Raw genomic sequence first — 115,343 nt, 5'->3', positions numbered from 1 at the left:
CCCGATCTCCAGCAAGAACAGCTGATGCTGCTCGAGCGCGTGGTGGGGCTGATGGCCGGAGCCAGCTCCGCGGCACGACAGTGGGTACCCGCACGCGGCTCGCTGCAAGAGCAGCCCGCCGAGCCGGGTGGCTGACACGAGCGAGGCGACGATTACTGGTCGAGCTGACCCACCGCCGGAGGGGCGGCCTCGAGCGAGCCCACGCAGAACGTGCCGTGGTGCCCGTACTCGTCGGGCTCGGCCCGGAGCTCGATGCGTCGCCCTGCGCCCTCGGGGTGACCGGACACCTGCGCGATCCCACACCCCTCTTGCTGACAGATCCATGCGGTGCCGCCTGTGTAGCGCACGTCGAGGCTGAGCCCGTCGGGCCGCGCCCGCTGTACGTGCACGCCCATGGGGATCGCGTTGGGATCCCACGGTAGACCGACGACGGTGCGATTGTGCAGGTTGCCCGAGAGCGTGAGCACCATGGCCTCGGGCTCGGCAGCAGCGCGCGCCAGGATTCGCTCGGCCATCGCCGAGTCGCGCTCGTTCCAGTCGGACCAAGCATTGGCGTCGAAGGCGAACAGGTCCACGTCGAGCCCGGTCCGGCGCAGCGCTCGTACGCGCTCGACGAGCGCCAGCGTGGCCTCGCTGCTGCGACCGTCCTGATCGGAACGCTGCCAGTGCTCGGCATCGAGCAATGCCTCGCGATCGGACGCCGCCCCGGCTCCATCCAAGAAGGCGGCGAGCGCCTCGTCCTCGCTCCGGGGAATCTCCATGCCCACGCGCACGGACAAGCCCCGGCTCGCCCCCGCGCAGGCGAGATCGGCCACGAACGCCGGGATCTCGCGAGCGCCGTGGAGTTCGCCGAGCATCACCAAGCCACCCGCGCGTAGCACGGTGTCGGCGCCTTCGATCGGCGCGCCGCATTCCACCGTGGGTGGGCTCGGCCCGTCGCTCGCGGTGACGACGGCCAGCGGGGGCACATCACGGGGCTGCTCGGCAGTGGTCGACGCTGGCCGACATGCGGTCGCGAACGAGACGACGAGCAATGGGATCGGCAGCAGTGGAGCGCGTGGCATGCTCACATTCCTTCGGGAGCCACCGTGGGCTCGGTCGAGGATGCGACGATGGCGTGGTGATCGTCGGCAACCGGCCCGGCCTTCGGCCTCGAGGCCGCGGAGCGCAGCGACACGTGGCACGCCTGGCCGGCCTTGAGCGTACGTGCGTCGTGCAGCTCGGCCTCGACCAGCATCCGCTGCGACGCCAGATCGAGCTCGGGGGCCACGTGGCGGATGGTGGCCCGCAGCCGCCGGCCTTCCGGTACGGGGAGCACATCCACGGCTCCGCCCGGTCGCACGAGGTGGAGGTCATCCACCGGAACGGCAAAGCGCACCCACAGTCGATCCACCACCACCAAGCGTACCAGGCGATCACCAGGGCTCACCACGGCGCCTTCCGGCTGGTACCATGTGGACACCGTACCCGAGAACGGCGCCGTGATGCGACCCGTATCGCGTTGTACGTGCAAGCGACGAAGCTCGGCCCGGCGTTGTGCGTGTTGCGCGGTCAACCGCTGCTCCACCGCTCGGGCCCGGTCGAGCTCGAGCTGCGCCCGGGCCCGCTCCTGGGCCGTGCCGATGCCCGCGCTCGCCAGCTGCTGCTCCTGCGCGAGCTCTCGTTCCGCGGCGCCGATCAGCAGCTTCTGCTCGACCCGCGCGGCCTCGACCTGATTCAGCGCAGCGTCGGCGGCTTCGATCTCCGCAGAAAGCGTGGGCGTCTGCACCCGGACCAGCAGTGCGCCCTCGACCACCGGCTGCCCCAGCGCGGCTCCCAGCTCGACCACCGTGCCTGGCACCTCGGTCGACAGATCGACCGACCGCGGGGAGATCACCACTCCCACGTATGCCGAAGGCTCGTCGACCACCGGCTCGGACGAGCCTTCGGCCCGCTCGTTCGGCGCCGCGCTCGGGCGTTCCCTGGGTTGCGGCTGATCGGCCACGGGCTCGTGGCATGCCGGCACCAGCGCCAGCACGAGCCGACCCACCCAGACCCTCCAGCCTCGTCGCCTACCACTCATGATCGTGCTGCACCAGCTCGCAATAGCGACCACCGCGAGCCATGAGGGTCTGGTGGTCGCCTCGCTCGACGATCCGGCCGCGATCGAGCACGACAATGGTGTCGGCCGAGGCCACCGTGCTCATGCGGTGCGCAATGATGATCCGTGTGCACCGCAGCTGCGAGAGATTGTCCATGATGTGACGCTCGACCTCGGTGTCGAGCGCGCTGGTGGCCTCGTCGAGCAGCAGGATGACCGGCTTGCCCACCAGCGCGCGCGCCAGCGCCACCCGCTGGCGCTCCCCTCCCGAGAGCGCCGCCCCGTCCTCGCCCACCAGGGTCTCGTAGCCCATGGGCATGGCCTCGATCGTCGCGTGAATGCAGGCCTGCCGGGCCGCCGCGATCACTTCGGGCATCCCCGCGCGTGGCGATCCGAGCGCGATGTTGCTGCGCACGGAGCCACCGAACAGGTGGGGGGTTTGCATCACGATGCCGAGCTGTCGGCGCACGCTGCCGAGGTCGAGCTCGGCGAGATCGTGGCCATCGAACGTGATGCGCCCCCGACTGGGCTCGTGCAGGCCGAGCATCAGCTTGGCCAGGGTGGACTTGCCCGAGCCCGAGCAGCCCACGATGGCCACACACGAGCCCGCCTCGATCTCGAGGTCGATGTCATCGAGCACCACGGCGCCATCGCGTCCGTAGCCAAAGCCCACTCCCTCGAGCCGGATCGACCCGCGCAGTCGTGGGGCCGCACGACCGCTGCGGGCACCCCGCTCGGGCTCCGTCCGCAACACGTCGTCGATGCGGTCGACGTAGCCGCCCAAGAGCTGCAGCTGCAGCGCACTGTCGAGCAGCGCGCGAAGCGGCCCCAAGAAGCTGGCTGCCAGCGCGCTCAGGGCCAGCATCGTGCCCAGGCTCAGCACGCCGTCCATCACCTGCACCGCACCCAGCGCCAAGACCGACAGCGGCGCCAGGGTCTGGAATGCGGTCGTCCCGGCCTCGATGAGCACCGAGAGCCGTCCGCGGCTCAGTGACACGTTGATCTCGTCCACGAACGAGTTGGACCAGCGCTGTACCGCCCAGCGCTCCGACCCCTGCGCCTTGAGGGTCTCGATGCCGCCGATCAATTGGACCAGGTGACTCTGGGCGATCGCCCGCGTCTCGAGCTCCTGCGCGGCCAGCTCGCGATAGCGACCTCGGCCAGCCACGAACGCCAGCCCCTGCGCGATGCCCAGGCCCGCGACCAAGGCGGCCATGCTCGGGCTGAGCACCAGGATGATCGCCAGATAGGCCGCCACGAACGACCCATCGAGCAACGCCGACAGCGTGCTCGTCGTGAGCAGCTCGCGGATGGTCGCGTGGCTGTTGACCCTCATCATCAAGTCGCCCGAAGACCGCCGCTGGAAGAACGCGAAGGGCAGCGACGTGAGGTGCTCGAGGAAGCCCAGGCTCAGCTCCAGGTCGAGCCGGCTGCGCAGCATCAGCAGCAGGTGCCCGCGCAGGAGCGCCGAGACGGCCTGAAAGCCCACCATCAGCAGCAAGCCACCGCCCACCGCGAGCAACATGTCGCGGTCGCTGCGGGGCACCACGCGGTCCACCACGAACCCGGTGAGCACGGGCAGCGACAATGCGAACAGGCGAAGCCCCAGCGAGGTGACCGCGATCCGCGAGAGCAGCCCGGGATCGGCGACCAAGCGGCGCAACAGCGGCCAGAAGCGGCTGGCCGGGCGCGGTGGCGGGGCCACCTCGATCTCGGGCCGAAAGCTCAGCGCCACCCCGGTGAACGAGCAGCGCACCCGGGACCACGGAGCAACGCGACGCCCGACTGCCGGGTCCACGAGATGAACCCCGCGACGCGTCGCCCGTTCGAATACCACGAAATGGTTGAAGCCCCAGTGAAGGACGGTGGCTGGGGGCAAGTGCTCGAAGTCCTCGATCTCGATCGACAGGCCGCGACCCCGCAGGCCAAAGGTGCTGGCCGCGGACACGATGGCCCCGCCGTCCGAGCCGTTGCGGTCGATGCCGATCGCCTCCTGGATCGAGCCGAGATCCACCCGACGGCCGTGGTAGGCCAGCACCATCGCCAAGCAGGCGGCCCCGCAATCGCCGTCCTGGAGCTGAGGTACGTAGGGCACCCGGCGACCGCGAAGGCGCCAGCGAGGTGCCGTGCCGAGGTCGGTGGTGCTCATCGTCGCTCCAGCGCGGGCACCAATGCCTCGAGGATCGTGGTCGAGCGTACGCGCACCTCGGCACGACCGCGCATGCCATCGTGGTAGCCGTAGTGTTGCCCCCTGGACTCGAACCCCGCGGAGGGAAGGCGGGCTCGGATCAGCACCACGGGTCCGTCGAGCACCAAGCCCTCGCTCACGGCGGGCCCCAGCAGGCGAAGGGCCTCGGCCGGGCTCACCACGTCGGCATGCACCTGATCGACCCACAGCGCCTGGGGGGCGTCGGCATATCCGTCGAGCTCGAGCCGCAGCGGCGCACGCTCGTACAGCCGCGGGCGCTCGTCACCCGGTAGCAGCGCCACCACCTGCGGCTCGAGTTGCTCGCCCACCACCGACAACAGCACGTCTCCGGCGTGCACGGCCTGGCCCACCCGCGCACGGACGTCCTGCACCACCCCCTCCACGGGCGAGCGCAGCACGTGCTCCTGGCCCTGCCGTGCCGCGCGCTCCTGCTCGCCCCGCAGGCTCGTCACCGCGCGGCGGGCCGCCTCGTCGGTCGGGTCGCGCAGCAGGTTCCGCAGCTCCACCTCCAGCTCGAGCTCCAAGCGCCGCAGCTCCGCGGCGTTCTCGGCGTCGTGCAGGCGCACGAGCGCCTGGCCGGGCTCGACCTCGTCGCCCGAGCGCGCCATGATCTCGACCACGCTGCCGCCCTCTACCGCAGTGACCTCGACGCGCCCGCCCAGGCGCACCACCGCCGGACCCGCCGCGTAGTCGCCCACGCGAACCAAGGCCACGTAGGCAAGGCTCGCAGCCATCAGCAGGACCAGCAGGCGATACGACCAGCCAATCCACGGCGACTCGAGGCGAACGACCTCTCCACGGTCGCGGCGCCGAGCGTACGCTGCCATCGCCTCGGGGCGATACGGCCCCGTGTCCAGCCCTGGCTCCGGCTCCGCTGCGAGCTCGTTGGCCTCGAGCTCTACCTCCAGGGCGATCCGGTCGAGCAACGGCGCCGCCCGTCGGGCGAGCTCGGCCATCCGGCGGCGCGCCGTCGCGTCGAAGGCGGGAGCCCGCGGCGGGCGAGCGACCACCAGCACCGCGTGCACCGGGCCGCCCGGCTCGGACACCGGCTGCAACAGCAGTCGGCAGTGGACATCGCCTTCGGGATCGTCGAGCACCGGACGGTAGCGAGGATCGTCGCCCGCTCGCTCGAGGCAACGAGCCAACCCCGTGCTGGCAACGGTTCCCACCAGGCCCTCGCCGGGCGGCACGTCGACGGCATCGCCCTCCGTCGACCACGTCGTGCCCGAGTCCGAGTCGTGAAAGAGGCAACGCGCCCGCTCTCCCATGTGGTCGAACAGCAGCTCCCGGAGGATCGTCGCCGCCGCTGCCGGGTCGCGCTGAGTCGCCAGCGCTCGCAGCGTCGCCAGCATGGCGCGGAGCCACGCTGCCTCGTTGGCGTCGTCGCATCGAGATGGTGAGTTCATCGCATCGAGGGGGTCGGACGGAACACGAAGAGACGGGAAGGCAGCAGAACACCGGAGAAGGCACCCGTCCTACCCGGGATCGTGGACGGGTGCCCTCACTGCGGATGGGCGCTACACCTGCTGCTGATCGCAGTCGTCCGGACCGCCACAGCTACAGCTGGTGGTTCCGCCCGTCACGGCGTGGAGCTCATCCTTGGACATCTCTCGCGCCACGCGGCGGCCGAGGATGCGCTTGTCGTTCTCGAGCTTCTCGTTCTTCTTCATGGTTCGTTTCCTTCACGTACATCACCGAGGGAAATCCTCGGCGAACTCTGCCGGAGCGGCATCAAGCCGCCCCGCGGGCCTCGGCGCCGTCGTCGAGCAGGTGCGACACGGGGTGGGCAACGTGCACCGCATCGAGGGCCGCCTCGCGCCGTGGATCATGGAGGTCGCCGAAGCGCAACGTGGCTCGTTCCGGGCTCCACTCGAAATCGCGACGGCCCTGGGACAGCATGGCGCAGAACGCATCGAGCAGGCGCAGTTCGGGCATCAGCTCCTCGAGCCACAAGAACTGGCCCATTTGGTTGATTTCCAGGAACACGGGCTCGCCTTCGGGAGTGACGATGAAATCGAGGCAACCAAACACGAGGCCAAGGCGCTCCATGAGCCGGCGGCAGCGGGCCTCCAGCGCAGGGTCCAGCGTGGTGGGGCGGATCTCGATGGCCCGCGTTCCCACCCGCCAGTCGACCTGTGCCACCTCGAGCGCCTGTGAGGCCAATTCGGCCCCAAACACTCGATCTCCGATGATCGTCACCCGAAGCTCGTGCGACTTGGGCACTCGTGGCTGGAAGATGCCCGGGCACAGTCGCAACACTTCGTCTTCGGGAAGGTCGTCCTCGCCCACCACCGCGGTGAACAGATACGCCGCGCCCTCCTCCAACTTCCACTGAGATGTGCAGAACGGCTTGTAGATGGTCTCACCGGGGTTGCCTCGTATGAACGAGCGAATGCGGTCCGGATCGTTGCTGCACAGCGTCCGTGGTACGGACATGCCCACGTGCGATGCCTCGAGCAACTGCCGGGGCTTGGACGACGCTTGCACCGCGTTCGCCCACGGGTTGACCCATAGTGCCTCGCGACCCACCGTGTGCCAGATGCCCCGCAGCACGCGACTCCACTCGCGCTCGGCGAAGACGCGATCGCCGGGGTGCATGTCGGTGGGAAGCACCGCATCGACCGGACGTCGCAGCCATACCACGTCGAAGGCGCCTCGGGAGGCGAGAGCGGGGCCATCGAGGCTGAGCCGGGCCTCGCCCTCGTCGAGCTCGAGCGACAGGGTCTGCCGTGAGGGCAGATCACTGCCATACCACAGTACCGGATCGTGTCCCTGGCTCGAGAGAGCCCGCGCAACCACCTTTGCATGAATGTCGTGAAGTTGAGTGGGGATCAAGATCTTCATGAGGAAACCTCGATGATGGACCTGCGAGCGTGAGATCCACGGGTCATGGCTCCACGGATCATGGCTCCACGGATCATGGCTCGCATCGATCTCGTGCCAATGGGCTCGTTCGGCCAGATGCGAAATCACGAATCATCGAACAATGATGAGTCCGATGGCACGACGGCCGAGATCGCACGGCCTTCAGCGTCTCGACATGACAGGAATTCAAGGATTAGCAGATCGAAATGGCAAGTCCAGTAGTTTCATCCCTCGGATTCCTCGTTCTTGATCGTTTGCGCGCACCACTGCGTGCCGTGGGTGGCAAGCGCTCGGAAGCGTCTCCACGCATGATGGGAACACCGACGAGAGAGGGCCTCGCGGATCCCGTTGTCGACTGAAGCGCGCGTGAAGGGACGCGAGGGATTGCGGTGACCCGGGAACGACAGTGGTCCCTACAACACACCAAACTCGCCTGGCACCTGCCGGGTTGGCTCGACTACTGCCGACGTGCTCTCGACTTCGCTCACTCGCGCGTCATTGCGCATGGCCAACCTCGCGCGGGTCGCCGGGCAGACCGTCGACCACCCAATGGATCTGCACCGACCCACGCCCGATGATGCGGCAGGCGTGGGGCCACGAGCCCGTCGGCCGAGGAGATCACCCCCCCTCGCGCCGATCTGCACAACGGCACCGTGCTACCCGAGCAGCAGTTCATGGTGGCCTGCGTCGCCGTGCTCACCACGCTCGAATTCGTGTCCCATCTGAAGCCGCGCAAGGCCGCGCACGAGGGCCGCGGCGGGCGGATACGTCGTCTAGGGCATGGCGACAGACAGCAGTCTCGAGCGCACCTTCTGCCTTGACAAGCAGACCGACCGGTCGTATAGAACTCTGCCGACCAGCAGCAGTTGATGCGTCCACGATGGGGTAACTAAGAAGCAGAAGAAGAGGAGCTTGATATGAATATCGCTCGTGAGACCATCATGCAACAACCAGCCTTGCCTCGTAGGCTCCTCGAGTTCGGCACGAGCGAGCTGGACGTCAGCGACACGCGCAACGACGCGGAACCCTACACGGACGAGTATCACGAGCTCTGTCGCAACTTCGTGCGAGAGACCGTCGAGGTCTGCGGGTTCTATCGGGAGCGCGTACGACGGGCTGGCATCTCGCTCGAGGATCTCGAGAGTGCGGCGGGCTTCGAGGCAATTCCGCCGCTTTCGAGCGGTGAGGTGAGCGCGCTCGACGACAGCGTGCTGCTACCGGATGAGACACGCCAACACCTCAAGACTGGCTTCTTCGGCCTGCCGGAGGAGCGCAAGATGTGGCGAAAATTCACCACCAGCGGCTCGAGCGGCCTCAAGCCAAAGGTCTCCTACTACACCAAGGCTGACTGGGAGGTCCTGGTGGCCACGGGCGCGCGCTTCCTCGCCTCCTACGTGGCCCCTGGCACGATGACGCGCGTGTTCAATTGCTTCAGCGGCGGTCACGTTGGCGCCAAGTTCCAGGAGGATGGCATTTCCACCTATGGCTGCTCCGTGGAGGGCGCACACATCTCGCGCACGACACCGGCCGCCGTCCTGGAGCAGCTGATGCGCGGCGGCGCCCTGGAGCTCGGCGGCTTCGACGGCTTGGCAATCCCACCGGGGCTCGCCAAGGGCAGCCCGGGCGCCTCCAAGGGCACCAACCTCGACTCCCTGCTCAACCTCGACGCCGACAACTTCATCGGCAAGAACATTCGCGTCATCATCACGAGCGGCTCCCCGCGTGACGCCGCTGGCCTCAACTTGAAGGAGCGCGTCTGGGAAGCCAACGAATTGGCCGGGGCTCCAAAGACGAAGTTCTTCGAGATGTACGGCTTTTCCGAGAGCCTCCCCAACGCAATCGATTGCGAGCACAACGTAGGTTTGCACCTGGGCGCGGGCCCCACCTACACCGAGGTGCTCGACGAGAAGACCGGCAAGCACGTGAGGAACGGCGAGCGAGGCTTCGTCGTCATCACCGGTATCCGCAGCGGCTCGCGCTTCATTCGCTACGCCGTGGGCGACGAGGCCACCTACGTTACCGAGCCTTGCCCCTGTGGACGCACGTCACCGCGGCTGCAAAACATTCAACGCGTCGTCGAGCTCGAGCGCCTGCAGCAGGGCTGCGGCGGCGGGGTCTGAGGCGTCATGTCACTCATCGAACTCGAAAACATCGTACGTGGCCAACCACGCCGCGCCGAGCAGCGACGGCTGGCCGGGCGATTCAGCTTTCCAGTCACCAGCGAGCAGGACGTCAGTTTCGCGCTCAAGGCGATGAAGGTGCACAAGCCGGCGCCGCTCCGTGAAGTGATTCGCGTGCTGTCCAAGATCGGCGCGGCCGGCACCTGGATCCGCGACGAAGACCTGGTGGCGCAGGCGGAGCTGAGCGGCAGCCCCATCAAGCACATGCGCAAGTCGATTGCGAGTGTGAACGCGTGGCTGGCCAACATCGAAGCCTATGTGGGCTCGCTGGCATCCATCGTCAGTGTGCCGCGCCCGGGCGGAGCAGACGTCGACGTGCTGCTCGATCGCAACGAAGCCGTCTACCGCGGCGGCATCTCCACCGTGTTCGTGCTGGCTGGTGACGAAATCGCCATCGCGCCCTGGAACATCGCCCAGGCCCTCTTGGCCGGGACCAGCGCCATCATCAAACCCAGCAAGATCGAGCCACTCGGCGCCTACCTGTTCAGCCGCGCGCTGATTGCCGAAGGCCTGGTACCGCCCGCACTGCTCTACATCAGCCGTGACAGCGAGGGCGAGCAGGACCTGGTGGCTCGGCTCATCGAGCAGACGCAGCAGTCGGTAATCTTCGGCGAAGACCACACCATCGACGCGATCTGCGGTCCGCTTGGTTACCGTGCGGACCACAAATCGTTGGTGTACTTGACGGGCCGCTCCGGAGCGATCGTGTATCCCGACGCCGACGTGGAGCTCGCCGCGGAGATGATCATCCGCGGCGCGACCGACGATCGTGGGAATCGCTGCAACTCGACGAAGAAGGTATTCGCACCGAAAGCCTCGTCCAAGCAGCTGGAGAGCGCGCTCGTGAGGCACGCCGAGCAGCTGGTGCGCGGCGAGCCCACCAACCCCGTCACCGATCTCGGCAAGAACGACGCCCAGGCACGCGCCGTCGCGTGGGAGTCGGCAGCCGCTGGTAGCGTCTTCTACGAGCGAGACATGTTCCTGCTCGTGGTACCGCCGAGCGCGAACATCTTGAAGCAGGAGCTGCCATATCCCACGGTAGCAGTCTGCTACTACGACGAAGGCACCGACCCCGTGGAGCTCGCCAACGCGAGCGTAGCCGAATCGCCGCTGGGCGCGTCGATCGCCACCGCCGTGTTCACACGCGACAAATCGCGCTTCATCGAGGCGGCAAGTCGCCTGCTGACCTGCAAGGCGCTGTTCAACACCCCTTCCACTGACTTCGACTTTTGGACGACGCATCAAGCCCGCCATCTGTTTCTGGAGCTGATGCGCAAGACCGAGCTCATTCACCAGGAGAACAACGAAACATGACCGCGCTATTGGTGGTGAACCTGAAGGTAAAGGATTCCGAGAAATTGAAGGAGTACGGCGCGCAGACGCCCGCCATCTTCAAGAAGTTCGGCGGCGAGCTCGTCCACAAGGGCAAGCAAGAAATGCTGTTCGGCTCCGGCAACGCGCGCTTCGACACCACTGTCGTCTATCGCTTTGCGAGTCGTGACGCAGTGAAGGCTTGGTACGACTCCGTGGAATACCAGGCGCTGCTGCCACTTCGTGACGAGGCCATGGACAGCGAGTTCGCAATCGTAGGCTAAAGACTCGCAACCTGGCTTTGGGGCAAGCTAGTACCAAGTGCCCCAGCTCGTGCGGATACCGCACGAACTCAGGGTGCTCGGTGCTAGCTTGCCCCAAAGCCAGTACCGAGTGCCCTAAATTTCGTGCGGGATACCGCACGAAGCGATGCTTCGCATCCCGATACTCGGTCCTAGGCTGTCCTCGGGGCTCCGCCCCGCGTTCCTCACTGTGCTCATCGACCCCCAAACTCGCTCCCACGAACTGCCCTAGTAACGCGCCGTTGGCTCGATCTTCTCACGAGTTCAGGCGCGCCGTCTAGCCAGTTCGACGAAGGTACTCATGCGACAGCTACTATTGAAGACGCAGATCGTCGACGTAACACTTCGAGACGGCGGATATCGCAACAATTTCGCGTTTTCGCCCGAATATGCAGTCGAACACGTGCAGCGCTTGTACGAAGCCGGCGTGGACTACGTGGAGGTTGGTTACCGCAACGGCTCGGTCTTGCCGATCGAGAACATTGGCATGACCGGCTTGTGCACGGCGCAGTATCTCGCGCTCCTGCATGAAGCCGCGCCGCACTTGAAACTGGTGGTGATTGCGCACGTCAAGAACATCAAGGCTTCGGACGTGCGCGAGCTGGCGGATTGCGGTGTCAACTTGTTGAGACTGTGCGTCAATTCCAATTTGGATGAGACGCTGAGTATGGCCGAAGTCGCCAAGTCGTGCGGCATGAACGTGAGCCTGAACATCGTGCGCGTGAGCAGCATCGGCACCGAGCAGCTCGAGCAGATGGTGAGCAAGATCGAGGCGCACAAGAAGCTGCTGGACGTCGTGTACCTGGCCGATTCGAACGGCAACCTGAACCCAGCGCACCTCGCTCGCCTGATGGCCACCGTGAGGAATGGCACGACGCTGCGCATCGGCTACCACGCGCACGACAACATCGGCTTGGCCATGGCCAACACCATCACCGCCATTCGGCAAGGCGCCACGTACGTGGACGCCAGCCTCCTCGGCATGGGCAAGGGCATCGGCAATCTCCGGCTGGAGCAATGGATCGCCTACTGCCGCTCGGAGGGCTTCGAGAAGTATTCCCTGGAGTCGGTGCTGCGTGCTATCAAGCGCCTGCGCAGCGACCCGATGTTCGTCCAGGAAGACCACGAGTACGAAGTGGACATGCTGTGCGGCTCGCTGAACTTGCCGTTCACCGAGCGCAAGGGCGTGGTCGAGCGGCTGTCGACACAGTCGGCCAAGCACGTCGAAGAAGCCTCGGCTCCCGCCCTGTCATTTTCTGGATACGGCGCTCCATCCCTGGTCGGACGGCTGGGCTCGTGAGCGAGCCCTGGCTGCTGCTCGGCGACGGGGAGGCGGCGCGAGCCGTCATCCTCGGTCCAGTCTCGCCGAGCTTCGACGACGGCGCCTTCTGCAGCGTGCTTTCCGATGCTCTGGTCGGGAGGGGCTTCGGGGTGCTGATCGTCGACACGCCCGCGATCGTCGAGAGCCTGGCGAGCGCGCGCGGGCTGGCACATGTGGTCGAGGGCCTAGCCGAACGGCTGCGTGGCCCCGCGAGCGGCGCTTCGCTCCTCGCGGGCTACGCACTGGGCGGCACCTTGGCCGTGAAGCTCGCTCGCTACCTGCCCCAGGTGCCGCGGATCCTGAGCATCTCGGGGCCGGGCTTCGTGGACGCAGCGTTGCGCCGCGGCCTCGCCCCGCTCATGAGTGCACTGGAAGCCGGGCAGCTCGGCCATGCGCTACGGCTCCTGGCCGAGTCCGTGGCGCCGCTCGGCCAAGCACCAGGCGCGCAGCACCGCGATGCGTTCGGCTCCGAGTCGGGGCTGGGTGAGCTTGCGGTGCGACGCATGTTGGCCGGTTTTCGCTTGCTGTTCGAGCTCGACGCGCGGGCTGAAGCAGCAAGCTACGAGGGCGAGCTGCTTGGTCTGGTGGGCGAGCTGTCGCAGCTCGCGACGGCCGAAAACCAGGCATTCACGCCCGGGCCGCATCGCCGGCTCGTCAGTGTGCCGGGCGCGGGCATGCGGGTGCTACGCGACGATCCTGAATTCGCGATGCGAGCAATCGAAGCTTGGTTGGAGACATGAACACGAAGAAGGTCCTCGTAGTGCCGGGTGACGGCATCGGCAAGGAAGTCTGTGACGCGGCGCTGCCCGTGCTGACAGCGCTACGCATACCGCTGGAGCTGACTCACGGCGAGATTGGCTGGGAGTGCTGGCGCAAGGGCGGCAACCCGGTGCCAGAGGAGACGTGGCAGCAGATCGAGCGCGCCGACGCCGTATTGCTCGGCGCCATCACCAGCAAGCCGAAGCAGCAGGCCGAGGCCGAGCTACCGCCCGAGCTGCAGGGCCGCGATCACAAGTACGTCTCCCCGGTGATTCAGCTGCGCCAACGACTGGGATTGTTCGCCAACGTGCGGCCGTCGTACTTCGTGAGCGGCGACGGCAAGCCCTACAGCTTGTGTGTGATTCGCGAGAACACCGAAGGCCTGTACGCCGGCTACGACTACCGCAGCATTCCCGCCGAGCTGCGCGGGCTACTCACTCATCCCAACGTGGAGAAGTACGGGCCCGAAGCCGCGTCCGTCACCATTCGGCTGCAAACCAAGCTCGGCCTCGAACGACTGTTCGAGTTTGCCTTTCGCTACGCCGTCGATCACGGCTTCGACTCGGTGACGTTTGCCGACAAGCCGAACGTGATGCGCGAGAGCGGACACTTCGCCGAGGAGATCTTCACCGAAGTTGCGGCACGTTTTGCGGGCGTACGCCCCGACATCCAAAACGTGGATGCCGTCGCGCTCTGGCTCACGACGCGCCCCGAGAAATTCGGCGTCATCGTGGCCGAGAACATGTTCGGCGACATCTTGTCGGACTTGGCAGGCGGCATCATGGGCGGCCTCGGCGTGGCGCCGAGCGGCAACTACGGCCTCAAGCAGCCCTACTTCGAGCCGGTACACGGCAGCGCGCCCGGCATGGCCGGTCAGAACAAGGCCAATCCGAGCGCCATGTTCTTGAGCATCGCGCTGATGCTCGAGCACCTGGGCTTTGCCGCCGAGGCCGAGCGGGTGCGCTCCGCGGTCGTCACCGTCATCCGCAAGGGGCACAACCACACTTACGACCACGGCGGCTCCGCCACGACGGCTGATTTCGCAAAGGACGTGATCGACGCCGTGAACGGCCGGCGCTACCGCAAGAACGCTGCAGTCATCTGCGTGGGTGATGAGCTCCTGCGTGGCGAGTACCCCAACACCAATGCGGGCGAGATCGGTGCCAGCCTGCATGATGCGGGCTACGACGTCACCGGCCACGCGGTATGCGGCGACAAGCGCAGCTCGATCTCACGCGCACTGACCCGCGCGTTGGGCGAGCACGATCTGGTCGTGGTGAGCGGCGGCCTCGGCCCGACGAGCGACGACGTCACGCGCTTCGCCGTAGGAGATGCGCTGGGCGTGCCGCTGGAGTTCGAGCAGCGCGCCTGGGATCACGTGACTGCCCGCTTCGCACGCTTCGGGCTCGAGGTTCGCGAGATCGACAAGCTGCAAGCCCTGATTCCGAGGGGCGCGGCGTTGCTCGAGAACTCCAGCGGCGCAGCGTGTGGCTTCTCGCTCTCGCGAAGCGGCACGCGCTTCGTCGTGCTCCCGGGCCCTCCCGTCGAAATGCGCGCGGTTCTGCGCTTGGCGCTCAGCGCGAACGAAGTCGGCGGCCCGAGCGGCGTCAAGTTCGTCTGGACGTTGCTGGGCCTGACCGAGACCGAAGCCAACGACACCGTGGCTCGCATCTCGAGCAGGCTCGTTCCGCTCATGGGCTACCTGTGGAAGTACCCGTACGTTCACGTCTCACTGCGCGTCGACGAACTCACGGCGGAAGTCGAGGACTTCGCGCGCCAGGTAAGCGCCGCCTTTGGTGCGCACATCGTGAGCACGAGCGGCCAGAGCGCGATCGAGCAATTGGGAGACGAGCCGAGAGTTCGCTGGCGCAGCGACGATGACGAGCTCGAGGCCCTCCTGGCGAAGCTACCCGCTACGCCAGACGGTGCCGTGTTCGTCGTCAACACCACGCCAACCTTCAGCGACATCCTGAGCCAAGGCCGGTACACTGGCAGGCTGAACATCACGTGTCAGTCGCCCGACGGGCAGCGCTACGAAATGTCTGCTCCGCTGCGCGGGCCGGAAGTCGTCGAGTACGTGAAGCACTTTGCGTGTCTTTGCTACACCCGCACCATGCGGCAAGGAGCGGGAGAGTGACATGCTGACTAACGAACAGGCAGAGCTGAAGGCCCGACTGCTGGAGCTCGACACCGCGGCAGTCTCCGACGCCATGGACAGCTTGGGCTGCAATCGAGCCCTCGCCGGGATCGCCCCCCGGGTGGACGGAGTCAAGATGGCCGGCCCCGTGTACACCGTTCAGTACGAGCCGTTCGACTCGCCGCCTACCTCGTTTCAGGGCGCCGGCAACTACATCGACGACGTACCGGCCGGGTACGTGCTCTTGATCAACAACCACGGCAACACCCTGTGCACCAACTGGGGCGACATCCTCACCCGCAAGGCGCTCATGCAGGGCATCGCCGGCACGGTGATCAACGGTTCCGCCCGCGACATCGCGCTGGTGCGCAGCCTCGAGTACCCGCTCTTCACCAAGGGCGTCTACATGGTGTCGGGCAAGAATCGCGTACGTGTCACGGCGGTCGACGTGCCCGTGATCATCGGCGACGTACAGGTGGAGCCCGGCGACTGGTTGTTTGGCGACGACAATGGCGTGCTGGTCTTGCCGGCACACCAGATCGCCGAGATCTTGGCGCGCGCCGAGCAAGTCCTGGCCACCGAAGCCGACATCGTGCGCGCCATCGAAGGCGGTTCGAAACTCGACACCGCGCGCAAGTCGCTTGGCTACGCCACCCCCTGGAACCCGCCGAATGGCCGCTGAACCCAAGCCTGATTGGGCGCTGAAGTTTCTGGATCTTCACTACCATGCCAATCCGGACGCCTATACCCGTCGCCACAGCGTGGTCGAGGCGGGTGAGCGCTACCGCCGACTCGGCGGCGGGGTGGTGGTGAGAAGCCACCTCGGCTGCACTTGCGGGGCGGCCGCGGTAGCCCAGAGCCTCGGCTTGCCGGTGTTCGGTTCGGTGGCGCTCAACGCAATCGCCGGCGGCGTCCAGGCGAGCGTGATCCATCGCAGTCTGTGTCACTACCAGCCGAGCGGCATGCGCCTGCTCGTCGACTTTCCGACGGTCGTTGCGACCGAGCATCGGAGCAAGCTCGCCCGTGGCTGGGCGAACGCGTTCGTGGAACGCTACGCGCGCGGCCCGGCATCGGTCTTGGCGAGCGACGGAGGCCTGCTGCCTGCCCTCGACGAAGTGCTGGAGCTCGCCCAGAGCGAGCCCGTCGTCCTCTCGACCGGACATGCCTCGCGGCGCGAGTTGGAGCTACTGGTCGAAGCGTGCGCCAAGCGCGGGGGCATCAAGTTGCTGCTCAATCAACCGGCCAATCCGATCACGGGCATGACAGCGGCGGCCCTGCAGGCGCTCGGCCGCCATGACTGGCTCTACATCGAACAAACGGCGCTCACAATGGCGCTCGGCTACCAGTCTCGAGAAGACTTCTTCGAAGTACTGAGCAACGTTCACAACGTCGTGTACAGCTCGGATTTTGGTCAGTTGACGCAACCCGACGTGGAAGCCTACTGGGCTCAATCGATGGCCTGGTTCGACTGCGCCAAGCTCAGCCCTGCCCGCATCGCGGATGTCTCCCTGCACGCGCCGCTGCGCTTGCTAGCAGCCTGATGCGCACATTCGCGAGGTACCGGCTCCCTCGAGGGAGCCCCGAGATGCATCTTGATTACTCACTGCCAGGCTGATAGATTGATTTGCTCACTGCACCAGTGCCACTTTCGCCCGTGGAATCCACAGGAAACGTCGCTTCGACAAGGGGAATACAGATGACTGATTCGGATAAAGACTCGACGCTCCAAACCAAGTCGGCCAAGAGCACGGACCGAGTCTATGACTATATCGTGGTTGGTGCTGGTCCGGGTGGGGGGCCATTGGCGGCGAACCTCGCCAAAGCGGGCTTCACGGTCGCGCTCTTGGAGGCGGGTTTGGATCCCATGTCGCCCGAGGCTGCCGCCCAGGATCCGAATGCCAAGGTCGCATATCAGGTCCCGGGGTTCTTTGGTGCGGCTGCGGAAAACCCGCTGCTGAGCTGGGAGATCTATGTCAGTCACTTCGCCAATCTCGAGCAGCAGCGCCAAGACAAGAAGTACGTAGAGGGCAAGGGAGTGCTCTACCCGCGCGGCTCGTGCCTCGGTGGTTCGGTGTCTCACAATGCCCTCATCTGGGTCTATCCGCATGATGGGGACTTCGACGCCATTGCGCGCACTACCGGCGATGCGTCCTGGGCAGCCGAGAAGATGCGTCAATACTACGAGCGCATCGAGAACTGTCAGTATTGCGGCCCCACCCAGCCTGGTCACGGCTTCGCCGGCTACATCCCAACGTCCATGAACGAAGAGGAGGGGTACGCCGCCGCCATTCCTCAACACATCGACATCGCCACCGCAGGCGCCGAAACGCCGCCCGAGGTCTTGAAGAGCAACCCCACGCTAGACGTGAACCACCCGTCCGTCGCCGCGGGCGCGACCGGCTTCTTTCATACGCCGATGAACATCCTCAACAAGAAGCGGGTGGGCATTCGGGAGCGCTTGATCGCAGTCCAAGCTGCGCATCCGGACAAGCTGGAAATCATCACCAACGCGCTCGCGACTCAGGTCGTGTTCGAGACGCAAGGTGGAGCTCAACGTGCAGTCGGCGTAGAGTACATGCACGGCGGCGGTCAGAGCTACAAGGCGCACAAGCTCAGCAAGAATGCGTCGCGTGGCGAGAAGAGGGAGATCTTCGCTCGTCGCGAAGTCATCCTGGCCGGTGGGGCCTTCAATACCCCGCAGCTGCTCAAGCTGTCCGGCATCGGTCCGAAGGAGGAGCTGCGTCAGCTCGGAATCGAAGTGCGGGTGGATCTCCCCGGCGTCGGCGCAAATCTCCAGGACCGCTACGAGGTGCCGGTGGTGGTGAAGCTGAAGGGTGGCGACACCAATCCGCTGTGGGGCCGCTGCACGTTCCAGGACGGCGACCCGGCGATGGAGAGCTACGAGACGGGACGCTGGGTCGATGACCAGGGCGTCGAACATGCCTTTTCTGGTCCATATGCCGGCAACATGCTGATGGGGACGCGCATCGCCAAGTCCAGCGTCGCGAAGGGCGACCCGGACCTGTTCTTCGTTGGTCTGCCTCTCGCCTTCTACGGATACTTCCCGGGCTTCTCCACCCAGCCGGCGACCAATCACTATAGCTGGAACGTGCTGAAGGCTCATACCGAGAATACGGCCGGCACGGTCACTTTGCGCTCCGCGGATCCGACCGACGTGCCGGAGATCGTCTTCAGGTTCTTCGACGAGGGCAACTCCGGGGATTCCGACATGAAGGCAACCATCGAAGGCGTGCGCATGATTCGGCGCGCCATGGCCGAGCCGAAGGCTCAGCAGCACATCGTGGAGGAGACTGCGCCAGGCAGCCATGTCACGAGTCAGGAGGATCTCGAGGCCTTTGCGCGCGCCACCGCCAGGGGACATCACGCGTCGTGTACGGCCAAGATCGGCGCCGACGACGACCGCATGGCCGTGTTGGACAGCAGGTTCCGGGTGCGCGGCGTGAACGGATTGCGTGTCGTTGATGCGTCTGTCTTTCCCAAGACTCCGGGCTTCTTCCCGGCCGCGGCGGTCATCATGATCAGTGAGAAGGCATCCGACGTGGTCATCGAGGATGCGGGATCTCGACCTTGAGACAGCCGATGGTGGAACTCGAGCTCATGCCTCCTTGGTTCGCCGGGGCTTGGGCGTGTCGAGTCGCCCCGCCCCAGCCGCACTCGCCCGCTGGGCGGGGCCCGCTGGGCGGGGCCCGCTGGGCGGGGCCTAGAGAAGCGATCCGCTCGAGGTCGAGGAGACCGCGGGGGGCGGCTGGGCCCGTTGCTCCGAGGGCTCACTCGAGTGGGAGGATGACGCAGCGGGTGGAGGAGACCGCGGGGCGGCTGGGCCCTGTGTGACGCCAGACGCCTGCCCCGGACGGGCTCGTCGGCGAATTGGGGACCCAGCAGACCGCGGGGCTACGCCCCGAGCTTGCCAAGCTGGCGTGGACGCGTACGCTCGCATTCCTGCGCGAGCCGGCCTTGGCCCGCTCGAGAGGAGCGCATGACCGAGCCCGAAGAGCCCCTGAGCCCACCCGAGAACGAGTCCGACACCACGCTCTGCAGCCTGCGCTCGCGCGAGCTGGGCGAGCCGCTCGCGGGCACTGCCGTCGCGCGTACCGCCGTGTGGATCGTGCTCGAGCACCGCGGCCCCTGGGGGGCCAAGGCGGTGCAGGAGTCCGATCTTCCGCTGGCCATCAAGGAGCGGCTGATGGCCTGGGAAGCCGAGCTCCCCGGCGCGCGGGTCCAGCTGGTGCGCCGCAGCCGTCGCATCGATGACTCGCTGCTCTTGTGGGTCGGCGTCAGCGACCTGGGCGCGTCCCGGCTCGTGAGGTGCGTGCTCCGAAGCGCCGACGATCTGCTCTCGCTCCCCATCCCCGCCTGGGTCGAGGCGCTGCGCCGAGGCGAGCCGGTCGAGGGGGTCGAGCCCTGCACCCAGCCGCTGGTGCTCGTGTGCACCAACGGTCGACGCGACGTGTGCTGCTCGAAGCTGGGCGTGCCCCTGGCCCAGGCGCTCGACGAGCAACCCGGCCTCGACGTCTGGCATACGACGCACCTGGGCGGTCATCGCTTTGCGGCCACGCTGCTGCACCTGCCCGAAGGCCTCTGCTACGGACGCGTCGAGCCTTCCGAGGCGCCCGCGCTCGCCCAGGCCCTCCGCGAGGGGCGCCTGCATCGCATCGATCGCCTGCGAGGACGTACCGCGCTCGAAGGCGTGGAGCAGGCAGCCGAGGCCGCGTGGCGCGAGCGCACGGGTCGACTCGAGCTCGACGCGGTGACCGAGCTCCACCACGTCGTCGAAGGCTCACGGGTCCGGGTCTCGCTGCGCGATCGCGAGGGCGTCACCCACGAGCTGTGGCTCGAGGACCGCGAGCTGGGACCGAGCGCACCGCCGTCGTGTGGCAAGCCCCCCGAAGCCGTGCGCGGTTGGTTCTCCGTCCGAGCGAGCGATTGACGACGAGAGGACCTCGAGGCGCCGCGAGCGTGGCCGAGGGTCGCGAGGCTCGCCGTACGTGATCCCCTCATTCGCATCGAGCTCGCATCGGCGGGCTCGAAACCCGCCGACTGCTCGCTAGGCTGGTAAGGGTTTCGATCCCGCCGTGGGGATCGGCCCGACGGTTGTCATGCCCAACATTCGAACGCTCGCGTACGCCTTCGATCGAAGCGAGGGTGATCCGGCGAGGGACTCACCCGTCCCCGTCGACGTGCCGCGACGCAGGAAGACCCTGCTGCGCTTCAGCGGACCCGTGCCCGCGGCCATGCCTCGCTCGCTCGACCCCTCGGCCTCGGCCACCGAACCGCTCCCGCCTCGACGGCCACCGTGCCCATGGGTGCCACTCGCACCGGGACGACTGATTCCCGGCAGTCGCTATCGGGTCGTACGACGGCTGGGCGAAGGCGCCATGGGCGTCGTCTACGAGGCCGAGCACGTCGACATGGAACGCCGAGTGGCGGTGAAGATCCTCCGTGCCGAGGCTGGCCGCGACCCGGCCGTGATCCGTTCCTTTCGCGACGAAGCGCGGGCGGCCAGCCGGATTCAGTCGGACTTCATCGTGCAGCTCTACGACTTCGCCGCGCTCCCCGACGGACGGCTGATGATCGCGATGGAGCTGCTGACGGGTCGCCCGCTCTCCCGTGCGCTCGAGCGACCGCTCGAGCTGTCGCGCGTGTTCGCGATCCTGCGCCAGGTCTGCCAGGGCCTGGCCGCAGCGCATGCGGCCGGCGTCGTGCACCGCGACGTCAAGCCGGACAACATCTTCCTCACCACCCGCGACGGCCGGAGCGACGCCGTCAAGCTGGTGGACTTCGGCGTCGCGGCCATCCACGACGGCACCCAGTCCACCGCCATCGGCGGCGGCACGCCCAACTACCTCGCCCCCGAGGTCTGCATCCACGGCAGCGCGGCTCCCAGCGTCGACATCTACTCGTTCGGCTGCATGGCCCACGAGCTGCTCACGGGCCGTGTCCCATTTCCGATCAGGGGCATCCAGCAGGTGATCGCGGCCCACCGCGATCGACCACCGCCCTTGCCCTCGGCGCTCCGCCCGGAGATCCCCGCGGCCATCGATGCCCTGGTCGTGCGCTGCATGGCCAAGGACCCGGCCGCACGCTTCGCCAGCATGACCGAGGTCGAGGCTGCGCTGTGCGAGGCCCAGCTCGCGTGCAGCCTGCGAACCGCCTGGGACGACCTCCCCGTGCCCACGGTCGAGCCGGAGCGTCGCGATCGATTGCTCGCCCTGCTGCCCGAGGTCACCGCCTCCAGTCGCCCGCGCCCGGGTGCCCTCGTCCTCGTTGGCGGCGCACTGATGGCTCTGCTGGCCGCGACGGTGGCGGTGATCCTGTCCGAGCCCGACGCGACCGACGCCCTCGCCTCGAAGCATCCGGTCTCGCTCACGGCCCAGGCGGTCGAGAGGTCGCTGGTGCACGTGGCGTCACCGGCCACGCTCGATGGCACCTCTGCGCGAGCCGGCCGAGCCGAGCGGGTCGAGGCCGTCGAGCACACCAGCGCCTCGCCTCCTCCCGCCGCGCAGCCCTCCGACCCGACCGCCTCCTCTCGCCGGGCGAACGCGCTGGTGCGAGAGGGGCGGGCCGCACTCGAAGTCGGCCAGCTCGAGCAGGCTCGAGTCCTGCTCGAGCGCGCCATCTCCCTCGATCGCCACCATGTCAACGCCCTGGCCGGGCTACGCGACATCGCATTCGAGCAAGCCGACTACGCGCATGCGGCGGTGCTTGGCGAGCGCGTGATCAAGGAGCGACCGCGCAGCGCTCGGGCCCACCTGCGCCTGGGCGACGCCTACTTCAAGGTCGAACGCTTCGAAGCAGCGCTCGCCCGGTACGAGCGGGCAAGGGCGCTGGGCGAGCCCCGCGCAGGCTCGCGCATCGAGAGGGTCCATCGCAAGCTCACCACCGGCTAGGCGCCTTCCTCCACGAGCCGCGTGCATTCCCAGACCCCCCGGCCTCGTGCTAACGACCCTGCCGGTGGGCACGCGATTCGTCCAGATCCTCCGCGTCGAGGACTTCCGCATCGAGTCCGGCACGGAGGCGCGCCCTGGGGCGCGTGGAGCCGTGGAGATCGCCAGCGTGGTGCGGGTGTGGCTGACGGGCCAGCCGACCACTCCGCACGCCACGGTGACCCATGCCTTCCTCGAGGCCCGCTCCGACTGGCAAGAGCCTGCCCTGCCCCGCTACGACTTCCAGCGCAAGCGAATCGTGATCGCCTACACGATCCCCGCGATCCATGCGGTGGTGAGCATGCTGCTCGATGGCGTGCAGCTCTATTGCCAGTACCGCGAGCTCGAGGGCGGAGCGGTGCACGCCGACGTCCACCTGCCCCGCCGCGCCCCCGGGTCGGCCCACGAGGATCCGCACTGGGTGCCATCGGACTGACGACCAAGGCCCACGACTCACGGCATGCCCACGCCACGCTCCTCCGATGGAACCCACTGGCGCTCGATGGGACCCACGTAGATCGCACGCGGCCGAATCAGGCGATCCTCGCGAGCCTGCTCGAGCACGTGTGCGGTCCAGCCCCCCACGCGAGCCACGGCGAACGTCGGAGTGAACAGCGGCACCGGCAGCTCGAGGCTCTGCAGCAACAGCGCGGTGTAGAGCTCCACGTTGGTCGCCAGCGGGCGATGGGGCTTGAGCTCGCCGAGCACCCGCAGCACCACTCGCTCGACCGTGCGGGCATCGTCGTAGAGCGGGTTGTCGCCTCGGTTGGGGAACAACCGCTCGAGCGCGACTCCCAGCACATCGGCCCGTGGATCGCGAACCCGATACACTCGGTGGCCGAAGCCCATGATGCGACCACCTCCGCCGACCACCCGGCGCACGTGATCCTCGGTCAGCACGGAGAGCGGTTGACCGGTCTGGCGCGCGCGTGCCTGCAGCTCGTACACCATCTCGAGCGCGGGGCCCGGGGCGCCGCCATGGAGCGGTCCCTTGAGCGCACCGAGGGCCCCGAGCACGGCCGACGCCACGTCGGAGCGGGTGCTGGCAATGACGCGCGCGGTGAACGTCGACGCGTTCATCCCGTGGTCGACCGTGGCGTTGAGGTACGTGTCGAGCGCCCGTACCCTCGCCGCAGACGGCTCCTCGCCGAACAACATGGCCAGGTAGTTGGCGGCGTGGCCGAGCGCGGGATCGGGGGGGATCGGCTCGAGGCCGGCTCGCAGACGGTGGTAGGCACCGATGATGGCCGGCACGGCGCCGACCACCGCCAGCGCGCGGCGCTGGTTCTTGCGAGCGTCGGACGCCTGCAGCTCCACCGCGTTCACCTCGTGGTCGTCGAGCCCCAGCGTGGCCAGGCCCATGCGCAGCGCGTCCATCGGCAGCAGCTCGCGACGTGCCGCCGCCCGCAGCACGTCGATCGTCTCGGGTGCCAGGCGACCCGCCTCCACCAGCTGGACCCGTGCCTCCACCAGCTCGGCCCGGGTGGGCAGTCGATCGTTCCACAGCAGCAGCAGCATCTCCTCGAACGTGGCCTGGGGAGCCAGCGTCTCCACGGGGAAGCCCGCGATCACCAGCCTTCCGGCCTGTCCATCGACCATCGAGATCCGTGACTCGGTGAGCACGACTCCCTCGAGCCCTCGTGCGAGCGCGTCCATCGAAACCTCCATCGACGACCCCGGCGCTTCCTCGATGGTCGAGGCGTCACACCTGGTCTTCACGCGGCAGTCTAGAGTCCGAGCGCGACGAGGTCAAAGTCAATTGTGGCGATTTCGGGACTCAAACGTGGCCTACGAGGCTTTACAGGCTTTACGCGATCCCGGCGCGCACGACCTCGGCCTCCGGGGACGACTGCCATCCAAGCGACGTTCGCTGGCAGGGAACGCCCGTGTGAAGGCTCGTCAATCTCCAGGGGCGCCCGCCGATCCAGTCGATCGCGGGTTCCGTCCGGAGCTCGATTCCCGAGGTGACGCTCACCAACGAAGAGGGGCGAAGCCCGAGCTCCGCCCCTCGCCATCCGAGCGTCCGCCGGCCCCGCAGCTCGACCGCGGGATGCCGGCTCGCGGCGTCACTGGATCGGCTTGGTCGCCGCACCGCTGGGCTGGGCTCGCGCGGGGCGACCGGCCCCGGCATCGCCGGCCGGCGCACGCCCGGCGGCCTGCGCCCCGGGCCGTCCCGCCGTGCCCAGGCGCTTGGGGCGACGCACGGGCTCGGGACCTCGCACGCGTACCTTCACGGCGTCGCCATCGCGCTCGATCTCGATCTGCGTGGGCTCGCGTGCGGCCGACAGCCCCAGGATCGCCGCCGGATCGCCTCCTTGCAGCAAGGGCTCGACCGCGGCGGGGTCCACCGCCACCGTGGCGGCGATGAAGTCGTTCTCGCTGTCCTTGGCGGGCGTGGCCGCAGCGACGTCCTCGAGCCACTTCCCGAGCACGTCGTGACACTCGGGACCGATCGCCACCATGCCCGCCCCCGCACGGCTGGGGAACGCGACGGCGATGCGGAGGTCACCGCGGCCATCGACCAGCGACGCCGCCTCGCGTGGCACGTACTTGCGGGCGTCCTCGAGCGCAATCACGGAGATGTTGCTGCCGGCCGCCGCGGTCTTGTTGCGCTGGAAGCGAATCCTGGGCACGGAGATGCCGATCGAGCGCGCCAGGTCGAGGTTGTCGATGAGCCCGGTGATGAGATGGAACAGGGCTCCTCCCATCTTCTTGGTGTCGTCGGTGCCCAGGCCCAGCAACACGTGATCGTCGGCCACGCCCACCATGGTGCGACCGTTCCAGCTGCGCAGCACCGAGCCGAAGCGCCGCAGCAGATCCTCGAGGGTGCCCTTGATCAGGAAGTTCTGGCGGTCGACGTTGCGCTTGGCCTCCGCGAGGATCTGCTTGACGTCGCGATCGTAGTGGGCGTACTTCGAGCTGGCTCCCACGGCGATCCGCGGCGACTCGAGCAATCCGGTGAGCGCCCCCGGCTGCAGCGCCGCGAGCGGCTCGAACGCCTCGTCCGGCACGCCCTTGGCCTCGAGCTCGAAGTCGTGCGGCCCGGCGCCGCGCAGCTCGAGCTGCTCGAGCACGAGCTGCGGAGCGTACTTGCGGGCCTCGGCCCCCTGGAGCTGCACTCGCAGCGGCTGCTTGCCGTAGGCGCGTGCGAGGTGGCGGCCGGTGGCCAAGCCGCGCTCGTCGTCGGCCAGGGTCAAGGTGGAGGTCTCGCGATCGAGCCACGCGAGCTTGGGCCCCGGCCCCGCCGTGCGCTGGAGATCGACGGCCCCGAAGCGACCCACCGCGGGCTTGTCGGCGAGCAGCGCGGCGATCGAGTCGACACGCGCGGGCACGACGGGAACCTGGACGATGAGCTGGCCTTCGACGCTGGCCACGTCGAACGGGCGGTCGAGGTCGATCGCCCCCGCGAGGGTCTGCTCGAGCTCTCCGGCGCCCGGGAGCCGCTGCACCGCCTGCAGCAGCAGGCCCCGGCCATCGGGGAGCTGGGGATCATAGGCGGACAGCCCGGCCAGCGCGTCGCCGGGTGCTTCCACGTGGATCACGATCGGCGCATCGTCGGGCAAGCGCAGCGGCCGAGGAAGGCCAGGCTTGCGGCGGGCCCGCTTGGGCTCCTCGGCGTGATCACCATCCGAAGTGGTGGTCGCGCCCGGCGATGTATCGGAGGAAGTCTGGCTGCGCTTGCACGCCCCGACGGGAGCGAGACCGAGCAGCAGGGCAGACAGGGCGATCGAGCGAGAGGAGCGGTGCATCGCGGCGTCGAGGGAGCACGCTAGCCCAACTCGTCCGGATGGGCCGGGCCAACGTGCTCGGGGCTTCTCATTGGCCCCTTGGTTGGGGACACCCGGGGTGGCGTCGGGCCCTTCGACCCCGCCCCACGGAAACGGATTCACCGGCTCGGGATCGGCGCATGCCCGGAGCCCCTGGCCCGCCACCCCTCGAAATCCTGTGCATCGTGTAGGAGCGACCACGGATGAATCGTCGTCATGACGATTTCTGAAAAAAGTGCTTGAAGCGCAGCGACTGCCACCAATTGCCCTTTGGGTGGATCACGGCGCGAGGATCCCCGCGGTGGTTTCAGGCGGGGGTGAGCTGGTTGCGCAACCGATTCGTGTTCATGTGCAGGCGCTCGAGTGCCCGTCGATCTTCCAACTACCATTCCTAATTCGGGGGAGCTAGCGCCTCGAAAGGAGTCGTCTATTGTCCGAGCCACGAACACCTGAACCCACCCCCGGCATGGGGGGCGGTGACCCCGGCAACGACGACAGGACGACACGACGATGGCGCGCTTCACTCTCCCCTTCACCACTGCTTGGTGCCCCCTGCTGCTGGTCGCTGGCCTCGCGACCGCCTGCGACGGGCTCGAAGACGGCCGCAACGGCGACCAGTGGGCCGGCGCCGAGTCCGCCGAGGATGACGGCGAAGACGCACCCGCCGAGCTCCCCGACGGGATCCCCGGCAACTCGGAGATCTACGGGGGCACGGACGTGGTGGCCTGTGGCTGGCCGACCACGGTCTCGCTGGGCGGCTCTTGCAGCGGCACGCTGGTCCACGAGCGGGTGGTCATCTACGCCGCGCACTGTGGGGCCAACTACAGTTCCGTGCGGCTGGGCGAGTCGATCAACGGCGGGCCGGGTCGCTCGGTGGCCACCGAGCAGTGCAAGATCTACCCGGGCGGCGAGCCCGGCGAGGGCAACGACTTCGCCTACTGCACGCTCAAGGAGCCGGTCAACGACGTCCCGCTGGTCCCCGTGCTGATGGGCTGCGAGGCCGAGGACTACCTCGTCCCCAACCAGCAGGTCACGGTGGTGGGCTTCGGCAACGCCAACACCGGGCCGTACGGGATCAAGCGCCAGGTCACCACCAAGATCAACAGCATCACCGCGAACGACGAGGCCTTCATCGGCGGCGGCGGCAAGGACAGCTGCCAGGGCGACTCGGGGGGCCCGGTGTTCGTGCAGGTCGAGGATGGCTCGTGGCGCGTGTTCGGCATCACCTCGTACGGCGGAGCCTGTGGCACCGGCGGCTACTACTCGATGATGCACCTCGGCATGGCGTGGTTCGAGCAGCAGACCGGCTACGACCTGACCCCGTGCCACGATGCCGACGGTACGTGGAACCCGGGGCCCGATTGCCGCAGCTTCCCGCTGACGCCCGGCACCGGCACCGGCACGTGGGCCAACGGCTGCAGCGGCGGTGCGGCCACCGGCTACAGCGCGGCCTGTGGGGCGCCGTATGCCGACGACGGTGGCGGCGGTGGTGGTGGTGACGGTGGTGCGGGCGGCGACGGTGGTGGCGGCGGTGGTGGTGCAGGCGACGGCGTCTGCCCGACCTGCGATCGCTACACCGGCAGCCTCAGCGGCGCTCAGGACTACGACTACCAGCCCGACGGCAACTACTACTACGCCCGTGCCGGTGAGCACCGAGCGTTCCTGTCGGCGGGCTCGGGCACCGACTTCGATCTGCGCCTGTGGAAGTGGAGCAACGGCGGCTGGCAGACGGTGCAGTCGTCGCTCGGCTACACCTCCGAGGAGCAGATCACGTACAGCGGCGGCGAAGGCTACTACGTGTGGCGCGTGGAGTCGTACAGCGGCTCGGGCAGCTACGAGCTGCTGCTCGACACGCCCGAGGGCTAGCGTTACGACGCTCCCTCGTCGAACCGGCGGCGGCGACTCCTCGAGAGGACGCCGCCGCTCGCGTATGGGAAGCTCCCTGCACTATCATCGGCGTGGCCCTTCGCCGGGACAACGACGATGACGACGCCCTTCGTCTGCGTGCTGCTCGCCTTCCTGCTGATCTACCTCCCCAAGCTGCCGCTGTCGGTGGTGATGGCGCGACAACCGGGGGGCTACGACAACAAGCAACCGCGGCAACAGCAGGCCAAGCTCGAGGGCCTCGGCGCCCGGGCTGCCGCGGCGCACTACAACGGCTTCGAGGCCTTCCCTGCGTTCGCAGCGGCGGTGCTGGTGGCCCACCTCGCGGGGGGCAACGACTACCGGTCCAGTGTGCTGTCGGTGGCCTTCGTGGTGGCGCGCACGCTCTACGTGGCCGCGTACCTCGCGGACCAGGACTACCTGCGCTCGGCGATCTGGGGCATCGGGTTCTTGTGCACGGTGGCGCTGTTCTGCTTGCCGTGGCTGGGTTGAGCGTGCGCAGGCCCCTTGCCGCGCTCGCGACGCCCGGGCATGCTCGACGCACCGGTATGAGCAGCGATCACGGCGTTGGCGAGATCCGAGTGCTGACCGGGGTGAAGTGGATCTTCTTCGCCCTCGGGAGCGTGGCGCTCGTGTTGTTCCTGCTCGATCCCGACATCGGCGCTCATCCGCAACTGGTGCTGCTGGCAGGCACCGGTCTGCTGGGCACGCTCACCCTGCACGGGCTCTCGGGGATCCTGGGGCCCACCTCGCGCGACTGAGGCTCAGCCGACCGAGACTCAGCCGATCGAGGCTCAGCGCGTGCGAGCGAGCGGGCTCTCCTTGGAGAGCGCCCGCCAAAACGCCCATACGCCGCCCACGAGCACCACCACCGAGAACACGCCGCAGGCCAGGCCCCAGCCCCAGTAGGGGCCGCCGAGCGCGTTGGCCATGAGCGACACGTCGGAGGGAGCCGTGCCCGCGCCCGTGTGGGCCTCCTTCATGAACAGGTAGTCACCGCGCGAGAACACCGACAGCGACAGCTGCACCGCCATGAACACGGTGGCGATCTGGGTGGTGGACGAGGATCCACGGAGCCCGAGCCACCCCAGCAGCGTGGCCACGATGCCGACGAAGGCGATCCCGAACGGGTTGCGGACCACGAGCACGAGCAGCGCCAGCGCGACCGCGGACATCAGCACGAGGAAGGCTCGTGACCATCCGGCCCGACGCGCGGCCACGAACGCGAGCCCGGCCACGAGGGCGGGTCCCACCAGGCCACCGGCGGCGACCAGCGCCTGCGGCCAGCCGGGCTGGACCCCGGTGGAGTACGCCATGCCCGAGGCATCGGCGAACATCACGAAGCGCTCGAAATTCCCTCCGACGACGATTGCCGCGAGCCCGTGTCCGGCCTCGTGCACCAGCGTCGACAGCAGGATCAGCGGGTATCCGATGAGCTGACCGAATGGAATCGAGTAGAGCAACGCGGTGAGCACGATGCTCCATACGAGGGCAGCCTTGGTGCGACGCCGGGCGGCTTCGCTCTTCATCCAGTCTTCCAGTCCTCGAGTGCTCATGCGGGGCTCCAGTACCTTCCGCGGCGGTCCCGAACGAAGAGGGTCGCCTTCGGCGTCCCGGGACCGCGAGCGGCCCTGGGAGATTTCGTCGTCCGAGTGCGAACGGCAAGCCCGAGGCTCGGCCATTGCTCACCCAGTGCTCGCCCGGATGGCGGAGTCCCCCGAGGAACGCACGTAGGGCGGCAGTTGTGGCTGGATGCGCCGCCGCGGTATAGGTGGATCCATGGCTGGGATCCCAAGGATTGGAAGCGCGCGCCCCGGTGCGCAGAGGTCGCTGGCGCTGGCGGCGTTGATATCGGCGGGGCTGTCGAGCGGCTGCCAGGACGATGCCAGACCCGAGCAGGACGGCGGCACGACGACCAGCGACGCCGCCACCACGACCACGGGTGCCGACGAGAGCACGGGCCCCGAGATGGTCGACCCCAACGCCCCCACCTGGTACCAGGACATCGCGCCGACCGTCGTCGCCAAGTGTGGGGGCTGCCATCGCGAGGGGGGCATTGCCACGTTCTCGCTCGCCGACTACGAGGCGGCCGCTCCCCTGGCGCCGATCGTGGCCGCATCGGTCGAGGAAGGCCGCATGCCGCCGTTCGCCGCGGACGACACCGACGAGTGCCAGATGAACCACGGCTGGAAGGACGACCTGCGCCTGTCCGACGAGGAGAAGCAGGCGCTGCGTGCCTGGGCCGATGCCGCCGCTCCCGAGGGTGATCCCGCGACCGCGGCCCCGATTCCCGAAGCGCCCCAGGTGCAGCTGACGACCGCCGACCTCCACCTGGAGATGGAGGGGTCGGTCGCCATCGGAGGCATCTTCGACGAGTTCCTGTGCTTCAGCCTCGACCCGCAGCTCACCGAGGACCGCTACCTGAGCGCACTGCAGGTGGTCCCTGGCAACGATCGGATCGTGCACCACGTGCTCGTCTACGTGGACGAGACCGGGGGGAGCGCCGACCTGGCCGGTCCCGACGGCTCGTTCGAGTGCGACGGCGGAGATCTCCAGGGCCAGCTCATCGGGGCCTGGGCGCCGGGGGCCTTGCCCGCGCGGCCCCCCGAGGGCTCGGGCATGCTGGTGCCGGCCGGGGCGCGGCTGGTGATGAACGTGCACTACCACCCCACGGGCGGCGGCGACGAGATCGACGATGCCACCGCGATCGACATCGACTGGCTCGACGAGGTGCCGGCCTGGCGCGCCGAGCTGGCGCTGGTGGGCAACGGCGATGGCTTGGTCGCCGGACCCAATGATCAGGGCGGGATCGAGTTCCGCATCCCCGCCAACGCATCGGGCCACACCGAGACCATGCTCTACACGATCCCCAACGACATCCCCGAGCTGCGGCTTTGGGGCATCGGCGCGCACATGCACTACGTGGGGGTCGACATGTTCATCGGCGTCCAGCGGCAGACCAGCCCCGGTCCCAGCCAGGAGTGCCTGCTGCACACGCCCACCTACAGCTTCGAGTGGCAGCGGCTCTACTCCTACGACGTCTCGCTCGACGATGCACCTCGGCTCCAGGGCGGCGACCAGCTCTACATGCGCTGCATCTACGAAAACACCCTGAACAATCCCGGGGTGGCGGAGGCGCTGGGCCAGCAGGGCCTCGACGAGCCCATCGACGTGTACCTGGGCGAGGAGACCCTCGACGAGATGTGCCTGGGGATCTACGGGATCGCGGTGCCCAGCATCTTCTAGCGGCTGCTGCGCTCAAGCGCGAAGGAGAAACGCCGCGCGTGCGCCCAACTCGTCTCCAATGCCCTTGCACAGTGAGGGATGATCGCGAAGGAACTCGGCGATCTCCGGCCAAGCGGCTCGCGTACGCTCGACCACGTTGCGCACCTCATCCACGAGTGATACATGTGTCAGCCCCAATTTCCGTTGGAGTCGCTCGAACCGCGCGAGTGAAACGGACTCGAAGCGCCGCGACTCCCCAAATTTGAGGCCCAGATCCTCAGTACGGCCAGCTGGCTGATACATCGCAGTCGACACCATGTCATAGGCCGGTGCGAGTCGCGGCAATCGCGGATCTTCGTACAAGAGCGACCAGTTCTTGAGGTGGGCGTCCCCGTTGCGAACGAGAACGACGAACGCAAGGCGCCGCGCGAACTCCAAGATCGACCGCGTGTCGTGTCCGCGGTACACGAGCGCACCGACCGTCTCGAAGCTCCCCGAGTACTTGTCCTCGGGGTAGAATCCGCGCACTTGCGCAAGGTCTTCCATGTGCACGAGCCCCTTGTCCTTCGTCCGATCGAAGCGGCGCACCGCATATGCGAGCACCTCTCCGGTCGGCCAGAAATCCTCGGGAACATCGTCGAGCTCGTCCCGGTGAACCATGCGCGTCTCCGGCACCTCGATTCCCGCCTTCCTCGCAAGCTCCATCGTGGCAAACTCATTCATCGGCACATCAGGGTAGACCGCGTCGGGGAGCTTCACGATCCAGTCGCCGCCTTCGCCGACCGCGGGGGCCGTGAACCGCTCGCCTCGCTGGAGCATCGAGAGCTTCATTGCCACTCCGGCGAGGGAGAATCGCCACACGTTCCGATACTCCTCGACATTGGCCTTGTTCGTGACGACCTCACGGGCGGTCGCGCGGTCCGAAACCAGTGAGTCGGCATCATCCGTCACGCGCACTGCGCCGGGCAGATCGTGACCGACCTCGGAGAGCAACTCGAGCTCGAGGGTCTCGTGCACGCCCCGAGCGTCGGCGATCCACTGCCGCAGCCTTCCTTCGGGTAACAGGTTCGAAAACCACGGCGGCAGCCTGCGGATCGAGCGGTGCCTCGCATACAAGTCCTCCTCGAATCGCAATCCGAGCACCTCACGGCGGGGGTTTGCGACGTAGGCATCGTCGAGCACGAAGCGGATCTGGTCGCCCCGTGCATGGAGCGTTCCCACTCTTTGCTCCCGCAGCCACACCGAGAGGCTGCGCTCAGGAGCCGGCATGAGCCTGTTCCTCCTCGACCTCGACGTCGTCATCATCGTCCAGGTCGAGGTCGTCGAGCGGCGGTGTATCTTCGAATTCGACCTCCGTGACTCTCGCGAGGAAATCCCGAAGCAGGGTGGTCAGCACGACCTCTCTCGCGTTCAAGAACTCGACTCTCTGATTGCAGCTCAGCAAGGACGAGAGCTCGTGCGACATGCGATGAGAGCTGAGGGTGGCGGTCCAAACCTCGGTCGACATGCCCATCGGGGGCGTGGAGAAGCAGGCCCTCGCATCCTCGAGCGTGTCGTCTCCGAGTAGGATGAAGCGATTCGCAGCGCGCGTTTCCATTCCCTCCGGCTCGCGTTTGAAAATCCTCGGGACGATTTCCCTCGCCGTCTTGCTGCCTTGTAGCGCGCTCGTGAGCATGGGTCGATCGTAGGGTTCTCCCGTGACCACCGACCGCGGTCCATTCGCCCACATCGCACATAGCAATGTCCGCGAGTACGCAGCCACGCTCCGGAACTTCTCGACCTTGGGGAATCGAAGCGCGGACACGTCCACGGCCGCGAGAAGCGACTGAACGGATTGCGATTCATCCCCCGGCTGGACCTGCGCCGCACGCGCGCGCATTGCCTCCGTCCAACTGCCGTACTTCTCGGGGCCTTCGAGAGATGCTCGCCAAAACCAGCGCCGAAGCAGCTTCAGATTTCGAGGGCCGGGGTCAGGGTGGTGCGCGAAGAAACGAGCCAACACCACCAAGAGGTAGCGATATGTCAAGAATCCAAAATGGGGCACGAATGCCTCATCCTGGAGAAACGCCACGGCCCGGAGTAGAGCGGCGCCACCGTGGCGATACGCATCCTCGACGCCTTCATCCGGAAACTCACGAGACACCCGCTCACGGCTGAACTCTGCCCGGATCTCTCGCGTGACATCTGATCCGCGACGCGCCAGAACAGCACGAAGAACCGTGTCCTCGTCGATTTCGCCGAATCCCCGCATCACATCGATCTGTTCGACGATGTCGGCGAACGTCGGAGGCGGGCCTTCACGACCCTCGCCCCTATGAAGGGCCGAGAACACCTCGGCCCGCGTCAGCCGACGTCCATGATTGTTCACCCGATCGAAGATGTCGCGAAGCACTGCTTCGTCTTGGTGCTTCACGATGTACGCGGGTATTGCATACTGACGAATTGCCTTGGCGACGCGAGTGGCCTCATCGAAGTACTGCGTCGACTCTGGATGGTCTGCGAACCATCGGAGGAGGCGCTGGAGATCGAAGACGATCGGAAGCGGGACCACGTGGGCCCGAGGTTCAGCGGCCTTCACGAACCTGCTGTTCTCGAGGTCATAGGCTGATGCGAATCGAGGATCCCTGCAACCAGCGTCACTCAGGGCATTGGCCAGGCTAGTGAGCCGCTGTTGCCCATCGACGACCCAAAGGGCATCGTCGAGCTCTGGTGCATTCAACGTGAGCGCGCCGAGCACGAAGTCCGCCGCCTTGGCAGGTCGCGACCAAAGCAAGAGGCTCCCCACGGGATAGCCACGGACGATGCTGTCGAGCAGGCGCCGCACGTCTTCCCACTGCCACTTGAATTTCCTCTGGAAATCCGGGATGCGGACACGTCCGTTGAGCACCTCCCCGAGGATGTCCTCAAGAGGAAACGTCACGGCGTTCGGCTTGGTGATCGGCTGACCCGTCATCGAACGTCTACTTTACCCCAGGGCTTCACCCTCCCCCAGGATGACGTCAAACGCGGTGGCTACGCCGTGGACGTCGATGTTCCCAAGCTTCGGCGACGGGAGGTGCACGCTCAGAGCTTGAGGTGGACCGCATTGATCCCCAGCGAAACCCCGACTTCGGTGTCCAAGGCGATTCATGGCGGCGACGACGCCTTTCGCAGGTAGTTCGGTCCTTGGGGCCCAGGAGATTTCGAAGGACCGACGAGATCGGAGGCAGGCACCGAAAGCGGAAGCCCAGACGCGGCCAGCTACCAAGTAAGGAGGCCGTTCCTCCGGCCTCCCCCGTCCCGGCAAAGCCGTGACGGGGCCCCCTCCTCGCAGGCCCTGCGGGCCTTTCCCCAGCTTGGGTGGGCCGCATCGCGGCCCATGGAGACTCAGTCGTGCATCTTGACGTACTCGAAGTCGGTCGGTCGCCCCTCGATCCCCTTGGTCGGCGGTGCGATCCAGTTCGCGAACTTCCCGGGCTCGTAGCACGGCTTCATGATCGACAGCAGGTAGTCGTTGTCCTCGGGCACGAGCAGCCAGCGATGGACGTTGGCCTCGTACTGCTCGACCGTGATCAGCTTGCCCTGCGGATCGAAGTGGTGCCCGGCGTAGATGCCCTGGTGCCGGTGGAACAGCCGGCTGGGCAGGGTCAGCCGCGTGGGCGAGCCGGACTCCTCGAGGGTCTTGTTCCAGCGACCGATGACCTTCTCGCAGTCGGCCACGTAGGCATCGCGCAGCACCTCGTTCATGGCGGTACGCAGCGGCACGTCCTTCTCGACGACCTTGCCGTTCTCGACCACGGGCAGCCGGTAGTCGCCCGTGAGGGCCTTGTGGTCCTCGTAACGCCTGGTCTCGTGGTAGCGGCCCTTGAGGCCAGAGGCGAAGAACGTGGAGGCGTTGCTCGAGATCTCGCCGCCGAACAGATCGAGGCTGTACGTGTACCAGTAGTTGATCGTGCGCTGGATCAGGTCGAAGTCGATGCCACCCTGGGCCCGCACGTCGCCGTTGGGATCGAGCTGCTGGAGCTCGGCCGAGCGCTTGATGATGCGCTGGAGCCCGGTGTCGCCCACGAACAGGTGGTGGGCCTCCTCGGTGAGCATGAACTGGGTGGAGCGCGCCAGCGGGTCGAAGCCGCTCTCGGCCAGCGCGGCGAGCTGGTACTTGCCGTCGCGGTCGGTGAACATGGTGAAGGCGAAGAACGACAGCCAGTGGTCGCAGGGCTGGTTGAACGCGCCCAGGATCCGCGGCTTGTCCTCGTCTCCGCTGCGCCGCAGCAGCAGCTCCTCGGCCTCGTCGCGGCCGTCACGACCGAAGTACTTCTGCAGCAGGTAGACCATGGCCCACAGGTGGCGGCCCTCCTCCACGTTGACCTGGAACAGGTTGCGCAGGTCGTAGAGGCTGGGCGCGACGTGGCCCAGCATGCGCTGCTGCTCGACGCTGGCCGGCTCGGTGTCGGCCTGGGTGACGATGATGCGGCGCAGCGCATTGCGGTGCTCGCCGGGCACGTCGGACCAGGCGGGAGTCCCGGCGTCGTCGCCACACTTGATGGTGGGCTCGGAGTCGTTGGGGGTGAGGAAGATGCCCCAGCGGTAGTCGGGCATCTTGACGTAGTCGTAGTTGGCCCAGCCGCCGCGATCCACCGAGACGGCGGTGCGCAGGAAGATCGGCATGTGCTCGAAGTCGGTGGGCCCCATGTCGTGCCACCACTCGAGGTACTTGGGCAGCCACTGCTCCAGGGCGCGCTGAAGCTTGGGGTCGTCGGACAGGCCGACGTTGTTGGGGATCTTGGCGTCCAGATCGACGCTGGTCGAAGTCGCGGTCATGGCGGGTCTCGGCCTCGGTGGGCGGTGCGTCCTGGTGGTGCGAAGAACGGGCGAAGCGGTCAGGAGGATGCCTAGACCCGCTGCCAGTCGAAGCTCGGGCGCTCGGGGCGGCCGTAGAGGGTGAGGGCCCCCTCGGGCCCGGTCGCGTTGGGGCGGATGAAGATCCAGTTCTGCCACGCGGACAGGCGCGCGTAGATCTTGCTCTCGGGGGTCTCGGGTCCGGCGAAGCGGAGGTTCTGCTCCATGCCGGTGAGGGCATCGGGCGAGAGGCTCACCCGCTCCTCGATGGCGATGCGAACGTCGTCGTCCCAGTCGATGTCGTCGAGCAGCACCGTGACCAGCCCGGCGTCGTCGGCCGCCGAGGGCTCCAGCAGCGCCCGATTGCCGACGAGGCCATCGAGGGTGTCCTGCTCGCCGTAGAGGCGAGTCTGCAGGCGGGTGAGGCCGTGGGCCATGGGCAGCGCGCCTTCGTTGAGCTCGCCCAGCCCCACGTGCACGGGGGCGCTGGAATCGTCGAGCAGGTAGAAGCGATCGGCGGCCAGCGCCAGCTCGAGCAGGTTGCCAGCGAACGCGGTGCCGCGATCGCCCAGCGCGAAGAACGAGCGGCTGGTGTTGTCCATGCGTCGCAGCACCCGCCCCATGTGCAGCAGCACCTCGCGCACGAACCAGTGGTCGCGGGCGGCCACGAGCGCGGCGTCGTGATCGAGCACGGTCTGGGCGTCGCCCTTGGCTCGCACCAGCACCAGGCCCACGGTGGGGTTGTTGACGCGCAGGTGCAGCAGGGCGTCGTCGAGCTCGCGGTAGGCCCGGAGCGCCCACAGCTCGGCCCCGGCCTGCTGCGCCGCCTCGCCGCCCCGGCGGAGGATCGCCACGTCGTCGGCGGTGGGACCGGTGATGGTGAGCGACGCGGTGCGGGCGGTCTGGTCGACCTCGAGGGCCACGTGGCGATAGCGGCGATCGTTGCCCTCGACCTCCGGCGCGAGCGCGGTGAGCTCGACGCCCTTGCGCTCACCGGCCGGGAGATCCTTGGAGTACCGCTGCACCAGGGCGGTGGCGCGCACGGCGACCTTCTCGTCGAACTTGCTGCGGGGAAACACGTCGTCGACCAGGCGCCACTGCTTGGCCTTCTTGCCGCGAATGCCCTCGGCGGTGGTCGAGAACACGTCGGCACGATCGCGACGGACCTTGCGCTTGTCGACCAGACGGGTGAGCCCACCGGTGCCCGGGAGCACCCCGAGCAGCGGGACCTCGGGCAGGCTCACGGCGGAGTTGCCGTCGTCCTGCAGGTAGATCTCCTCGCAGGCCAGTGCCAGCTCGTAGCCGCCCCCGGCGGTGGTGCCGTTGCACGCGGCCACGTAGGCCTGCTGGCTGGCCCCGGTGGCCTCCTCGAGCTCGCAGCGGGTCTCGTTGGTGAATTTGCAGAAGTTGACCTTCCACGCGTGGGTGGACTGGCCCAGCATGTTGATGTTGGCGCCCGCGCAGAACACCCGATCGATGCCCGAGCGCAGCACCACCACGCGCACCTCGGGGTGCTCGAAGCGCATCCGTCGAACGATGTCGGCGAGCTCGATGTCGACACCGAGATCGTAGGAGTTGAGCTTGAGCTCGTAGCCCTCGCGAAGACCGCCTTCGGGGTCGACCGCCATGGTGACGCGGGCGATCGCTCCGTCGTAGGCGACGGACCAGTGGCGGTAGTGCTCGGGCTCGACCTCGAAGTCCACCGGGGCGGGCGACGAAGCGGCAGGCTGCTGCATCACCGGCAAACGCTAGCAGCTTGAAACGGCCTTCAACCGTGCGCCAACCGGGTCTGGGGGCCAATTTCGTCGTGTGGAGCCACACGGGTCCCGCCCTCGGCATGGGCCACGAGAGGACCGACACGTGAGCCCTCTGGGTGAATGGACTCCATCGTGCGGCGGCGCAGTGAGGCTCGACACGAGGACTGGGAGATGCCATGCGCAGGGCGGGCGAACCACCTCGAGTGGTGGCTCGCGTCCGTGCAAAGTGGTGGCTCGAGCTGGCCGCCTCGCCGGCGTTCCTGGCGGCAGGCGAGAAGGCCCCCGAATGTCCTCGCCGACCTGCTACCCTTGGGGCATGACGCGTGCAGCCAAGGAGCTCGACATCCTCTCGTCCTCCGAGCCTCGAGACCTCGAGCCCCATGAGCAGGATCGGGCCGAGCAGCTCGCGGCGCGCATCGCTGCGGTGCGGGCCGAGGCCCGTCGTGACCCCGAGGGCTACCTCGAGGACACGGTGGTGCCCGAGGGCGGCGAGTAGCGCCCGCCGTGCTCGATCGCCTGCTCGGGTTGGAGACCGAGTACGCCATTGGGGTGTCGCCTCGCGACGCCCCGCTCTCGCCCACCAACGCCGAGGTCTACGACGCCGTGCGCGAGGCCATCGAGGCGCTGGTGGTCACGCAGCCCGGAGAGTCGTCGCTCAAGCAGATCTTCCTGGAGAACGGCGGAAGCGTCTCCTACGAGTCGCTGCCGTGGGCCCGCGACGGGGGTCTGCTCGAAGGTGCGACGGCCGAGAGCCGAAGCCCCGGCACGGCGCTGCTGCATCAGCGCGCCCAGGATGCGCTGCTCGTGCGGGCGCTGCCCGACGCCGAGCTCCGGCTGGCGCGGCAAGGTCGGCCGGTTCGGTTGTCGCTGCGCAAGAACTGTCGCGACGCCGAGGGCAACGTCTACGGAGCCCAGGAGAGCTACGAGTGCGAGCTGGCTCGCGGCCCGCTGCTGTGGGCCTGGCGGGTGGGGTTGCTGCTGCTGCTGCCCCTGGCGCTGCTCAGCACGATCGCCACCTGGGTGGTGGCGATCGTGGCGATCGTGGCGACGGTGGCGTTCCTGCTGCCATTCGGCCTGCTGGGCGTGGTCTCGGCCCGGGTGCGACGCCTGGAGCTGTGGGGCGAGCTGTTCTCGAGCGACGAAGGAGCTCCCCGCGAGGGCCGGGGGCTCGAGCGCCGGCTCGCACGGCCGTTCTCCTCGATCGAGCGTGCGCTGTGGGCCCCCGCCGTCCGTCCGTTCTTCTGGCTGGCGGCCGGGTTGGCGTTTCGCCGGGTGCGACGCGATGCGCTGCCGTTCCTGCTCACCCGACCCGTGCTCACGGGAACGGGCACGCTGATGCCCGACGGCAGCCTGGGACTGTCGGAGAAGGGGCCGTCGATCGTGGGGCTGCATCGCCGCAGCGTGGCCCCCGAGGACCGCTGCGTGTGGGACGGGGGCAACCTCTGCAAGTCGCTGCTCGGCTTGCCCATGCTCCGCGGGTGGAAGGCGCTGTCGCTGATGCACCGGCGGCAGCGCCTGCAGCTGGGGCTCTCGGACTCCAACGTGACGCAGGTGGCCGAGCTGCTCAAGGTGGGAACGACCGCGCTGGTGCTCGACATGGCCGAGGCAGGGCGCCTGGCCGATCTGCCCCGGCTGCGCCGGCCGCTGGACGGGCTGCGACGGGTGATCGGCGATCCCGAGCTGCGCGCTCGGATCCCGTGGGGTGCCGAGGAGCTCACGGCCCTGCAGGTGCAGCGGCGCTACTGGGAGCGCGCGCGTGACTTCGTGCGCGAGAGCGCCGTGCCCTCGATGGAGGCGGCCGAGCTGGTGGAGCTGTGGGGGCGTACCCTCGATGGCCTGGAGCGCGACCCGGCCACGCAGGTGGGCCGGGTGGACTGGGTGACCAAGCGCTTCCTGCTCGAGACGGCCGGTGATGGCGAGCCGTGGGAGGTTCGCAAGGCCATCGACCTCAAGATGCACGAGCTGGGCCCCGAAGGATGGCTGCACGGGCTCGAGGCGGATGGCCTCGCGCCCCGGCTGGTCAGCGAGGAGGAGGTCGAGCGAGCCATGCGGGAGCCTCCCGCGGATTCCCCGGCTCAGCGTCGCAGCCGGCTGATCCGGGAGCTCCGCGAGCAGGACGTCGAGGTGAAGGTCTACTGGGACCGCGTGCGCGTGGGCGGGCGGCTGCGCGGGCGGGTGATCCGGCTGGACCAGTACCGAGATCGCGACCGCGACCGCTCCACGGACGACGACCACACCTGAGACCGTCGGGGTCCGCAAGACCCCTGATCATTCGGAGAGCCCTCGTCGGGTGAAGGGATCATCGATACCGCGAGACGTTCGCGACGCGGTCGCGATACCGTGGTGATGGCATGCTCGACCGCCGAAGAACCACGCGGGCTGCCCGGCGCCATCCCACCGGGAGCTTCGATCCGGTCGCGGTCCCCGAGATCGGAGGCCTGGTGGGGGACAAGTACCGCGTGGTCGAGCTGGTGGGTGAAGGCGCCATGGGCATGGTGCTGCATGGCCGGGACGAGCGGCTCGAGCGTGACGTGGCGATCAAGCTGATCCGACCCGAGCTGGCGGCGAACCCGGGCTTTCAGGAGCACTTCCTGGCCGAAGCCAGGACGATGGCCAAGATCAACCACCCCAACGTCGTCGGGGTGTTCGACTTCGGGTGGGACGGCCGCACGCCATTCTTCGTGATGGAATTCATCGAGGGGTGGAACCTGGAGAGCGAGCTCGAGCGCGCGCGCATGCCCCTCGGCGACGCCATCGACATCCTCGACCAGGTCTGTCGGGGGGTGGAAGCAATCCACGAGGCCGGAGCCGTCCATCGCGACCTCAAGCCGGGCAACGTGATGGTCGACCGTGGGTCGCGCGTGGTCGTGGGTGATTTCGGCCTGGCGTGCTCGGTGACCATGGTCGACTCCGCCGCCAGCCCCGGAGGCACTCCGGGCTTCATCGCCCCGGAGCTCGCCACCTTGAACCTGATGGGAGAGCAGATGGACAGCGGCCCGCTGGTGCAGCGCTCGGACGTCTATGCGCTGGGCTCGCTGGCCTACGAGATGCTCACCGGAGAGCCCGCGTTCGCGGGCACGACGGTCAATGAGATCCTCAGCGCCCAGTTCACGGGAACGGTGACGCGACCGAGCCTGATGTGCCCCACGCTCAGCCCTGCATTCGACGGCCCGATCCTCGCTGCGCTCTGCCATGTGCCCGAGAACCGCACGCCCTCGGCCGCCGAGTTTCGCGCGGCCCTGATGCAGGCCCGCAAAGACGCCGAGGATCCGAGCTTTGGCCGCCGCGTGATCATTGCCGAGCCGGATCCTGCTTGCCGCGAACGCATGGCCGCCGCGCTCCGGGACGCCCTTCCCATGATCTCGTTGGCGCTCGTCGAGAACGGAGCCGGCGTGCTGCGCGAGGTCTCCGCCCAGCCCACGGCCCTGCTGATCCTCGAGCCCGCACTGCCCGACTTGCGAGGGCAGGATCTCGTGGCCCGGCTGCGCAGCGACGACCGGCTCGAGTCCCTGGCGATCGCGATCGTGAGCGACCAGATCGACCCCTCGCAGTGGCACGCGCTGCGTGACGCCGGAGCCGATGGGTTCTTGATCAAGCCCGAGGATCCGGTGATGCTCACCGCGCTCGCCCGCAGCCTGCTCGCAGATCCCCTGCGACGCCGGGTCGGTCGCTGACGGGCGGGACTGGCGGGACATCGAGCGAAGAGTGGGGAGCGCTGCTCGATCAGCGGTGCTCTCGCACGAGCGCGAGGAGCTCCTCGCCGAAGCGCTCGAGCTTCGCGGGGCCGAGGCCCACGATGAGCGCCAGCTCGGCCAGGCTGCTCGGCTTCGATCGGGCCACCGCCATCACGACCTTGCGATGGAAGACCATGTAGGGCTTCCATGACAGTCGCCGCGCGGTGCGGCGACGATAGCTCTCCAGCTGACGGGCGAGCTCGGTGGACGCAGAGTTGCGTGTGGCCTTGCTGCGCCCAGGGCGGTCGCCACGGGCGGGGAGCTCGGCATCGGCGAGCCACACGGTGGGGTACTTCCGTCCGTGCGAGACCAGCACGCGCTCGCGCTCGAGGTCGTCGAATATCGACGTCACGGTCCGCTCGTCGTACTTGGATAGCGCTGCGTACTGAGGCAGCTGGTGGAGCTTGGCCGCGCGCACGGCCTCGGCCCGGCTCCCCCGCAGCCCCCGTACGAGGGTCATCTTGCCCAGCGGCTTGGCAATCGCGCCCATGAGCGCCAGCACCTGGGTGCGAAGCTCCTCGCGCTGCCGTGCATCGAGCTCGACTCGTGGCGTGGGGGCCTGTGCCACCTCCGCCGCGGCGGCTCCCGTACACACGTCGCAACGGCCGCAGGCCCGCGCGGCGCCTTCCGAGTCGGCGAAGTACTCACACAGTGCTTGCTGGCGACATCGGTGCTCGGTCGCGTAGCGCACCAGCGACTGCAGGGCACGCTCGCGGTGCTCATGGTGCTCGAGGGCCTCGGGCGTCGATGGGCGGTCCCCCATCAAGCGCCGCTGGGTCAGCACGTCGGATGCCCCGTGCAGCAACATGCAGCGGGCGGGCAGCCCGTCACGCCCCGCTCGGCCCGCCTCTTGGTAGAACGCCTCGAGGCTCCCCGGCAGCTGGAAGTGCACGAGCAGGCGTACGTCCTCGTAGTCGATGCCCATGCCGAACGCGTTGGTGCCCACCAGGATGCGGCTCTTGCCGGTGTCGAACGAATCCTGGGCTCGCTCGCGCGCGAGCTTCGTTCGACCCGCGTGGTAGTAGACCACCGCCATTCCGCGTGCCCGCAGCGCCTTGGCCACGGTCTGCGTCTTCTTGCGCGTGCTGCAGTAGATGATCGCTCGGCCCGGGCCCTTGCGGGTGTGCAGGCCCGCCTGCTCCAGGGCCGCGATCGTTGCTGCGAGCCGCTGGGCATCGGTGCGCAGCGCATGGCTCGACAACGCGAGGTTGGGCCTCGCGAACGAGGCCACCACCCGCACCGGATCCTCGAGCCCGAGCACGCGCACGATCTCCTGCTGCACGAGGGGCGTGGCGGTTGCCGTGAGCGCGATCATGGGCGCATCGGTGACGCGCCGCAGCTGTCCCAGGCGCAGATACTCCGGCCGAAAGTCATGGCCCCACTGACTGACGCAGTGAGCCTCGTCGATCGCGAGGACCGCGATGGGCAGCCGCCCGAGCCGGGCCTGGAAGCCCCCGAGCGCCACCCGCTCGGGCGAGACGTACAGCAGCTCGATCCTGCCGGCCTGCAGCTCGGTCAGGACCCGGCGGCGCTCGGCGTCGTCCTGATGACTGTTGAGGGCCGCGGCCCGGACCCCCTGGCCCACCAGCGCCTCGACTTGATCCTTCATCAACGCGATGAGCGGCGAGATGACCACGGTCGTGCCCTTGCCTCGCCGAGCCAGCACCACGGCCGGCACCTGGTAGCACAGCGACTTTCCGCCTCCCGTGGGCAACACCACGAGGGCATCACGGCCTCCCAGGAGCGCGTCGATGGGCTCGCGCTGTCCCGCCCGGAAGTCCGAGTGACCAAAGACCTCGGCGAGGCAGAGCTGCGCAGGCGTCCGCTCGTTCGTGGTCTCGTCGGCTGCCGGTTGCGCCTGCGGTGGGGAGCTCGACTGGAGGAGACTCAGCTGCTCGCCACCCTTGGGCACGACACCGACGCTAGCACGGACGCCTACCCATCGACGGGGTACACCGACGCCAACCCCATGAGTTGCTGCCAGGGGTCACCCGACTCGTTGCCAGCCCCATCGGGCGCGACCTCGGCGGCCGCGTTTCTCGTACCATGGGGCGCCCCATGGCGACGAGCGACCCCCCGTTCCCCGACGACGATCACCTGCGCGCAGCGGAGGCGGGAGGCGGCACGACCACGCTCGGCCCTGGCCACGCGCGGGTGGTGCCCTCGGCCGAGGTCACGCTCGCAGGTGTCGACGGCGAGGGCCGGCCCTCGCTCGAGCTGACCATCACCGGCGACGACTCGGCGCTTCACGAGCCCACGCGCCCGCTCGATGCCGGTGCCGCGATCGGTCGCTACGTGGTGCTACAGCGCCTGGGCGCCGGCGGCATGGGGGTGGTGTATGCCGCCTACGATCCCGAGCTCGATCGCAAGATCGCGCTCAAGCTGCTGCTGCCCGGCACGGGCGGCCCCGTCGCTCGCGCGCGGCTGCTGCGTGAGGCGCAGGCGCTCGCCAAGCTCTCGCACCCCAACGTGGTCGCGCTCTACGACGTGGGTACGGTGGGCGAGCAAGTATGGCTCGCGATGGAATTCGTGCAGGGCAAGACGCTCGGCGCCTGGCTCGGTACGCCGCGCCGCTGGACGGAGGTGCTCGCCATGGTGCGTAGCGCCGGTGAGGGTCTGGCCGCCGCTCATGCCGCGGGGCTCATGCACCGCGACTTCAAGCCCGACAACGTGATGGTCGGCGACGACGGTCGCGTGCGCGTGATGGACTTCGGCCTCGCCCGCCTGCATGCCAGCGCGATGTCCTACGATCCCGACGAGGTGCCGACATCGTCGATGCGCGAGACGTCGGCGCTGCTGTCGGTCACTCGCGTGGGCGCCATCGTCGGCACCCCGGGGTACATGGCGCCCGAGCAGCTTGGACGCGGCGAGCTCACGGCGACCGCCGATCAATTCGCGTTCTGCGTGACGCTGTGGGAGGCCCTCTACGGCGAGCGCCCCATCGAAGGCGACACGTGGATGGAGATCTCCGACCACCTCTTGAGCGGCCGCATCCGCACGCCTCCCACGGGGCGCGAGGTGCCGAGGTGGCTGCGTCACGCGTGCGAGCGCGGGCTCGCGGTCGAGCCCGCCCAGCGCTGGCCCTCCATGCGCGCGCTGCTCGATACGCTGGCCACCGGACGCACGCGCGCTCGAACCCGGCAGGGCCTCATCGCGGTAGGAGCGCTCGCGGTCATGGGCATCGGCGCCGAGGCGACACGACGCTACGACCTCGCCGAGCGAGCCGCGGCCTGCGAGGCCGCCGGCTCCGAGATCGAGACGGCCTTCGGGCCCGCCCGCGCACAGGAGCTGCGCGCGGCCCTCGTCGGCACCGGAGTGAGCCACGCCGCGACGACGGCGAGCAAGACGCTCCCGTGGCTCGAGCGACAAGCCACCGCGTGGCGTGAGGCGAGGGTCGAGGCCTGCCTCGACGCCGAGGTGCGCGGTCGCTGGGACGTGGCCACGCTCGACCGCTCGCTGTGGTGCCTCGACGAGCGCCGCATGGAGCTCGAGTCGCTGGTCGACGAGCTCACGCTCGCCGACGCGGACGTGCTGCAGAAGGCGGTGACGGCCGCCGCGGGCCTGGCTGCGATCGCTCCCTGCCGTGACGAGCGAGCGCTCGGCCTGTTGGCACCCCCACCAGACGCGAGCCGGGAGGGCGTCCGGGCCGTGCGCGCCAAGGTGACTCGTGCCTCGAACCTCGAGCGAGCCGGGCGCTACGACAAGGGCCTCGTGCTCGTCCGCGAGGCCCTCTCGGAAGCCGAGGCGCTGCAGTGGCGGCCGCTGGTGGCCACTGCGCAGCAGCGCCTCGGCTCGCTGCTCGAGAAGTCCGGCGCCTTTGCAGAGGCCGAGGCCATGCTGGCCGACGCCTACTTCCAGGCCGCGGAGGTGCAGGCCACCGAGCTCGCATTCGAATCCGCGAGCCTGCTCGTGCTCGTGGTGGGCAATCGCTCGGCACGCCACCCCGAGGGGCGCCACTGGGCACGGCTGGCCGAGCTCGCGCTCACGGGCCTGGGTGAGGACGAGGGCCTGCGCCGTGCGGAGCTCCTGCTGTACCTCGCGCTCATCGACGACGCCACCGGCGCCAGCGCTGCGGCGCGCGAGCGTGGCGAGCGAGCGCTCGCGATCCGGGAGCGCCTGCTCGGCCCCAACCACCCGGCCGTGGCCGCCAGCCTCAAGAACCTCGCCAACGTCCATCTCAACGCCGGCACGTATGGCCAGGCGGAGCAGCTCTCCGCGCGCGCCCTCGCGATCTACGAGCAGGAGCTCGGCCCCGAGCACCCCGCCGTCGCCTTCGCGCTGCTCGAGCTCGCCCGCGTCCACTCGTCCAACGGCGCCTACGCCAAGGCGCTGCCGCTGCTCGAGCGGTCCCTCGCCATCGTCGAGCCGGCGCTGGGACCCGAGCATCCCCACGTGGGCGCCGTGCTCAACAACATCGCACGCACGCACACGGCCCTCGGGCGCTACGACGAAGCCACGCAGCTGCAGCAGCGCGCCCTCGCCATCTTCGAGCGCTCCCAGGGGCCCCAGCATCCCAACGTGGCCTCCAGCCTCACCGATCTCGCCCAGGCCCACATGGCAGTCGGCGCCCACGACCGGGCCGGGCCCCTCCACGAGCGCGCCCTCGCGATCTTCGAGAAGGCCTACGGCCCCGTTCACGCCGACGTCGCACGCAGCCTCGCCTACCTCGCCGCGGTGGAGCTGGCCAGCGGCCGCTACGAGCGAGCCGTGCCGCTCTACGAGCGCTCGATCGACGTCTTCGAGCAATCACTCGGTCCCGACAGCCCCGACCTCGCCACGTGCCTGGGCCACCTCGGCAACGCCCACATGACCGCGGGTGCCCACGACCGTGCTGCACCGCTCTATGAGCGCTCCCTCGCGATCCTCGAGCGGACCCTGGGCCCCGCGCACCCGCTCGTGGCCCACCCGCTCGTGGCCCTGGCGCAGGTGGAGCTCGCGCAAGGCCGCGTCGCCGCAGCGGTACCGCTGCTCGAGCGCGCGGTGGTCCTGGCCGAGCTGGGCGAGCTGGGGCCGCACCTCGCGGGAGCGCAGCTCCTGCTCGCCGGAGCCCTCTGGGACGCGCCCGTCGACCAGGGTCGCGACCGCACGCGCGCGGTGGCCCTGGCCACGCAGGCCCACGCCGGTCTTCGTGTGCTCGGTGAGAGCGCGACCGAGGAGATCACCGCGGTCGAGGCATGGCTGCGCGAGCACGCCGAGGCCCCCTGAGGTCCGCCAGCGCTCCGCGCTCCCGAACGGCTGCCGCCGCCACCCCGCAGCGCCTACACGGCGATCCGCATCAACCGCCCCACCGAGATCACCAAGCATGCCCCTCCGGGGGGCACGCTGGCTGTATCGCCAACCCGAGCCGGCCGCGGGGGCCGAGGCTAGTTCGCCGACGCCCCGTTGCCGTCCTTCTTCTCCGGCTCCTGATACCACGCCAGCGCAGTGAGCATCTCGTCGACCTGGTCGAGCTCGATCTTCACGCCCTTGTCGGAGAACCACAGCTCGTTGCTGGTCAGCGGGCTGCGGCGCTGGGCGATGAAGAGGATGGGCTCGGCCTTGCGGGTGTAGCCGAGCTGCACGATGGCATTCTCGATCCACTTGCCCTTGTCGCCGAAGGTGAACTCGCGGGTGAGGCGGTAGAAGCCCTCGTGCGGCAGCTTGACCAGGCTCTCGCCCCAGTTGAGCGAGGCGGCCGGGATCTTGATGCCCGGCATCTGGAAGCGCCACTGGTTGTTGGTGTTGGCCACGGGCAACAGCACCGACGCAGGAGCGAAGTCGCCGTCGGTGCGGATGAGGATCAGCTGGTCGGGACCGACTTGCGCCTCGTTCCCGGGGAGGTACTTGGTGGTCTTGTAGATGCCGGGCTCGTACGCGAAGGCCATCGGGCGGACCTTACAAAAGGCCCGCGGGAGGGGGAAGCCCCGCCGCCCGAAGGCGCGCCGGCCCGGCCGAGCGGGGCCTCACGGCGCCGCCAAGGCCGTGCCCTCGGTCACGAAGGGGCGGCCAAGAGGGTCACGAAGGGGCGGCCAAGAGGGTCACGGACGGCCGGTGAGCATCCGCCCTGATGCTCACCGACCGTCCGCTCCACACGTCTTGCCTTCACCACCCTGCCACCATTGGCAGGAGCTCTTGCGCCGTGGCCGAGGACCTCGAAGGCCGAGGCGTCGAGCGCCCCGAGCCCCTGGGCTCTCGATGGGCCGCGTGCGACCTCGCGATCGCGCACAGCGTGGACTTGACCGGCGCGGGGATGACGACGGAGTGGCCTGCGTGCATGCGCACGTCTCCCACGCCCGGGCCGTACATCCAAACCTCACCGAGGAGCCGACCCTCCACCAGCTCGACGCCCACCCCCAGGTACTTGCCGCCGACGTAGGCGATCTCGTGCCAGCGAATCCGCACCACGGGGCCCGACGGGCCGTGAGCTTCGCCGATCACGTCCGGCGACAGTCGCAGGTCCCTCATGTTGTGACGGAGCCAGAGGCAGAGATCGCCGATGGTGGGCATTGGGAGCGTCTCCTCGATGCCCTCGTACGAAGCAAGGCCGGGGCCAGCACCCAGGCGACAACGATCTCCATGACTTGCGGAACCGGGGCCGTGCACGACCCCGCCGGGCGCTGGCAACAGCAGACGCGATTGCTGGCCACTGTCGTTGCCCCCGGCCCGACTGGCGCGAGCTGGCCTTCCCGTGCAGGGGGCGGACCGCCGGGCGCCCCGCTCGCACGCCCAAGGTGCGACAATCCCCGCGCCCCGCACGACCCCCCATGACCGAGCAAGACCAGCAAGGCGACCTCGAGGGCAAGATCCTCGTGGTCGACGACGAGCGCAACATCCGTCGCACGCTGCGGATGGTGCTCGAGGGCGAGGGCGCCACCGTCGTCGAGGCCGCCACCGGCGAGGCGGCGCTGGTCGAGCTGGCCGCCGCCCAGTCCCCCATCGAGGTGATCATCACCGACGTGATGATGCCGGGGATCTCGGGCCTCGACCTGCTCGAGCGCCTCCGCGATCCCGAGGGCGGGCCCCCCCCCGTGCCCGTGATCATGATCAGCGGCCACGCCACGGTGGAGGACGCGGTCAAGGCCACGCGCCTGGGCGCGTTCGACTTCTTCGAGAAGCCGCTGGCCCGCGACCGGGTGATCGTCAGCGTGCGCAACGCCCTACGCCAGTACCGCTCCGACCAGAGCCTGCGCGTGCTCCGAAGCCGCATCCGCGGCTCGATCATCGGCGACAGCGAGCCCATGCGCATGCTGCTGGCCCAGGTGGCCAAGGTGGGGCGCAGCAAGGCCCGCGTGCTCATCACCGGCGAGAGCGGCTCGGGCAAGGAGCTGGTGGCCCGCGCCGTGCACGAGGCCAGCGAGCGCCGCACCGCGCCGTTCGTCAAGGTCAACTGTGCGGCCATCCCTCGCGAACTCATCGAGAGCGAGCTGTTCGGCCACGAGCGCGGGGCGTTCACCGGCGCCACGGCCCAAAAGCCCGGCCTGTTCGAGGTGGCCGACGGTGGAACGATCTTCCTCGACGAGATCGGCGACATGGCCCTGGGCGCTCAGGCCAAGGTGCTGCGGGTGCTGCAGAGCGGCGAGATCATGCGCGTGGGCGGCCGCAAGCCCTCGATCGTGGACGTGCGGGTGCTGGCCGCGACCCACAAGAACCTGCCCGAGCTGGTCGGCCGCGGCGAATTCCGCGAAGACCTCTACTTTCGGCTCAACGTGGTCCCGCTCCTGGTGCCGCCGCTGCGCGAGCGGCCCGACGACATCCCCCTGCTCAGCCGCTGCTTCATCGACGAGGCCTGCCAGGACAACGGCATGGGACTCAAGCGCCTGTCCAGCGCGGCCCTCGGCGCGCTGCAGCGCCACTCCTGGCCGGGCAACGTACGCGAGCTTCGCAACGTCATCGAGCGCATGGTGATCCTCTCCGACGGCGACCTCGAGCTGCACGACGTGCCCCCGGAGATCCGCGGCTCCGACGACGAGCTCGACGACGACGGCGGGGGCCTCTCGCTGGTCGAGCTGACCGAGAGCGCGCTCGAGATCCCCGAGGGACTCTCGTTACGAGAATTTCGCGAGGCCGTGGAGCGAGCCTTCATCCTCCGGCGCCTGCAGGACCTGGGCTGGAACGTCTCCCGTACGGCCGAGTCGCTCGGGGTGGAACGGACCCACCTCCACAAGAAGATGCGCCTGCTGGGGATCCAGCGCGGTTCTCCGTAGGAAGCACGGCTTCCGGCGGGTGAGTGAATCACCCTCACTACCCGGTGATGTCCCACCATTGGCCTCACCGCGTCGACGGCCCGATGGTTCGTTCGACCCAAATCGAGCATTCGATTATGCTTCGGCCGTGGTGCTCGTACCCGATGTGGTCCATGACGACGACGAGCTGCGCATCGTGACCTGGTCGGCCGTGGTCGCCTGTCGCTGGAAGGCGGCACCCACCAAGGAGAAGATCGAGCTGGTCGGTCGCCATCAGCGAGCGCTGGCTCAGTCCACCGTGGACAACCGCATCGTGATGCTCACCGTCTTCGCGCCCAACACCGGGGCGCTGGTCAGCGCCACGGCCCGAGAAGCGGCCACCGGCCTGGCCAGGGATGGGCGCGAGATCCTGATGGGCCTGGCCCAGGTGGTCGAGGGGCAGGGCTTTGGAGCCGCGGCCGCGCGCGCGGTGATGTCGGGCATCCAGCTCGCCGTGCGCGCGGGCTACCCCACCAAGGTCTTCGGCTCCACCGACGAGGCGCTCCCCTGGGTGTCCGAGCTGCTGCGCAAGGCCGGCCTCGAGCGCGACGCCGACGACGTGGTGGATGCGCTGCGAGACGTGACCTCGAGCTAGGCAGGCAGAGCCTGCCGACAAGGCCCCGCGGCGCCGCGAGGCGACGCTCCCGAAGGGGCCGCCAAAAACCAGCCAGGCAGAGCCACACCGTTGCAGCGCGAGGGTGAGGCGCCTACCCTCCGCGCTCGATGCGACACCGCCATGGTTCATCGGTCTGGCCTTCGCTGGGTCTGGTCGCGCTGCTCGGGCTCGGCGCATCCGCCTGCGGCGACGACACGGGCAGCACGGGCGGAGACGAGTCGAGCACCACCGACGCCCCCGGCACCACCACGCTGCCGCTGCCCACGGGCTCGACCCAAGCAACGGACACGCTCGACCCGAGCACGGACACCGTCGATCCCGACACCACGGCGGAAGACACGGGCCCGCCCTCCGACCTGCCGCCCCCCGAAGAGGACGATTGCGATCGCCTCGATGCGTTGGTGGCCGCGCTTCCCGATGCCGACCCCGGTGACCGTCCCGTCCTCGTGGACGAGTTCGTGCGAGCGGTGAGCTACGGAGATCACGGCTTTCCCATCCTCTGCGACGATCGGCTCGCCGTGGCCCACCTCGGCGAGCCCGGCGAGTCGCTGTCGCTGGTGGGCGACTTCAACGGCTGGACCCCCGACGAGCACGTCCTCACCGAGCCCGTGGCCGGCCTCGGCTTCTACGTGGGCCTGGTCGAGCCGGCCGGCAGCCCCGAGGGCCTCTACAAGCTCGTGCGCGACGGCGTCGACTACTTCGCCGATCCCCTGGCCCGACGCTTTGGCTGGGATGGGTTCGGTGAGTACTCGCAGATCGATCCCATGCCCGACCGTGGCCACCACGAGCGCTGGCCGGACTTCTCCGAGGGCATCGGCCCGCTCCAGCCCCGCACGGTGACCGTGTACCTGCCGGTCGAGGCACAGACGCAGACCGACCTGCCCGTGCTCTACATGCACGACGGTCAGAACCTGTTCTCGCCCGAGGCGTTCTTCGGCGGCTGGCGGGTCAGCGAGACCCTCGAGGTCGCCATCGGCGACGGCACCCTGCCCCCGCTGGTGGTGGTGGGGATCGACAACACCTCGGCCCGCTTCGAGGAGTACACCCAGGTCACCGACGTGATCGGCGGCATGCGGGTGGGCGGACAGGCCGACGACTACGCCAGCTTCGTGGTCGACGGGGTCAAGCCGTTCGTGGAGCAGCGCCATCCGGTCAGCAGCGATCCCCAGGACGTGGGGGTGATGGGCTCGTCGCTCGGAGGGCTGGTGAGCCTCTACATCGGGCTTCGGTACCCGGAGGTGTTCGGGCAGGTCGCCTCGATGTCGGGAACCATCGACTGGGGCACCATCGGCGCCAGCAACCCCACCATCCTCGATCTCTACGCCGGTAGCCCCCCGCTGGGCCTGCGCATCTATCTCGACAGCGGCGGCAGCGAGGGCCTGGGGTGCCCGGGCGACGGCTCGGACAACTACTGCGGCAACGTGGCGATGGCCGAGCTGCTGCGCGGGTCGGGATGGGCCGACGAGGTGGATCTCTTCTACCGCTGGGATCCGGGCGCGCCGCACAACGAAGCCGCATGGGCCGATCGCTTGCTGCCCGCGCTGGTGGACTGGTTCCCCGCGGGCGGGTGATCCTGAGCGCGGGCGTGGGCCGCGAAACCCACGCTCGACGCTCGCGCACCAACCGAGGAGGAGGCGCCCGTGGATCCCGTGACTCCCAAGCCCCCCGCGGCACCGTCGTGGGGTCCCATCCAGCGCCTGGCGTTTCGCTTTGGCGCGCTCTACTTCGCGCTCTACGCCCTGCCGTTCCCGCTCGACATGGTGCCGGGGGTCGCGATGCTGGCCCAGCTCTACTTCGAGGCCTGGAACGCGATCATCCCGTGGGTGGGCAACCACGTGCTGGGCATCGGCTACGAGATCGCGGTCGGGCCCAACGGCAGCGGCGACACCACGGCCGACTACGTCAAGCTCTTCATGATCCTGGTGCTGGCCGCCGTGGGCAGTGTGGCCTGGGGCATGCTCGACCGCCGCCAGTGCCATCCCAGGCTCGCGGCGTGGCTCACCGTGTGGGCGCGCTACTGGCTGGGCACCATCATGATCGGCTACGGCGTGGTCAAGGTGTTCGCGCTGCAGTTCCCCGAGCCCGACGCCTTTCGCCTGGCCGAGCCCTACGGCGAGTCCTCTCCCATGGGCCTGGTATGGGCGTTCATGGGCTACTCGCACCCCTATCAGGCGTTCACCGGCGGCATGGAGGTGCTGGGCGGGGTGCTGCTGCTGTGGCGACGCACCACCACCCTCGGCGCGCTGGTCTGCGTCGGCGTGATGTCCAACGTGGTGATGCTGAACTTCTGCTACGACATCCCGGTCAAGCTGTTCTCGTCGCACTTGCTCGCGGTGGCGGTGGTGCTCGCGAGCCACGACGCCAGGCGTCTTTGGGGCGTGCTGCTCACGGGCCAGGCCGTCCCCGGCCGGCAGGTGCCGCCCGTGCTCGATGGGCGCCGCGGCCGGCGGATCCGCGTGATCGTCAAGGGTCTCTTGCTGGGGTTGGTGCTGCTCCAGCACGTGGTCGGGACCCTCGTCCAGCTCGCGCAGCATGGAAGCGGGGCCCCCACGCCACCGCTCTACGGGATCTACGACGTCACGGCGCACGAGCTCGACGGGCACCCGCTGCCGGTGCTCGCGGCCGATGCACGAACGTGGCGCCAGGTCACCTTCAGCCGCTGGGGCCGCCTGGCGCTGTGGCCCGTGCACGGGCAGAGCGTGCGCTACACCGTCACCGTGAACGAAGAGGCAGGCACGCTCGAGCTGATCCATCGCGACGACGTCCGCGGCCTTCCCCGTGACGACGAGCCCGAGCCACAGATCCTGCGGTTCCACACCGTCGACGAGACCACGCTGGTGATCGAGGGCTCCCTCGACGGCGTGGAGCACCGTGCCACGCTGCAGCGCATCGACGAGCAACGGACCCGGCTGCTCTCCCGCGGGTTCCACTGGATCAACGAGAAGCCGTACAACCGCTGAGCCGGCCTGACGCCGGCTCAGCGCCTGCCCACGGCCTCGGCCGCACCGGGCTTGCGCGTCGGACCAGCCAGGGTCGATAACGGGGCGTCGTGTCCACGGTCTCCCTCGCTCGGCTCGTCGTCCTCTCCCTGCTGGCTTCGTCCCCGTCGTTCGGCTGTGCCACCCAGCGGGCACCCACGAGCACACCGCCGATCGCGGCTGCGCCCACCACGACTCCCGAGGCTCCCGCCCCGCAGCCCGAGACCACCGAACCCGAGACCACCGAGCCCGAGGCCACCGAGCCCGCGACCCCCGATCCCGAGCCTCCCGCCCCCGAGGGACCGGTCGCGCTCACCGACGAGCAGGTGCAGATCCTGCTGGGCACCCCCGAGGACTCGGCCCCCGAGCACCGCGGAGGGGTGACCAAGGAGCGCGAGGACAAGCACTACCTCGCGGGCAACGAGCGCAGCCTCGAGATCTTCCGCCCCATCATCGAGGGCGTGGGCGGCGGCTACGTGGGCGTGGGCACCGATCAAGCCTACCTGTTCATGAGCTGGGCGCGCCCCGAGATCGCATGGCTCATCGACTACGACCCCGCGGTGGTCGAGGTCCACGAGATCTACCGGCTGTTCTTCCAGGCCGCGGCCACCCCCGAGGAATTCGTGGCGCTGTGGGACAAGCCCGCGCGCGAGCAGGCCCTGGCGCTGTTCACCAACGCCCACGACGAGCGTCGCGCCAAGAGCCTGCGCCGCTGGTACCTGGGCTATCGCGGCTGGATCCACCGCCGCCTGGTCGCGGTGGCGCGCGGCATGGAGAAGGCCGAAGTCCCCACCTACCTCACCCACCAGGAGCACTACGACTTCATCCGCCAGATGCTCGAGCAGCGACGGGTGCGGCCCATGGTGGTCAACCTCCACGACAAGAAGGGCATGCGCGGGGTGGCCCAGGCGGCACAGCAGCTCGGCGTGCCCATTCGCGTGCTGTACCTGAGCAATGCCGAGGAGTACTGGCCGCGCTACCCCAAGCAGTATCGCCAGAACATCGCGGACCTGCCCTTCCACGAGGATGCCGTGGTCCTGCGTACGCTGCTCATCTGGCAGGTCAACACCGACTACCGCTACAACGTGCAGCCGGTCGCCAACTACCTGCAGTGGCTGGCCCAGCCCTACATCGACGATGTCTACGACATCACCCACGGGCGTCCCAAGGCCCAGGCCGAGGGCATCAACTTCTTCGAGACGACGACCGATCCCGAGCAGTCCCCCTCGGCCAAGCGCTGGCACAAGGCGCAGGCCGAGAAGGACGCCGGGGCCGCGGGATAGGGATCGCGGTCCTACCGCGCACGGCCCTTGCCGATCGGCGGCACGCTCGATGCGCGCAACACACGCGCATCTCGAATGCGGTCGCTTTCGCTGCAACATGCTCGAGATCCGGCCGTATATTCAAAAAATTCGACCCGCGACCGTCCGAAATGGGGCCGTCGCATCACTAAAGGAGGGAAGAGCCATGACGCCATCGCCAACCCCCACCTGGGCCGTGACGCCCGGTCCCCGAGGCAGCGCCTCGAGGACCGTGACCGATCATGGAGGCCCGCGGGGTTGGGCGACCGTCACCTGCTCTACGCCGACCTTGTGCGAGTCTGGCGGCTCGACCGGGCCGGGCGCACGGCCCCCCCGCGCCCGGCCCAGTTTGGTGATCGGCAAGCGCTATCGACTGACCTCGCCCCTCGGGGTGGGTGGCGTCGGCGAGGTCTGGGCGGCGGAAGACGTCGACTCCGGCCGTAGCGTCGCGGTCAAGCTCATGCTGCCCACCAACAGCCTGGAGCGGCGCGCGCGATTCATGCGGGAAGGCCGGCTGTCGTTGGCCCTCGAGCATCCGCACATCGTGCAGGCCATCGAGCTCGGTGACGATCATGGGGCGCCGTTCATGGTGATGGAGCTGCTGTCCGGGCCCTCGCTCGAGGATCTGGTGGAGCAGGGCGGCCCCCTGCCCTGGGCGAGGGTCGAGGCCCTGCTGGTGCAGATGTGCGAGGCGCTCGCGCACGCGCACGCGCACGGCGTGGTCCACCACGACATCAAGCCGTCCAACATCGTGCTGGCCAACCACGCGGATCAGCCCGACCACGGCAAGCTGGTGGACTTCGGCATCGCCCGGCGCAACCTCGACGACGAGCCCAACGTGGAGCTGACCTCGCAGGGGCAGCTGCTCGGAAGCCCGGGCTACATGAGCCCCGAGCAGATCCGCGGTCAGCGGAGCAACCCGTGCTCGGATCAGTACGGCTTGGCCTGCACCGCCTTCTACCTGCTCACGGGTCGCGATCCCTTCGAGGCTCACACGGTGCAGGCCCAGGTCTATGCCACGCTCTACGGCAAGCGCCCCCCGCTTACCGACATCGACGCCGACCCCGCCGTGGTGCCCCAGATCCAGGCGATGCTCCACCACGCGATGGCCAAGGATCCGGCCGACCGCTTCGAGTCGATGAGCGTCATGGCCGAGGCGATCGCCACGATCGGCTAGTTTCCTCTCTCCGGCGGTCCGGCCGGCGGTCGGGCTTCGCCCTCCGCCCGCCTTGGGGCTCACGCCCTGACGCCCAGCGAAAGGCGCTACCCTCCGCCCGATGGGCGAGGTCCCCGCGATCCGACTGGACCGGCTCGGCAAGCGCTTCCGGGTGAGCCAGCGCGAGCCCGGGCTGCGGGCGGCCTTGCGTGCCCTGTTCGTGCGCACGCACGTCGAGATCGACGCCGTCTGCGAGCTTTCGTTCGAGGTGCCTCAGGGGCAGCGCGTGGGCCTGCTGGGCCCCAACGGCGCGGGCAAGACGACCACCCTCAAGATGCTCGCGGGCCTGCTGCATCCCACCAGCGGGCGCGCGCAGGTGCTGGGCCACGAGCCGGCGCGGCGCAGCCACGAGCTGCTGCGCAGCATCGCGCTGGTGATGGGCCAAAAGCGGCAGCTGTCGTGGGATCTGCCCGCGCTCGACACCTATGAGCTGAACCGCGTGGTGTTCGACGTGGAGCGCTCGGTACACCAGCTCCGCCTCACCGAGCTGGTCGAGCTGCTCGAGCTCGGCGAGGTGGTGCGCAAGCCCGTCCGCACGCTGTCGCTCGGCGAGCGCATGAAGTGCGAGCTGGTGGCGGCGCTGCTCCACGGGCCGCGGGTGCTGTTCCTCGACGAGCCCACGATCGGCATGGACGTGGCGATGCAGCTGGCGCTGCGCGACTTCGTGCGCGAGCACAACCGCCGCACCGGCGCCACCGTTGTGCTGACCAGCCACTACATGGAGGACGTGGCCGCCCTGTGCGAGCGGATCCTGGTGATCGACGGAGGGCGGCTGCGCTTCGACGGCAGCATCGAGGCGCTGGTCCGGCGCACCCGACCGCTGCGGCGCGTGAGCGTGCGCGCCGACGCGCTGCCCACCGACGACGAGCTGCGCGCGCTGGGGCAGGTGGTCGAGCGAGAGCCCCCGCGCATGGCCCTCGACGTGGCGCCCGAGCGGGTGCCCGAGGCGGTGGCGCGGCTGCTCGCGCTGCCGGGCAGCCACGATCTGGCCGTGGCCGATGCACCGCTCGAGGAGGTGATGCGCGAGCTGTTCGCCATGCGAGCCCCCGAGGACGAGGCAGGAGCCGAGCCGAGCTCGCGGGGCAGCGACGCATGAGCACGCTGCGCCATCACCTGGCCGTCGTGGCCGCGATGGCTCGCCTGGGCATGGCCGAGGCGGTGGCCTATCGCGTCTCGCTGCTCATCTGGATCGTCACCTCGATCTTCCCCCTGATCTCGCTGGTGCTGTGGCGTGCGCTGGCCGAGGACGGGCCGATCGGCGACTACGACCAGGGCGATTTCGACAGCTACTTCGTGGCCGCGTTCCTGGTGCGGCAGCTCGTTGCGTCGTGGGTGGTGTGGGACCTCGACCGCTCGGTCCGCAACGGAGATCTGAGCGTGCTGCTCTTGCGACCGGTGAGCCCGGTGCTGCACCACGTGATCATCAACGTCTCGGTGCTGCCGCTGCGGCTGGCCCTGGCCGCCCCGATCGGCCTGGCGGTGCTGCTCGCCACCGGTGGCATGCAGGTGCTCGACGATCCCACCCTGTGGCTGCTGGTGCCGCCCGTGCTCGCGCTGGCGTGGCTGCTGAACTTCACGGTGCAGCTCTCGGTGGGCTGCCTGGCATTTTGGCTGACCAAGGCCGCGCCGCTGTTCGATCTCTGGCTGGGCGCGTTCCTCGTGCTCTCGGGCTATGCGGTGCCCACCAGCCTGTTCCCCGCGGGCCTCTCCGAGGTCGCGCGCGTGCTCCCGTTCCACGCCGTGCTGGGATTTCCCGTGGAGCTGATGGTCGGCCGGCTGTCGTGGTCCGAGGCGCTCGTGGGGCTGGGGTTGCAGGCGGGGTGGCTGGTGATCATCGGCGCGGTGGCGGCCGTGCTGTGGCGGCGGGGTCTACGAGCCTACGGAGCGTTCGGAGCATGAGCGAGCCCAACGCATCCTCCGAGACGAGAGCTGGCGGCGGCCTGCGGCGCCGCAGGCGACGCCCCCGAAGGGCTGCCGTCACGGGAGACGGCTTCGAGGGACGTGGTGCGCTGCATCGGCACCTGCGGCTGGTGGCGGTGCAGCTGCGCCTGCGGGTGCTCGCGGCGCTCGAGTACCGCACCGGGTTCTGGTCCGGCGGCGTGCTCAGCCTGGTGTGGAGCATCGCCGGCACGGTGCCGTTGGTGGTGGCGCTCGAGCATCGCGCCGACATCGCTGGTTGGACGCCATGGGCGCTGTGCATGCTGGTGGGCTGCCACATGATCATCACGGGGCTGTTCGGTGCACTGGTGCAGCCCTCGCTCTACGCGGCCATGGACGACATCCGCACGGGGGCGCTCGACTACCTGCTCTTGCGTCCGGTGGACGCGCTGGTCTCGTGCCTGGTGGCCGACTTCGAGCCGTGGTGCCTGGTGGAGGCGGTGGCGGGCGTGGGCCTGCTGATCGTGGGCATGGTGGGGAGCGGCGTGCACCCGTCACTGCCGCAGCTGCTGACCATGGCGCTGGTGCTCGGGTGCGGGGTGATGGCCCTCTATGCGCTGGCCGTGCTGGCGCTGAGCCTGGCCTTTGCGGCGCTCGAGCTGCAGAACCTGGCCTACTTGATGGAGGCGATGCTGGACTTCGCGCGCTGGCCGATCTCGGTGTTTCGCGGGCCGCTGCGGGCGTTGTTCACGTTCGTGGTGCCGTTTGCAATCATGACCAGCTACCCGCCGATGGCGCTGCTGGGGCGGCTCGACGCGAGCGCGGCCGTGGGGGCGCTGGTCACCGCGGTGGTGCTGGCGGGACTGGCCCGGGCAACGTGGCAGCGAGCGCTGCGGGGGTACACGTCGGCGTCGAGCTGAGGGCGCATTCAGGCCGCCGCAGAGCGGCGACGTCGTCGCACCGCAACGAGCGCCAGCATCCACAGTGCGGTCCAGCCCGGCGTGGTCGAGCCGCTGGTGCAGCCGCAGCCACCGCCACCACCACCGCCATCGGCACCCGCGCTCCCCGTGCCGCCAGTGCCATCGGCCGTGCCGGCCGTGCCGTCACCCGGTCCGCCCGCGGTGCCATCGAGGCCGCTGCCGCCCGCAGTGCCATCCCCCGATCCACCGGTGCCGCCGTCGGTATCCCCGACCTGGTCCTCCCAGATGCTCGAGCGCACGTGGAACGTGAACACGGCGTCGGCGCTGTAGGGATCGTCGTCGGCTGCCACCACCCGCACGGTGTGGTGCTCCTGGTCGGGCATGTCGAACGAGAGCGACTCGCCCGAGCCGGCCTGCGCCCCGTCGACGAACCAGGTGTACGTGATGGGATCGCCGTCGCCGTCGGTGGCGGTGGCCGACAGCTCCACGGTCTGCCCCACGTCGGCGAACGGCGCGTAGTCCTCGGGCAGCAGCGTGGTGAACTCGGGCGGCACGTTGTCCACCGCGACCTGGATGCTGGCCATGGCGATGTCGCGGCGAGCCCCGTCGGAGACCTCGACCGCCGGGACCACCAGCCCCGGCGCCACCGGGGTGAACATCACGTTGGCCCCCGTGGCGTCGTCGAATTCGCCGTCGCCGTCGAAGTCCCACGCGTACGTGAGCATGGCCTGCGGATCGTAGTGCGAGGCCGAGGCCGACAGCGCCAGCGCGTCGCCGACCGACGCCACCATCGGCGCGCTCAGCTGGGCCAGCGGAGACACCCGCAGCGCATACGGCTCGTTCTCGGCGCGGACCGCCTCGGCCTGCATCGCCAGGTCCTCGAGCGCAGGACGCATCGCCTGGAACTGATTGCGAGCGCTGTCCACGATCGCCTGCCAGCTCAGCGTCTCGGTGATCTCGAGCGTCCCCAGGCGATCGATCGCGGCGTCGATGTCGGCCATGGAGTAACCGAAGCTCTGGATCAGCGCGCGGTCCTCGTCGGTGGCCTCGCCCGCCACGATGGCCTGCACCATCGAGCCCACGTCGACCTCGGTGTCGTAGCTCCCGGTCGCCTCGAGCGTGGCCTGCAGCGTGTCGAGCTCGGCCATCATGGCGTCGCCCGACTCGATCGCCAGGTTGGTGTAGGCCAGCGTCTTCTCGGCCTGGATCAGCATGCCGTAGTGCGAGCCGGCATTCTGGGCGCCCTGCAGCTTCTCGATGGTGGGCAGGAGCGCCTGGTAGGCGGCCGCCTGCGTGGCCAGCAGCTGACCCACCACGATCTGCCCCTGCGGCAGCGGATGACCCGCGCCGGGGGACCACGGCGCTCCCTGGGCCAGCGCATCTTGATAGTGCAGCGGAACCACGTCCTCGAACATGGGATCGGGCGGGTCCGCGATGATGCCGAGGTAGTGCATCTCGAGCGCCTCGCCCATGTGCCCGATGATCTTGTTGCCGATGGTGATGACCGCGCTGTTGTAGGACGTGGGGCAGTCCACCATGGCGGCGGAGCAGACCTCGCTCAGGATGATTGCCGCCAGCGCCCCGGCGGGCCCGAAGGCCAGCCCCCAGTCGGCCGCCGTGCTCAGCGTGTCGATGAGCGTGAGCAGCTCGGTCAGCTGCTGGAGCGCCAGCGCATAGGCCAGCCCGTCGACGGCCGCGAGCTTGATCGCCGCCGGGTTCACCGACCACACGATCGGTGCGTTGGTCACCGAGAACGCGTTGGTCTGGCGGAGATCCTCGGCCCCGAATGCACCGCCGAACGGCCACTGATCGATCACGAGGTCGTACTGCCCGGGAACGAGCGGCGGCAGCCACACATACTCGTCGTAGAACGCACCCGCGCCACCACACCCGATGATGTAGTTGGGTGCGCCCCCGGCCCCGGTGACATCGGCGAACGGATTGGCCGCACCGACGGGCACCACGATGACGTAGGCCTCGGCGCAGATGCCCCCCGGCGGCACCACGTCGAATTCCCCGGTCACGCAGACCGCATCGCCGGGGTTGTAGGAGTCCTGGAAGCCGAAGGCGCAGTCGGAGGCGAAGATCGAGATCGCCTGGGCCTGGATGGGGAGGAGCGCGGTACCGAGGGCACACAGCGAGGCAGCAGCAATCATGGAAATGCGCACGGCGAGACCTGTCCTTGCGGGGTCATGGGGGGCACGAAGCCCAGCGCAGGGTACCACGCAGGCCCGAGCGAGAGCGCCCCTCTGCGACCCACCTTGTCCTACATCTACGCGGTGGTTTAGGCCGATTTCTCCGGCTTTGCGACCTGCTTGGGTAGGTTGCTCCCCGATGGATGCCATCGCCGCCCCTCTCGACGTCGCCGCCCGCATCACGCAGCCGTTCGCGGCTGCAATCGAAGATGCACCGAAGGTGGACGCGAAGCTGGTGATCCACTCCAAGCAGTACCGCATCGTCGGCACGCTCGGCGAGGGCGGCATGGGGATGGTGTACCGGGCCTACGATCCGCTGCTCGAGCGCGACGTTGCGCTCAAGGTGCTCAAGCCTGGCCTGCCGGCCGCGGCGCGCCGCTGCTTTCGTGCGGAGGCGCTGCACGGCGCGCGGCTGTGTCATCCGAATTTGGCGCGGATCTTCGACCTGGGCATCCTGCCCGATCGCGGGCTCGAGTGGTTTGCGATGGAGTACCTGCGCGGCAAGGACCTCGAGCGCCTGATCATGGGCGCACGCCGACGGGGCCTGCGGTTCTCGCTGACGCTGATGTTCCAGGTGTTCGACGGGATCCTCGATGCACTCGCCTACGCACACCGCCAGGGGGTGATCCACCGCGACGTCAAGCCCTCCAACATCTTCGTGACCCGCGAGCCCCATGCGGGACGAGTGTCCGCGAAGCTGCTGGACTTCGGGGTGGCGTGCGACGTTCGACGGCAGCGCGACGACGAGATCGAGCGCTGCGGAGACCCGCGCTACGTGGCGCCCGAGCAGGCGCTGGGCACGGTGCGGCCCGACGCGCGCACCGACGTGTACGCGGCGGGGATCAGCCTGTTCGAGGTGCTCACGGGACGGCACCCGTTCGAGGAGCTGCTGGGGCAGCCGGCCAAGGTCTTGATCGAAGCGCAGGTCGGGCGACCGATCCCCGCGCCGAGCCAGTGGCTGCCGCTCGAGCTGTCGGCGGGGGTGCGCTGCGGCCTGGACGTGGTGGTGGCCAAGGCCTGCGCCAAGGATCCCAAGCAGCGCTTCGAGAGCGCGAACGACATGCGGCGAGCGCTGCTCGATGCGCTGCCCGGGTGAAGGCGGCGCTTCCCTCGCCTCGGCCACGTGGTCACGCCCACGCCCTCGCCGAGGACACCGTTAGCGCGCCCCGAGGGACGCACCGACCGTGCCTGGCCGTGCTCGCGTGCTACGGTCGATCTCCATGCGACATCCGGTGGGCAGGACGTTCGAGCCAGGGTGGCGCATGGGCGACGTGGTGGCGGAAACGCGCCCGTTCTACACGCTGACCTATACGCAGTGCTTCCGCGCCGTGCAGCCGTTCCGGGGGGCCCTGCGGCGGGTGGAGGTACGGCGGGTGATCCCCATGGTCGAGGCCGATCCGTCCGACTCGGTCGACCTCCCCATCTTCCAGCGCGCAGTGGCTGGCCACGCGTCGATGCCCCGGGATCTGACCCCGAGGCTCCTTGGCGTGTTCGGCCAAGAAGGGCGAGCGCATGCGATGGTGCTCGAGCACATCGAGGGCATCTCGCTGCACGACGTCGTCCGTTGGCTGCACGACCTCGGTGAAGGGCTCCCCGTCTCGATCGCCATGGCCGTGGCCCGAACGCTCGTGCGCATGTGGGAGCGGGCGGGCTCGACCAGACCCGAGGTCCGCCTGCACGACGTGATCCTCGTGCCCACGGGGCACGTGCGCGCGCGTGCCGTGCTCCGCAAGGAGCGCTACGGAGGCTCCGCCACCGGCTTCTTCGAGGACACCGAGTACATGCGCTACTACTCGCGCGCGCACATGATGGGCGCCCGCCGCCCCTCCGAGCCCCACAAGCTCGGAGCCTTGCTGTACGAGATGCTCGTGGGACACCTCCCCGTCCGCGACGAGGCCCGCACGTTCTCGGAGCTGCTCTACCTGGTCATGGATGGCGACCCGTTCCCTCCCATCCGCACGCTTCGCGCCGAGCTGCCGGTGGCCGCGGCCGCGATCGTCGATCGTGCGGTGGCCCGCGACCCTCGCGATGGCTTCGCCACCTGGCCGCAGCTGGCTCACGCCCTCGAGGCGCTGCCCTCGTCGGCCGCCCCCATGGGGCCCGACGAGCTCGCGGCCTGGCTGCGATCGCTGCCCGCCGAGCTGCGCCACACCACCCCCTTGGCGGAGCCCTCCGCACGCGACGACTGGCAGGCGCTGCCCTGCCTTCCCTACGAGCCGATCGCCCTGCCCCGGCGCGAGATGGCCCGTGAGGCCTCCCGTGAGGCCTCCCGTGAGAAAGTCGAGTAGCGCGCAAGAGCGCGCATATTCTCGGTTCCCGAGATCCTCGGCGCGATCCATGCGATCGTGGGCCGAAGCGAGCCCGCCATGACCAGCACGTTCGTCCCGGCACACATCCTGGGTGGCTCGGTGATCGAGGAGCACCAGGCGTTTCGCTTCCGCTTCTACATGCTCACCGTGCACGGCGTGGAGATCCTCGATCCACCCGACGGCCCTGCTCCGCGCACGCCGAGCCTGCGCCGCGTAGTGGTCCGGCGGATCCACCCGGTGGTCGCGGTCGAGGACTACCGCAGCCTGCTCGATGCGTTCCAGGAGGTCGTCCACGGGTTCGCCACGCTGCGCGGCAGCCCGGCCCCGCAGATCCTCCACACGTTCGGCAAGGAGGGCCGGATCCACGCGATGGTGTTCGAGCCGCTCGAGGGGATCACCATGGATCGCGTGGTGAGCTGGCTGTCCGAGCGCGAGGAGCAGCTGCCGGTCTCGGTGGCGCTGGCCATCGCGCAGGCGCTCTTGCCCCTGTGGCAGGTCGGCGGCGCGGCCCGGCCTCGCGTGCGGCTGCGCGACGTGGTGCTCTCGCCCACGGGGCAGGTGCGCGCGTGGCCCGAGCTCGCCAGCGAAGAGAAGATGATGAACGCCACGGAGGATCCGGACTTCACGTATCTTCCGTACCTCTCGCCCGAGGAGATCCGCGGCAAGCCCCAGGGCGATCGCAGCGACACCTACCGGCTGGGCATGCTGATCTACGAGATGCTGGTGGGTCAGCTCCCGTTCGTCACGGGCGCCGACTCGTTCCAGCAGATCCTGCGGCGCATCGTGTCGGATCCACTGCCGTCGATCCAGACCGTGCGGCCCGACATGTCCCAGCGCGTGGCGGGGATGGTCGATCGCGCCACGTCCCACCGGGCCAGCGAGCGCTTCGCCTCGTGGCAGGAGCTGGGGACGTTCCTGAGCGAGCTGCGGGCCAAGGTGGCGCCGATGGAGCAGGACGAGCTCGCGGCGTGGGTCCGAGGGCTGCCGCGCGAGCTGCATGCGAGCACCGAGCCCACGCTCGACCTCGGAGCATTCGAGCGCTGGCAGGAGCTACCGAACCTCGGGTTCGAGGCGATCGCGTTGCCCAAGCCGTAGCGTGAAGCGCTCGTAGCCCGAGGCCTGCACCAGCGCGTCCGCCCGCGCGAGCACACCCTCGCGCTCGGCGTCCTCGGTCAGCCGCAGCTCGAGCTCGAAGCATCGCAGCTGCGCCTCCACCTCGCCGCTGGCATACGCCCACTGCCGCGCGTGCTGAAGGTGCTCCCGGGCCCGCTCGGGCGCTTGCTCCAAGCAGCACAGCCCCAGCACCACGTCGCAGTGCGAGACGTGCCCGCTCCAGCCGCGGCTGAGGCAGGCCTCGCGGTTGGGCACGGTGAGCGCGGTGGCTTCGTCGAGGCGCCCGAGGTCCACGAGGTGCTCCGCCTCCCACAGCCCTCGGCGGTAGCGCCGGCCTGGTTCGATCTTCGCCGCCTCGCCAAAGCACCGCGCGGCCTCCTCGACGTCACCGAGATCGTGGGCGATCGCCCCGAGCATCCCGAGGTTGCGCGCCACGTGCTCGGGATGCTCGGCTCCGACCGCGAGCGCGCGGCGAGCCACCGCGCGGGCCTCCTCGAGCTCGCCGCACAGCCGCAGCACGTAGGCCGTGGTGCGCAGCCCCGTGGTGTGCTGGCGCGCGTCGGGCTCGGCCTGCGCCACGAAGCACCGCAGGCTCCGCAGCGCCAGCACGGGGTCTCCCAGCGCGCTGGCGTAGAGCGCCAGGTCGTACCGCAACGGCGCGGCGCGCCACGCCTCCAGCTCGGGTCGCGGGCGCTCGGGATCGCCGTCGACGAAGAACCCCCGCACCGACCGCAGACCGCGAGCCATGTCGCCTCGCACGAGCCCGAGCACGCCAAAGCCCCCGAGCGCACGCTGGTAGAGCCCGTGGGCCTCGTCCACGCGACCGGCGAGCTGCGTATGGACGAGCAGCTCCTCGAGCAGGTCGAGCTGATCGGCGCGCGGCTCGGCCGAGGGGCGCTCGACCAGGCGCTCGATCAAGCGCTGCCGCTGCACCCCGTGGATGGCGAGGGCCGCCTCGCCCAGTCGATCGCGAAAGCTGCCGGCCACGAACGGATGCGCGGCGTAGCGGCTGCCGAGCTCCCGGCTGCGATAGACCAGGCCCATCGACTCCAGGCGACCGAGCGCGCGGATCAACGCTCGGCGGTCGCGGGGCATGTGCCCGGCCAGCACCCCCCCGTGGCTGGCGAGCGCGAGCAGCGAGTCCACGTCGGCCCCCCGTGGAAACACGGCCACCCGCGCCATGAGATCGCGCTGCGCCTCGCCCATGACGCGGGCGTAGGCGTCGAGCAGCCGCGCCAGCCGAAACGCCAGCGGATCGTCCTGCGCGGCCTCGCTCAGCTCGAGCGAGTCCACCGCGTCCAGCTCACCCTGGCAAAAGCCGGTGACATAGGACGCGAGCGTGGCGATCGAGAGCGCATGTCCGCCGAAGCGCTCGAGCGCGTGCTGGGCCTGGGCGTCGGTGGCCCGTATGCCCCACTCCCGCAAGAGCGCGAGCTGCTCGGCGAGAGTCAGCGCAGGCAGCCGCAGGGTCGCCAGCCCTGCGTTCTCCCAGGCGGCGAGATCGACCAGGGGATAGCGCGAGGTCAGCAGCACTCGCATGCCACCTCGAGGGCCGCCCGCCTGGCCCACGATCGCGGTGAGCAGGCGCCGTAGCAGCGGATCCTCGATCGAGCCGCGCGGCCGCGCCCGGCCGTCGGCCTGCATCACCTCGAACCCATCGAGCACCACGAGGTGCGGCACTGGCCCCCGGGCGATCGCCAGCACGCGCTCGAGCGCCTCCTCGGGCGCGCGAGGCGGCTCGCGATCATCGAGGTAGCGCAGCACCGCATGCAGCAATCCCTCGGCCCGCGGGTCGTCGTAGAAGCTCCACACCAACACGCCGTGCTCGAGCCCATCGGGCAGCGCTTCGAGCAGCCGCTGCGCCAGGGCCGACTTGCCGGCTCCGCCCACCGCGACCACGGCGCATAGCCGCGGCGATGCTTCGTCCGCTCGCGACAGCCACGTGCGCAGCTGGTCGAGCTCCTGCTCCCGTCCCACGAAGCGCCGCGCGGGCTGGAGCACGTGCTCGTGGCAAGGCCGCCAGCGCGTCGGCGTGGCAGCGCGCTCGGGCCCCGGATCGAGCTCGAACCCCGACTCGGGTCCGGGCTCCGCCTCGCCCACCAGCTCGTCGATTGCGATCCCCAGCTCCTCGCCGATCCGCGCCAGCAGCTGCCTCCGTCCGGCCCGTCGCAGCTCGAACCCCGAGGTCCCGTCGTTGACCTCGCCCGTCTCGTAGCGACGGTAGGTCCGCACGTCCACGCGCAAGGCCCGCGCCGCTTCCTCCTGGGTCAGACCCAGCTCGGTGCGCGCCTGCAAGAGCACCGCGTGGCGAAACACCAGGCTCACGACGAGCAGCGTACCAGGGCCCGAACCGAGGTTCCGCCGCGTCGTCGCCCGGTCGTGCCCGGTCGTGCCCGGTCGTGCCCGGCGGCTGCCCTGGTGCCCGACCCACGCCCCCCTCACGGTGAGGCCATGGAACCGCTCACGATCGATGGAGTGCTCACCGACCACGAGTGCGAGGCGCTGGTGCGCGAGGCCGAGGACATCGGGTTCGCCGACGCACCCATCACGACCTTCGTGGGCTTCGAGATGCGACCGGAGGTCCGCAACAACACCCGCGTGATCCTCGACGATCACGCACGCGCCGGCTGGCTATGGGATCGCATGGTGCAGTGGATGCCCGCCGAGTACCGTCGCCTGCGCGTGGTGGGCCTCAACGAGCGCTTTCGCTTCTATCGCTACCGCGAGGGCCAGTACTTCCAGTGGCATCGCGACGGCTCCTACTGGCGCAGCGACGAGGAGCTGAGCATGCTCACGCTGATGCTCTACCTCAACGACGGCTTCCTCGGCGGACGTACCGAATTCGTCGACCATCCGGCCGTCGAGCCTCGTCGCGGCACGGCGCTGGTCTTCGCGCACGGACTGATGCATCGCGGCGCTCCCGTGCTGCGCGGCACCAAGTACGTGCTGCGTACCGACGTCATGTATCGCCACGTGGTCGCTCGCTCCGCGTGATCGACCGCCGCGACGAGGCTCGCCGTTCTCGGCGCGGCGGCCGTCGCGTCGATCGCGTGTGGTATCCCTGACGGTAGTGCCCCAGCCCGAGCCCACCGTCGACTTCCCACGCCTGCAGCAGGATCTCGAAGCGCTGGCCGCCATCGGGCGGCACGCCGATCATGGGATCCACCGCCCCGCCTTCAGCCCCGCCTTCATGGACGCGCAGCGCTGGCTGCAACAGCGCATCGAGGAGGCCGGCCTCTCGCTCGAGCTCGACGGAGCCCTGAACGTGATCGGCCGCCTCGCAGGTCCGCCGGGTCGGCCCGCGGTGGTCACCGGCTCGCACATCGACAGCGTGCCCGGGGGCGGCACCCTCGACGGCGCGCTGGGGGTGGTGGCCGGACTCGAGGCGCTGCGACGGATCCGCGAGCTGGGCGTCAGCCTCGCTCACCCGCTCGAGGTGGTGGCATTCACCGACGAGGAGGGCCGCTTCGGCGGCATGTTCGGCTCGCAGGCGATGGCCGGCCACCTCACCCCCGAGACCATCGTCAACGCCCGCGACCTGCGAGGCATCACCCTGGTGGACTCCATGCAGGCGCTCGGCTTCGACGCCATGCACGCGCTGCGTGCCGCCCGAAGCCCCCGCACGGTGCAGTCGTTCGTCGAGCTGCACATCGAGCAGGGCCCGGTGCTCGATCGCGCCGGCCTGCACGTGGGCGTGGTCGAGGGCATCGTGGGGCTGTTCAAGTGGACGGTGCGACTGCGCGGCATGGCCAACCATGCGGGCACCACCCCCATGAACATGCGCCACGATGCATTCCAGGGCCTGGCCGAGCTCGCGGGGGAGCTCGACCGGATCCTCGAGGAGCACGGCGGCGACGCGAGCGTGGCCACGATCGGCCGGGTGGAGCTGCGACCGGGCGCCGCCAACGTGGTGCCCTCGCAGGTGGAGTTCTCGCTCGAGGCCCGCGACATCGATCCCGACGTGCTCACCGAGCTGGGCCTGGGCTTTCGCCGCGCCATGTCGGCCATCGCTCGCCGCCGCGGCCTGATGTTCGAGTTCGACGTGCTCAGCGAGATCGACCCCGTGGCCTGCGATCCCAAGGTACTGGCTGCGATCGAGCAGAGCGCCGACTCGCTGGGGGTCAAGAGCCAGCGCCTGCCCAGCGGGGCCGCTCACGACGCCCAGAGCATGGCCTACCTCGCGCCGGTGGGAATGATCTTCGTGCCCAGCAAGGACGGCCGCAGCCACTCGCCGGCCGAGTGGACCTCGTGGGAGAGCATCGAGATCGGCGCCAACTGTCTGCTGCGCACGCTGCTGCGCCTGGCCACCGACTCCGCCTCCGCCTCCACCTCCGCCACCGAGTCCGCATCCACATGACCGACGAGCTCGATCCCCTCCGCGACAGCTACCGGCGCTCGATCACCGAGGGCCCGCAGGTCCTCGATCGCCTCCATGCCCACAGCACCGCGCTGCTCGTGATCGACGTGCAGTACCTCGACGCCGCGCCCGGCCACGGCGTGTTCGCCGATGCGGCGTTCTCGGGCGTACCTCCCAAGGCGCAGGAGTACTACTTCGACACGCTGCGCGAGACGGTGCTGCCCAACATCCGGCGGCTCCAGGACGCGTTTCGGCGCAACCGCCTCGAGGTGATCCACACCCGCATCATGTCGCTGACCCCCGACGGCCGCGACCGCAGCTCGGGCCACAAGCGCCTGGGCCTGCACGCCGCCCCGGGCTCGAAGGACGCCGAGTTCCTGCCCGAGGTCGCGCCCGAGCCGGGCGAGATCGTGATCAGCAAGACCGCCAGCGGCGTGTTCACCTCGACCAACATGGAGTACGTGCTGCGCAACCTGGGCATCCGAGCGCTCTACGTGACGGGCGTGTACACCAACGAGTGCGTGAGCACGGCCGTGCGCGACGGCAGCGACCTGGGCTTCCACATGACGCTGGTGCAGGACGCCTGCACCACGGTCACGCCCGAGCTGCAGGCCGCCACGGTGAGGGTGCTGCGGGATCGCTACGCGAGGGTGCTGCGGACCAAGGCGGCGGTGGCGGAGATCGAGCGGCTGGCTCGCGACCGGCGGTGAGGCGGCCACTGAAGTGGTCGCCCCTTGCTCGGTTGCTCGGCTCGTACTCGGGTGGAAGGGTCCTCAGGACTCGCAGCCGCAGCCGACCTCGGCCTTGTAAGTCGCCTCGGTCTGCCAGTTGACGCCATCCACATCCACCACGGTGATGACCTCGCCGAAGCTGACGTCGAAGCCCTCTTCGATGTAGACGCCTCCATTCCACGTGGCCTCCAGGTCCTCGCAGATCTTTGGGCACGTCGTCCAGTTGTTGCCGTCGGAGAGGAACGCGACCTCGATCCCTTCCCGGACCTGCGGGAGCACGACCCCATCGAAGAAGACCTGCTGCCACTGGGGAGCTGCAGACGCGTAGCCGATCTCGCGGACATCGATGGGAATCAGGTCGTCACCGCCCTTGACGAGGACGATGCCGCCCGAGGTATCGGTGGGGGGGTCGATGTCCTCCCCGTCGCGGAACACCGAGTCGGTGGACATGGGCGTGCTCTCGATGTCGCACGCGGTCCCCAGGGTGGCGGCAATGAGCAAGAGGGCACAGGTGGTGAGTTCGGTCTTCATGGCATCGTCTCCGTTCGGGCAGTGGGTGATGGGTCCCAACCGGGGACCCATCGTCGGTGAGGCAATTGGATGGAGGTTGCACCCCCCGGGATGTGACCGTGGCCTCGAAATTCCTGTAGCGGAAACTTGGGCGGGTCACACCAGCGCGCGATGGGGTTCCTGTTGGGTGTACTCTCCCGCGGTGACCCACGGTGGCGATACCAGGCCGATCCCGGACGAGGTCCAGGGACCCCTGGCACCGTTCGAGACCATCGATCTCGGGGGTGACGCCGACTCGGACAGCATGGACGCATTGCTCGCGGCCGTCGCGGCAGCGCCCCCGGTGCGCTTCGAAACCACGGCTGGCCTCCAGGTCGAGCCCGGGACGCTGGTGGGGGGCAAGCACCGGGTCGTGCGGCGCCTGGGCGGGGGTGGCATGGGGGTCGTGTATCTGGCCGAGCACGTCGAGCTGGAGCGCGAAGAGGCGCTCAAGCTGCACCTGGGCGCCGTCGACAGCCGGGAGATGATGCGCCTACGACGCGAGGCCCAGGTGATGGCGCGACTCTCGCACCCCAATGTGCTGGCGGTGCACGACGTGGGCATTCACGAGCAGCGGATGTTCATCGCCATGGAGTACGCCGAGGGCGGCACGCTCAGGACGTGGCTCGACGCCATGCCTCGGTCATGGCGCGAGACGGTGGAGATGTTCGTGCAGGCGGGCCGGGGGCTGGCGGCGGCCCATCGTCTGGGCATCGTGCACCGGGACTTCAAGCCCGACAACGTGCTGATCGGAGCCGACGGCCGGCCGCGCGTGGCTGACTTCGGCCTGGCGCGGCGCCGGGACGACGCGTTCGAGTCGAGCATCGAGTCGTCGGTCCGGGCCGCAGTGGCCAAGACCGAGATGATGCGCTGCACGGTGACGGGGGCGGTGATCGGGACTCCCGCGTACATGTCGCCCGAGCAGTTCGACGGCATCGACGTGGGCCCGAGGAGCGACCAGTTCTCGTTCTGCGTGGTGCTCTACGAGGCACTCGTCGGGCGGCGCCCGTTCGTAGCCCGGTCCGTGGACGAGCTGGCGGACGCCGTGCACGAGGGGCGGTTCGAGCCGATGCCGGCAGGGGTCCGGCTGCCGTCGAGCGTACAAGCGCTCATCGCCCGCGGCTTGCGGCCCATCCCCGGCGATCGGTATCCGACGATGGATGCCCTGATCGACGTGCTCGAGCGTGCGCACGGGGCTCGACGCCGGCGCACCCGCTGGGCGCTCGGGGGCACGACGCTGACTGCGGCACTGCTGGTCGGCAACCAGGTCGCGGTGATGACCACCCCCGAGCCGTGCGAGCAGGCCGAGGAGGGGCTGGGCGTCGCGTGGAGCGAGGCGCGGCGCAGTGCGGTGGACGTGGCGCTGACGGGGCTGGAGAAATCGTTCTCTGCGCAGGTGTTGCACGACCTGGATGGCTGGGCTGCCGACTGGAGGGCCCAGCGGCGCGAGGTGTGCGAGGCCACCCTCGTGCGCCACGTGCAGAGCGACATGGCATTCACGCTGCGCATGAGCTGCCTCGATCGCATGGCCGGGCGGCTCGACGCGCTCACTGGCGAGCTGGCCAAGGCGGCAAGTGAGCAACCGGGCACGATATCGCGCCTCCAGCTGCCTCCGCTCGAGCAATGCGAGGACGTGGAGGCCCTCGATGCCCTGGTCAACCGCTTGTCGGCCGACTCGATGATGAGCAACGCCGAGCAGGAGCGTGCCTGGGCGGACGCCGATGCGCTGCTCACCCGAGCGATGGCTCGCGTGGCGCTGGGGCGACCCGGGGCGACCGAGCTGGCCGAGCAGGCGTTCGCAATCGGAGAGCGCTTCGAGCTGGTCATGGTGCAGGCCACCGCGCTGGCCCTGCTGTTTCGGGAGCACCTCAAGCGTGGCGATGTGAGCGAGGCCAAGGCACTCGCCGTGCGAGCCCTGCCGCTGGCAATGAGCGCCCGGCACGAGACCGTCGTGTGCGATCTGGCCCTGGGCCTGGCCGACGCGTCGATCGTGGAGGGGCGGGCCGACGAGGCCGACCTGAGTCTCTCGTACTTCAACGCCTCGATCATGCGGGTGCGTCAGTCCGAGTCGGTCGAGATCATGCGTCGACACGAGCAGGCCTTGCGGGGTCGCATCGCCCTGTTGCGGCGAGACGGTGAGGCGGCCGTCCGAGCGCTCGAGCCGCTGGTCGATGATCCGGTGGTTGCGCCGCAGCTTCGGCCCAACGTGCTCACGGCGCTCGGATCTGCGTACAAGGCCCTGGGGCAGTACGATCGAGCCATCGCAGTCGAGGAGCGCCTGCTCGAGCTCACCACGCTGCAGCAGGGGGCGGACTCGCCCCAGCTCGTCCCCGCGCTCAACAACCTTGCCAGCACACGCCTGGCCCTCGGACAGCTCGATGCTGCGCTCGAGTCGCTCACTCGGGCGGAGGGGATCGTCACCGCGTCGCTCGGCAGCGAGCACCCGTACCTGCCAGCGATCTTCACCAACCAAGGCGAGGCTCACCGCCGCCTGGGCCACCTCGAGCCGGCCCAGGCCCTGCAGGAGCGCTCGCTCGCGCTCCGCAAGAAGCTCTACGGCGAGGCTCACCCCTCGCTGGCCTACGCCCTCGCCGAGCTCGGTGAGCTCGCGCGGCTGCGTGACGACCTCGTGACTGCGCAACAGCAACTCGAGCAGGCACTGCGGCTGCGCGAGTCCCTTGGCGCCGAGCATCCGCTCGTCGCCGAGACGCTCACGCGACTCGCAGAGGTTCATCTCGACCGCGGAGATCGGCCCCAGGCCCTCACCGCCCTGGAGCGAGCCCATGAGATCCTCGGTCGGCAGGCCGGCGATCCGCTGCACGAGGCACGAGTGGCCTTTGCGATGGCTCGGACCGTCGAGGACCTCGATAGTGCCCGTTCGTGGGCCATCGAGGCCGAGTCGCTGGCGCCTCGGGAGGGCCAAGCCGGCGACGCGCTCCGAGCCGAGATCCGCGCATGGCTGTCGGACCACCCCTCGCCGGCCACGGCTTCGGACGCGACACAGGCCGCGAAGAGCGGCCTGCCACACTGAGTGTGCCGGCGACGACGGGCGCGGGCGCGGGCCAAAGCCTGCGCCCCGCTTGGGCGACCGAGTTGCCGGAGATCAGCAGGGTCCAGGACCGTGCGTCACGCCTCCCTCCACTCGCTGCTTGATGATGAAGCCCGTGGCCTGCGCGGCGGTGCGGACCTTGTAGTACGCGTGGTTGCCGAGCGAGGGCAGCGGACCGCTTCCCTCGTCGTACTCCCACCCGCAGTACGAGAACAGGGGACCGCTCACCCACTTGCCGTGCATGCTCGAGGTGCCGAGCTTGGTCCACACGGTGTTGTTGCCGATCCAGTTGAAGAACGCGCCGTAGGCCGACAGGTTGGCGTGGGCCAAGCTACAGTTCTCCTGGGTGAGGCTCGCGCCTTCCCAGCTCCAGTAGAACGACAGCGGCTTGGCGTAGGTGCCGGTCACCTCCGTGATGTACTGGTGTGGGCAGTTCGCAGGGTTGTAGGAGCCGTCGGGCGAGGTCGAGCCATCATGGGCGTAGCCGCAGGCCGGCGTGGCGCTCATGGCCACGGTGCCGCCATTGATGGGGTTGGCGATGCTGGTGGTGGCACACGTCGCCTCGCCGATCGCCATGGGGTCGGAGATGGTGACGAGGTCGTCGAAGCCATCGATCACGCCGTTGCCGTCGACGTCGATGACCATCTGGTCGGCGATGACCTCGACTGGGCGGTCGAGATCCTCGGGCAGGAGGTCGCTCTCGATTGCTCCGGGCGGGAGCATGGCGACCACGTCGGCGATGGTCTCGGTGGCAGCCGGCGCGGAGGCGTCATCGAGCGGGATCTCGTCGGCATCCTCTTGCTCGATCGCCAGCGCATCGAGTTCGTCCTCGTCGAGGTCTTCCTCGTCGAGCTCGAGCGCGCGATCGCTCGGCTCGTTGCCGGGCGCATCGCAACCCGAGAGGCCGCTCGAGGCGAGCAGTACGGCCGCGAGGCCCCGACCGAGGCTGGAGGAGAGCAAGGAGGTGTCGTGGTGGCGGGTCACGTGCTTCACGTGAATGTAGAGGGGGGTCCTCCATGGATGTGACGCCCGTGGCGAAGGAAACGCGATGGGCGGTGAGGCAGCCAGCACTCCGAGGCATGGGTCGCCTCGTGCATCACCAACGGCGATGAAGGGATGGACCCTGTCCGCCCCACCCAATGGCGGCCCCCCAACATCCAACGGCGAACGGGCCGCCTCCGTTGCTGGCTTTCCTCACCCGCGTTGGATAGGCTTGGCGCGTGCCCGCGCCGTTTCAGTCCGCCAAGTCCCTGCTCAGGGACAAACGCGTCGAGTCGTTTCAGCTCGAGTTCAAGGCCGGCTGGGGCGAGCACACCAAGCCCGCCATCATCAAGACGATCTGCGCGTTCGCCAACGATCTTCTCAATTACAACGGCGGCTACGTAATCCTGGGAGTCGAGGACGACGCTGGCAGCGCCACCTGGCCGCCCAAAGGACTCCCAGTGGACGAGCTCGAGCAGGTGAGCAAGGAGCTGCTCGGGCAGGTCAAGACATGGATCAAGCCAGAGTACGTGCCGCGAGTCTACCCCGATGAGGTGGAGGGGCGCCACGTCCTCGTCGTCCACTGTCCGACCGGATACAACCGCCCGTATACCGCGCCAGAGCGGCTGGAGAAGAAGAGTCCGCGCTTCGCTTGGGTGCGTGTGAATGCGGAAACCAAGAAGCCCCTTGGTGAGCTGGAGCGCCAGCTCGCCGAAGTCGTCGTACGGACCCCGTTCGATGCACAACCTCGCTACGAGCTGACGGCCGACGACCTCGACCGCGACGTTGTCGAGCACTTCCTTCGACAAGCCAACAGCGGTCTCGCTGGCGACGCATATTCGCTCGAGGACAAGCTTCGGGGAATGGATCTCCTTCGGCGAGTCAATGGCCACGACTCACCGCTCAACGCCGCCGTGCTCTTCTTCGCCAGCGATCCGCAGAAGTACTTCCCGGGCGCCCGAATCGAGATCGTACAAGAGGAAGAGCCAGGTGCAGACGAGGCCCGAAGGCATACGATCGTAGGCCGACCGCAGCATTTGATCCGCGAGGCGCTCAATTGGCTCGAGACGCACAACAGCACGCTCGAGAAGAAACATGACGATCGCGCCGAGGCGGACCGCAATCGGGCTTGGCCCTTCGCCGCAATCGAAGAGGTGCTCGTCAACGCGGTACACCATCGTGGCTATGATCCCGCGAATCGCGACCCAATCGAGATCTTCATCCACCCCGATCAGATGATGGTATTCAGCTACCCTGGCCCCATGCCGGGAATCAAGCTCGAACAACTCCAGCGCGGCGAATTCCAGCGTGTGCCGGCCCGGAATCGGCATGTAGGGCAGTTGCTCAAGGAGATCCGCCTCGCCGAGGCCCGCAGCAGCGGACTCAACAAGATTCGTCAGGCAATGGAAAAAGCGGGTAACCCACCACCTTTGTTCGAGTTCGATGACGACTGCACCTTCTTCAAGGTCACATTGCCGATCCATCCCGCTCACCTTCCTCGCGCACGGGCGTTGCCGTTGCGGGTGGGCGTACCGGCGCTCGCTGGCGAGCTCGTTGGCCGAGAGGTGCTCATCGACGAGGTGAATCGGATGCTCGCACGACGCAGCGTGTGCCTGCTTGGTCCACGAGGGCGCGGAGTGACCTCGCTGCTCGGCGGCCTCGAAGCAGCGACCGACGGGGACCAGCGACACTACCTGGACATGAGCCGCCTCAACCGGGCGCAACTCGAGGGTCACGTCGCAGACTTGCTCGAGCGACGAGTCGAGGGTGAGCGACTCGTGCTGCTGCTCGATCACATCGAGGACGACGACGAGCCGTCGGTCTGGAAGCTGCTCGAGAACGTCGACGTTCGTGTCGTCGCTGCGCCGCTCAATCTCGTAGCGGACGATCACTCTTGGTGGTGGGATCGCTTCGACTCCATCGTCGTCCCGCCGCTGTCGTCGGACGATGCTCGCTCGCTTGCTTCCCGCTTGTTGGCTGGGCAGGGCCACCCCCGTAGCGATGCTCTGGAGCTGGCCATCGAGCAGTCTTCCGCAGGAATTCCTCGTCTCATTCATCTGCTCGTCGATCGCATTCACGTCGACCCGACCCTGGCCGAACCGGGACGGATCCCCGAGCTCCTTCGCGAGCTGATCGCACAGCGTGGGGATCCCAGCGGGCTCCGGAGGCGCATCGACGCGCTCCAGGTCCATCGTTTCGACGGCTTGGAGCGCCGTGCCCTCGATGGGGCGGCCGATGCACCCGCGGGAGGGCTGTCACCCGACGATCTCGGTGCTGCGCTCATCGATGACGTGGTGACGTCCACCCTGGCTCACCGCGCCATACAGTCGCTGCTCGACCAGGGCTGGTTGGTCAAGCGTGACCGCCGGATCTCGCTCGAGCACCCCGTGCTTGCAGAGCATTGGAAAGCGGCGCGGCTGCGTGAGCAACTCATTTCTGGAGCGGACGACATCCCCTTCTGATCAGCCCTGTCGTTGTTCACGATCAAGGCCCACCCCGAGACCACCTGTGGCCATCTCCAGCTTCCGACGAGGAGGTGCGCGAGATGACCTACCGGGAGGTCCAGATGTGGGAGATCCTCAACGTCCTGCGGCCGGGCGTATCGTCCGACGAGGCCGGCTCGATCGAGGCCGCATCGCGAGGCGATCACCAAGTTGCTCGAGGGCGACATGGCTAGGTTCGTCATTCCCGGGCGCAGGCTCAGTAGAGCTCTCTACCGAACACCCAGTCTTCCAAGACGCTGCAGAGGAACGGAGGCACGATCTCGCAGTAGCCATCGATGCAGCGACCACGGCAATCGTAGAGCACCGTGCACGGCTCACCATCCGGGGTGAACTCTGCACAGACTCCGGGCACGTCCTCGCTTACGTCATACTCTCCTTCGGGAGGTCGACAGTAGCTGCCCTCCTCGCATTCGAACGCTACGGTGCAAGTCTGACCGTCAGGGATCGGCGTAGGAGGCATGTATGGAATGCAGGTCCGAGTGTTCCGGCTGTCGCACTGCAATCCCTCGTCACAGCGCCCGAGCCACCCGGTGGGAACGGAGGATTGCGTGTCGGAACAGATCTCTCCCGCACCGAGGATGGGGTGGTAGGGATCGCGACAGACGCCCTCGACACAACGCAGCCCGGGCAGGCAGTCGGTCATCAAGGGCAGGTAGTCGAATGTCTCGCACGACTCGCCTGCAACCGCGCCCCTGCCATAGACCGGACACATCGTTCCCCAGCCGGCAGGCACGCCACAGGTCGCGAACTCGTCGATGCCGTCGAGCAGCTGCTGCAGACAGTCTTCGTCGAGCTCGAACCCGTGTGCGATGGCCTTGCGCTCGTTCTCGGCGACCTCTCGCTCGATCCATGCCTCGCAGTCGGGGATGAGTTGCTCCTCCGTGCAACCGCACTCGGTCTGGATCGAGCACAGGTGTAGCGCAATCTGCCGGCCAACGTCGCTCTGTAACCGAGCACGATCGCTGCACGAGAGGCCCGCGACGAGACCGAGTAGCACGGCGAGCGAAGGAGCAATCACGCGCGACATGGCTAGGTTCGTCATCCCCGGGCGCAGGCTCAGTAGAACTCTCTGGCCGCCACCCACTCTTCCAGAAGTTCGCAGAGAAACGGCGGCGAGATCTCGCAGTAGCCATCCACACAGCGACCACTGCACTCGTAGAGCACCATGCAAGGCTCACCATCCGGGGTGAACTCTCTACAGATTCCAGGCACCTCCTCGCTCACGTCGTACTCTCCTTCGGGAGGTCGACAGTAGCTGCCCTCCTCGCATTCGAACGCTACGGTGCAAGTCTGACCGTCAGGGATCCGCGGAGAGGGCGGCGACTGTGGAACGCAGGTCCGGGTGTTCCGGCTATCGCACATCAATCCCTCGGCGCAGCGCCCGAGCCATCCAGTAGGGATGGAGGATTGCGTATCGGAACAGATCTCCCCCTCGCCGAGGATGGGATGGTCGGGATCGCGACAGACGCCCTCGACGCAACGCAGCCCCGGGAGGCAGTCGGTCATCAAGGGCAGGTAGTCGAACATCTCGCACGTCTCACCTGCAGCGGCGTTCCGGCCATAGACCGGACACCTCAGCTCCCAGCCCCAGGGCGAATGCACGCCACAGGTCGCGAGTGCATCGATGCCGTCGAGCAACAGGTGCAGGCAGTCCTCGTCGAGCTCGAGCCCGTGCGCGATCGCCTTGCGCTCGGTCTCGGCGATTTCGTGCTCGACCCATGCCTCGCAGTCGGGGATGAGATGCTCCTCGGCACAGCCGCATTCGGTCTGGATCGAGCACAGTTGTAGCGCAATTTGTTGACCGACGTCGCTGTGCAACTGAGTGCGGTCGCTGCACGCGAGACTCGCGACGAGGCCGAGCAGCACGGCAAGCGAAGGGGCGATCGGGCGCGACATGGCTAGGTTCCTGGGTACCTGACGTCGATCCAGGTGGCGGACACCCCTCGAGATCGATGAACGTCCTCGGCCCGCAGGATCACCGCATGCCGACCGACGGGAAGCTCGACCTCGACCTCTTCCCCAGTCCAGTTACCCACTCCGGGGATCGTCCAGTGGTGCTCGATGGGGTCCATGTCGGCATCGAACGTCATTGCCGTCAGGCTGACTTGGTTCCAAGTTTGGCCGGATTCGTGGAGGATCTCGGTTCGTGGCTGCGTATTGGAGAGCTCGGCGTATAGCGACAACGCGGCGAGCACGGTTCCGTCCTCCGAGACGGTCGTGAGTCCCGTCATCGCCAGGGCGCGGTTCGTGACATCCACTTGCCCCGTGGCGCCCTCGCGGTTGCTCGCCATGGCGAAGACCTCGCGCCCGTCCCACGTGTAGCGCACCGCGAAGGGCAAGGCCCCCTGGGGGATGTCGAAATGCCCCTCCGCCGACATTGGAATCAGCTCGGAATTCTGCGTGAGGTGAAGGCTCACGACAAGCCCGGACTCCGGCTCCATCAGCCGGACGGAGAGCCGGTCGAACCGAAGACACTGCGTGTCGGGCGCCCCCGCGCAGGGGAACAGCGTGTACGATACGCCACCATCGACGACCTTGGTCTCGTAGGAGGCTTCTCGATCGAAGGCAATGCCTTGACTCGCCAGGGTCCACTGTCCGAAGTTGTTGGTGGGCTTTACCCAGTAGCGCTCGGTCGCATAGGGTCCGCAAGCGCCAGGTCGCTCGGGAGGAACCTCGGGGTCTCCGGCGTCGGAGCCCGTCGCTCCGGTCGAGTCCGCTCCATCACCCCCGCTCGTGGCAGCGACAGAGGTCGACGATGTCACCGCGGCACCGCCCTGCGCATCGAGGCAATAGCTCACCACATCCTCCACTTCGGCGAGGGCGCCGTGAGCACCCGGAACGCCATCGAGACCATCGAGGTAGCGGAACAGACCATCGGGACGAACCGGATCCGCCGCGACGGCTTCGCAGGCCGTCCTCATGGAGTACTCCACATCATCACCGGCAAGAAGGTCGATGGTCTGAATCTGCAGGGCCCTCAGGTCCACGCAGTCCTGGAAGGCGAACCCACAACCCGCACCGGCTGTCGGATCACAAGTCCCAAGCTCGTTGCCCGCGGAGACGTGCTCGTCTCTCGCCCGCTCACAGAGATCGTAGATGCACATCCCCTCGCACGCTCGATCTGCTGCTTCCTTCTTTGCACAGACCTCGCAGCAGACCGGCGATCCCGGCACTCCGAAGCCCTCCTCCACGACGGGGTCCATCTCGAGCAGAGTCGGATTCCAGTTCAGATAGGTATACTCCTCCACGAAGCACTGGATCTCCGAGGCCGAAGCATCCACGGCGTAGGGCACGGCATCGTCGCAGCGGTCGTGTGAGCCCACGTCGACGGTGATCGGTGGAAGCGGCTCGCCGCAGCCCAGTGCGACCGCGGCAATGATGCCGCTGGTACAGAGGAGGGATCGACTCGTCCGGAGGAAGCGGTCGCGATCGCGACGCTGGGGGTTGGGAAGGAGGAGGGAGGCGCGCAAGGGACACCTTGGAGACGGCAAGGCGGAACGACGGCCCGAGCGGCCACGGGTTGAGGTCGAGGTGGACGAATGCTGGTTGCGATGCACATCCTTTCTCATCGGCCACCGAGGTGAATCGTTGCACGGATTTTTGCAGAATGGCGAACGGGCACGCGACACCGTCGGAGAACCCGCGCAGGGGACCGACATGGGGCGGGAGGTGGGACGAGGTCGCGCAACCGATCGAGACCACCCGACCGCTCAGCACTCCACGCAGTCGCAGGCTTCGCCGCAGTCCAGCGTGGGCGTGGCCGGGTCATCATCACAGTCGGCCGTACAGGCCCCCATGCCGCAATTGACGTCGACCCCGGTGCACGGCCCATCGGGCCCGTTGCACTCGATCGAGCACGAGCCCGCCCCGCAGTTGATCTCGACGTCGCCGCAGGCGTCGTTGCCATCGAGACAGTGCACGTCGCACGAGTAGTCGGGCGGGCAGTTGATCGTGGCGCCATCGCAGGCGTCGACCCCTTCGCAGGTCACCGAGCAATCGAGATCGGGCGGGCAGTCGATCGCCCCACCGCACTGATCGGGCATGTTGCAGACGACGATGCACGTGTCGTTCTCGCAGCTCGTGCAGATGTCGGGGCACGGCCCGCCCGGTGGAATGGGAACGGCGGGGCACATGACACCGGCGGTGGTGGAGTCGGTGCCGGTCGCCGTCGTGGTGCTCGTGGCCGATGCGTCGCCCGCGGTGGTGTCGGCCTCGGTGGTGCCGACCGTGGTGCCGACCGAGCTCGAGCCCTCCGCCGAGCCGCTGCCGGCCGCGGTCATCGTGCTGGTCTGGGATCCAGTGGCCAGGCTGGTGCTGCCGTCGACCGCAGCCCCGCTCGAGTCCGAGCCGCTGCCATCGCCGTCGGTGGACGACGACGAGTTGCCGCAGCCGAGGGTCAGCGCGAGGAATGAGGACACCACGACGAAACAGGGGATCGTTCGAGCACGCATGGAAGAAGCCACCTTGGATCTCGATGATATCCGAGCCCCTCGGGCTTGGCTCGCACACCCGACCGAGCCTGCGACCAGCCCCACGCGCCGACCTATCGCCGACGGCGACGGCGAAACGCGAGCAACCCCAGCAAGGAGGCCACGGAGAGCGATGACGGCGCGGCCGTACATCCGCAGCCCGCGCCGCTCGGCTGCTGCCCCGGGGGCGGCAGGCCCGTGCTCACGCCCGTGACGACGCCCGTGCCCGCGGTGCCATCGTCGTCTGCCGTCGAGATGCCCGAGTCCCCCTCCGACGCGGCCGTGTCGTCGGCAGGCCCAGGACCACCGCTGGTGTCCAGACCGCCACCCGTGGTGGGCTCCGGACCCCCGCTCGTATCGTCGCCGCCACCGCCCGGATCGGCATCGTAGACCCGCACGTCCCGATACACCGCTCCCCCGAGCGCAGGATCGACCTGGTACTCGCCGTCATTGGGGATCCGCAGCGATTCGAAGGCGAGGTCTCCTCCGGCGATCTCGTTGTAGTCGACGACCTCGAGCAGTACGTCGTCTCGATAGAATTCCACCAGGCCCGCCCCGTCCAGCCGCACCGCGAGCGTGTGACTGTCGGCAGGTGCCCATGGCAGCGGCTCGGCCCAGCTCCCCACCTCGAGCGCATCGTACTCGAGGCCCAGCTCGACCTTGAGCCGCCCCTCGTAGCCGGGGAACACGTCGCCCGCGATCTTGAGCAGCATGAAGTAGTCGACGTTGCCATCGGTGAACGAGCCATCGGGGCCGGTGAACAGCTCGACCAGATCGTGCTCGCCCACCCCGGAGGTGAGCACGCCCGAGACCACGACCTCCACACAGCCCTCGCGCAGCGGCGACGGCAGGTTCCACACGATCGAGCCCGGGGGATCGCCAGGCGTGAACCCAGACCCGTCGATCGTGCCACCCTGCTGCACCCCGACCGTCGAGCCGGCGAGCGGATCGTCGAGCACCAGCTCGCCGCAGTTGGCAGGCGTGGCCCGGGCCGTCACAGGAGCGAAGCTCCCCGTCACGACCACGATCAAGGACGCGAGCACGACGAGACGACCCGACATGACGAGAATCGTACTGCGACCGCACGGGCCGTCGCGGGCTCTCTTCACTTTGCGTGGAGCCACCGTTCGGCGCCCGTTTGCAGCAGATCGCAGATGTTTCGTGCGCGATTGGTTGCAGCAGCAAGTATTTTTTGCGAAACATTTCAGACTCATGGCTCTCGCGGCACACGCCGCTCGAGTCGCGGCACCGGCCGGTGCCCGACTGCGGGCTCGGCGCTGGACCGATCGTCGCGGGCTCGTGGCGGCATGTCTCCTGCTCGGAGGACCGCTTGGTCCCTTGCTCGCATGGCCCCACGTGGCCACGGCCGCTCCGAGCACGCCGGCATTCGACGATCCCGAGCCCGTGGTCTCCCACGACGGCATCGTCCAGCTGTCGTGGTCGGGCCCGCCGGGCGACTACGAGGTCCGCCTCGACGAGCGCGTGTTCTACCGCGGTCGCCTGCCTTCCGCGCACCTGTCGGGCCTGCGCGAGGGCGACTACACGGTCTCGATCCGTGCCCGCGACGACGGCGGCTGGTCGCCGTGGTCACCCGCCAAGCACATCACCGTGCGCCACCACTCGCTCCCGCTGGTGTTCTCGCTGATGGCCCTGGGCCTGCTCACCTTCGGCGGCACCGCGGTCGTGGTGCTGCGTTCGTCTCGGAGGTCGGCATGAGCGACCGCGCCGGCCTGCTGCTCGGCCCCGAGCTGGGGTGGATGATCCTCGGCGCCTTCTCGGTGCTGTGGGTCGCGCTGGGCCTCTTTTGGGGTCGCCGTGCCCGCTCGCTCGATGGCTTCATGGTGGCCGGCCGCAACGTGGGCCTGGCGCTGGGCACCGCCACCGCCATGGCCACGTGGGTCACCTCCAACACCACCATGCTCGCGCCGCAGATCGCCCTCGAGCTGGGGGTCTGGGGCATGCTGGCCTACTCGACCGCCTCGCTGGGCCTGTTGCTGTTCGCCCCGCTGGCCACGCGGATCCGCCGGCTCATGCCCAATGGCTACACCAGCGCCGAGTTCATCGAGCGCCGCTACGGTCGGACCGCATGGGCGATCTTCGTGGTGCTCTCGCTGTTCTATGCGCTCACGTGGCTGGTGAGCATGGGCATGGCGGGCGGCCTGCTCATCGAGGCCCTCACCGGCATCGACTATCGCCTGGGCATGACCGTGGTGCTGGTCGTGTGCGTGGCCTACACCGTGGGCGGGGGCCTCTATGCCGTGATCGGCACCGACTTCATCCAGAGCATCATCGTGCTGGTGGGGCTGCTGACGGTGGGCGTGCTCGTGCTCTCGGAGGTCTCGGTCTCGCAGGTGCACGCAACGGTGGTGGAGGAGCGCCCCATGCTGATGCACGTGCTGTTCCCCGCCGCGCTCCTGGCCCTGTTCAACAACTTGCTATTCGGCCTGGGCGAGGTATTCCATAGCAACGTGTGGTGGAGTCGCGCATTCGCAATGCGCGAGGGCGTGGGCGGTCGTGCCTACGCGCTCGCGGGCCTGTTTTGGTGGCCGGTGCCGGTGGTGGCGGGCTTCTTGGGCCTGGCCGCTCCTGCGCTGGGCATCGGGGTGGCGCGCCCCGACATGGTGGCGCCCATCGTGGCCGGCAACCTGCTGGGCGAGGTGGGCGCGATCCTGGTGTTCGTGGTGGTGTTCGCCTCGATCGCCTCGAGCGTCGACTCGCTGCTGGCCGCCACCAGCGACCTGCTCACCAAGGAGCTGGTGCAGCGCTTCGTGCTCAGGCAAGCCGACGCCGACACGCTGCGCAAGGTGGCCGGCTGGGTGGTCGTGGGCACGGGCGCGCTGGCGTGGCTGTTGTGCCTGCCCATGGTGGGCACGCTGGCCACCGTGCTGTTCTTTGCGGGGCCCATGGTGGCCAGCATGATCTGGCCGATCGTGGCGGGCCTCTACTGGCCGCGCGCCACTGCCACCGGCGCCGTCGCGGGCATGGTGAGCGGCACCGCGGTGGGCCTGCTAGTCTACGTGACCGTGGGCTGGTACGTCGCGTCGCTGGCCGGCGCCCTGGTCTCGGCGCTGGTGGTGATCGTCACCACCCTCACCTCTCGTACCGAGTTCGCGTTCGAGCGACTCGCGGCACCCGTCACCGACCGCTGACGAAGAAGAAAGGACTCCGCGATGTTCCCCTCCTGGTTCCTCACCGTGGCCGTGCTCGGCGGGCTGGTGCTCGTGGCTGGCGCGGCCGTCACCCTGGCGAGCCTGTGGCTCGTCGATCTCCGCAACAGGAGGCTGTGGTGACTGCCTCGGCCCATCCCGCTCGACGGACCAATTCGCGGGGTCGCCAGCTCGACCCCCAGGGCTTGATCGATCACTACCCGCAGCCGCTGGAGCTCTCGCGCCTGCGCGACCTGTGCGGCGCGTCGGTCGTCGGCCACCGCGATCTCCCGCGGCGCACCGTGATCGAGCTGTGCCGCCTGGGCGCGTGCATGGAGACCTCCGACGTGGCCTCGCACCACCCGCTCGACGGCAAGCTGGTGATCACCGCGTTCTTCGAGGCCAGCACCCGCACGCGGCTGTCGTTCGAGAGCGCGGTGGCCCGCCTCGACGGCAAGCTGCTCAGCGTGCCCGACGGCAAGGTCACCGGGGTGGCCAAGGGCGAGTCGCTGCAAGACATCGGCGAGATGTTCAACAGCTACGGCGACCTGGTGGTGATGCGCCACCCCCAGACCGAGTCGGTGGAGCAGCTCCAGACCGGCCTCGACCTGCCCCTGGTCAACGCGGGCAACGGCTCGGGCGAGCATCCCACCCAGGCGCTGGTGGACTGGTTCGCACTGCTCAAGTGGCGCCCGAGCCTGGCCGAGGAGGCACCCGCGCCCGATCAGCGCATCCACCTCGGGGTGGTGGGCACCCCGGGCAGCATGCGAGCGGTCAAGAGCTTCGTGTTCATGGCGCTGTCGTTCGCGCCGGCCATCTCGCACCTCACCGTGGTCTCGGAGCTCGCCGATCCGTTTGGGGCCGACCTTCACGACGCGATCGAGCGCACGTCGATCCCGGTCACCGTCACCAACGACATCGGCGAGGTGCTGCCGCGGCTCGACGTGATCTACATGAACTCGATTGCGCTGCTCGGCGACAGCTACAAGCAGCTCGACTCGCGCTACCGACTCACCACCGAGTCGGCGCTGCACCCCGACGCCGTGATCATGCATCCCCTGGCCCGCCGCGACGAGCTCGACGTGAGCCTCGACGACTCGCGCCACAACCTCTATTTTGCTCAGGCGGCCGGCGCCGTCTACGTGCGGCAGGCCCTGCTGGTCTGCATGCTCGACCGCGTGGACCGGCTCCCGTTCTTCGCCTGACCTCCCCGACGAAGACCCGACCATGTGTGGCATCACCGGCTTCTGGCGCCCCGGCGCCGCCTCCGACAGCGACCGTGCGCACCTGCGCGCGATGATGACGACGCTCGTGCACCGCGGCCCCGATGGCGACGGCATGCACCTCGATCCCGGGCGCGGCCTGGCCATGGGGCACACCCGCCTGGCCATCATCGACCTCGAGCACGGCGACCAGCCCCTGCGATCGGCCGACGGCAACCTCGTGCTCACCGTCAACGGCGAGCTCTACGACTACAAGCTGCACCGCACGCGCCTTCACTGCGACGGGGCACGCTTCTCGACCAAGACCGACGCCGAGATCGCGCTTCACTTCCATGCGCGGCACGGGCTCGACTTCGTGCACCGGCTGCGGGGCGAGTTCGCGCTGGTGTTGTTCGACGCCGAGCGCGAGCGCCTGGTGCTGGTGCGAGATCGCTTCGGCATCAAGCCGCTCTACTGGTCGCTGCGCCAGGGACCCGACGGCGACGCGCTCTACTGGGGCTCGGAGGTCAAGGCACTCCTGGCCCACCCCGAGATCCCCGCGCGGCTCGACTCACGCGCGGTGCTGCACCAGCTGATGCAGGTGATGGTGCCCGGCACCACCGCGTTCGAGGGCGTGCATGCGCTGCGGCCGGGCCACATGATGGTCGCGCAGCGCGTGGGCGATCGCCTCGAGCTGTCGGTGAGCCGCTACTGGGACGCCGAGTTCCCGCTCGCCAACGAGCACGAGTCCGATCCCGATCCCGGCCCGTGGATCGAGGGCGTGCGCGAGCGCTTGATCGACGCGGTGCGGGTGCGCCTGGAGGCCGACGTGCCGGTGGGCTGCTACCTCTCGGGCGGCATCGACAGCTGCTCGACCCTCGGCCTGGCCACCGCGATGCAGCAGAGCCACGTCAAGGCGTTCACCATCGCATTCGAGGACGACGCCTACGACGAGTCGAGCATCGCCGCCGAGATGGCCAAGCGCGCGCAGGCCGACCAGGTGGTGATGCCGCTGGGGGTTCGGGAGCTCTACGGGCGGTACTACGAGCGCACCGCGTGGCACGCCGAGCGCACGTTCTACAACACGCTGGGCGTGGCCAAGTGGCACATGAGCCGCACCGTGCACGAGCATGGCTACAAGGTGGTGATCACCGGCGAGGGCTCCGACGAGCTGTTTGGTGGCTACCCGTTCTTCAAGCGCGACGTGCTGCTGCACTGCGGCTCGCCGGCCGAGCGCGAGGCGCTGATGCAGCGGCTGCAGCAGAGCAACGCCCTGTTTGCGGGCGCGATCCTGGCCGACCGCAGCCACGAGCACCCGGCCATGAACGATCTGCTGGGCTTCACCCCCTCGTGGATCCAGCCGTGGATCGCCACCCTCGAGCGCGTGCGCCCGCTCTTGGCCCCTGCGCTGCGAGAAGAGCTCGAGGGCTACGATCCCATCGAGGCGATCGCAAGCACCCTCGACCCCGCCTCGCTGCGAGATCGCCACCCGCTCGACAAGGCGCAGTACACCTGGATCCAGACCATGCTCGAGGGGCAGATCCTCACCTGGGGAGGCGACCGCGTGGACATGGCCAACTCCATGGAGTCGCGGCCGCCGTTCCTCGATCACCTGCTGGCCGAATTCGCGTTCCGCGTGCCACCGGCCCTGCGCATTCGCACCTCCGACGGGAGCCTGCGCGAGAAGTGGGTGCTGCGCGAGGCGATGCGCGAGGTGCTGCCCCGGGTGCTGTACGAGCGCGAGAAGTTCGCGTTCATGGCTCCGCCGGCCACGGTGCGACCGGAGGAGTGGGCGCAGGTGCGGCCGCTGGTCGACGAGCACCTGTCGACCGAGGCGGTCGAGGCCTCGGGGCTGTTCGATCCCGCGGCCGTGGCCGGCTTGGTCGACGAGCTGCACCGCGGCCCCGACCCGAGCCGACGCAGCCGCGCCGTCAACGACGACATCGTGTTGAACCACCTCTTGGGACTGCAATCGTTGCACCGCAGCTTCGTTCGGGGTGGCGGGCGCCCGGAGCTGTGAGTTCCTCTCTTCGAGCGCGCGCTCGGTGAGCTCGGCCCGCGATTTCCGCGGATCAAGCGATTTCTGAGATTCCGCTCGCCGGTGTCCAAACGCAGATTCACCTCACGCCGCGGGTCCTCGCGCGGCTTCGCCCTAGCGGGACGAAGATCGGCGTCGACCTTCCCTTGCTCGATCCCAGGTGCCTCCGCTAGCCTGCGGGCACAGGAAATTTCTCGACTACCGGGCCTAACAAGAGCCTAGACGGAGCATTACGGTCATGGATACGGACAACAGGGTACAGAACTTGCTCTTCTTGCTTTCGGCGGCGCCGATCGGGTTGGGCTGCGTCATCGTCAGCGACGACACCGACACGGAAGCGGGCACCACCGCCACCTCGAGCCCCACCAGCACCACCGCTGACACCGAGACGCCGACCACGGGCGGCGCGACCGAGGTGGCGACCTCGGAGATGACCTCGGGCAGCACCGCGAGCATGGACACCACCGAGGGGCCGGAGGACACCACCGCCGGCGAGGAGTCCACCAGTGGTGGCGGATCGGCGGGCTGCGAGGCCTACGCCGACCTCGTGGCCGAGTGCTACATGGACCCGGCCGCCGGTGAGGCGACGCTCAACTACTGCATCGAGCAGACGGCCTACTACGAGGCATACGGAGCGGAGTGCTTGGCGGCGTTCGAGGACTTCACCGCTTGCCTTTCCGCGCTCACCTGCGACGAGCTCACGGGCGCCGATCCGGTGTGCGAGGCCGAGTTCGAGGCGCTCAACACCACCTGCTTCCCCGAGTAGCGGCAGCGTCCGCGGCGTTTCGCCGCGGCTCGTCGGCATGCAGCCGGCCACCAGCGGCCGCGTCGATCGTTCGACGCGGCCGCTGTACCATTGGAGCCTCGATGATCTTCGTTTCCGGCACCAAGCGCAGCGGCACCTCGATGTGGATGCAGGTCTTCCAGGCGGCGGGGCTCCCGATCCTGGGCAAGGCGTTCCCGCGCAACTGGGGCACCGGCCATCTGCGCGACGCCAACCCCGACGGCTTCTACGAGACCCTGCTGCGCGGCGGCGTGTACTACCGCACCAACCCGCACCCGCAGACCGGCAAGTACTTCTTGCCTGAGCACGTGGTGGGCTACGCGGTGAAGGTGTTCGTGCCCGGGGTGATCCGCTCCGAGCGCGCGTACATCGAGTACCTGGTGGCCAACATCCGCGAGTGGCGGGAGTACGAGGCCTCGATCGAGCGGCTCTACGCGATGGAGGCCAAGTCCCGCGAGGAGCAGCGCGCCAAGGGGGTCGAGGTCGAGGAGCCCTTCAACTTCCCGCCGGCCTACGAGTGGTGGATGGAGAACTTCGCGCTCGTCCGCGACATCTCGCTGCGCAAGTACCCGGCGCTGCTGCAGACCTACGACCAGGTGCTCGAGGATCCCGAGCGCACGATCGGCAAGGTGCTGCGGACCATCGGCCACGGCGACGTGGAGGCCGGAGTGGCCGCGGTCAAGCCCGAGAACCGCACCCAGACGCGCCCCGAGAGCAGCAGCATGGAGGCCAAGCTCGCGCAGGTGTTCGATGATCTCTACGCGGCGATCTACGAGGGCAAGGGGATCGGCAATGCGCTGCTCAAGACGCTGAACGACACGAATATTGCGCTGCTGCCCGAGCTGACCAAGCTGCAGACGGAGGTGGCGAGGTCGCAGATGAAGCGACAGGCGAAGTCGGGGGGGAAGGGCAGGCCGATCGAGATCACGGGGCTGCCGGAGGTGTAGGCGGGGGCATTGGCTCAACACTGCCAATCGACGCTCGATCGGTCCAACGAGAATTCCTTGCCCTTGTTATCCTTGCAGACCCGTCGGTAGTCCTGAACCGGAACCCACTGACCGTTGCTCAGCTGGGTCGCGATCGAGTCACTCGAGAACGGAATATACCGACCTAGCCAGCTCTCCGGGTTTGGTTCGGGAAACCAAAGTTTCTTGTGCGCAACCCTGGGGCAATTACACCGCGTCAAAGGCCGACTGTTGAGGCCGATGAAATCCCCATCGGATCCAAAGATCACCCCGCCGGAGGAATTGACGGCCGCGTACATGTCGTGTTTGGAGCACACGTCGCCGCTCGCGTCGAGATCGACCCTCCCCTGGGACACGACACCTGGGATGCCGAGAGGGCTGGCAACCATGTACGACGTCTCGCGACCAGCGGATGAGTCACGCGACCGAGGACGCACGGGCTCCACCCCCAGTTCCTCATCGAGCTTGAGGAACACGAAGTCCTCGATGCACGGGTTGCGAGGGGCACGGACACTCGAGGGGCCCATCACGGCCTTGACTGAGCGCCACTCTCGAGTATCACCGCGCTGCCAGTCGGCCGACTGAATGCGAACGTCGGAGAGATGTTCGAAGTAGCACGCGCAGTGCTTTGCCGTGAGAACCACATCTCGAGCAACCAACACACCAGAACACAGTGCGAATGACGGTTGATTGGTCCAACGTTGCAGGCTCCCCTCGAGACTCCATGAGCACTTCCCCTCCATGCACGCTTTGCTTCCACGGTGCTTCACCTTTTCCCCCAATGCAGGAGGAGGGGTCGCGTTCGTGTAACCACGGTGGACGAGGATGACCGAGGCCGAGAGGTTGTGCTCGAGATCGGGGAGGCGAAGGACCTCGGGGTCGTCACCCAGGAGATCCGACGCCAACTCGATCATGGGATCGGCCGTCTTGGAGCAGTCGTACTCGGCAGCTGGGAAGCCGTTGGGCCCGCCCGACATCCCCCATCCGCAAGCCGCTGCGGCGGCAATGACGGACAATCGCGTCGCTAGTTGGAACGGCATGACGTCCACTACTTGCGCTTGACGGTGACCTTGAGAGGAATCCCCGGCTGCGTCGCCTCGATCTCCCAGCTGAAGCTGGGCTCACCGGTTGACGGAACGGTGAACGCATAGGTCGTGGTCGTGCCGGCAACGGAGATGCTTACATATGCGGAACTCTGCGGTGCAAGTACGAGGGTGAAGCCCGTATATACCCGTTCGATCACCAGGAAGACCTGGTTCGTGCTGCTGTCGGCGAAGAACACCGCGCCCGTCACATCGGTCAAACTGGACGCATCGTGGTCGAATTGGGGCAACGGGCTCCCCATGCTACCCACGTTCCTGAGGTGGAGGGTCGCCGTGCGCATGTTGTTGATCGTGGTCGTGGGAGCATCGCAGCTCTCATCGATTTCGCGGCAGTCACCAATGAGTAGAACTTCGTTGGACATGGGGCCTCGTTCGTTCGTTCGTTCGTCGTTGAATGGTTGCGGTCGGCTCCGCACTGGAGCCTCCGCCATTGATGGTGATCGAGGCACGGAGAACCGTTACCGGATTTCTGCCGCGCCCATCATCTCCGCCCGCACCGCCTCCGCCCACCCGTCGAGGTCCCCCCCGGTGTTCTCCGCCACCTCGGCCTCGGCGACCTTCCCCAGCGCCTCGCGCAGAAGCTCCTTGCCCCGCCGGATCCGGCTGCGCGCCGTGTCCTCCGGGATCCCGAGCGCCTGCCCGATTTCCGGCCCGGTCAGCTTCTCCCAGAAGTACAGCTCGAGCACCACCTGGAACTTGAGCGGGATCCTCCGCAGCGCGAGCAAGAGCGCCCGCTGCTCGCGCTTGTCGTCGAGCATCGTGCTGAGCCCCGCCCCCAGGTCCACCACGGAGTGCTCGTCGACGTCGTCTTCGGCGCGCGCCCGGCTGCGAGCCCGATAGTGCTCGCGCAGCACGTTGTGGGCGATCGCAAACAGGAACGTCCGAAAGCTCGAGCGCCCCTCGAAGCGCTCCTTGGCGGCCACGCAGCGCAGGAACGTGCGCTGCACCAACTCGGTGGCCTCGTCGTCGACCTTGTTGACGAAGAAGCGACGCACGGGCTCGAAGTGCCGCTGGAAGAGCACGTTGCCGGCCCGGCGATCCCCGTCACGCCAGGCCTCGAGGAGGGATTCGTCGTCGTTCATCCTTGAACGAGCGCCATGATGGCACGAAACTGATGCGGTCGGATGGTTGACGACGTTTCGATCCTTCAGGTGCGTGGTACTCGCGGTGACGGTTCGGGCACCGAGTCGCACTACCACGCTCTCCACGCCTTCTCGATGCGATGACCGAACCCGAGGACTCGATCTCCGTGCCCGCTCCGCGGTCACAGGATCTTCCGGCCCTGGCCATGCGCGCACAGGTCGGCGCCGCGCTGTTCGGTGATGATGCAGCACCGCTGAAGATCGGCCGCTACGAGGTGCTCGAGACACTCGGGATGGGCGGGATGGGCGTGGTGTACGCAGCATGGGACGAGTCGCTCGGACGCCGCGTGGCGCTCAAGCTGCTGCCCGGCAAACACGTGGGCTCGACCCGCGAGCGAGCGCGGCTGGCCCGTGAGGCCCAGGCGCTGGCCAAGCTCTCGCACCCCAACGTCGTGCACGTATACGAGGTGGGTGAGCACGAGCATGGAGTGTTCGTGGCGATGGAGCTGGTCGAAGGGGTCTCGCTGCGAGAATGGCAGCTACGGGCCACTCGAACTCCCGAGGAGCTGGTGGAGGTGTATCTCCAGGCCGGACGCGGGCTGGCGGCGGCGCATCGGGCCGGGCTCGTCCATCGCGACTTCAAGCCGGCGAACGTGCTGGTGGGCAACGACGGGCGGGTGCGGGTGGTCGACTTCGGTCTCGCCCAGGGGCCGGGGCTCGCGGCCGCCACCACCAGCGGCACGGGGCGCACGCTCTCGGTACCGCCGCAGTCGCCCGTGACCCGTACGGGAGCCCTGGCCGGCACGCCTGCCTACATGGCGCCCGAGCAGATCGCAGGGCACGAGGCCGATGCCCGAGCGGATCAATTCAGCTTCTGCGTGGCGCTCTACGAGGCGCTGGCGGGATGTCGACCGTTCGGAGTCGGTGCGCTGCGGCTGGCGTCGGAGCCCGGGGTTCCGCCTCGCCCGACCAGGGGCGCGCGCCGGATACCGCTGCTGCTGGACCGCGCTCTGCGACGGGGGCTCGCGATCGAACCCTCGCGGCGGTTCCTGGACATGGATGCGCTGCTGCGCGCGATCGAGGCACGAGCGATCTGGCGACGCCGGGCGTGGAGCCTGGGCGGACCGATTGCGCTGGGCCTCTTCGCCGCGTGGCTGGGCAGTCAAGGGGCCTCGCCCGAGCCGTCCGTCACCGAGTCCGCGTGCGAGACACCCACCCACGGACCGGCGGTGGAGTGGAACGCCCGCAAGGCCGCGGTCGAGGCCGCGATCGTGGGCACGGGCAAGCCGTTCGCCGCCAAGGCCTGGGAGTCCGTGAACCGCAGGCTCGGCGCCCATGCTCGACAGTGGAGCGACGCCCACGTCCGGGCCTGCCGCGAGGATCACGAGCCCGAGCGCGCGCGTGCGATCACGCAGTGCCTCGACCGCGATGCGATTCGCTTTGCGGCGGTGCTCGCCGAGCTCGAGCGGACCGACGAGGTGACCATTGCCAACGTCGAGCCGGTGTTGGACTCGCTGGCGTCGGTCGAGTCGTGCTTGGACCCCATGATCAGCCGCGGGCCGGTGCTCGACTCGGAGACCTCGGGGGCGATGCTCGAGAGGCTCGAGCGCGCACGCACGCTGGCCACGGCAGGGCGGGACCGCGAAGCCGATGCGGAGCTCGTGACGCTGCTCGGCCCGTCCCTCCAGACCACCAGCGGCTCGCTACGAGCCGAGATTCAGCTCCTACACGGACGGGTCCTCACCCGACTCGAGCGGTACGACGCCGCCTGGGAGGTGCTCACACAGGCCCAGGCGGCGGCGAGCAAGGACGAGCACGAGGTGCAGGCAATCCTGGCCCAGGTCGACCTCGCCGATCAGCTCGAGCGAGCGCAGTCGGCCGAAGACCTCGCGCGCCAGGCTTCCGCATTGATCGAGGCGTTGGATCGACCTCCGGGGCTGCTCGCCGACCTCCTCGATGCGCAGGGTCGGCTGCGCGTCTATGAGGATCCAACGGCGGCGGTGACTCTGCACCAACGAGCCCTGCACGAGCGCACCAAGATCTCGACCCACGACGATGCGCGCGAGGTCGTCGACACCAAGCTTCTGCTCGCCAATGCGCTGGCCGTGGGCCAGCAAGCGTCGCAGGCACGCGCTCGATACCAGGAGGTGCTCGCGAGCCGCGAGCGAATCCTCGGCAAGGATCACCCCGAGTACGCGGCCGTGCTGTTCAATCTGGGCCTGCTGGCCATCGACACCGGCGAACTCGAGGAGGCCCGCGGGTGGCTCGAGGAGGCGCTACGGCTCGAGCGGGCCGCGTTCGGCCCCGACTCCACCCGGACCGCCCGCTCGGAGGTGATGCTCGCCGACACGCTGTGGAAGCTGCAAGACTCGGAGCGCGCGCTGGCGCTGGCCCGGCACGCCTGGGACGTTCAGCGGGCCAAGCTCCCGAGTCGCCACACCGACCGGATCGCCGCGCTGCGGGCCCTGGCGACCATCGAGCTCGACCTGGGCCATCATGCCGAGTCGCTGGCGCGGCACCGCCTGCTCGCAGAAGAAGCCGGGACCGATGGTGCTCCCGACGTGCTGCACAACATCGGGTGGCTACAGTGCCAGGTGGGGGAGTGCGCGGCGAGTCGGCCGTTCGTGGACCGAGCGCAGCAGCAACTCGCGGAGATCCTGTTCGAAGCGCCCGACGACGACATGGTGCGGCTCGAGCTGTACGTCCTTCATACCTCGGCCCTGGTGGCGATCGCGGAGGGCGAGGTGAAGCGCGGGCGGGCGTTGCTGGCCGATGTGATCGAGCGCGCAGCGGAGCTCGAGGGGACCGAGGAGTTGGTGCAAGAAGCCAGCGCCGAGCTCGCGAGCATCCGACCCCATCGCTGAACGGGGTCCGGCCATCTCGCCTCGAGAATTTCATGACGGATCTTCATCCCGGCGTCACAACCATGGAGGGTAGGCCAAGTAGACCAACTACCCGAAGCAAGGAAGTACGCAGCATGGGAATCGCAAACTCATATGGACGTGTCCTCCGGCGTGAGCTGAAGCAACACCCGGCATGGCTGCCGGTGACGAACACCTTCGCGCTTGGCGACTTTGGCGTCGTCAGCAACGGGCTCTTCACCCGCATGGGCAACATCTCCGCGCTCGGCGTCGAGTGGAGCGAGAAAACGGGGGCTCCAAGCAAGCTCGACTACCACTCGACATCGGTGGTGACCGCCCGATTCGAAGGCGGAGCCACGGTGGACGTCTTCAGCGACAGCACGACCGTCGATGCCAAGCTGGTTTTCTCATTCAGCCACAACAGGACCTTCGTGCTCAGGGCGGCCAAGATCTCCTCGCTGGAAATCGATGACATCCTTGCGGTGGCCGCGAAGCTACATCAGCACGCGAGCTGGCGACGGCGATTCCGGTTCGTGACGCGGCTGTACTCCGCCCAGAACCCGCTGTTCCTCGCGAGCCGCGAAGCGGACACCACGGTGACGATCTCCGGCAAGGCGGCGGTGCTCAAGAAGGTGGATCTCGGAGATTTCGACGCCAGCATCAACTTCGCGGTCAATCGCCAACTGGCGATCGAGGTCGCGGGCGAGTCCGGCGTCATCGCGCTCGGCTTGGCCCGCGTGAAGGTAACGGGCATGGCCGCAGAGGCTGGCACCGCGGCGTCGAACCCACAGATCGGCGTCGAAGAGGACGCGGATTGGGACGAAGATCCCGTGGATGACGTCTGAGGACGAGCCACGCGCGGGGAGCGGAGAGCGAGGTACCGCGATGAGATCGAACTACGCGCTCATTCACTTGACGGGGCTCGAGAAGCGCCGGTCGAGCCTCCTCGACTCCATCGCGTATGTGCGTGGCATGGAGAATCTCGCGCCACCGACTCTCGAGCTAGTCGAGCTCACACGAACCGAAGCCGACGACGCTCGTCGAGGCCAGGGGAGCGTCGTCGTCCCCTCGATGCCGCTCGTGCACGTGGGGCCCGAGCCCACCGCGAGCAATGACGCGATCGTGGACGATGACGGGACCCGGCGAGCTTGGGGCTTGGATGCGATCGGGGCCGGCGACTCCCAGTACGACGGGATGGGGGTGCGGATCGCCGTGCTGGACTCCGGTATCGAGCTCGATCACGCCGCGTTCGCGTGGCTCCGAGACGAGGGACGGATCTCCTGTCGCAACTTCACCGGTGGCTCCCCCGACGATGTCCGTGACCAGACCGGGCATGGCACGCACTGCGCGGGCACGATCTGCGGAGACGACGTGGATGGCGCCCGCATCGGAGTGGCTCGACGTCCCGGTCGCCTCCTCGTCGGCAAGGTCCTCGGCCCGGGCGGCGGCAGCACGGAGGTGGTCATCAAGGGCCTCTTGTGGGCCGTCATGGAGAAGAAGGCCGACATCGTCTCGATGTCGCTGGGGATCGACTTCCCCGGCCAGGTCACGAAACTAGTCGAGCAGTACAAGCTACCGTTGCCACAGGCAACCTCCATGGCGCTCGAGGACTACCGCCACGTACTCGATGGCTATCGCACGATCATGGAGTACCTTGGGGTGACCTCGGGAGCCCTGGTCGTTGCTGCCACGGGCAACGAATCCAACCGACCGCTCTACACGATCAACGTCTCGCCGCCCGCCGCCGTGGCGCGCGTGGTCTCCGTTGCCGCAATCGAGCGGCGTGCGTCGGGGCTCCACGTGGCGCCGTTCTCGAACACCCAGCCGATCGTCGCGGCCCCCGGAGCACACGTGCGCTCGGCGAAGATCGGTGGGGGACTGGTGAGCAAGAACGGAACCAGCATGGCCACGCCACATGTCGCGGGCGTTGCCGCGCTGTGGTGCCAGAAGCTACGAGAGCACCGAGACGTTCTCTTGCCGGGAGAGCTACGAGACGCGGTCGTCAGCACGGCCACGGTCGCATCGTTGCATGACAGCTCACGCTCGTCACGTGACGTTGGCCGCGGCCTCGTTCGATCACCATGAACGTCAACCCGAGACCGTCATGACCACGAACTCCGAAGTTGTCAATCCCCGTACGGTACGAATGAGCACACTTGCATTCATTGAGACTGTGCTCGTCTCGGCCGTCGTAGTCTGGAACCAAAGTGGCTGTAGCCCGAACAAGACGCTCGATGAGCGTCAGACGCAACTCGACGCGGTGAATGACGACCTCCCGCCGGCTCCTCCGGAGGCAAGGCCCGATGCTCCTTCGGGGGCGAATGACACGGCGGCTCACGAGCCATCGAAGGGTGCGTGTGGCCGCGAGCATCCCATGTTTCTCGAGGGCTACGAGGGCTCGCCCGGCGTCCGAGGACGGTTCTCGGCGGGAGAGAGCCTACACGAGGGCTGGATGTTGCTCGACACGGGGAACACGCTCACGAAGATCCGGGGGAACGCGGAAGGCACTGTCGACGTCGGATTCGAGCTCGCACCGGGTCTCGAGCGGAGGCTTCTCGCCGGGTACGATCCGTTCGTCGGGATCCGGGCGCCGGCCGGTGGACAGGCCGCTCTCATCGGCACGGACCTGCTTGGGGGTCTTGCGGTCAGGCTCGATTTCGACGAGGGCCAGGTACTGTTCGCGACCGACGAGCTTGCATGCTCGGACGAAGAGCTACGACGCATGGGCTATCATCGCTTTGACACCGATGGCTACTACCAACGTGATGCCAATTGGGCATCTGTGGGTAAGTATCTGGCTCCCAACGTGCCGACAATCGAAGTCGAGATCCTCGGCAAGACCGTTCGCATGCAGATCGATACGGGTTACTCGGGAGCCGCGTTGCACGTGCAGCTCAACAAACCACTCTTCGAGCTGATTCGCGACGAGCTGGGGCCCTCGATCGGCAAGATCGAGGTTGGAAGAGCGTCTCTGGAATCCTATGAGCTTCCGGCGGGCTCCCTGAAATTCCACGATGCTGACTCACGCGACGCCATCGCGATGCTCGGGGCGGCAACGGCGCTCGTGAAGGAGGGCGATGAGAGCATCGCCGCGTGGGACGTTCCCGCGGCCATGCTCTCGGTGGCGGCGCTCTCGAGCGCGTTTTCCTCGGTAGAGCTGCGAGCGGATCTCGAGGACGTATGGGTCATGCCCCGAGCAACACCTTGAGCACCCCCCGGCGGCTTGCGTGCTCGAACGCTCGCTCCCCCTCCACCAGCGGATAGCGAGCCTCGATCAGCGGACGCGGGTCCACGGCCCCCGAGGCCATGGCCTGCAGCGCCACGTCGAACGGACCGCAGCGCGAGCCCACGAGCTGGATCTCGTCGACCACCAGTGCGGCGGTGGGCAGCTCCACCGTGCCGTGCACGGTGCTCTTGAGCACCACCGTGCCGCGCGGTCGCACATGAGCGAACGCGAGCGCGAGGCCATCGCGAGAGCCAGTGGCCTCCACGACCACGTCGAACCGCTCACCACCCAGCTCCGCGGCGACCGAGGTGCGAACACCGGGACCCGCCACGAGCGCGAGCTTGCGGGGGTGCCGGCCCACGAGGGTGACGGGGATCTCGCGCGCGCGCAGGGCCATCACCACGAGCAACCCGAGCTTGCCATCGCCGATCACGGCCACGTGCATGGTGGGCTCGAGCGCGACCTGCTCGAAGATCCGAAATGCCGCGGCGAGCGGCTCGGTGAACACCGCCTGCTCGTCGGCGACCGACCCGGGCACCGCGTGGAGGTTGGCCGCGGGCAACACGAAGCGCTCGCCGAAGCAGCCCGGGTGGTCGAGGATCCCGAGCACCCGACGGGAGGCACAGTGACTGCGCAAGCCGGAGGCACAGCGCTCGCAGGTGCCACAGCCGAGGTTGATCTCACCGACGACACGCTTGCCCTGCCACTGCGGATCGTCGTCGCAGCGCACCACCTCACCCACGAATTCGTGGCCGAGCACGCCGCCAAAGCCCTTGTAACCGCGAGTGAGTTCGAGGTCGGTGCCGCAGATGCCTGCGAGCCGCAGGGCGACCACGGCGTGGCCCGAGCCGGGATTGGGCTCGGGAACGTCGCGCAGGGCGACGGCGCCGTCGAAGGTCAAGGCGAGCATCGGCCTAGGGTCGTGGAGGAGCGGGGATCTGCAAGCGTCGCAGACCGACCGTGCTCTCACGCAGGACGTCGAGCATCGACCATGTGGCCGCCGTGAATGGATGTGAACGATGGACGACGTCGCGGACGAGCTTGTCCCACGTGGAGATGACTTGGTCCCGGGTCTTGCGCCCAGTCACGCGCTCGACTTCGTGGTGGAACCGAGGCCACACGGTGTCGCGGTACCGGTGGTCGATCTCGTCGGCCAGATTCCCCAAGCCGAGGACCTTCTTCGTCCACGCCCCACGCGTGGTCAAGCCGCGAAGCTCCCACTTCCATAGAGACCGAGGGAGCGTACGATCGATGGGTAGCCAGCGCAGATGCTCCAGCGGGTCGACGTTGCAATCAGATGGATCGAGCAACAGTGGTCGCTCGACCGCGACCTGAAAGTGGACTGCGGGTAAGGACCGTGAAGCAGGACGCGAAGGTGCCGGCAACGGAACGGTTCCAGACTCCAGGGGAAAGTGACTACCCTTCCTCTTCGGCCCGTTGCACGTGGTGCAAGCAAAGAGAAGGTTGCTCCACGTCCATGTCAACCACCAGTATCGCTCGTGGTCCTTGACGAGGCGGCCCTTCACTCTACGCAACGCCAGCTTCTTTGGACGGAAGTGCTCGACCGGTTGACCATCGAAGCCGGGTGCACGTTCACAGTAAGCGCACTTGCGGTGCTGCCGGCCATGGAGAGCCTTCTTGACGACGTCATAGCCAACGAGGGCATTGCTCAGCTGCATCGACCCCGGACCAAACTGGTCGAACTTGGCGATGGCATTCTGCAAGTGCTCATCACGAATGACACGCAGCTCGGCGGGTTCGTCCCCGCGATCGATTCGGATCATGACGGTTCCCTTGCCACGGGACGCCTTGGGAGAGGAACGCCGTCCCTCTTCAGCGCACGCATCAGCTTCTTGAGTTCGGCTTCGTCCCCGTCGGATCGAAACGGATCGGTAGCGAGCTGGAGGAACCTTCGCAAGCGCTCTCCGTTGGGATTGAGCGTGAGCCGATCCAGGCCGAACCAAGTACGGTACACATCAGTTCCGGTCATCGCCCTCGGATCGGGAGCGCGAGGCTCGGCTACGACCTCGCTCGCAGGGGCAAGGTCGCCGGTCTCGGGGTCGTGCACGAAGCGCTCCACGTCGCCGGTCTCGGGATGCTGGTCGACCACGACGATCTCTTCGGGAGCAAGCGAGGCGAGCACGACGGGCGAATGCGTGGTCGCGACGAACTGCACCTTCGGAAAGGTGCGGCGCAAGGCCGTGATGAGCCCCGCCTGCCACGTCGGATGCAGATAGAGATCGATCTCGTCGATCAACACCAAGCCCTCGATGTCATGGGCTTCGACTGGATCCTCGGCCTCCCACATCACGTGGCCGATGAGGTCGGCGATCCACGCCAGCGTGCTCTGGTAGCCATGGGACAGCGCGACCGCGGGGAACTTGTGCATGCTCCGCCCCACCCGCAGCGCAAAGCGGTCCTTGTCGAAGAGCGTGCCCGACTTGGTGACGCCACCCTTGCCCTTGAGCTCGATTCCCACGATGTCGGGAACGAGGTCGTCGACCTGGATGAGGGTATCTCGGAGCGCCTTGGTGAAGCGCCGCGCCTTGGCTTCGGAGAGGTGGTCGAGGAAGCCCAAGGAGGTGAGCGCGGTGGTGTTGCGAAACAGTGGTTCGAGTCGCTCGATGGATGGTTGAACCAGCGGCGGCCGCGACTGCGGGTCGGGAAGGAACCGGCCCACACCATAGCCCGCAACGAACCATAGTGGCCGGTTGTCGGCCCGAGCATCATCGAGCGGATCGACGAACGCAGAGCCACGAGCCTTGTGCTGGGCCTCGAGCTCCCCCTCGACATTGGCATAGAAGGAGCGACCCGCCACGGTGCTCTGCTTGGGCCTCAGCGAGAGTGTCGAGCAAAGGCGCTCGTCGCTGCGAACGGAGCGACCGAGCATGGGGTGCAGGCTTGCTCCCAGTGACCCTCTCGGGGTGAACCGGAAGCTCGCCTCGATCTCCATGGGCCTGCGCGACCGTCGATCCACCAGGTGGCCCACGACTGGCTTCGCGAGCGCGTTGACCTGCCGCGAGCCCGCGACCGCGAGCGCAATGGCCTGCAGGATGCTGGTCTTGGCGGTTCCGTTGCGTCCGATGATCACCGTCCACATCCGCGGCTTGCCTTCGACCCCCGTGAAATCGAGGGAGAAGTCCCGCAGGAGCTTGAGGTGACGGACGTGGAGACGGTCGACGTACACGAGGTGGCCGGCCAGAGCATAACAGAAGGCTCGATGGCCGCCGCACCGGCTCGACCGCGGCGCCCTCTCCTACTCCTTGGGCGTCTCCGGCTCGCTACCCCACTCGGCCCAGCTACCGTCGTAGAGGCGTACGTCCTGGTAGCCCGCGTGCTGCAAGAGCGCCCAGCTCACCGCGGCGCGCGAGCCCGTGCGGCAGTAGACCACCAGCGTGGCGCCCTCGTCCGGATCACCATGGAGCCGTCGCACCTGCTCGTCGTCGACGAACGTACCGTCGGCGGCGAGGTTGCTGGTCCAGTCGACGTTGATCGCTTCGGGCACGTGGCCCATGGCGAACTCCTCGGCGTTGCGCACGTCGAAGATCACCACGTCGTCGCGACCGAGGTGCTCGAGCATCCAGTGGAGGTCGACCCGCAGCGCATCACGAGGCTCGCCGCCTGCGTAGCTCCACGGTCGAACGGGCGCCGGCCCGTCGTCGAGCGGTCGCCCGGCGTCGAGCCACGCCTGCATGCCGCCATCGAGCAATCCCACCACGCCGCGGTGGCCGTGATAGCGCAGCGTCCAGGCCACGCGCGCGGGGTCGGTGCCGTTGTCGGCCCCCACGATCACCACCTCGGCCTCGGGCGAGAGCGCGATCTCGCCGAGCGCGGCATCGATGGCATCACGCGAAGCCACCTGGCCCTCCACGCCGGCCACGGTCGTCCGCAGCGACGCCGGATCGAACCACCGCGCACCGGGAACGTGCCCCGCCTCGAAGCTCGCTGCGTCGCGAACGTCGAGCACCACGACCGCGTCCACATCCGTATCCAGGTCGAGGTCGGCGGCCGCGAGCAGCTGCGGCTGCGCGAGTTCGGGCTCGTCGGCATCGCAGCCGAAGGAGCCGAGCACGACCAGCACCACCACGTGCCGCAGCATGACGGCCCCATGATACCCCGCGCTCGGCGTCCCGTGGACCGATGCCTACTCGGTGATCCAGGCCGTCACAGCACGTCGAGCACGTGCAGATGGATGTTGGACGGATGAGCGTGGTCAGGCGAGGGCATAGGGCCCGCCGCGCTCGAGGGCGCGTTGATAGGCGGGACGCGCGTGGATCGTCTCGAGCCACTCGAGCGTGTGCGGGCGCGACTCGTCCAGCCCGGCACGGATTCGGGCCGCCTCGAGCGGGAAGCTCATCATCACGTCCGCCGCGGTGAAGCGATCACCCGCGAACCATGGCCGGCTGGCGAGTTCGGACTCGACGAAGTCGAGGTGGAGCTCGATCCAGGGCTCGATGCGCCTGGTCGCGCGGCGGCCGATCAAGGGGATGCGCCCGAGCACCAGGTGGATCAGCAGAGGTGGCATCAGCGAACCCTCGGCATAGTGGAGGAAGTAGCGGTAGCGCAGCAACGCGTCGCGATGCGGTGGCGGGCCCAGTGCGCCATCGCCCTTCTCCACCAGATACTCGATGATGGCGCCCGTCTCGGCGATCGCCGGCCCCGCCGTACCGTCTTCGCCCACGTCTTGGATGATCGGTGACTTGCCGAGCGGATGCACGCCACGGAGCTCGGGCGGGGCGAGCATCGTCTTCCTGTTCCGCTCGTAGCGCTTCACCTCATAGGGAAGCTCGAGCTCCTCGAGCAGCCAGAGGACACGCTGCGAGCGCGAATTCTCGAGATGGTGGACGACGATGGTCATGGGATTCCGTCACATGTGGGCGTACGTCGCGGCCAGCCCGGTATACCCGTTTTGTGTGAACACGTTGGCCACCGTCCCGTGCCAGGTGCTCCAGGTCTTGGCCCAGTCCTTCTTGTGGACGATGCGAACGAGGTCCTGGTCGACGATGCCGACGCTCGGCGCAGAATACTGGGTCCGGGGTGGCAGGCCGGCTCCGGCGCGATAGGCATTCTCGCAGTAGGTGAGGCCCTTGCCCGCCCACAGCCCGCTGACGATCTGCTCCTCGGTGTTCTCCTTGGCATCGACCCTCCTGCCTCCTCCTTGGAACAGACCCGCCAGCGGTGCGGTGTCCAGCGCCTGGAGCGCCTTGGTGGGCCCCATTTGCCAGTAGTAGGCGTGGCAGAGCTCGTGGAAGAGCGCGACGTCGAGGTCGGTGTCGGTGCAGTCGGGGTGGTTGCGCACCCGGCCGTCGCTCCCGAGGGTCAGGTTGCCACACCGGGTGTTGACCAGGTTGGGCGAGGCGATCGAGATGAGCGGCACATTCGTCCCCCACTTGGGCTTGCCCTCGTTGGGGCCGCTGTCGTGCCAGCCGTTGAAGGACCCGGTCCGGACCGGCTGCTCGCTGTCCACGGTCTTCTCGTTGAACGCAACGGTCACCTTCTTGGTCTTCCAGTCGAAGGAGGTGGGCACGTTGTTGGCGAACTCGCCGAGCAGGGCACGACCGAGGGTCTCCCTGGCCACGACGCGGACCCAATACTTGATCCACGACCGAAACGTATCACTGCCCTGAATGGCGATGCAGTACTCCATCACCTCGATGGGAGGTGGCTTCTTCTCGACCGTCTTCGGCTTCGGCTTCGGCTTCGACTTCGACCTCTTCTTCTTCTCGACCTTGGGATCGCTGAGGCTGAACGGGAGCGTGGAGAGCTGTGCGGACCGTGCGGCGGGCCGATGCCCGCTCGTGCGAAAGCGTGGGCTCGTCATCGCCGCCAGGACGGCGCCAGACCAGAGCTCGTCTGCGACCCGGCGCCCCATTGCGTCGGCTTCCGCCTCCAGCCGCGGGTCCTGCACGATCGCCACGCCGTGTCCGTACGGGTTGGCAACCCGCCCCTGCCGCTGCTGCACCACGTGCGTCAGCTCGTGCCCGAGCAGCTCCATCCCCTCGCGTGTCGATGGAGCATGGAGCCCCGGCGCGAAGTGAAGCGTGTCCCCCAGCGTGAACGCGAACGCCCCCATGGCCTGGGCCACCAACCCCTCATGCACACGCACACCGGAGAAATCAGCCTCGAACAGCTCCTCCAAGCGCGTGCGAATCCCGGTGTCCAGCGGCTTGCCCTTGCCCATCAGGCGCAGGCGCCCGGGGGGGACGAGCGCCGTCACCACCCCGTCGGGCGCTCGAGCCTGCACGGCGTGGCCTCGCATTCCGACGTTGGCGTTGCCCATCCCGGGCATCAGCTCGGGCCGCGGCGCCTTCCCGGACCAGAATTGGAGGGCTGCGGGCTGGATCGCCGCGGCCTGACGCTTGCCGCCGCCGCGATGACGCTCGATGCGAAAGTAGCCCTGCAGCACCAAGCCGGGCTTCGAGTGGTCGGTGGACATCGTCGCACTCCATCTCGTGGGCCGCTCCGCCATGGTCTCGCCGGCGTGGTGGGTCCCCTCGTCGGCCCGCGATGACGAGCAGGGTACAGGCGGAAGCGCGCTCGACCCAATTTCTCGACCGATCGGTAGTGCACCGGGGGAAGGCCGATTGGGCGACTGGCCTGCACAGTTAGCCCAATCCTGAACGAACCACCAGCAGCGCGTCGAAGTCAAGCCCCCAAGGTGAAACGGAACCGATCCCGACCCGATCCTGGCCCGATGCTTGCTCATGCATCCTCCGGCATGGGCAAGGGTACGCAAGCGAGCATTGGGGGTTGTTTGGTGGCGCTTTCGCTCCTCGGGGGCTGCGGCGCGGAGGCGGGTCGCGGCGCGGGGGCGGGGCCGGGCCTGGGGGTCGGCCCGGGCGAGGACACCGAGGAGTGCGTGGCCCCGCCCGGGCAGAGCTGCGAGGTGCCGCTGTGCGACGACCCCTGCGGCTACAACGATGCGGACTACGAGTCGGGGGCGTGCCGGATCGACGACTACGCGCTCGAGTGCGGCGACCTGCGGGGGATGAAGGTGCTGTTCAACAAGGCGGACGGGGCCACCGTGCCGCCGCCCAACGCGTTCTTCCGGGGCGCCGACGCCAACCTGCAGACGTGGGTCGAGCAGCGCTGGACGGAGATGTCGAACTTCGTGCTGCCCGCGTCGGTGAAGACGGCAATCGAGGCCAAGGGGGTGGAGATCCACAACTACCCCGAGGGCAACGACTGGACCCGCACCGACTTCCACGGGGCGATCATGGCGCTGCCGCCGGGGGAGCGACCCGAGACGCTGCTGCGCAACCTCCTGAACGATCCGATCAAGACCACGGGCAACGACAAGTTCGCGGGCTGGGTGGGCTGGCCGGTGGCCGGGGCCGGCGGGCGCAAGGTGGGCGACATCGTCGACCTCGACATCTTCGGACCCGACAACGGGGCGGTCGCCTACTGGAAGATCGACGAGGATCGCTTCTGCGTGATCACGGTGGAGAACGACGCCTCGGGCTGGCACCCGGTCAACGGGATCCGCTGCTGGGGCTTCGTGCCGATCCAGGTCAACCCCAACTGGACGCTGACCGACGACCGCTGGAGCTGCGGGCGCACGACGTACCTCTTCTACACGATGGGCATCGACTCCCCGAGCGTGGCGGGCGGCGGCACCCTGGGCGGGGTGGGAGCGCAGCGCAGCACCTGGAACGCGCTGATGATCGACCTGTCGGTCCAAAACCAGCTCGCGGGCGGAGTCTCTGGGCGCTGGATGCTGCAGAAGACGGTGGCCCAGCCCAACGCGCTCGCGCCCGGCGGCGCGACCAAGGTCACCGCGCCGGGTGAGCTCGAGGGCTACTACGTGAGCCTGCCCAAGGCGAAGTTCCGCGAGGGTCAGGTGTGCGAGGCGCCGGGGCTCTCGTGTGGGGCCGACCAGTTCACCTGCGGCGACGCGAGCTGCATCCCGCAGGCGCGGCGCTGCGACGGTACTGCCGACTGCCTCGACGGTGACGACGAGGAGGCCTGCGACGGCGGTGGTGCTCAGGCGGGCGGCTGCGCCGACAACCAGTTCGCGTGCAGCGACGGCACGTGCATCCCCGGTGACTGGCGCTGCGATGGCGAGTACGAGGACTGCGCGGGCGGCGAGGACGAGGACACGTGCGACGACGCGCCGGCCCCGACCGGCTGTGCCGCGAGCGAGTACACCTGCGGCGACGGGGAGTGCATCCCCGGCTCGTGGCGCTGCGACGGCGAGTACGAGGACTGCTCGGGCGGCGAGGACGAGCAGGGCTGCGGCGACGGAGGCGGCGGGGCGAGCGAGGGCTGCGGCGCGGGTCAGTGGGCCTGCGGCGACGGAGCGTGCATCCCGGCGGACTGGCGCTGCGACGGCGAGTACTCCGACTGTGCGGGCGGCGAGGACGAGCAGGGCTGCGATGCCGGTGGCGGCGGGAGCTGTGCTGCCGATCAGTGGGCCTGCAACGACGGCACCTGCATCCCGCAAGCGTGGCAGTGCGACGTGTACGTGGACTGTGCGGGCGGCGAGGACGAGCAGGGCTGCTGACGGCGGGGGCTCGGCGGAGGAGACGGGGCCGCGAGGATGCGGCCCCACTCCGGCCAGCGCCACCCTCCTTCGGGTGACACGCCGGTCAGCAAACACCCACCCGCGGCAGCTTCACGCGAAAGGACGCCCCTCTTCCGGGCTCGCTCTCCACGTCGATGCTTCCCCGGTGGGCCATCACGATGCGTCGGACCACGGACAGCCCCAGGCCGGCGCCGGGGGCCACCTCGGGGCGGCGACGCCGAAACGGCAGGAACACGCTCGACAGCTCCCCGTGCGGAATGCCCACGCCCCGATCGGTGACGGAGAGTATCGCGTCGTCGCCTTCCGTCCTCACGACGACCTCGATCGACCCTCCCTCGGGCGAGAACTTGATCGCATTGCTGACGAGGTTGCTCACCACCTGCTCGAGACGCAGCGGGTCGCCCTGGACGACGACCCGCTCGCCGGGCACGTGTGCCGTGATCTGGTGCTCGGAGGAGGTGGGCGCGTAGAGCCGAACCATGTCCTGGACCACGTCGCGCAAGTCCATCGGCTCGACCCGCATCTCCAGCTTGCCCGCCTCGATGCGGGTGGCATCCAGCAGGTCGTCCACCATCCGCGCCAGCCGATCGACCTGGCGGTCGAGCCGCTCGCGCGCGCGGCCGCGGCGGGCCTCGGACTGCTCGACCTCGAGCGCGTAGATCCCGATCTTGATGGCGTTGAGTGGGTTGCGAAGGTCGTGGGCCACCCCGGCGAGGAAGGTGAGCTGGGCCTCTCGCTGCTGCGCCAAGCCCTCCGCCATCTCATTGAAGCCCAGCGCGAGCTCGGCGAGCTCACTGAGGCCGTCGTCATGCGCACGACCGTCGGTCTCACCGGCCTTGAAGCGACCGATGGTCTCGTGCAGCGCGAGCACCGGCCTCAGCACGTAGTGGCGGATCCCCACGGCCACCGCCGTCAGCCCGAGCACGAGCACGGTGGCCGCGATCGAGCCCATGAGGTTGGCCTGTTCGTTCACCTGTTGTGCCTCGGCATCGGCCAGCCGTACCTGGTCGTCGTTGAGATCGTGCAGTGCTTCGAGCGCGTGCACGGTATCGTCGAGCGCCGGCTGCGAGAGGCGAACGACCTCCTCCAGCTCGGTCTCGTGGTCCTCCAAGCGCTCGCGCTCCTCCAGGTAGAACGTCAGCCGTCGCGAGACCTCGTCGAGGAGCCGCTGCTCGTCCGCAGACCCGCGGTATTGCTCGGCTCGTGCCAGTAGCCCGCGTGTCTCGATGACGAGCTCCCGCGCGGTGTCGTAGACCTCCGGCTCGTGGAACATCACATAGAGGTTGCGGAGCCGCTGATGGGTGAGGAGCGCGAGCTGGATCTCGCTGGCGATCGCCTGGCTCTCCGAGTCGCGGATGACCGTCTCGATCGAGCGTTCCATGAGCGTGGTCGTCCAGACCAGGCTCGCCGTGACCACGGCGGCCAGCGATCCGAACGCGACGATCACGACGACGCTCAGCCGCCGGATGGTGGGCCCATGAGTTCTTCTTCCGTCTGCTGAGTGCTCGGGCATGGCCGGTTTCTCCTCGACGTGGTCCAGGAACGACCGAGCAAGCATGCCCGAGGCGACGCCGCCGCGCTGACCGCCGCCATCCGTCAATCCCCTAGCTGGCGCTCGAGTCAACGCACCGCGAGGTGGCCGAGCGGCTCGACGATCTCGGCAACGTCCCCGCTTGCGTGCCGAACGAAGCCCAATTCGTTCACGAAATCGACAGCGCTCGACGTGTGGATTTCCGTCGCGAACCACGACGTACGCCCAGTTTCCGCAATCTCCCGAATTCGGCACATTACAGCCCCATTACCGCCATTGTGCGGAATTTCGGCGTTGACACCTCCGGCCTCGATCCGTATCCCAAGATCGTAGACCGCGGCGCGTCGATGGCTCATCGGCCTGCCGCTCGGCGCCGACGGTCCGGCTCGAATGCGAGTGGGCCCGTTCGACGAGCCTCACGACTTTCGTGGGTCGACACCGTGGCGCACGGGTCGGGCGCGGAGCGCCCGTGGACGACGAACGAGCACAGGGAAAGACATGAGGGAGGACACGATGAACGGACCACGCATGACACCACGCGCGATCCTCGGGGCGAGCTTGCTCCTCGGGGCGCTCCAGATCAACGAGGGCTGCATCACCGACGAGGGCGGGTACGACCCGGGCGCGCTGACGATGCGCAGCGTCTCCTCGGGCGACGTGCAGTACGCTCAGATCATCGCCGGCTGGGACAGCAACTTCTGCCTCGACGTGGCGGGCGTCGACGCCACGAACAACGGCAAGAACGTGCAGCTGTGGCAGTGCGACCAGGTCTCCGAGACCTGGAACCTCGGCACCGACGGCAAGATCCACGCGGGCTGGAGCAGCAACGTCTGCCTCGACGTGGCGGGCACCAACGCCACCGCCAACGGCACCAACGTGGGGATCTGGCAGTGCGACCAGGTCACAGAGACCTGGACCCTCGGCCTCGACGGCAAGCTGCGCGCGCAGTGGGACACCAGCGTCTGCCTCGACATCTACGGCACCAACGAGAGCGCCAACGGCAAGAACGCCAAGATCTGGCAGTGCGACGACGCCGTCGTGGAGACCTTCAGCATGAGGACCTCGACCGGGTGGCTCGACCAGGGCAACCCGGGAGCGGTGGGCGCCCACGACTGGGAGAAGCTCGCCCAGCACATGAGCCTGGCGAACATCCCCTCCGAGATGATCGGGATCGAGCCGGCCTACGTGGAGATGCGGCTGGTCGCCACCGGCGAGGACATCGCCCAGACCGGCGACCTCAAGAACCTCAGCACCCAGTACGGCGGCAAGGCGCGCAACGAGGCCGGCAATCCGATCGAGGGCGACTACGAGATCCAGTTCCACTACGGCTGGACCCCGTGGGTCAACCGCGACACCGACCCCTCGGACGGCGACGACGAGACCCACGCCCACTACACCAACTGGACCAAGACCACGGGTCCGACCACCAGCGTCGGCTCGGTGCTCACCGGCCGCATGCCCCCGCGCAATCCCACGCGCACCGAGTGCCGCCTGGTGGACGAGCCCACGACGATCTACTCGAGCGACGACACCCCGAATGCCCAGGGGCTGCTGACGGCGACGTGGTCGGGCAGCCAGGTCGCGTTCCGCTGCGACAACGAGGTCGGCTACGAGTGCGACGAGGCCGACCAGGACCCCGGGGTGACGTGCAGCGAGGACGTGGAGGTGCGCCACTTCTTCGGGTACGAGGAGCTGTGCTGGGGCGACACCGCCGACGCCACCGACAACGGCGCGTGCGAGCCCCGGGCCGGCCACGGCGAGTCCTGCACCTCCGACAGCGACTGCGAGAGCAATGTCTGCGACGAGGTGGTGTCCACGTGCGCAAACTGCACGGCGCTCCCCCAGCAGGGCTGCGACTTCGACACGCAGTACTGCGAATTCGATGCTTGCCACGACAAGAAGGCCGTCTGGGACGACTGTGTGTTCAGCGAGCAGTGCCAGTCCGGGATCTGCGATGCGTTCAATTGCGTGGAGTGCGTGTCGTTCCCGACCAAGCAGGGCTGCGACTTCGACACGCAATACTGTGATTTCTGGGAATGCCTGGAAAAGAAGGCCCACAACGAGACCTGTGAATTCGACGACCAGTGCGAGTCCGACATGTGCGACGCCGGCTACTGCGCCGAGTGCACGGCGATCCCGCAGGACGGCTGCGACTTCGGCTCGCAGTACTGCGAGCTCGGCGATTGCAGGAACAAGAAGGCCAATGGCCAGGGCTGCGGCTGGGATGATCAGTGCCAGTCGGGCATTTGCGATGCCTTCACCTGCGTAGCGTGCACCGCGGTCCCGAAGGAGGGTTGCAATTTCGGCTCGCAGTACTGCGAGTTCGCGTCGTGCCACAACAAGAAGCCCAGTGGCCAGGCCTGCGCCTTCAGCGACCAGTGCCAGTCCAACAACTGCTTGTTCTTCGTGTGCCTCTAGGCCAGGCCAGGGGATGGTGCACCGTGGGAGCCCTGACGGGGCTCTCACGGTGCCTTCGACCCCATGGCCCCCGGCAGGCCCTCGTCCCGAGCACGGGTCGGGGCCGGCTCGATCGCCGGCGCTCGCTCGTACAGCTCGCGGGCCTGCTCGAGCTGCCCCGACCGGTGGAGCACCCGGGCCAGGCCGGCGAGCGACTCGGTCACCGCGTCGTTCGGCTCGGGACCGTAGAGTTGCTCTCGCAGCGCCAGCGCTCGCTCGTACAGCTCGCGGGCCTGCTCGAGCGCACCTCGCTCCTCGTGGATCGATCCGAGGATCTGGAGCGCGACGGCCAGATCCGGATGCTCGGCCCCCTCGCTCTCGTAGATCCGCAGCGCTCGCTCGGCGAGCGACCGTGCTTCGTCGAGATCGCCATCGGCATGGCGCAGCACCGCCAGGGCGAGCACCGTGGCCGCCAGATCGCGACTTCGAGCTGCGGGCGCACGCTCGCGGATGTCGAGCGCCTGCCGCAGCAACGCCTCGGCCGGAGCCCGCTCGCCGAGCGCCTGGTGGGCATACGCCAGCTCGTGGAGCGTCTTCGCCACGTCGATGCCGTCCTCGCCGAGCGCTTCGACCAAGATCCCGCGCGCACGCTCGAGCAGCGCGATGGCCTCTCGGGCCCGGCCGGACTCGACCAGGGTGAGGGCCAGGCTGGAGGCATGCTCGGCGACGGCGGGGTGTCGAGGACCGAGCGAGGCCTCGTAGACCGCGAGCACGTGCTCCTGAACCGGGATTGCCTGCTCCGGGTCGCCCATCAGCCGCGTGGCCGTGGCGATGTTGTTGAGCAAGCCGGCGATCGAGGGATGCTCCGGTCCGAGCAGCTGCTCGCGGATGCCAATCGCACGCTCGCTGTGCGCACGAACCTGCTCGTAGTCCCCCGCAGAGCCGCTGATGGCCGCGAGCACCTGGTGCAGGTTTGCCGTTCGCAGCCCCGCCTGCGGCTCGACGACGCCGACCGCGGCCTCCGCCACCGTGGCCCAGGCCAGCCCCGCGTCGTGGAGATTTCGCCGAGAGCCGACCACGTACACCAGCTCGGTCGCGGCCGCGGCCACCGCCTCGTGGGCACCGGCGGTGACCGCCACGAGGTAGGCCTGCTCGAGCGCGGCCTGGGCGGCCTCGAACCGACTGACGGCACCGAGCACGTACCCCTGCTCGAGCTTGGCGTCCGCCAGCAGCGGGCCGTACCCGATGGCGTCCGCCTTGCTCACCACCCGCTCGATCGATTCCACGGCGCGCAGGGGATCACCCGCAACCCTCTGCCCCTTCGCCTCCGCGAGCATGCGCCGGGCCTCGCGGATCTCGTCCGCGTCTTCGGCGGGCAGCTCGGGCCGCAGTGCGAGCAGGCGTGGGTCGGTGCACCGCTCGAGCGGGTCCAGCCGGGTGGAGGATTGGATCGCACCCGGGAGCGTGATCGCATCGACGTCGTGCAGCGCCCCGACCAGCGCCTCGAAGTCCGTCCGCCACGCGTCCAGGCACTCGCGGGAGCGCTGGGCGAGCACGGGGTCGAGCCGCCCGTCGAGCTCCAGCAGACAGCTCTGCTCGCGCTGCTCGCCCCACTGTCCCACCCAGGCATCGAGTCGGGGCAGGAGGCGATCTGCGGTGTCCGCCGCGTAGCTCTGCTCGCTGTTGCGCAGCGCATGCGCGAGGCGCCCGCGTGCGGCGTCGCTCCAGCCCTCCGGGAGCGCTGCTCCCAGCTCCGCGCACGCGGTCACCTGCCGATGGTGAGCATGGCTGCGGTAGCCGGCGGTGCCCAGGCCGAGCGCGATGGTGAGGCCGCCCAGCAGCCACAGCGGCCGACGGCGGCGGCGGCCGAGACCACGCTCGAGCGCGGCGAGCAGCTCGGCCATCGACGCGAAGCGACGCTCCGGCTCCCGCGTCAGGCCCCGCACCAGCGCGCGAAGGAGCCACGACGGCGCGGCCGAGCGAGGAGGGGCGCGCAGCCGTCCCTCCAGCACCGCATCGGACAACGTGTCCCACGCCTCGCCCGCAAACGGTGGGACGCCACAGATTGCCTCCCACAGCGCGACGCAAAAGCTGAACTGGTCGGTACGGGCGTCGGTGCTCTGCCCCAGGAACTGCTCCGGGGCCATGTAGGCCGGCGTGCCCGTGAGCCCATCGGGGCGGGTCAGCAGCGCAGAGCCCTCGACCAGCCGGGGGAGCGCCCCCTGGTGCGCCACGGTCGAGCCATGCGTCTGCACGTCGCTCAGGCGAGCGAGCCCGAAGTCCAGCACCCGTACGCCACCGACGTCGTCGAGCATGACGTTGCTGGGCTTGAAGTCACGATGCACGATGCCCTTGTCGTGGGCTGCGGCCAGGCCCTCGCCCGCGGCGAGGTACACCCGCAGCACCTCCTTCCACGAGCGCTTGCGCTGGGCCAGCCACTGGTCGACCGTCTGCCCGAGCACCAGCTCCATCGCGAGGTAGACGTCATCGCCCACCATCCCCACGTCGTGGATCGTCACCACGTTGGGGTGGGTGAGCCGGGCCAGGGCCTGAGCCTCGCGAAGCAGCCGCCCACGAGCGTTGCGACCCGTGGAGGAGCGCAGGACCTTGATCGCGACCTTGCGGTCGAGGTCGGGGTCGTAGGCCGAGTACACGACCCCCATGCCGCCGCGGCCGATGGTGTCCAGCAGCAGGTAGCGTCCGACCGGAGTGCCGAGCTGGATCTCCGCGCTCGCAGGCCTGGCATCGTCCTCGACGAGGGCTCCATCGGCGCTGACGGTCGGCGGAGTGACTGGGACCGGCATCGTGCGACCATGAATGCAACCGATGCGCCAAGGAAGAACCTTGGATCGACGGCAGGGCTCGCCGACGGTCGGCGAGATCTGCAGGCGACATCGGCAGATCCTGCCGACGCCCGGCCCCCTTCCTCGCCCTACGGCGCGTGAAATCGCATGCGCGCGGTCCCCAGCCGCAGACGCCCCTTGCGACGCTCGATGACACGCGCCGCATCGATGAACCCGGCATCGGCGAACTGCCGCCGGATGCGGTAGACGTCGACGTTGAGGTGGTTGTCGTTGATGGACAGGCGGTCGACCAGCTCGTCGCGATCGACCCAGCCCTCGTGCCCGCCGAGCCGCGCCTGCACCAGGGCTCGCAAGACCGCCGAGCCTGCCCCCACCACGAAGCTGAAGGCCTCGCTCGTGCTCTTCACGGCCACGAGGGTCTGGTCCTCGGCGCCCGGCATCAGCGAGAGCTCGACCTCGTCCAGGGACAGCGCGCGGGTGCCCGCAGTGCTTCGCGTCGTGCCGGGGATCGAGGGCAGCCGCAGCCGCCACTGCACGCCACCCGCGGGCACGACCTCGTGGTCGGCCACGTCGCGGGATTCCGAGGCCGTCTCGAGTCGCCAGCGGCCCACGCTGGTGATGAACACGGTGGCCTCCGGATCGTCCGGCCCGGGGAGCACGAGCAGGCCGTCGGCCCCGACGATCGCCGCGCGGTCCTCGGCCTGGGCCAGGGCCTCGGGTCCCCCACCGTCGCGGAGCGTCCAGGTCGAGGCGGACTGACCGAACGTGAGTTCGTCGCCCTCCTCGAGGCGGCGACGGGTCCCCGCAGGCACGAGTCGACCGTTGACCGCCGTGCCGTTGTGAGAGCCGAGGTCCTTGACCTCCCAGTGGCGGCCTTGCCACACCAGGGCCGCGTGGAGACTCGAGACGAAGTCCTCCGCCAGGCGTAGATCCGCGCGGCGGCTGCGTCCGACCACGGTCTCCGCGGTGAGCGGATGAACCCGCTGGTCCAGCTTGTGCTCGAGCCAGCCCACACGCTCATGGTAGCCCGCGCGACGCTCGCGCACGAGGGCCAGATCCGAATCGCACGTCGAACGAGCGGCTCGACCCGATCGAACACGCTCGCGCGGCCGCCGAGCCGCGAGCTCACGTACGCGCATCGACGGATGCGTGTCCCGCACGCCCCATGCATCGATCGAATCGATGATTGTCACGATGATGGTTGATCTCATCCACTGGGACGTTTGGTGCATCTCCTCGGCCGGGAGGATCCCATGCACCCATCACGACACCTGCTCCTTCGTACCCTTTCCGCCCTGGCCTTGCTCGCTACCAGTTGTACCGACGGTGATGCTCCATCCGACGAGGGCTCCTCCGAGTCCTCGGGCGGGGGCGCGCCGCTCGGCCTCGCTCCGGTCGAGGCCACCATGCTCGTCCACATCTACTATCAGACCCCCGAGACGCTCGAGCGCCTGGCCACGGAGGTCGACCTGCTCGAGCACGCCGACCGTGCCGAGGGCTACGTGGCCGCGTTGATCGAGCCCGACGAGTACGAGCGCCTCGTGGCCGAGGGGCTGACGGTCGAGGTGCAGCAGGAGCCCACCTCGATCTTGCAGCGCATGCTGGATGGAGGCGGGTTCCGCTCGATCCCGAGCTATGCGTGCTACCGCACCGTCGAGGAGACCGTGGACACCATGACCACGCTCGACTCGAACTACTCCGGCCTGGTGGAGCTCGTCGACATCGGCGACTCGTGGGACAAGGTCACCGCAGGGGGCCCCGCTGGCTACGACCTCCAGGGCATGGTGATCACCAACGAGGCCATCGCCGGGCCCAAGCCGCGGTTCTTCCTCATGGGGGCGATCCACGCGCGTGAGTACGCCACCGCCGAGATCGCGATCCGCTTTGCCGAGCAGCTGGTCGAGGACTACGGCACCGACCCCGACGCCACCTGGCTGCTCGATCACTACGAGCTGCACGTGCTGCCCCAGGTCAACCCCGACGGGCGCAAGATTGCCGAGCAGGGCTACACGCAGCGCAAGAACCGGAACACCAGCGCGGGGTCGTGCTCGTACCCGCCCACCGCGAGCAGCCAGCACGGCATCGACCTCAACCGCAACCACTCGTTCCAGTACGGTGGCGCCGGCACCAGCACCAACGCCTGCAACCTCACCTATCGCGGCACGGGGGCGATTTCCGAGCCCGAGACCCAGGCGCTGCAAACGTACATGAGCTCGATCTTCGCCGATCAGCGCGGATCCGGCATTGGCGATCCCGCACCGGACGACACCACCGGTCTGCTGGTCTCGCTGCACTCGTACGGAGAGCTGGTGATGTACCCGTGGAGCTGGAGCGCCACCTCGGCGCCCAACCTCTCCCAGCTCCGCACGCTCGGGCGCAAGCTCGGCTACCACAACGACTACGAGGTGTGTCAGGGGCCCTTGTGCCTCTACTCGTCCAGCGGCGGCACCCCCGACTGGGCCTACGGCGAGCTCGGCATCGCGGCCTACACCTTCGAGGTGGGCACCTCGTTCTTCGAGAGCTGCGCCAGCTTCGAGTCGACCGTGGCTCCCGTCAACCTCGCGGCGCTCACCACCGCGTTCAAGGCCGCGCGTCGGCCGTACCAGACCCCCTCGGGGCCCGATGCGGTGGGGGTGGCGGTCTCGGCCTCTCCGGTGACCGCGGGCGCCTCGGTCACGCTCACGGCCACCGCCGACGACACGCGCTTCGACAGCAACGGCTGGGGCACCGAGCCCACGCAAGCCGTGGCGGCGGCTCGCTACTCCGTCGATCACGCCTCGTGGACCGGCGCGCCGCTCACGGCCATGGCCGCGAGCGACGGCACGTTCGATGCGAGCAGCGAGGGCCTGACCGCCACCATCGACACCTCGGGCTGGGCCCCGGGACGCTATCTGCTGCTGGTCGAGGCTCGCGATGCGGCCGGCAACTGGGGAGCACCCAGCGGCGTGTTCCTCGACGTGGAGGCGGCCGGGGGCATGGTGGAGGTCTGCGGCAACTCGCTCGACGACGACGGTGACACC

General features: G+C 68.4%; 89 protein-coding genes (1 of these 89 running past the window's edge). 51 read left to right on the top strand and 38 right to left on the bottom strand.

The window, feature by feature from the left end; genetic code table 11:
• Positions 1–135, top strand: the final stretch of a protein-coding gene (locus OEB96_RS09850; RefSeq protein WP_266215268.1) for a glycosyltransferase family 4 protein. It extends 1,392 nt beyond the left edge of the window; 135 of the gene's 1,527 nt are visible here — the last part of the coding sequence; its start codon lies off the left edge, out of view; its stop codon occupies positions 133–135.
• A 17-nt stretch (positions 136–152) separates the two neighbouring features.
• On the opposite strand, the gene OEB96_RS09845 is transcribed toward OEB96_RS09850, so the two are convergent.
• The 6 genes from OEB96_RS09845 to OEB96_RS09820 all read right to left on the bottom strand — a co-directional run bounded on the left by OEB96_RS09845 (position 153) and on the right by OEB96_RS09820 (position 7,133).
• Entirely contained in the window at positions 153–1,064 is a 912-nt protein-coding gene (locus tag OEB96_RS09845; RefSeq protein WP_266215267.1) for a TraB/GumN family protein, read from the bottom strand.
• A gap of 2 nt (positions 1,065–1,066) precedes the next feature.
• Positions 1,067–2,062, bottom strand: coding sequence for an efflux RND transporter periplasmic adaptor subunit (locus OEB96_RS09840; RefSeq protein ID WP_266215266.1), 996 nt, complete (start codon positions 2,060–2,062; stop codon positions 1,067–1,069).
• Positions 2,052–4,229 (bottom strand): peptidase domain-containing ABC transporter, encoded by a 2,178-nt coding sequence (locus tag OEB96_RS09835; RefSeq protein WP_266215265.1) that lies wholly within the window; start codon positions 4,227–4,229, stop codon positions 2,052–2,054. Before OEB96_RS09835 ends, OEB96_RS09840 begins: the two co-directional genes overlap by 11 nt.
• Positions 4,226–5,695 (bottom strand): HlyD family secretion protein, encoded by a 1,470-nt coding sequence (locus tag OEB96_RS09830; protein ID WP_266215264.1) that lies wholly within the window; start codon positions 5,693–5,695, stop codon positions 4,226–4,228. The genes OEB96_RS09835 and OEB96_RS09830 overlap by 4 nt, the downstream gene beginning before the upstream one ends.
• Before the next feature lie 111 nt (positions 5,696–5,806).
• Positions 5,807–5,959 (bottom strand): hypothetical protein, encoded by a 153-nt coding sequence (locus tag OEB96_RS09825; RefSeq protein WP_266215263.1) that lies wholly within the window; start codon positions 5,957–5,959, stop codon positions 5,807–5,809.
• 61 nt (positions 5,960–6,020) lie between these two features.
• Positions 6,021–7,133: an MvdC/MvdD family ATP grasp protein gene (locus tag OEB96_RS09820; protein ID WP_266215262.1), complete on the bottom strand. Its 1,113-nt coding sequence runs from the start codon at positions 7,131–7,133 to the stop codon at positions 6,021–6,023.
• A gap of 1,208 nt (positions 7,134–8,341) precedes the next feature.
• On the opposite strand from OEB96_RS09820, the gene OEB96_RS09815 reads away from it, so the two are divergent.
• The 12 genes from OEB96_RS09815 to OEB96_RS09760 all read left to right on the top strand — a co-directional run bounded on the left by OEB96_RS09815 (position 8,342) and on the right by OEB96_RS09760 (position 22,544).
• Complete coding sequence (locus OEB96_RS09815) at positions 8,342–9,274, top strand: phenylacetate--CoA ligase family protein (RefSeq protein ID WP_266215261.1); 933 nt, start codon at positions 8,342–8,344, stop codon at positions 9,272–9,274.
• A gap of 6 nt (positions 9,275–9,280) precedes the next feature.
• A complete protein-coding gene (locus OEB96_RS09810) occupies positions 9,281–10,648 on the top strand; it encodes an aldehyde dehydrogenase family protein (protein ID WP_266215260.1) in 1,368 nt (455 codons plus the stop codon).
• A complete protein-coding gene (locus tag OEB96_RS09805) occupies positions 10,645–10,929 on the top strand; it encodes a DUF1330 domain-containing protein (RefSeq protein WP_266215259.1) in 285 nt (94 codons plus the stop codon). Before OEB96_RS09810 ends, OEB96_RS09805 begins: the two co-directional genes overlap by 4 nt.
• Positions 10,930–11,248: 319 nt before the next feature.
• Positions 11,249–12,247, top strand: coding sequence for a beta/alpha barrel domain-containing protein (locus OEB96_RS09800; RefSeq protein WP_266215258.1), 999 nt, complete (start codon positions 11,249–11,251; stop codon positions 12,245–12,247).
• The gene (locus OEB96_RS09795) at positions 12,244–13,008 is read left to right on the top strand and encodes a hypothetical protein (protein WP_266215257.1); all 765 of its coding nucleotides are present in this window, start codon (positions 12,244–12,246) and stop codon (positions 13,006–13,008) included. The genes OEB96_RS09800 and OEB96_RS09795 overlap by 4 nt, the downstream gene beginning before the upstream one ends.
• Positions 13,005–15,164, top strand: a complete 2,160-nt coding sequence (locus tag OEB96_RS09790) for an isocitrate/isopropylmalate family dehydrogenase (protein ID WP_266215256.1) — start codon at positions 13,005–13,007, stop codon at positions 15,162–15,164. Before OEB96_RS09795 ends, OEB96_RS09790 begins: the two co-directional genes overlap by 4 nt.
• 1 nt (position 15,165) lies before the next feature.
• A complete protein-coding gene (locus tag OEB96_RS09785) occupies positions 15,166–15,846 on the top strand; it encodes an RraA family protein (RefSeq protein WP_266215255.1) in 681 nt (226 codons plus the stop codon).
• Positions 15,836–16,705 carry a DUF6282 family protein gene (locus OEB96_RS09780; protein WP_266215253.1) on the top strand — a complete coding sequence of 290 codons (870 nt, stop codon included), beginning with the start codon at positions 15,836–15,838 and terminating at the stop codon, positions 16,703–16,705. Before OEB96_RS09785 ends, OEB96_RS09780 begins: the two co-directional genes overlap by 11 nt.
• A 155-nt stretch (positions 16,706–16,860) precedes the next feature.
• Positions 16,861–18,756 carry a GMC family oxidoreductase gene (locus OEB96_RS09775; RefSeq protein WP_266215252.1) on the top strand — a complete coding sequence of 632 codons (1,896 nt, stop codon included), beginning with the start codon at positions 16,861–16,863 and terminating at the stop codon, positions 18,754–18,756.
• 405 nt (positions 18,757–19,161) lie between these two features.
• Positions 19,162–20,112 carry a sucrase ferredoxin gene (locus tag OEB96_RS09770; protein WP_266215251.1) on the top strand — a complete coding sequence of 317 codons (951 nt, stop codon included), beginning with the start codon at positions 19,162–19,164 and terminating at the stop codon, positions 20,110–20,112.
• Positions 20,113–20,281: 169 nt separating this feature from the next.
• On the top strand, positions 20,282–22,072 hold the full coding sequence (locus OEB96_RS09765; protein WP_266215250.1) for a serine/threonine-protein kinase: 1,791 nt from the start codon (positions 20,282–20,284) through the stop codon (positions 22,070–22,072).
• 64 nt (positions 22,073–22,136) lie between these two features.
• A complete protein-coding gene (locus OEB96_RS09760; protein WP_266215249.1) occupies positions 22,137–22,544 on the top strand; it encodes a hypothetical protein in 408 nt (135 codons plus the stop codon).
• A gap of 17 nt (positions 22,545–22,561) precedes the next feature.
• Here OEB96_RS09760 and OEB96_RS09755 read toward each other — a convergent pair whose 3' ends face one another.
• Positions 22,562–23,764, bottom strand: coding sequence for a citrate/2-methylcitrate synthase (locus OEB96_RS09755; RefSeq protein WP_266215248.1), 1,203 nt, complete (start codon positions 23,762–23,764; stop codon positions 22,562–22,564).
• A 410-nt stretch (positions 23,765–24,174) separates the two neighbouring features.
• Positions 24,175–25,857 (bottom strand): hypothetical protein, encoded by a 1,683-nt coding sequence (locus tag OEB96_RS09750; RefSeq protein ID WP_266215247.1) that lies wholly within the window; start codon positions 25,855–25,857, stop codon positions 24,175–24,177.
• A gap of 528 nt (positions 25,858–26,385) precedes the next feature.
• On the opposite strand from OEB96_RS09750, the gene OEB96_RS09745 reads away from it, so the two are divergent.
• The 3 genes from OEB96_RS09745 to OEB96_RS09735 all read left to right on the top strand — a co-directional run bounded on the left by OEB96_RS09745 (position 26,386) and on the right by OEB96_RS09735 (position 28,520).
• Positions 26,386–27,741, top strand: coding sequence for a S1 family peptidase (locus OEB96_RS09745; RefSeq protein ID WP_266215246.1), 1,356 nt, complete (start codon positions 26,386–26,388; stop codon positions 27,739–27,741).
• Between the two features lie 117 nt (positions 27,742–27,858).
• Positions 27,859–28,251, top strand: coding sequence for an MAPEG family protein (locus OEB96_RS09740; protein WP_266215245.1), 393 nt, complete (start codon positions 27,859–27,861; stop codon positions 28,249–28,251).
• Positions 28,252–28,307: 56 nt separating this feature from the next.
• Positions 28,308–28,520 (top strand): hypothetical protein, encoded by a 213-nt coding sequence (locus OEB96_RS09735; RefSeq protein WP_266215244.1) that lies wholly within the window; start codon positions 28,308–28,310, stop codon positions 28,518–28,520.
• 33 nt (positions 28,521–28,553) lie between these two features.
• On the opposite strand, the gene OEB96_RS09730 is transcribed toward OEB96_RS09735, so the two are convergent.
• Positions 28,554–29,315, bottom strand: a complete 762-nt coding sequence (locus OEB96_RS09730; protein ID WP_266215243.1) for a M50 family metallopeptidase — start codon at positions 29,313–29,315, stop codon at positions 28,554–28,556.
• A gap of 223 nt (positions 29,316–29,538) precedes the next feature.
• Between OEB96_RS09730 and OEB96_RS09725 the strand changes: the two genes are divergently transcribed.
• Positions 29,539–31,005 (top strand): hypothetical protein, encoded by a 1,467-nt coding sequence (locus tag OEB96_RS09725; RefSeq protein ID WP_266215242.1) that lies wholly within the window; start codon positions 29,539–29,541, stop codon positions 31,003–31,005.
• 12 nt (positions 31,006–31,017) lie between these two features.
• On the opposite strand, the gene OEB96_RS09720 is transcribed toward OEB96_RS09725, so the two are convergent.
• The 4 genes from OEB96_RS09720 to boxC form a co-directional block, all read right to left on the bottom strand.
• Positions 31,018–32,253, bottom strand: a complete 1,236-nt coding sequence (locus OEB96_RS09720) for a type II toxin-antitoxin system HipA family toxin (RefSeq protein ID WP_266215241.1) — start codon at positions 32,251–32,253, stop codon at positions 31,018–31,020.
• On the bottom strand, positions 32,240–33,937 hold the full coding sequence (locus tag OEB96_RS09715; RefSeq protein WP_266215240.1) for a DUF262 domain-containing protein: 1,698 nt from the start codon (positions 33,935–33,937) through the stop codon (positions 32,240–32,242). Before OEB96_RS09715 ends, OEB96_RS09720 begins: the two co-directional genes overlap by 14 nt.
• 413 nt (positions 33,938–34,350) lie before the next feature.
• Positions 34,351–35,784, bottom strand: a complete 1,434-nt coding sequence (gene boxB, locus OEB96_RS09710) for a benzoyl-CoA 2,3-epoxidase subunit BoxB (protein ID WP_266215239.1) — start codon at positions 35,782–35,784, stop codon at positions 34,351–34,353.
• Positions 35,785–35,855: 71 nt separating this feature from the next.
• Positions 35,856–37,538 (bottom strand): 2,3-epoxybenzoyl-CoA dihydrolase, encoded by a 1,683-nt coding sequence (boxC, locus tag OEB96_RS09705; RefSeq protein WP_266215238.1) that lies wholly within the window; start codon positions 37,536–37,538, stop codon positions 35,856–35,858.
• A gap of 337 nt (positions 37,539–37,875) precedes the next feature.
• On the opposite strand from boxC, the gene OEB96_RS09700 reads away from it, so the two are divergent.
• From OEB96_RS09700 to OEB96_RS09690, 3 genes are all read left to right on the top strand, one after another.
• Positions 37,876–38,055 (top strand): hypothetical protein, encoded by a 180-nt coding sequence (locus OEB96_RS09700; RefSeq protein ID WP_266215237.1) that lies wholly within the window; start codon positions 37,876–37,878, stop codon positions 38,053–38,055.
• Between the two features lie 8 nt (positions 38,056–38,063).
• Positions 38,064–39,800, top strand: coding sequence for a proteasome accessory factor PafA2 family protein (locus OEB96_RS09695; RefSeq protein ID WP_266215236.1), 1,737 nt, complete (start codon positions 38,064–38,066; stop codon positions 39,798–39,800).
• Positions 39,801–39,910: 110 nt separating this feature from the next.
• Entirely contained in the window at positions 39,911–41,233 is a 1,323-nt protein-coding gene (locus OEB96_RS09690; RefSeq protein ID WP_266215235.1) for a serine/threonine-protein kinase, read from the top strand.
• A 49-nt stretch (positions 41,234–41,282) separates the two neighbouring features.
• Here the strand turns inward: OEB96_RS09690 and OEB96_RS09685 are convergent, their stop codons facing one another.
• Positions 41,283–43,205 carry a RecQ family ATP-dependent DNA helicase gene (locus OEB96_RS09685; RefSeq protein ID WP_266215234.1) on the bottom strand — a complete coding sequence of 641 codons (1,923 nt, stop codon included), beginning with the start codon at positions 43,203–43,205 and terminating at the stop codon, positions 41,283–41,285.
• Positions 43,206–43,351: 146 nt separating this feature from the next.
• Here OEB96_RS09685 and OEB96_RS09680 point away from each other — a divergent pair, with 146 nt between their 5' ends.
• Positions 43,352–46,498, top strand: coding sequence for a serine/threonine-protein kinase (locus OEB96_RS09680; protein ID WP_266215233.1), 3,147 nt, complete (start codon positions 43,352–43,354; stop codon positions 46,496–46,498).
• 158 nt (positions 46,499–46,656) lie between these two features.
• Here the strand turns inward: OEB96_RS09680 and OEB96_RS09675 are convergent, their stop codons facing one another.
• Together OEB96_RS09675 and OEB96_RS09670 are read right to left on the bottom strand one after the other, a co-directional pair.
• Positions 46,657–47,157 (bottom strand): hypothetical protein, encoded by a 501-nt coding sequence (locus tag OEB96_RS09675; protein ID WP_266215232.1) that lies wholly within the window; start codon positions 47,155–47,157, stop codon positions 46,657–46,659.
• 217 nt (positions 47,158–47,374) lie between these two features.
• Positions 47,375–47,779, bottom strand: a complete 405-nt coding sequence (locus OEB96_RS09670; protein WP_266215231.1) for a hypothetical protein — start codon at positions 47,777–47,779, stop codon at positions 47,375–47,377.
• A 257-nt stretch (positions 47,780–48,036) separates the two neighbouring features.
• On the opposite strand from OEB96_RS09670, the gene OEB96_RS09665 reads away from it, so the two are divergent.
• From OEB96_RS09665 to OEB96_RS09625, 9 genes are all read left to right on the top strand, one after another.
• On the top strand, positions 48,037–49,476 hold the full coding sequence (locus OEB96_RS09665; RefSeq protein WP_266215230.1) for a sigma-54-dependent transcriptional regulator: 1,440 nt from the start codon (positions 48,037–48,039) through the stop codon (positions 49,474–49,476).
• Positions 49,477–49,606: 130 nt separating this feature from the next.
• The gene (locus tag OEB96_RS09660; RefSeq protein ID WP_266215229.1) at positions 49,607–50,089 is read left to right on the top strand and encodes a hypothetical protein; all 483 of its coding nucleotides are present in this window, start codon (positions 49,607–49,609) and stop codon (positions 50,087–50,089) included.
• 128 nt (positions 50,090–50,217) lie between these two features.
• Positions 50,218–51,681 (top strand): alpha/beta hydrolase-fold protein, encoded by a 1,464-nt coding sequence (locus tag OEB96_RS09655; RefSeq protein WP_266215228.1) that lies wholly within the window; start codon positions 50,218–50,220, stop codon positions 51,679–51,681.
• Positions 51,682–51,750: 69 nt separating this feature from the next.
• Entirely contained in the window at positions 51,751–53,070 is a 1,320-nt protein-coding gene (locus OEB96_RS09650) for a hypothetical protein (protein ID WP_266215227.1), read from the top strand.
• Positions 53,071–53,159: 89 nt separating this feature from the next.
• Positions 53,160–54,371: an LIC_10091 family protein gene (locus tag OEB96_RS09645; RefSeq protein ID WP_266215226.1), complete on the top strand. Its 1,212-nt coding sequence runs from the start codon at positions 53,160–53,162 to the stop codon at positions 54,369–54,371.
• Positions 54,372–54,741: 370 nt separating this feature from the next.
• Positions 54,742–55,566 carry a serine/threonine-protein kinase gene (locus OEB96_RS09640; RefSeq protein ID WP_266215225.1) on the top strand — a complete coding sequence of 275 codons (825 nt, stop codon included), beginning with the start codon at positions 54,742–54,744 and terminating at the stop codon, positions 55,564–55,566.
• 100 nt (positions 55,567–55,666) lie between these two features.
• The gene (locus OEB96_RS09635; protein ID WP_266215224.1) at positions 55,667–56,701 is read left to right on the top strand and encodes an ABC transporter ATP-binding protein; all 1,035 of its coding nucleotides are present in this window, start codon (positions 55,667–55,669) and stop codon (positions 56,699–56,701) included.
• Entirely contained in the window at positions 56,698–57,504 is an 807-nt protein-coding gene (locus tag OEB96_RS09630; protein ID WP_266215223.1) for an ABC transporter permease, read from the top strand. Before OEB96_RS09635 ends, OEB96_RS09630 begins: the two co-directional genes overlap by 4 nt.
• Positions 57,501–58,403: an ABC transporter permease gene (locus tag OEB96_RS09625; protein ID WP_266215222.1), complete on the top strand. Its 903-nt coding sequence runs from the start codon at positions 57,501–57,503 to the stop codon at positions 58,401–58,403. Before OEB96_RS09630 ends, OEB96_RS09625 begins: the two co-directional genes overlap by 4 nt.
• A gap of 8 nt (positions 58,404–58,411) precedes the next feature.
• Here the strand turns inward: OEB96_RS09625 and OEB96_RS09620 are convergent, their stop codons facing one another.
• Positions 58,412–60,571 carry an MYXO-CTERM sorting domain-containing protein gene (locus tag OEB96_RS09620; protein ID WP_266215221.1) on the bottom strand — a complete coding sequence of 720 codons (2,160 nt, stop codon included), beginning with the start codon at positions 60,569–60,571 and terminating at the stop codon, positions 58,412–58,414.
• 166 nt (positions 60,572–60,737) lie between these two features.
• On the opposite strand from OEB96_RS09620, the gene OEB96_RS09615 reads away from it, so the two are divergent.
• The 3 genes from OEB96_RS09615 to OEB96_RS09605 all read left to right on the top strand — a co-directional run bounded on the left by OEB96_RS09615 (position 60,738) and on the right by OEB96_RS09605 (position 64,002).
• Positions 60,738–61,694 carry a serine/threonine-protein kinase gene (locus OEB96_RS09615; protein WP_266215220.1) on the top strand — a complete coding sequence of 319 codons (957 nt, stop codon included), beginning with the start codon at positions 60,738–60,740 and terminating at the stop codon, positions 61,692–61,694.
• 124 nt (positions 61,695–61,818) lie between these two features.
• Complete coding sequence (locus tag OEB96_RS09610; protein WP_266215219.1) at positions 61,819–62,886, top strand: serine/threonine-protein kinase; 1,068 nt, start codon at positions 61,819–61,821, stop codon at positions 62,884–62,886.
• Positions 62,887–62,964: 78 nt separating this feature from the next.
• Complete coding sequence (locus OEB96_RS09605; RefSeq protein ID WP_266215218.1) at positions 62,965–64,002, top strand: serine/threonine-protein kinase; 1,038 nt, start codon at positions 62,965–62,967, stop codon at positions 64,000–64,002.
• Here the strand turns inward: OEB96_RS09605 and OEB96_RS09600 are convergent.
• On the bottom strand, positions 63,958–66,345 hold the full coding sequence (locus OEB96_RS09600) for an XRE family transcriptional regulator (RefSeq protein WP_266215217.1): 2,388 nt from the start codon (positions 66,343–66,345) through the stop codon (positions 63,958–63,960). The genes OEB96_RS09605 and OEB96_RS09600 overlap by 45 nt on opposite strands.
• Before the next feature lie 126 nt (positions 66,346–66,471).
• On the opposite strand from OEB96_RS09600, the gene OEB96_RS09595 reads away from it, so the two are divergent.
• From OEB96_RS09595 to OEB96_RS09585, 3 genes are all read left to right on the top strand, one after another.
• A complete protein-coding gene (locus OEB96_RS09595; RefSeq protein WP_266215216.1) occupies positions 66,472–67,014 on the top strand; it encodes a 2OG-Fe(II) oxygenase in 543 nt (180 codons plus the stop codon).
• Positions 67,015–67,090: 76 nt separating this feature from the next.
• Positions 67,091–68,377, top strand: a complete 1,287-nt coding sequence (locus tag OEB96_RS09590; RefSeq protein WP_266215215.1) for a Zn-dependent hydrolase — start codon at positions 67,091–67,093, stop codon at positions 68,375–68,377.
• On the top strand, positions 68,374–69,087 hold the full coding sequence (locus OEB96_RS09585; RefSeq protein ID WP_266215214.1) for a cysteine hydrolase family protein: 714 nt from the start codon (positions 68,374–68,376) through the stop codon (positions 69,085–69,087). The genes OEB96_RS09590 and OEB96_RS09585 overlap by 4 nt, the downstream gene beginning before the upstream one ends.
• A 63-nt stretch (positions 69,088–69,150) precedes the next feature.
• On the opposite strand, the gene OEB96_RS09580 is transcribed toward OEB96_RS09585, so the two are convergent.
• The gene (locus OEB96_RS09580; RefSeq protein WP_266215213.1) at positions 69,151–69,639 is read right to left on the bottom strand and encodes a hypothetical protein; all 489 of its coding nucleotides are present in this window, start codon (positions 69,637–69,639) and stop codon (positions 69,151–69,153) included.
• A 181-nt stretch (positions 69,640–69,820) separates the two neighbouring features.
• Between OEB96_RS09580 and OEB96_RS09575 the strand changes: the two genes are divergently transcribed.
• Positions 69,821–72,688, top strand: a complete 2,868-nt coding sequence (locus tag OEB96_RS09575; protein WP_266215212.1) for a protein kinase domain-containing protein — start codon at positions 69,821–69,823, stop codon at positions 72,686–72,688.
• A 72-nt stretch (positions 72,689–72,760) separates the two neighbouring features.
• Here OEB96_RS09575 and OEB96_RS09570 read toward each other — a convergent pair whose 3' ends face one another.
• Positions 72,761–73,690, bottom strand: coding sequence for a hypothetical protein (locus OEB96_RS09570; protein WP_266215211.1), 930 nt, complete (start codon positions 73,688–73,690; stop codon positions 72,761–72,763).
• Positions 73,691–73,926: 236 nt separating this feature from the next.
• On the opposite strand from OEB96_RS09570, the gene OEB96_RS09565 reads away from it, so the two are divergent.
• Positions 73,927–76,149, top strand: coding sequence for an RNA-binding domain-containing protein (locus tag OEB96_RS09565; RefSeq protein WP_266215210.1), 2,223 nt, complete (start codon positions 73,927–73,929; stop codon positions 76,147–76,149).
• Positions 76,150–76,387: 238 nt separating this feature from the next.
• On the opposite strand, the gene OEB96_RS09560 is transcribed toward OEB96_RS09565, so the two are convergent.
• The 5 genes from OEB96_RS09560 to OEB96_RS09540 form a co-directional block, all read right to left on the bottom strand.
• Complete coding sequence (locus OEB96_RS09560) at positions 76,388–77,218, bottom strand: hypothetical protein (protein ID WP_266215209.1); 831 nt, start codon at positions 77,216–77,218, stop codon at positions 76,388–76,390.
• Between the two features lie 29 nt (positions 77,219–77,247).
• Entirely contained in the window at positions 77,248–78,087 is an 840-nt protein-coding gene (locus tag OEB96_RS09555) for a hypothetical protein (RefSeq protein ID WP_266215208.1), read from the bottom strand.
• A gap of 2 nt (positions 78,088–78,089) precedes the next feature.
• The gene (locus tag OEB96_RS09550) at positions 78,090–79,661 is read right to left on the bottom strand and encodes a hypothetical protein (protein WP_266215207.1); all 1,572 of its coding nucleotides are present in this window, start codon (positions 79,659–79,661) and stop codon (positions 78,090–78,092) included.
• Positions 79,662–79,901: 240 nt separating this feature from the next.
• The gene (locus tag OEB96_RS09545) at positions 79,902–80,612 is read right to left on the bottom strand and encodes a hypothetical protein (RefSeq protein WP_266215206.1); all 711 of its coding nucleotides are present in this window, start codon (positions 80,610–80,612) and stop codon (positions 79,902–79,904) included.
• A gap of 122 nt (positions 80,613–80,734) precedes the next feature.
• Positions 80,735–81,721, bottom strand: coding sequence for a hypothetical protein (locus OEB96_RS09540; RefSeq protein ID WP_266215205.1), 987 nt, complete (start codon positions 81,719–81,721; stop codon positions 80,735–80,737).
• 238 nt (positions 81,722–81,959) lie between these two features.
• On the opposite strand from OEB96_RS09540, the gene OEB96_RS09535 reads away from it, so the two are divergent.
• The 6 genes from OEB96_RS09535 to OEB96_RS09510 all read left to right on the top strand — a co-directional run bounded on the left by OEB96_RS09535 (position 81,960) and on the right by OEB96_RS09510 (position 88,777).
• Positions 81,960–82,376, top strand: a complete 417-nt coding sequence (locus tag OEB96_RS09535; RefSeq protein WP_266215204.1) for a fibronectin type III domain-containing protein — start codon at positions 81,960–81,962, stop codon at positions 82,374–82,376.
• Positions 82,373–83,809: a sodium:solute symporter family transporter gene (locus OEB96_RS09530; RefSeq protein ID WP_266215203.1), complete on the top strand. Its 1,437-nt coding sequence runs from the start codon at positions 82,373–82,375 to the stop codon at positions 83,807–83,809. The genes OEB96_RS09535 and OEB96_RS09530 overlap by 4 nt, the downstream gene beginning before the upstream one ends.
• Positions 83,810–83,946: 137 nt before the next feature.
• Positions 83,947–85,011, top strand: coding sequence for an aspartate/ornithine carbamoyltransferase family protein (locus tag OEB96_RS09525; RefSeq protein ID WP_266215202.1), 1,065 nt, complete (start codon positions 83,947–83,949; stop codon positions 85,009–85,011).
• Between the two features lie 22 nt (positions 85,012–85,033).
• A complete protein-coding gene (gene asnB / locus OEB96_RS09520) occupies positions 85,034–87,028 on the top strand; it encodes an asparagine synthase (glutamine-hydrolyzing) (RefSeq protein ID WP_266215201.1) in 1,995 nt (664 codons plus the stop codon).
• Between the two features lie 256 nt (positions 87,029–87,284).
• Positions 87,285–87,812, top strand: coding sequence for a hypothetical protein (locus tag OEB96_RS09515; RefSeq protein WP_266215200.1), 528 nt, complete (start codon positions 87,285–87,287; stop codon positions 87,810–87,812).
• A 101-nt stretch (positions 87,813–87,913) separates the two neighbouring features.
• Complete coding sequence (locus OEB96_RS09510) at positions 87,914–88,777, top strand: hypothetical protein (RefSeq protein ID WP_266215199.1); 864 nt, start codon at positions 87,914–87,916, stop codon at positions 88,775–88,777.
• Positions 88,778–88,791: 14 nt separating this feature from the next.
• Here OEB96_RS09510 and OEB96_RS09505 read toward each other — a convergent pair whose 3' ends face one another.
• The 3 genes from OEB96_RS09505 to OEB96_RS09495 form a co-directional block, all read right to left on the bottom strand.
• Positions 88,792–89,835 carry a trypsin-like serine peptidase gene (locus OEB96_RS09505; RefSeq protein ID WP_266215198.1) on the bottom strand — a complete coding sequence of 348 codons (1,044 nt, stop codon included), beginning with the start codon at positions 89,833–89,835 and terminating at the stop codon, positions 88,792–88,794.
• A gap of 8 nt (positions 89,836–89,843) precedes the next feature.
• Positions 89,844–90,260 carry a hypothetical protein gene (locus OEB96_RS09500; RefSeq protein ID WP_266215197.1) on the bottom strand — a complete coding sequence of 139 codons (417 nt, stop codon included), beginning with the start codon at positions 90,258–90,260 and terminating at the stop codon, positions 89,844–89,846.
• A 96-nt stretch (positions 90,261–90,356) separates the two neighbouring features.
• Positions 90,357–90,980 carry an RNA polymerase sigma factor gene (locus tag OEB96_RS09495; RefSeq protein WP_266215196.1) on the bottom strand — a complete coding sequence of 208 codons (624 nt, stop codon included), beginning with the start codon at positions 90,978–90,980 and terminating at the stop codon, positions 90,357–90,359.
• Between the two features lie 140 nt (positions 90,981–91,120).
• Here OEB96_RS09495 and OEB96_RS09490 point away from each other — a divergent pair, with 140 nt between their 5' ends.
• From OEB96_RS09490 to OEB96_RS09475, 4 genes are all read left to right on the top strand, one after another.
• The gene (locus OEB96_RS09490) at positions 91,121–93,844 is read left to right on the top strand and encodes a serine/threonine-protein kinase (RefSeq protein WP_266215195.1); all 2,724 of its coding nucleotides are present in this window, start codon (positions 91,121–91,123) and stop codon (positions 93,842–93,844) included.
• A 182-nt stretch (positions 93,845–94,026) separates the two neighbouring features.
• On the top strand, positions 94,027–94,686 hold the full coding sequence (locus OEB96_RS09485) for a hypothetical protein (RefSeq protein WP_266215194.1): 660 nt from the start codon (positions 94,027–94,029) through the stop codon (positions 94,684–94,686).
• A gap of 226 nt (positions 94,687–94,912) precedes the next feature.
• Positions 94,913–95,926 (top strand): S8 family serine peptidase, encoded by a 1,014-nt coding sequence (locus tag OEB96_RS09480; RefSeq protein WP_266215193.1) that lies wholly within the window; start codon positions 94,913–94,915, stop codon positions 95,924–95,926.
• A gap of 19 nt (positions 95,927–95,945) precedes the next feature.
• Positions 95,946–97,049, top strand: a complete 1,104-nt coding sequence (locus OEB96_RS09475; protein WP_266215192.1) for a hypothetical protein — start codon at positions 95,946–95,948, stop codon at positions 97,047–97,049.
• Here the strand turns inward: OEB96_RS09475 and OEB96_RS09470 are convergent.
• The 6 genes from OEB96_RS09470 to OEB96_RS09445 all read right to left on the bottom strand — a co-directional run bounded on the left by OEB96_RS09470 (position 97,027) and on the right by OEB96_RS09445 (position 103,503).
• Positions 97,027–97,977, bottom strand: coding sequence for an MDR/zinc-dependent alcohol dehydrogenase-like family protein (locus OEB96_RS09470; RefSeq protein WP_266215191.1), 951 nt, complete (start codon positions 97,975–97,977; stop codon positions 97,027–97,029). The genes OEB96_RS09475 and OEB96_RS09470 overlap by 23 nt on opposite strands.
• Before the next feature lie 4 nt (positions 97,978–97,981).
• Complete coding sequence (locus tag OEB96_RS09465; RefSeq protein WP_266215190.1) at positions 97,982–98,851, bottom strand: HNH endonuclease family protein; 870 nt, start codon at positions 98,849–98,851, stop codon at positions 97,982–97,984.
• Positions 98,848–100,254, bottom strand: a complete 1,407-nt coding sequence (locus tag OEB96_RS09460; RefSeq protein ID WP_266215189.1) for an AAA family ATPase — start codon at positions 100,252–100,254, stop codon at positions 98,848–98,850. Before OEB96_RS09460 ends, OEB96_RS09465 begins: the two co-directional genes overlap by 4 nt.
• A gap of 69 nt (positions 100,255–100,323) precedes the next feature.
• Positions 100,324–101,166 carry a sulfurtransferase gene (locus OEB96_RS09455; RefSeq protein WP_266215188.1) on the bottom strand — a complete coding sequence of 281 codons (843 nt, stop codon included), beginning with the start codon at positions 101,164–101,166 and terminating at the stop codon, positions 100,324–100,326.
• A gap of 114 nt (positions 101,167–101,280) precedes the next feature.
• Positions 101,281–101,925 (bottom strand): glutathione S-transferase, encoded by a 645-nt coding sequence (locus tag OEB96_RS09450; RefSeq protein ID WP_266215187.1) that lies wholly within the window; start codon positions 101,923–101,925, stop codon positions 101,281–101,283.
• A gap of 9 nt (positions 101,926–101,934) precedes the next feature.
• A complete protein-coding gene (locus OEB96_RS09445) occupies positions 101,935–103,503 on the bottom strand; it encodes an eCIS core domain-containing protein (protein WP_266215186.1) in 1,569 nt (522 codons plus the stop codon).
• Between the two features lie 321 nt (positions 103,504–103,824).
• Here OEB96_RS09445 and OEB96_RS09440 point away from each other — a divergent pair, with 321 nt between their 5' ends.
• Positions 103,825–105,570, top strand: coding sequence for a hypothetical protein (locus tag OEB96_RS09440; protein WP_266215185.1), 1,746 nt, complete (start codon positions 103,825–103,827; stop codon positions 105,568–105,570).
• Positions 105,571–105,655: 85 nt separating this feature from the next.
• On the opposite strand, the gene OEB96_RS09435 is transcribed toward OEB96_RS09440, so the two are convergent.
• Positions 105,656–107,038, bottom strand: a complete 1,383-nt coding sequence (locus tag OEB96_RS09435; protein ID WP_266215184.1) for a HAMP domain-containing sensor histidine kinase — start codon at positions 107,036–107,038, stop codon at positions 105,656–105,658.
• 173 nt (positions 107,039–107,211) lie between these two features.
• Positions 107,212–107,478, bottom strand: coding sequence for a hypothetical protein (locus OEB96_RS09430; RefSeq protein WP_266215183.1), 267 nt, complete (start codon positions 107,476–107,478; stop codon positions 107,212–107,214).
• Positions 107,479–107,635: 157 nt separating this feature from the next.
• Here OEB96_RS09430 and OEB96_RS09425 point away from each other — a divergent pair, with 157 nt between their 5' ends.
• Positions 107,636–109,540 carry an RICIN domain-containing protein gene (locus tag OEB96_RS09425; RefSeq protein ID WP_266215182.1) on the top strand — a complete coding sequence of 635 codons (1,905 nt, stop codon included), beginning with the start codon at positions 107,636–107,638 and terminating at the stop codon, positions 109,538–109,540.
• A 44-nt stretch (positions 109,541–109,584) separates the two neighbouring features.
• Here the strand turns inward: OEB96_RS09425 and OEB96_RS09420 are convergent, their stop codons facing one another.
• Together OEB96_RS09420 and OEB96_RS09415 are read right to left on the bottom strand one after the other, a co-directional pair.
• On the bottom strand, positions 109,585–112,323 hold the full coding sequence (locus tag OEB96_RS09420; RefSeq protein ID WP_266215181.1) for a tetratricopeptide repeat-containing serine/threonine-protein kinase: 2,739 nt from the start codon (positions 112,321–112,323) through the stop codon (positions 109,585–109,587).
• A 128-nt stretch (positions 112,324–112,451) separates the two neighbouring features.
• Positions 112,452–113,369, bottom strand: a complete 918-nt coding sequence (locus OEB96_RS09415; RefSeq protein ID WP_266215180.1) for an FHA domain-containing protein — start codon at positions 113,367–113,369, stop codon at positions 112,452–112,454.
• Between the two features lie 255 nt (positions 113,370–113,624).
• On the opposite strand from OEB96_RS09415, the gene OEB96_RS09410 reads away from it, so the two are divergent.
• The coding region (locus OEB96_RS09410) for a M14 family zinc carboxypeptidase (protein WP_266215179.1) at positions 113,625–115,343 on the top strand (1,719 nt) is incomplete at its 3' end.

It is taken from the genome of Paraliomyxa miuraensis (genome assembly GCF_026337845.1).
GTDB classification, from domain to species: domain Bacteria; phylum Myxococcota_A; class Polyangia; order Nannocystales; family Nannocystaceae; genus Paraliomyxa; species Paraliomyxa miuraensis.
Note: the sequence above shows the minus strand (reverse complement) of the source record. Positions and strands in the feature narration are given on the sequence as shown.

Bases quoted from the DNA above. Each gene is read 5' to 3' on its own strand.
- OEB96_RS09555 (WP_266215208.1), bottom strand. From the start codon at position 78,087: ATGTCGCGCCCGATCGCCCCTTCGCTTGCCGTGCTGCTCGGCCTCGTC.
- OEB96_RS09820 (WP_266215262.1), bottom strand. From the start codon at position 7,133: ATGAAGATCTTGATCCCCACTCAACTTCACGACATTCATGCAAAGGTG.
- OEB96_RS09725 (WP_266215242.1), top strand. From the start codon at position 29,539: ATGGCTGGGATCCCAAGGATTGGAAGCGCGCGCCCCGGTGCGCAGAGG.
- OEB96_RS09790 (WP_266215256.1), top strand. From the start codon at position 13,005: ATGAACACGAAGAAGGTCCTCGTAGTGCCGGGTGACGGCATCGGCAAG.
- OEB96_RS09470 (WP_266215191.1), bottom strand. From the start codon at position 97,977: ATGCTCGCCTTGACCTTCGACGGCGCCGTCGCCCTGCGCGACGTTCCC.
- OEB96_RS09740 (WP_266215245.1), top strand. From the start codon at position 27,859: ATGACGACGCCCTTCGTCTGCGTGCTGCTCGCCTTCCTGCTGATCTAC.
- OEB96_RS09480 (WP_266215193.1), top strand. From the start codon at position 94,913: ATGCCGCTCGTGCACGTGGGGCCCGAGCCCACCGCGAGCAATGACGCG.
- OEB96_RS09735 (WP_266215244.1), top strand. From the start codon at position 28,308: ATGAGCAGCGATCACGGCGTTGGCGAGATCCGAGTGCTGACCGGGGTG.
- OEB96_RS09455 (WP_266215188.1), bottom strand. From the start codon at position 101,166: ATGCTGCGGCACGTGGTGGTGCTGGTCGTGCTCGGCTCCTTCGGCTGC.
- OEB96_RS09490 (WP_266215195.1), top strand. From the start codon at position 91,121: ATGACCGAACCCGAGGACTCGATCTCCGTGCCCGCTCCGCGGTCACAG.
- OEB96_RS09800 (WP_266215258.1), top strand. From the start codon at position 11,249: ATGCGACAGCTACTATTGAAGACGCAGATCGTCGACGTAACACTTCGA.
- OEB96_RS09515 (WP_266215200.1), top strand. From the start codon at position 87,285: ATGGATACGGACAACAGGGTACAGAACTTGCTCTTCTTGCTTTCGGCG.
- OEB96_RS09720 (WP_266215241.1), bottom strand. From the start codon at position 32,253: ATGCCGGCTCCTGAGCGCAGCCTCTCGGTGTGGCTGCGGGAGCAAAGA.
- OEB96_RS09630 (WP_266215223.1), top strand. From the start codon at position 56,698: ATGAGCACGCTGCGCCATCACCTGGCCGTCGTGGCCGCGATGGCTCGC.
- OEB96_RS09805 (WP_266215259.1), top strand. From the start codon at position 10,645: ATGACCGCGCTATTGGTGGTGAACCTGAAGGTAAAGGATTCCGAGAAA.
- OEB96_RS09595 (WP_266215216.1), top strand. From the start codon at position 66,472: ATGGAACCGCTCACGATCGATGGAGTGCTCACCGACCACGAGTGCGAG.
- OEB96_RS09830 (WP_266215264.1), bottom strand. From the start codon at position 5,695: ATGAACTCACCATCTCGATGCGACGACGCCAACGAGGCAGCGTGGCTC.
- OEB96_RS09530 (WP_266215203.1), top strand. From the start codon at position 82,373: ATGAGCGACCGCGCCGGCCTGCTGCTCGGCCCCGAGCTGGGGTGGATG.
- OEB96_RS09495 (WP_266215196.1), bottom strand. From the start codon at position 90,980: ATGAACGACGACGAATCCCTCCTCGAGGCCTGGCGTGACGGGGATCGC.
- OEB96_RS09625 (WP_266215222.1), top strand. From the start codon at position 57,501: ATGAGCGAGCCCAACGCATCCTCCGAGACGAGAGCTGGCGGCGGCCTG.
- OEB96_RS09505 (WP_266215198.1), bottom strand. From the start codon at position 89,835: ATGCCGTTCCAACTAGCGACGCGATTGTCCGTCATTGCCGCCGCAGCG.
- OEB96_RS09700 (WP_266215237.1), top strand. From the start codon at position 37,876: ATGACGCGTGCAGCCAAGGAGCTCGACATCCTCTCGTCCTCCGAGCCT.
- OEB96_RS09580 (WP_266215213.1), bottom strand. From the start codon at position 69,639: ATGAAGACCGAACTCACCACCTGTGCCCTCTTGCTCATTGCCGCCACC.
- OEB96_RS09680 (WP_266215233.1), top strand. From the start codon at position 43,352: ATGGCGACGAGCGACCCCCCGTTCCCCGACGACGATCACCTGCGCGCA.
- OEB96_RS09780 (WP_266215253.1), top strand. From the start codon at position 15,836: ATGGCCGCTGAACCCAAGCCTGATTGGGCGCTGAAGTTTCTGGATCTT.
- OEB96_RS09770 (WP_266215251.1), top strand. From the start codon at position 19,162: ATGACCGAGCCCGAAGAGCCCCTGAGCCCACCCGAGAACGAGTCCGAC.
- OEB96_RS09605 (WP_266215218.1), top strand. From the start codon at position 62,965: ATGACCAGCACGTTCGTCCCGGCACACATCCTGGGTGGCTCGGTGATC.
- boxC (WP_266215238.1), bottom strand. From the start codon at position 37,538: ATGCAGCAGCCTGCCGCTTCGTCGCCCGCCCCGGTGGACTTCGAGGTC.
- OEB96_RS09665 (WP_266215230.1), top strand. From the start codon at position 48,037: ATGACCGAGCAAGACCAGCAAGGCGACCTCGAGGGCAAGATCCTCGTG.
- OEB96_RS09430 (WP_266215183.1), bottom strand. From the start codon at position 107,478: ATGAGCCATCGACGCGCCGCGGTCTACGATCTTGGGATACGGATCGAG.
- OEB96_RS09670 (WP_266215231.1), bottom strand. From the start codon at position 47,779: ATGCCCACCATCGGCGATCTCTGCCTCTGGCTCCGTCACAACATGAGG.
- boxB (WP_266215239.1), bottom strand. From the start codon at position 35,784: ATGACCGCGACTTCGACCAGCGTCGATCTGGACGCCAAGATCCCCAAC.
- OEB96_RS09510 (WP_266215199.1), top strand. From the start codon at position 87,914: ATGATCTTCGTTTCCGGCACCAAGCGCAGCGGCACCTCGATGTGGATG.
- OEB96_RS09745 (WP_266215246.1), top strand. From the start codon at position 26,386: ATGGCGCGCTTCACTCTCCCCTTCACCACTGCTTGGTGCCCCCTGCTG.
- OEB96_RS09450 (WP_266215187.1), bottom strand. From the start codon at position 101,925: ATGACCATCGTCGTCCACCATCTCGAGAATTCGCGCTCGCAGCGTGTC.
- OEB96_RS09755 (WP_266215248.1), bottom strand. From the start codon at position 23,764: ATGGACGCGCTCGCACGAGGGCTCGAGGGAGTCGTGCTCACCGAGTCA.
- OEB96_RS09690 (WP_266215235.1), top strand. From the start codon at position 39,911: ATGCTCGACCGCCGAAGAACCACGCGGGCTGCCCGGCGCCATCCCACC.
- OEB96_RS09810 (WP_266215260.1), top strand. From the start codon at position 9,281: ATGTCACTCATCGAACTCGAAAACATCGTACGTGGCCAACCACGCCGC.
- OEB96_RS09465 (WP_266215190.1), bottom strand. From the start codon at position 98,851: ATGATCCGAATCGATCGCGGGGACGAACCCGCCGAGCTGCGTGTCATT.
- OEB96_RS09445 (WP_266215186.1), bottom strand. From the start codon at position 103,503: ATGTCCACCGACCACTCGAAGCCCGGCTTGGTGCTGCAGGGCTACTTT.
- OEB96_RS09425 (WP_266215182.1), top strand. From the start codon at position 107,636: ATGAACGGACCACGCATGACACCACGCGCGATCCTCGGGGCGAGCTTG.
- OEB96_RS09560 (WP_266215209.1), bottom strand. From the start codon at position 77,218: ATGTCGCGCGTGATTGCTCCTTCGCTCGCCGTGCTACTCGGTCTCGTC.
- OEB96_RS09840 (WP_266215266.1), bottom strand. From the start codon at position 2,062: ATGAGTGGTAGGCGACGAGGCTGGAGGGTCTGGGTGGGTCGGCTCGTG.
- OEB96_RS09825 (WP_266215263.1), bottom strand. From the start codon at position 5,959: ATGAAGAAGAACGAGAAGCTCGAGAACGACAAGCGCATCCTCGGCCGC.
- OEB96_RS09775 (WP_266215252.1), top strand. From the start codon at position 16,861: ATGACTGATTCGGATAAAGACTCGACGCTCCAAACCAAGTCGGCCAAG.
- OEB96_RS09475 (WP_266215192.1), top strand. From the start codon at position 95,946: ATGACCACGAACTCCGAAGTTGTCAATCCCCGTACGGTACGAATGAGC.
- OEB96_RS09750 (WP_266215247.1), bottom strand. From the start codon at position 25,857: ATGCACCGCTCCTCTCGCTCGATCGCCCTGTCTGCCCTGCTGCTCGGT.
- OEB96_RS09610 (WP_266215219.1), top strand. From the start codon at position 61,819: ATGCGACATCCGGTGGGCAGGACGTTCGAGCCAGGGTGGCGCATGGGC.
- OEB96_RS09765 (WP_266215250.1), top strand. From the start codon at position 20,282: ATGCCCAACATTCGAACGCTCGCGTACGCCTTCGATCGAAGCGAGGGT.
- OEB96_RS09835 (WP_266215265.1), bottom strand. From the start codon at position 4,229: ATGAGCACCACCGACCTCGGCACGGCACCTCGCTGGCGCCTTCGCGGT.
- OEB96_RS09500 (WP_266215197.1), bottom strand. From the start codon at position 90,260: ATGTCCAACGAAGTTCTACTCATTGGTGACTGCCGCGAAATCGATGAG.
- OEB96_RS09635 (WP_266215224.1), top strand. From the start codon at position 55,667: ATGGGCGAGGTCCCCGCGATCCGACTGGACCGGCTCGGCAAGCGCTTC.
- OEB96_RS09730 (WP_266215243.1), bottom strand. From the start codon at position 29,315: ATGAGCACTCGAGGACTGGAAGACTGGATGAAGAGCGAAGCCGCCCGG.
- asnB (WP_266215201.1), top strand. From the start codon at position 85,034: ATGTGTGGCATCACCGGCTTCTGGCGCCCCGGCGCCGCCTCCGACAGC.
- OEB96_RS09540 (WP_266215205.1), bottom strand. From the start codon at position 81,721: ATGTCGGGTCGTCTCGTCGTGCTCGCGTCCTTGATCGTGGTCGTGACG.
- OEB96_RS09655 (WP_266215228.1), top strand. From the start codon at position 50,218: ATGCGACACCGCCATGGTTCATCGGTCTGGCCTTCGCTGGGTCTGGTC.
- OEB96_RS09585 (WP_266215214.1), top strand. From the start codon at position 68,374: ATGACCGACGAGCTCGATCCCCTCCGCGACAGCTACCGGCGCTCGATC.
- OEB96_RS09615 (WP_266215220.1), top strand. From the start codon at position 60,738: ATGGATGCCATCGCCGCCCCTCTCGACGTCGCCGCCCGCATCACGCAG.
- OEB96_RS09845 (WP_266215267.1), bottom strand. From the start codon at position 1,064: ATGCCACGCGCTCCACTGCTGCCGATCCCATTGCTCGTCGTCTCGTTC.
- OEB96_RS09715 (WP_266215240.1), bottom strand. From the start codon at position 33,937: ATGACGGGTCAGCCGATCACCAAGCCGAACGCCGTGACGTTTCCTCTT.
- OEB96_RS09675 (WP_266215232.1), bottom strand. From the start codon at position 47,157: ATGGCCTTCGCGTACGAGCCCGGCATCTACAAGACCACCAAGTACCTC.
- OEB96_RS09785 (WP_266215255.1), top strand. From the start codon at position 15,166: ATGCTGACTAACGAACAGGCAGAGCTGAAGGCCCGACTGCTGGAGCTC.
- OEB96_RS09420 (WP_266215181.1), bottom strand. From the start codon at position 112,323: ATGCCGGTCCCAGTCACTCCGCCGACCGTCAGCGCCGATGGAGCCCTC.